At 62.1% G+C, this 108,374-nt stretch carries 100 protein-coding genes and 6 pseudogenes; 37 read left to right on the top strand and 69 right to left on the bottom strand.

The annotated features are described in order from the left end of the window. Nucleotides 1–166 precede the first annotated feature (166 nt). The 4 genes and pseudogenes from AWB76_RS27825 to AWB76_RS27810 all read right to left on the bottom strand — a co-directional run. Nucleotides 167–879: pseudogene (locus tag AWB76_RS27825) on the bottom strand (IS110 family RNA-guided transposase); the annotation flags it as partial. Between the two features lie 35 nt (nucleotides 880–914). Beyond that, a pseudogene (locus tag AWB76_RS42350) lies at nucleotides 915–1,075 on the bottom strand (IS3 family transposase); the annotation flags it as partial. Nucleotides 1,076–1,211: 136 nt separating this feature from the next. Continuing rightward, nucleotides 1,212–1,406, bottom strand: a complete 195-nt coding sequence (locus AWB76_RS27820) for a hypothetical protein (protein WP_061163341.1) — start codon at nucleotides 1,404–1,406, stop codon at nucleotides 1,212–1,214. A 792-nt stretch (nucleotides 1,407–2,198) separates the two neighbouring features. Beyond that, nucleotides 2,199–2,903, bottom strand: a pseudogene (locus tag AWB76_RS27810) (zinc-binding dehydrogenase); the annotation flags it as partial. Between AWB76_RS27810 and AWB76_RS40490 the strand changes: the two are divergent. The 3 genes from AWB76_RS40490 (at nucleotide 2,828) to AWB76_RS27795 (ending at nucleotide 5,150) form a co-directional block, all read left to right on the top strand. Further along, nucleotides 2,828–3,424, top strand: coding sequence for a substrate binding domain-containing protein (locus AWB76_RS40490; protein WP_341845312.1), 597 nt, complete (start codon nucleotides 2,828–2,830; stop codon nucleotides 3,422–3,424). The pseudogene AWB76_RS27810 and the gene AWB76_RS40490 overlap by 76 nt on opposite strands. Nucleotides 3,425–4,072: 648 nt before the next feature. After that, nucleotides 4,073–4,528 carry an HU family DNA-binding protein gene (locus AWB76_RS27800; protein WP_061163338.1) on the top strand — a complete coding sequence of 152 codons (456 nt, stop codon included), beginning with the start codon at nucleotides 4,073–4,075 and terminating at the stop codon, nucleotides 4,526–4,528. A gap of 118 nt (nucleotides 4,529–4,646) precedes the next feature. Then, nucleotides 4,647–5,150, top strand: a complete 504-nt coding sequence (locus AWB76_RS27795) for a hypothetical protein (RefSeq protein WP_061163337.1) — start codon at nucleotides 4,647–4,649, stop codon at nucleotides 5,148–5,150. A gap of 1,592 nt (nucleotides 5,151–6,742) precedes the next feature. Here the strand turns inward: AWB76_RS27795 and AWB76_RS27790 are convergent. Together AWB76_RS27790 and AWB76_RS27785 are read right to left on the bottom strand one after the other, a co-directional pair. Next, a complete protein-coding gene (locus AWB76_RS27790; RefSeq protein ID WP_167357791.1) occupies nucleotides 6,743–7,435 on the bottom strand; it encodes a PilZ domain-containing protein in 693 nt (230 codons plus the stop codon). A gap of 384 nt (nucleotides 7,436–7,819) precedes the next feature. Further along, nucleotides 7,820–8,725 carry a LysR family transcriptional regulator gene (locus tag AWB76_RS27785; RefSeq protein ID WP_061163355.1) on the bottom strand — a complete coding sequence of 302 codons (906 nt, stop codon included), beginning with the start codon at nucleotides 8,723–8,725 and terminating at the stop codon, nucleotides 7,820–7,822. A 221-nt stretch (nucleotides 8,726–8,946) separates the two neighbouring features. On the opposite strand from AWB76_RS27785, the gene AWB76_RS27780 reads away from it, so the two are divergent. The 3 genes and pseudogenes from AWB76_RS27780 to AWB76_RS27770 all read left to right on the top strand — a co-directional run bounded on the left by AWB76_RS27780 (nucleotide 8,947) and on the right by AWB76_RS27770 (nucleotide 12,067). Next, on the top strand, nucleotides 8,947–10,347 hold the full coding sequence (locus tag AWB76_RS27780; RefSeq protein WP_061163354.1) for an MFS transporter: 1,401 nt from the start codon (nucleotides 8,947–8,949) through the stop codon (nucleotides 10,345–10,347). 80 nt (nucleotides 10,348–10,427) lie between these two features. Then, nucleotides 10,428–11,262 (top strand): annotated as a pseudogene (locus tag AWB76_RS27775) (shikimate dehydrogenase family protein). A 25-nt stretch (nucleotides 11,263–11,287) separates the two neighbouring features. Further along, nucleotides 11,288–12,067, top strand: coding sequence for a sugar phosphate isomerase/epimerase family protein (locus tag AWB76_RS27770; protein WP_061163335.1), 780 nt, complete (start codon nucleotides 11,288–11,290; stop codon nucleotides 12,065–12,067). A gap of 22 nt (nucleotides 12,068–12,089) precedes the next feature. Here the strand turns inward: AWB76_RS27770 and AWB76_RS27765 are convergent, their stop codons facing one another. The 11 genes from AWB76_RS27765 to AWB76_RS27715 all read right to left on the bottom strand — a co-directional run bounded on the left by AWB76_RS27765 (nucleotide 12,090) and on the right by AWB76_RS27715 (nucleotide 20,858). Continuing rightward, complete coding sequence (locus AWB76_RS27765; RefSeq protein ID WP_061163334.1) at nucleotides 12,090–12,308, bottom strand: 2-hydroxymuconate tautomerase family protein; 219 nt, start codon at nucleotides 12,306–12,308, stop codon at nucleotides 12,090–12,092. A gap of 16 nt (nucleotides 12,309–12,324) precedes the next feature. Beyond that, nucleotides 12,325–13,233, bottom strand: a complete 909-nt coding sequence (locus tag AWB76_RS27760) for a dioxygenase family protein (RefSeq protein ID WP_061163333.1) — start codon at nucleotides 13,231–13,233, stop codon at nucleotides 12,325–12,327. A 36-nt stretch (nucleotides 13,234–13,269) separates the two neighbouring features. Further along, nucleotides 13,270–13,707 carry a type II 3-dehydroquinate dehydratase gene (gene aroQ / locus AWB76_RS27755; protein WP_061163332.1) on the bottom strand — a complete coding sequence of 146 codons (438 nt, stop codon included), beginning with the start codon at nucleotides 13,705–13,707 and terminating at the stop codon, nucleotides 13,270–13,272. Nucleotides 13,708–13,743: 36 nt separating this feature from the next. Further along, nucleotides 13,744–14,799, bottom strand: a complete 1,056-nt coding sequence (locus AWB76_RS27750; protein WP_061163331.1) for a Gfo/Idh/MocA family protein — start codon at nucleotides 14,797–14,799, stop codon at nucleotides 13,744–13,746. 1 nt (nucleotide 14,800) lies between these two features. Further along, complete coding sequence (locus AWB76_RS27745; protein ID WP_061163330.1) at nucleotides 14,801–16,120, bottom strand: MFS transporter; 1,320 nt, start codon at nucleotides 16,118–16,120, stop codon at nucleotides 14,801–14,803. A 67-nt stretch (nucleotides 16,121–16,187) separates the two neighbouring features. Next, complete coding sequence (locus AWB76_RS27740) at nucleotides 16,188–16,976, bottom strand: enoyl-CoA hydratase-related protein (RefSeq protein ID WP_061163329.1); 789 nt, start codon at nucleotides 16,974–16,976, stop codon at nucleotides 16,188–16,190. A 19-nt stretch (nucleotides 16,977–16,995) separates the two neighbouring features. Then, nucleotides 16,996–17,829, bottom strand: a complete 834-nt coding sequence (gene aroE, locus AWB76_RS27735; RefSeq protein ID WP_061163353.1) for a shikimate dehydrogenase — start codon at nucleotides 17,827–17,829, stop codon at nucleotides 16,996–16,998. After that, a complete protein-coding gene (locus AWB76_RS27730; protein WP_061163328.1) occupies nucleotides 17,829–19,049 on the bottom strand; it encodes a CaiB/BaiF CoA transferase family protein in 1,221 nt (406 codons plus the stop codon). The genes aroE and AWB76_RS27730 overlap by 1 nt, the downstream gene beginning before the upstream one ends. Then, nucleotides 19,049–19,516, bottom strand: coding sequence for a MaoC family dehydratase (locus tag AWB76_RS27725; protein WP_061163327.1), 468 nt, complete (start codon nucleotides 19,514–19,516; stop codon nucleotides 19,049–19,051). Before AWB76_RS27725 ends, AWB76_RS27730 begins: the two co-directional genes overlap by 1 nt. A 2-nt stretch (nucleotides 19,517–19,518) precedes the next feature. Continuing rightward, nucleotides 19,519–19,911: a VOC family protein gene (locus AWB76_RS27720; protein ID WP_061163326.1), complete on the bottom strand. Its 393-nt coding sequence runs from the start codon at nucleotides 19,909–19,911 to the stop codon at nucleotides 19,519–19,521. Continuing rightward, nucleotides 19,908–20,858 carry a ketopantoate reductase family protein gene (locus AWB76_RS27715; RefSeq protein WP_061163325.1) on the bottom strand — a complete coding sequence of 317 codons (951 nt, stop codon included), beginning with the start codon at nucleotides 20,856–20,858 and terminating at the stop codon, nucleotides 19,908–19,910. The genes AWB76_RS27720 and AWB76_RS27715 overlap by 4 nt, the downstream gene beginning before the upstream one ends. Before the next feature lie 210 nt (nucleotides 20,859–21,068). Between AWB76_RS27715 and AWB76_RS27710 the strand changes: the two genes are divergently transcribed. After that, nucleotides 21,069–22,148 carry a lactonase family protein gene (locus AWB76_RS27710; RefSeq protein ID WP_061163324.1) on the top strand — a complete coding sequence of 360 codons (1,080 nt, stop codon included), beginning with the start codon at nucleotides 21,069–21,071 and terminating at the stop codon, nucleotides 22,146–22,148. A 117-nt stretch (nucleotides 22,149–22,265) separates the two neighbouring features. Here AWB76_RS27710 and AWB76_RS27705 read toward each other — a convergent pair whose 3' ends face one another. From AWB76_RS27705 to AWB76_RS27685, 5 genes are all read right to left on the bottom strand, one after another. Next, nucleotides 22,266–23,945, bottom strand: a complete 1,680-nt coding sequence (locus AWB76_RS27705; RefSeq protein WP_157696232.1) for a putative bifunctional diguanylate cyclase/phosphodiesterase — start codon at nucleotides 23,943–23,945, stop codon at nucleotides 22,266–22,268. A 249-nt stretch (nucleotides 23,946–24,194) separates the two neighbouring features. Then, nucleotides 24,195–24,998, bottom strand: a complete 804-nt coding sequence (locus AWB76_RS27700; RefSeq protein ID WP_082864549.1) for a sugar phosphate isomerase/epimerase family protein — start codon at nucleotides 24,996–24,998, stop codon at nucleotides 24,195–24,197. A gap of 43 nt (nucleotides 24,999–25,041) precedes the next feature. Continuing rightward, a complete protein-coding gene (locus AWB76_RS27695; protein ID WP_061163321.1) occupies nucleotides 25,042–25,944 on the bottom strand; it encodes an NAD-dependent epimerase/dehydratase family protein in 903 nt (300 codons plus the stop codon). A 33-nt stretch (nucleotides 25,945–25,977) separates the two neighbouring features. After that, a complete protein-coding gene (locus tag AWB76_RS27690) occupies nucleotides 25,978–27,372 on the bottom strand; it encodes an MFS transporter (RefSeq protein ID WP_061163320.1) in 1,395 nt (464 codons plus the stop codon). Between the two features lie 49 nt (nucleotides 27,373–27,421). Beyond that, nucleotides 27,422–28,105, bottom strand: a complete 684-nt coding sequence (locus tag AWB76_RS27685; RefSeq protein WP_061163319.1) for a hypothetical protein — start codon at nucleotides 28,103–28,105, stop codon at nucleotides 27,422–27,424. A gap of 107 nt (nucleotides 28,106–28,212) precedes the next feature. On the opposite strand from AWB76_RS27685, the gene AWB76_RS27680 reads away from it, so the two are divergent. Continuing rightward, nucleotides 28,213–29,133, top strand: a complete 921-nt coding sequence (locus tag AWB76_RS27680) for a LysR family transcriptional regulator (RefSeq protein ID WP_244173471.1) — start codon at nucleotides 28,213–28,215, stop codon at nucleotides 29,131–29,133. A 179-nt stretch (nucleotides 29,134–29,312) separates the two neighbouring features. On the opposite strand, the gene AWB76_RS27675 is transcribed toward AWB76_RS27680, so the two are convergent. The 17 genes from AWB76_RS27675 to AWB76_RS27595 form a co-directional block, all read right to left on the bottom strand. Then, nucleotides 29,313–30,050 carry an MBL fold metallo-hydrolase gene (locus AWB76_RS27675; protein WP_279616461.1) on the bottom strand — a complete coding sequence of 246 codons (738 nt, stop codon included), beginning with the start codon at nucleotides 30,048–30,050 and terminating at the stop codon, nucleotides 29,313–29,315. Nucleotides 30,051–30,342: 292 nt separating this feature from the next. Continuing rightward, nucleotides 30,343–31,407 carry a 4-hydroxy-2-oxovalerate aldolase gene (gene dmpG / locus AWB76_RS27670; RefSeq protein WP_061163316.1) on the bottom strand — a complete coding sequence of 355 codons (1,065 nt, stop codon included), beginning with the start codon at nucleotides 31,405–31,407 and terminating at the stop codon, nucleotides 30,343–30,345. After that, complete coding sequence (locus AWB76_RS27665) at nucleotides 31,404–32,366, bottom strand: acetaldehyde dehydrogenase (acetylating) (RefSeq protein ID WP_061163315.1); 963 nt, start codon at nucleotides 32,364–32,366, stop codon at nucleotides 31,404–31,406. Before AWB76_RS27665 ends, dmpG begins: the two co-directional genes overlap by 4 nt. Before the next feature lie 30 nt (nucleotides 32,367–32,396). Next, nucleotides 32,397–33,164, bottom strand: a complete 768-nt coding sequence (locus tag AWB76_RS27660; RefSeq protein ID WP_061163314.1) for a 2-keto-4-pentenoate hydratase — start codon at nucleotides 33,162–33,164, stop codon at nucleotides 32,397–32,399. Continuing rightward, nucleotides 33,161–33,958 carry a 2-keto-4-pentenoate hydratase gene (mhpD, locus tag AWB76_RS27655; RefSeq protein ID WP_061163313.1) on the bottom strand — a complete coding sequence of 266 codons (798 nt, stop codon included), beginning with the start codon at nucleotides 33,956–33,958 and terminating at the stop codon, nucleotides 33,161–33,163. Before mhpD ends, AWB76_RS27660 begins: the two co-directional genes overlap by 4 nt. A 60-nt stretch (nucleotides 33,959–34,018) precedes the next feature. Further along, nucleotides 34,019–34,804 carry an indole-3-glycerol phosphate synthase TrpC gene (gene trpC / locus AWB76_RS27650; RefSeq protein WP_061163312.1) on the bottom strand — a complete coding sequence of 262 codons (786 nt, stop codon included), beginning with the start codon at nucleotides 34,802–34,804 and terminating at the stop codon, nucleotides 34,019–34,021. 187 nt (nucleotides 34,805–34,991) lie between these two features. Then, nucleotides 34,992–36,095 carry a porin gene (locus AWB76_RS27645; protein WP_061163352.1) on the bottom strand — a complete coding sequence of 368 codons (1,104 nt, stop codon included), beginning with the start codon at nucleotides 36,093–36,095 and terminating at the stop codon, nucleotides 34,992–34,994. Between the two features lie 129 nt (nucleotides 36,096–36,224). Further along, nucleotides 36,225–37,463 (bottom strand): dienelactone hydrolase family protein, encoded by a 1,239-nt coding sequence (locus AWB76_RS27640; RefSeq protein WP_061163351.1) that lies wholly within the window; start codon nucleotides 37,461–37,463, stop codon nucleotides 36,225–36,227. Between the two features lie 49 nt (nucleotides 37,464–37,512). Next, the gene (locus AWB76_RS27635; protein WP_061163311.1) at nucleotides 37,513–38,226 is read right to left on the bottom strand and encodes an SDR family NAD(P)-dependent oxidoreductase; all 714 of its coding nucleotides are present in this window, start codon (nucleotides 38,224–38,226) and stop codon (nucleotides 37,513–37,515) included. Next, complete coding sequence (locus tag AWB76_RS27630; protein ID WP_061163310.1) at nucleotides 38,216–39,250, bottom strand: amidohydrolase family protein; 1,035 nt, start codon at nucleotides 39,248–39,250, stop codon at nucleotides 38,216–38,218. Before AWB76_RS27630 ends, AWB76_RS27635 begins: the two co-directional genes overlap by 11 nt. Before the next feature lie 25 nt (nucleotides 39,251–39,275). Further along, nucleotides 39,276–39,809, bottom strand: a complete 534-nt coding sequence (locus AWB76_RS39475; protein ID WP_074171427.1) for a 3-hydroxyanthranilate 3,4-dioxygenase — start codon at nucleotides 39,807–39,809, stop codon at nucleotides 39,276–39,278. 48 nt (nucleotides 39,810–39,857) lie between these two features. Then, nucleotides 39,858–40,283, bottom strand: coding sequence for a RidA family protein (locus AWB76_RS27620; RefSeq protein WP_061163308.1), 426 nt, complete (start codon nucleotides 40,281–40,283; stop codon nucleotides 39,858–39,860). After that, nucleotides 40,280–41,770: a 2-hydroxymuconic semialdehyde dehydrogenase gene (locus AWB76_RS27615; protein ID WP_061163307.1), complete on the bottom strand. Its 1,491-nt coding sequence runs from the start codon at nucleotides 41,768–41,770 to the stop codon at nucleotides 40,280–40,282. Before AWB76_RS27615 ends, AWB76_RS27620 begins: the two co-directional genes overlap by 4 nt. Before the next feature lie 113 nt (nucleotides 41,771–41,883). Next, entirely contained in the window at nucleotides 41,884–42,189 is a 306-nt protein-coding gene (locus AWB76_RS39470) for a zinc ribbon domain-containing protein (protein WP_074171426.1), read from the bottom strand. Continuing rightward, nucleotides 42,186–43,352: a thiolase family protein gene (locus AWB76_RS27605; protein WP_061163305.1), complete on the bottom strand. Its 1,167-nt coding sequence runs from the start codon at nucleotides 43,350–43,352 to the stop codon at nucleotides 42,186–42,188. Before AWB76_RS27605 ends, AWB76_RS39470 begins: the two co-directional genes overlap by 4 nt. A gap of 24 nt (nucleotides 43,353–43,376) precedes the next feature. Beyond that, nucleotides 43,377–44,720 (bottom strand): MFS transporter, encoded by a 1,344-nt coding sequence (locus AWB76_RS27600; RefSeq protein ID WP_061163304.1) that lies wholly within the window; start codon nucleotides 44,718–44,720, stop codon nucleotides 43,377–43,379. Between the two features lie 123 nt (nucleotides 44,721–44,843). Beyond that, entirely contained in the window at nucleotides 44,844–46,466 is a 1,623-nt protein-coding gene (locus AWB76_RS27595) for an ATP-dependent acyl-CoA ligase (protein WP_061163303.1), read from the bottom strand. Nucleotides 46,467–46,554: 88 nt separating this feature from the next. On the opposite strand from AWB76_RS27595, the gene AWB76_RS27590 reads away from it, so the two are divergent. The 6 genes from AWB76_RS27590 to AWB76_RS27560 all read left to right on the top strand — a co-directional run bounded on the left by AWB76_RS27590 (nucleotide 46,555) and on the right by AWB76_RS27560 (nucleotide 53,054). After that, complete coding sequence (locus AWB76_RS27590; protein WP_061163350.1) at nucleotides 46,555–47,463, top strand: LysR family transcriptional regulator; 909 nt, start codon at nucleotides 46,555–46,557, stop codon at nucleotides 47,461–47,463. 827 nt (nucleotides 47,464–48,290) lie between these two features. Continuing rightward, nucleotides 48,291–49,643 carry an MFS transporter gene (locus AWB76_RS27580; RefSeq protein WP_061163301.1) on the top strand — a complete coding sequence of 451 codons (1,353 nt, stop codon included), beginning with the start codon at nucleotides 48,291–48,293 and terminating at the stop codon, nucleotides 49,641–49,643. Between the two features lie 32 nt (nucleotides 49,644–49,675). Then, complete coding sequence (locus tag AWB76_RS27575; RefSeq protein WP_061163300.1) at nucleotides 49,676–50,866, top strand: acyl-CoA dehydrogenase family protein; 1,191 nt, start codon at nucleotides 49,676–49,678, stop codon at nucleotides 50,864–50,866. Nucleotides 50,867–50,893: 27 nt separating this feature from the next. Continuing rightward, nucleotides 50,894–51,412, top strand: a complete 519-nt coding sequence (locus AWB76_RS27570; protein ID WP_061163299.1) for a flavin reductase — start codon at nucleotides 50,894–50,896, stop codon at nucleotides 51,410–51,412. 2 nt (nucleotides 51,413–51,414) lie between these two features. Further along, nucleotides 51,415–52,089 carry an EthD family reductase gene (locus AWB76_RS27565; RefSeq protein WP_061163298.1) on the top strand — a complete coding sequence of 225 codons (675 nt, stop codon included), beginning with the start codon at nucleotides 51,415–51,417 and terminating at the stop codon, nucleotides 52,087–52,089. A 44-nt stretch (nucleotides 52,090–52,133) separates the two neighbouring features. Further along, the gene (locus AWB76_RS27560; RefSeq protein ID WP_061163349.1) at nucleotides 52,134–53,054 is read left to right on the top strand and encodes a LysR family transcriptional regulator; all 921 of its coding nucleotides are present in this window, start codon (nucleotides 52,134–52,136) and stop codon (nucleotides 53,052–53,054) included. Nucleotides 53,055–53,609: 555 nt separating this feature from the next. On the opposite strand, the gene AWB76_RS27555 is transcribed toward AWB76_RS27560, so the two are convergent. Next, nucleotides 53,610–54,995: an MFS transporter gene (locus tag AWB76_RS27555; RefSeq protein ID WP_061163297.1), complete on the bottom strand. Its 1,386-nt coding sequence runs from the start codon at nucleotides 54,993–54,995 to the stop codon at nucleotides 53,610–53,612. A gap of 89 nt (nucleotides 54,996–55,084) precedes the next feature. After that, a complete protein-coding gene (locus AWB76_RS27550) occupies nucleotides 55,085–56,251 on the bottom strand; it encodes a M24 family metallopeptidase (RefSeq protein ID WP_061163296.1) in 1,167 nt (388 codons plus the stop codon). Between the two features lie 180 nt (nucleotides 56,252–56,431). Here AWB76_RS27550 and AWB76_RS27545 point away from each other — a divergent pair, with 180 nt between their 5' ends. Further along, on the top strand, nucleotides 56,432–57,415 hold the full coding sequence (locus tag AWB76_RS27545; protein WP_061163295.1) for a LysR substrate-binding domain-containing protein: 984 nt from the start codon (nucleotides 56,432–56,434) through the stop codon (nucleotides 57,413–57,415). A 126-nt stretch (nucleotides 57,416–57,541) separates the two neighbouring features. On the opposite strand, the gene AWB76_RS27540 is transcribed toward AWB76_RS27545, so the two are convergent. From AWB76_RS27540 to AWB76_RS27520, 5 genes are all read right to left on the bottom strand, one after another. Continuing rightward, nucleotides 57,542–58,234, bottom strand: a complete 693-nt coding sequence (locus tag AWB76_RS27540; RefSeq protein WP_061163294.1) for a TetR/AcrR family transcriptional regulator — start codon at nucleotides 58,232–58,234, stop codon at nucleotides 57,542–57,544. A gap of 61 nt (nucleotides 58,235–58,295) precedes the next feature. Next, nucleotides 58,296–59,213, bottom strand: a complete 918-nt coding sequence (locus AWB76_RS27535) for an ABC transporter permease (protein ID WP_061163293.1) — start codon at nucleotides 59,211–59,213, stop codon at nucleotides 58,296–58,298. Next, nucleotides 59,210–60,325 (bottom strand): ABC transporter permease, encoded by a 1,116-nt coding sequence (locus AWB76_RS27530; protein WP_061163292.1) that lies wholly within the window; start codon nucleotides 60,323–60,325, stop codon nucleotides 59,210–59,212. The genes AWB76_RS27535 and AWB76_RS27530 overlap by 4 nt, the downstream gene beginning before the upstream one ends. Then, the gene (locus AWB76_RS27525) at nucleotides 60,322–61,908 is read right to left on the bottom strand and encodes an ABC transporter ATP-binding protein (protein ID WP_061163291.1); all 1,587 of its coding nucleotides are present in this window, start codon (nucleotides 61,906–61,908) and stop codon (nucleotides 60,322–60,324) included. Before AWB76_RS27525 ends, AWB76_RS27530 begins: the two co-directional genes overlap by 4 nt. Beyond that, nucleotides 61,905–62,936: a BMP family protein gene (locus tag AWB76_RS27520; RefSeq protein ID WP_374729954.1), complete on the bottom strand. Its 1,032-nt coding sequence runs from the start codon at nucleotides 62,934–62,936 to the stop codon at nucleotides 61,905–61,907. Before AWB76_RS27520 ends, AWB76_RS27525 begins: the two co-directional genes overlap by 4 nt. Nucleotides 62,937–63,135: 199 nt before the next feature. Here AWB76_RS27520 and AWB76_RS27515 point away from each other — a divergent pair, with 199 nt between their 5' ends. From AWB76_RS27515 to hpxZ, 5 genes are read left to right on the top strand one after another with little or no spacing between them, the layout of a single operon-like run. Then, nucleotides 63,136–63,942 (top strand): cysteine hydrolase family protein, encoded by an 807-nt coding sequence (locus AWB76_RS27515; RefSeq protein WP_061163289.1) that lies wholly within the window; start codon nucleotides 63,136–63,138, stop codon nucleotides 63,940–63,942. Beyond that, nucleotides 63,939–65,087, top strand: a complete 1,149-nt coding sequence (locus AWB76_RS27510; protein ID WP_061163288.1) for an amidase — start codon at nucleotides 63,939–63,941, stop codon at nucleotides 65,085–65,087. Before AWB76_RS27515 ends, AWB76_RS27510 begins: the two co-directional genes overlap by 4 nt. Nucleotides 65,088–65,101: 14 nt before the next feature. Then, nucleotides 65,102–65,290, top strand: a complete 189-nt coding sequence (locus tag AWB76_RS27505) for an AtzG-like protein (protein ID WP_061163348.1) — start codon at nucleotides 65,102–65,104, stop codon at nucleotides 65,288–65,290. Continuing rightward, on the top strand, nucleotides 65,287–66,720 hold the full coding sequence (locus AWB76_RS27500) for an AtzE family amidohydrolase (RefSeq protein ID WP_061163287.1): 1,434 nt from the start codon (nucleotides 65,287–65,289) through the stop codon (nucleotides 66,718–66,720). The genes AWB76_RS27505 and AWB76_RS27500 overlap by 4 nt, the downstream gene beginning before the upstream one ends. Continuing rightward, the gene (gene hpxZ / locus AWB76_RS27495) at nucleotides 66,717–67,109 is read left to right on the top strand and encodes an oxalurate catabolism protein HpxZ (RefSeq protein ID WP_061163286.1); all 393 of its coding nucleotides are present in this window, start codon (nucleotides 66,717–66,719) and stop codon (nucleotides 67,107–67,109) included. The genes AWB76_RS27500 and hpxZ overlap by 4 nt, the downstream gene beginning before the upstream one ends. A 213-nt stretch (nucleotides 67,110–67,322) precedes the next feature. Here hpxZ and AWB76_RS27490 read toward each other — a convergent pair whose 3' ends face one another. Then, entirely contained in the window at nucleotides 67,323–68,612 is a 1,290-nt protein-coding gene (locus tag AWB76_RS27490) for an MFS transporter (protein ID WP_082864551.1), read from the bottom strand. A gap of 52 nt (nucleotides 68,613–68,664) precedes the next feature. Then, entirely contained in the window at nucleotides 68,665–69,897 is a 1,233-nt protein-coding gene (gene phnA, locus AWB76_RS27485; protein ID WP_061163285.1) for a phosphonoacetate hydrolase, read from the bottom strand. Between the two features lie 106 nt (nucleotides 69,898–70,003). On the opposite strand from phnA, the gene AWB76_RS27480 reads away from it, so the two are divergent. Next, complete coding sequence (locus AWB76_RS27480) at nucleotides 70,004–70,903, top strand: LysR substrate-binding domain-containing protein (RefSeq protein ID WP_061163284.1); 900 nt, start codon at nucleotides 70,004–70,006, stop codon at nucleotides 70,901–70,903. 99 nt (nucleotides 70,904–71,002) lie between these two features. Beyond that, nucleotides 71,003–71,270, top strand: a pseudogene (locus tag AWB76_RS42345) (hypothetical protein); the annotation flags it as partial. 36 nt (nucleotides 71,271–71,306) lie between these two features. Here AWB76_RS42345 and AWB76_RS27475 read toward each other — a convergent pair. Then, complete coding sequence (locus tag AWB76_RS27475) at nucleotides 71,307–71,900, bottom strand: nitroreductase family protein (protein ID WP_061163346.1); 594 nt, start codon at nucleotides 71,898–71,900, stop codon at nucleotides 71,307–71,309. Nucleotides 71,901–72,146: 246 nt separating this feature from the next. Here AWB76_RS27475 and AWB76_RS27470 point away from each other — a divergent pair, with 246 nt between their 5' ends. Continuing rightward, nucleotides 72,147–72,785, top strand: coding sequence for an NADPH-dependent FMN reductase (locus AWB76_RS27470; protein WP_061163283.1), 639 nt, complete (start codon nucleotides 72,147–72,149; stop codon nucleotides 72,783–72,785). A gap of 229 nt (nucleotides 72,786–73,014) precedes the next feature. On the opposite strand, the gene AWB76_RS27465 is transcribed toward AWB76_RS27470, so the two are convergent. Together AWB76_RS27465 and AWB76_RS27460 are read right to left on the bottom strand one after the other, a co-directional pair. Continuing rightward, a complete protein-coding gene (locus tag AWB76_RS27465; protein ID WP_061163282.1) occupies nucleotides 73,015–74,346 on the bottom strand; it encodes an LLM class flavin-dependent oxidoreductase in 1,332 nt (443 codons plus the stop codon). Nucleotides 74,347–74,573: 227 nt separating this feature from the next. After that, complete coding sequence (locus AWB76_RS27460) at nucleotides 74,574–74,981, bottom strand: peroxidase-related enzyme (protein WP_244173470.1); 408 nt, start codon at nucleotides 74,979–74,981, stop codon at nucleotides 74,574–74,576. 165 nt (nucleotides 74,982–75,146) lie between these two features. Here AWB76_RS27460 and AWB76_RS27455 point away from each other — a divergent pair, with 165 nt between their 5' ends. After that, the gene (locus tag AWB76_RS27455; RefSeq protein ID WP_244173469.1) at nucleotides 75,147–75,767 is read left to right on the top strand and encodes a peroxidase-related enzyme; all 621 of its coding nucleotides are present in this window, start codon (nucleotides 75,147–75,149) and stop codon (nucleotides 75,765–75,767) included. A 27-nt stretch (nucleotides 75,768–75,794) separates the two neighbouring features. Further along, complete coding sequence (locus tag AWB76_RS27450; protein WP_061163281.1) at nucleotides 75,795–76,997, top strand: acyl-CoA dehydrogenase family protein; 1,203 nt, start codon at nucleotides 75,795–75,797, stop codon at nucleotides 76,995–76,997. 171 nt (nucleotides 76,998–77,168) lie between these two features. Here the strand turns inward: AWB76_RS27450 and AWB76_RS42340 are convergent. From AWB76_RS42340 to AWB76_RS27425, 5 genes and pseudogenes are all read right to left on the bottom strand, one after another. Then, nucleotides 77,169–77,405: pseudogene (locus AWB76_RS42340) on the bottom strand (serine O-acetyltransferase EpsC); the annotation flags it as partial. Between the two features lie 75 nt (nucleotides 77,406–77,480). After that, nucleotides 77,481–77,783, bottom strand: a complete 303-nt coding sequence (locus AWB76_RS27440; protein WP_061163279.1) for a hypothetical protein — start codon at nucleotides 77,781–77,783, stop codon at nucleotides 77,481–77,483. 53 nt (nucleotides 77,784–77,836) lie between these two features. Next, complete coding sequence (locus AWB76_RS27435; protein ID WP_061163278.1) at nucleotides 77,837–78,568, bottom strand: amino acid ABC transporter permease; 732 nt, start codon at nucleotides 78,566–78,568, stop codon at nucleotides 77,837–77,839. Continuing rightward, on the bottom strand, nucleotides 78,565–79,296 hold the full coding sequence (locus AWB76_RS27430; protein ID WP_061163277.1) for an amino acid ABC transporter permease: 732 nt from the start codon (nucleotides 79,294–79,296) through the stop codon (nucleotides 78,565–78,567). The genes AWB76_RS27435 and AWB76_RS27430 overlap by 4 nt, the downstream gene beginning before the upstream one ends. A gap of 12 nt (nucleotides 79,297–79,308) precedes the next feature. Next, a complete protein-coding gene (locus AWB76_RS27425) occupies nucleotides 79,309–80,130 on the bottom strand; it encodes an ABC transporter substrate-binding protein (protein WP_061163276.1) in 822 nt (273 codons plus the stop codon). Between the two features lie 266 nt (nucleotides 80,131–80,396). Here AWB76_RS27425 and AWB76_RS27420 point away from each other — a divergent pair, with 266 nt between their 5' ends. Continuing rightward, entirely contained in the window at nucleotides 80,397–81,383 is a 987-nt protein-coding gene (locus AWB76_RS27420) for a sulfonate ABC transporter substrate-binding protein (RefSeq protein ID WP_061163275.1), read from the top strand. 66 nt (nucleotides 81,384–81,449) lie between these two features. On the opposite strand, the gene AWB76_RS27415 is transcribed toward AWB76_RS27420, so the two are convergent. The 11 genes from AWB76_RS27415 to soxC all read right to left on the bottom strand — a co-directional run bounded on the left by AWB76_RS27415 (nucleotide 81,450) and on the right by soxC (nucleotide 94,602). After that, nucleotides 81,450–82,652, bottom strand: coding sequence for an acyl-CoA dehydrogenase family protein (locus tag AWB76_RS27415; protein WP_061163274.1), 1,203 nt, complete (start codon nucleotides 82,650–82,652; stop codon nucleotides 81,450–81,452). Between the two features lie 34 nt (nucleotides 82,653–82,686). Further along, a complete protein-coding gene (locus tag AWB76_RS27410) occupies nucleotides 82,687–84,375 on the bottom strand; it encodes an ABC transporter ATP-binding protein (RefSeq protein ID WP_061163273.1) in 1,689 nt (562 codons plus the stop codon). 14 nt (nucleotides 84,376–84,389) lie between these two features. After that, the gene (locus tag AWB76_RS27405) at nucleotides 84,390–85,343 is read right to left on the bottom strand and encodes an ABC transporter permease (protein WP_061163272.1); all 954 of its coding nucleotides are present in this window, start codon (nucleotides 85,341–85,343) and stop codon (nucleotides 84,390–84,392) included. A 20-nt stretch (nucleotides 85,344–85,363) separates the two neighbouring features. Further along, complete coding sequence (locus tag AWB76_RS27400) at nucleotides 85,364–86,344, bottom strand: ABC transporter permease (protein WP_061163271.1); 981 nt, start codon at nucleotides 86,342–86,344, stop codon at nucleotides 85,364–85,366. A gap of 12 nt (nucleotides 86,345–86,356) precedes the next feature. Then, nucleotides 86,357–87,955, bottom strand: coding sequence for an ABC transporter substrate-binding protein (locus AWB76_RS27395; protein WP_061163270.1), 1,599 nt, complete (start codon nucleotides 87,953–87,955; stop codon nucleotides 86,357–86,359). Nucleotides 87,956–88,150: 195 nt separating this feature from the next. Then, nucleotides 88,151–89,488, bottom strand: coding sequence for an LLM class flavin-dependent oxidoreductase (locus AWB76_RS27390; RefSeq protein ID WP_061163344.1), 1,338 nt, complete (start codon nucleotides 89,486–89,488; stop codon nucleotides 88,151–88,153). Nucleotides 89,489–89,619: 131 nt separating this feature from the next. Then, nucleotides 89,620–90,573 (bottom strand): aliphatic sulfonate ABC transporter substrate-binding protein, encoded by a 954-nt coding sequence (locus AWB76_RS27385; protein ID WP_061163269.1) that lies wholly within the window; start codon nucleotides 90,571–90,573, stop codon nucleotides 89,620–89,622. Beyond that, entirely contained in the window at nucleotides 90,573–91,901 is a 1,329-nt protein-coding gene (locus AWB76_RS27380; RefSeq protein ID WP_061163268.1) for an LLM class flavin-dependent oxidoreductase, read from the bottom strand. The genes AWB76_RS27385 and AWB76_RS27380 overlap by 1 nt, the downstream gene beginning before the upstream one ends. Nucleotides 91,902–91,925: 24 nt before the next feature. Further along, a complete protein-coding gene (locus AWB76_RS27375) occupies nucleotides 91,926–92,276 on the bottom strand; it encodes a DUF3088 domain-containing protein (protein WP_061163343.1) in 351 nt (116 codons plus the stop codon). Between the two features lie 504 nt (nucleotides 92,277–92,780). Next, entirely contained in the window at nucleotides 92,781–93,356 is a 576-nt protein-coding gene (locus AWB76_RS27370) for a c-type cytochrome (protein ID WP_374729953.1), read from the bottom strand. Nucleotides 93,357–93,381: 25 nt separating this feature from the next. Then, a complete protein-coding gene (gene soxC / locus AWB76_RS27365) occupies nucleotides 93,382–94,602 on the bottom strand; it encodes a sulfite dehydrogenase (RefSeq protein ID WP_061163342.1) in 1,221 nt (406 codons plus the stop codon). Nucleotides 94,603–95,035: 433 nt separating this feature from the next. On the opposite strand from soxC, the gene AWB76_RS27360 reads away from it, so the two are divergent. Then, on the top strand, nucleotides 95,036–96,229 hold the full coding sequence (locus tag AWB76_RS27360) for a porin (protein ID WP_061163266.1): 1,194 nt from the start codon (nucleotides 95,036–95,038) through the stop codon (nucleotides 96,227–96,229). A 745-nt stretch (nucleotides 96,230–96,974) separates the two neighbouring features. Here the strand turns inward: AWB76_RS27360 and AWB76_RS42330 are convergent. Continuing rightward, nucleotides 96,975–97,151: a hypothetical protein gene (locus AWB76_RS42330; RefSeq protein WP_244173468.1), complete on the bottom strand. Its 177-nt coding sequence runs from the start codon at nucleotides 97,149–97,151 to the stop codon at nucleotides 96,975–96,977. On the opposite strand from AWB76_RS42330, the gene AWB76_RS27350 reads away from it, so the two are divergent. The 10 genes from AWB76_RS27350 to AWB76_RS27305 all read left to right on the top strand — a co-directional run bounded on the left by AWB76_RS27350 (nucleotide 97,150) and on the right by AWB76_RS27305 (nucleotide 107,963). Then, on the top strand, nucleotides 97,150–98,937 hold the full coding sequence (locus tag AWB76_RS27350; RefSeq protein ID WP_244173467.1) for an arylsulfatase: 1,788 nt from the start codon (nucleotides 97,150–97,152) through the stop codon (nucleotides 98,935–98,937). The genes AWB76_RS42330 and AWB76_RS27350 overlap by 2 nt on opposite strands. 7 nt (nucleotides 98,938–98,944) lie before the next feature. Next, nucleotides 98,945–99,985, top strand: a complete 1,041-nt coding sequence (locus AWB76_RS27345; RefSeq protein ID WP_061163263.1) for a formylglycine-generating enzyme family protein — start codon at nucleotides 98,945–98,947, stop codon at nucleotides 99,983–99,985. Continuing rightward, nucleotides 99,985–100,773, top strand: a complete 789-nt coding sequence (locus AWB76_RS27340; protein WP_061163262.1) for a MetQ/NlpA family ABC transporter substrate-binding protein — start codon at nucleotides 99,985–99,987, stop codon at nucleotides 100,771–100,773. The genes AWB76_RS27345 and AWB76_RS27340 overlap by 1 nt, the downstream gene beginning before the upstream one ends. Then, nucleotides 100,770–101,630 (top strand): hypothetical protein, encoded by an 861-nt coding sequence (locus AWB76_RS27335; protein ID WP_157696230.1) that lies wholly within the window; start codon nucleotides 100,770–100,772, stop codon nucleotides 101,628–101,630. The genes AWB76_RS27340 and AWB76_RS27335 overlap by 4 nt, the downstream gene beginning before the upstream one ends. Nucleotides 101,631–101,945: 315 nt before the next feature. Further along, nucleotides 101,946–103,037, top strand: a complete 1,092-nt coding sequence (locus AWB76_RS27330; protein WP_061163260.1) for an ABC transporter ATP-binding protein — start codon at nucleotides 101,946–101,948, stop codon at nucleotides 103,035–103,037. Beyond that, nucleotides 103,024–104,148 carry an ABC transporter ATP-binding protein gene (locus AWB76_RS27325; protein ID WP_061163259.1) on the top strand — a complete coding sequence of 375 codons (1,125 nt, stop codon included), beginning with the start codon at nucleotides 103,024–103,026 and terminating at the stop codon, nucleotides 104,146–104,148. Before AWB76_RS27330 ends, AWB76_RS27325 begins: the two co-directional genes overlap by 14 nt. Beyond that, nucleotides 104,145–105,038, top strand: a complete 894-nt coding sequence (locus tag AWB76_RS27320) for a carbohydrate ABC transporter permease (protein ID WP_061163258.1) — start codon at nucleotides 104,145–104,147, stop codon at nucleotides 105,036–105,038. Before AWB76_RS27325 ends, AWB76_RS27320 begins: the two co-directional genes overlap by 4 nt. Then, entirely contained in the window at nucleotides 105,028–105,840 is an 813-nt protein-coding gene (locus tag AWB76_RS27315) for a carbohydrate ABC transporter permease (protein ID WP_061163257.1), read from the top strand. Before AWB76_RS27320 ends, AWB76_RS27315 begins: the two co-directional genes overlap by 11 nt. Beyond that, nucleotides 105,840–106,121 (top strand): DUF2160 domain-containing protein, encoded by a 282-nt coding sequence (locus tag AWB76_RS27310; RefSeq protein ID WP_061163256.1) that lies wholly within the window; start codon nucleotides 105,840–105,842, stop codon nucleotides 106,119–106,121. Before AWB76_RS27315 ends, AWB76_RS27310 begins: the two co-directional genes overlap by 1 nt. Before the next feature lie 102 nt (nucleotides 106,122–106,223). Then, complete coding sequence (locus tag AWB76_RS27305) at nucleotides 106,224–107,963, top strand: ABC transporter substrate-binding protein (protein ID WP_061163255.1); 1,740 nt, start codon at nucleotides 106,224–106,226, stop codon at nucleotides 107,961–107,963. Between the two features lie 222 nt (nucleotides 107,964–108,185). Here AWB76_RS27305 and AWB76_RS43110 read toward each other — a convergent pair whose 3' ends face one another. Beyond that, the gene (locus AWB76_RS43110; protein WP_374729955.1) at nucleotides 108,186–108,296 is read right to left on the bottom strand and encodes a Fe-Mn family superoxide dismutase; all 111 of its coding nucleotides are present in this window, start codon (nucleotides 108,294–108,296) and stop codon (nucleotides 108,186–108,188) included. Nucleotides 108,297–108,374 lie beyond the last annotated feature (78 nt).

Genomic DNA, 108,374 nt, shown 5'->3' with positions numbered 1-108,374 from the left:
CTGTTGATACTGAGTTCTTTCGTGCATCGCAACACCTTATACGAAACAGGTGTTGCACGTCAGATTTGAGGCCGCCCTGCACTGCCGTCACTTCATGATCGCCTAAGCAATCGGAGGAATCTTCTCCTTGTCCTTTGTGGGTTTCGTGCAGCTAACAGCGGGCTGACTAGGCGGCCGCGCTAGCGGGTTTGTAGTCAGCCCGGAATACGCTATCGTGGGCCCACAGCGCCCAGACAGTCCGGGCAAGCTTGTTGGCCAGCGCAACGGCCGCTACGTTGTGATTGCGTCGCTGTATCAGCTCATGTTTCCAACCTTGCTGCGTCCCCTTGCGTTGCGAGGAGAAGATCACTGAACGCGCGCAGTGAATCAGCAACGTCCGGAGATAACAATCGCCGCGCTTGCTGATACCGAACAGGTTATGCTTCCCTCCACTGGAGTGTTGTCTGGGTACCAGACCGAGCCAGGCTGCCAGTTGCCGACCATTACGGAGTTCTTCGCGTCCCCGATCGTTGCCACCAGCGCTGTTGCGGTAATCGGGCCGATGCCCGGCACCTTCTCGCGCTTGCGGCACATATCGCTTTGTCGGTCCCATGCCCTGATCGCAGCATCCGTGGCGAGGACTTGCTGATGAAGCACCCTGAGGTGATCCATGAGGCGCTGAATCAGTTGCCGGAACGGTCCGGGTAATTCATTGGATGCGTCTTCGATAATCTCTGGCACGCTTCCGGCGATATGCGCAATCCCTTGAGGGATGGCGATTCCGTACTCGCTGAGCAGGCCGCGGATCTGGTTGGCCTGTGACGTGCGTGCGCTGACGCAACCTTGGCGTGCCCGAAGCAATGCCAGCACCGCCAGCTGTTCGATGTTCTCGATTTGAACCGCCCCGGCTTTGTCGGAGACCGCCGAGTTTGGCGCTACACCGCGCGAGCAGAGCGCACCAGATTCCGATTGTAGACTTCCTCTGCTTGCGCAGGCGATACGTACCGAGCGGGCCGAGCAACCGATGGTGGTTATACCAGTGAACCCATTCGAGCGTGGCGAGTTCGACGTCTTGGAGCGTACGCCATGAACGCCGATGTACTGTCGGCTTGCCACCTCGGGCGGAACTAGATAGGAAAGCAAAAAGATAAGGGCTGGACAGCCCAGCCCTCATCGCCCATCCCCGGAGCCGTGTCCGGCTCGTTGCCGGTTCCCTTCGTCGCGGTTCAAAACTACAACTTCATCCCGACGTGAGGGGGAGCAGGGTCAGGCGTATTCTCCAGCGTGTTCATCGAGTTGATGACGCGGTAGGCTTCCACAAGTGCTTTTTCCTTCTCGACATCATGCCCCCCGACTACGCGCGCCATCTCGGCGCGAGATAGCTCTTTCTCCTGGCAGGCCAGGTCAACAATCGTTAGCGTGCTCATTTCGGTTCACCCATGAAGTATGGTGGCGGCAAGGGCCGAGAAAGTGATTGAGCGGTTGTTACCGCCGCTCACTGAGTTCTATTCACGTTCCGTGCCACAGTCGGTATCGGGCGCCCACGATGAGTTAATCCATTGTTTGCAAAGGACTTGTTGAGTCTTTTGCTCTTTGGCCGCCCGGGTTTGGATAGCGATGTGTCGGAGCGGCTCCAACACACGACAGGATTTCTGTTGCTACTAGGCGGTGAAGGCCGATGCGCGACGACACGAGGAATGCTCGCAAAGCTGTTCGGCGAAGCCGACGACATCGGTGACCTCGAGCTTATGTCGCTCGTCCCACAGATGTTCAAACGCATGCACAGGTCAGATTTGCGCAATGCGTAGATTGCGACTCTAGAACGGCGATGGAAGGCCGAGCTTGTCGCAGTGGTGACGACGAGCCGCGCGAGAGCTACGGTGATGGCTCGTCGTTCGCGTCAACGTTCGACGCCGACGTTCCGCGAGTCGCCATGCACACGCAAGATATCGCCCCGAGGTGTCCGTCTTCCGGGATGGTCATCGAAGGTCGGAACGCGGCGTGCGATACACGTCTCCTTCGACTACATGGTCGGGCGCTGCCAAGTTGTTTCGAACCCGCGTGGGTATGCCCAGTAAAGACTCACAGAATCGACCTTTCTCTTCTCTGTCGAGATGCGCTCCGCAGCGAGGCTGCAGACCGCCGCTGAAAGTGGACTGCTTTCTGAAGTTCGTTTTCAGCATCCTGTTTAGGAAAGCACATCTCATGCGGCAGCGGCTTTACCACATTGTCAGGATGATTTTCCCAACGTTCGCCGACGATTCCATGCGCCGATGGGCATCTGCGGCAAGCGCTAGAGGGAACGTGCTATCGACGACAGGCTCGATGCGCCGCCCACCTGAGAACCGCTTGAGCCAATGTTCACGGAAACGTCGCACCATTGCGTGCTTTTCAGCCTGAGCGCGCGACTTCATGACCGTGCCGATAATCTGAATATGACGATACAGAATGGTCTCCAGGTGAACACTCACCTGTCCGCCCCCGCCCAGAATCCCGACCTGCACCAGGCGCCCACCATTCGCTAGCGACGCAATATTGCGGGCAAAATACGGTGCCCCTGCGAAATCAACCACCACATCCAGGCCCCGCCCGCCTGTCTTCTGCGCAACGACATCGGCGAAATCCTGGGTGTGGTAATCGATTGCATGGTCAATGCCCAATCGGACAACGCGTTCCAGCTTCGATGCTTCTGCCGTCGCGAAGATGGTTACTTCAGTGGCGTGGGCCAGTTGGACCGCAGCAGAGCCAACCCCGCCCGCCGCCGCGTGGATGAGCACGGAGTCCCCCCGCTTGAGACGTCCAAGATGCATCATCGCTTCATGCGCCGTGACGAACACTTCGGGGATGGCTGTCGCTTGCACATAATCGAGTTGCTCTGGAATCGGCATCGCCATGCGCCAGTCAATGCAGGCGATTTCGGCATACACCAACACTTCCCGACTCAGCCTACGTCAGCCAGAACATCGGCACGAGTCATTGCATCCTCGCAGCATCAGCCGAGTACCTGGCATCCCATCAGGCACCGACGTGCCCAGAAGACCTTACCGATCACCAATGCGTGCTGCTCGGGACAGTCGATTACGCACCCGACGAGTGGCATCTCGTGAGCGCTGCTGGCGACGCTACCTTCCGCCCCTTGGGACCGCACTTCAGCGTCAACGATATGGAGTCGATGTCACAGGCGCTGCGCGACGGTGCGGGCATCGGCTTGCTCGCCGCGTACTCGGCAATGGACGACCTGCGCAGCGGCGAACTCGTTCGCGTATTGCCCGGGTACCACACACATGTTCGCAACGTCAACGCGGTTTATCCTTCCCGACAGTTTGTAGACGCGAAAATCAAACGGTTCGTCGAAACGTTGAAGACGCATGTGAGTGATCATCTGGACGCCTACGCCAAAGAACTTGAGATTGAGCCGGCTCTATCGTTGTCGACAGGACGATAACGCCATCGGGTTAAGGCCGGCGAACCGACCTCCTTCGCAAGCAAGAACGGCCGGGCGGCCGGCGCTAAGGCGGCCGTCACGACGAAATGCTGGAAGGTCGACCACAGCGTCGAGACCGGCACTTCCGCCTGGGATGCAACGTGTCATCTCGCGCGAGAGTTCCGTCTCAGCACGAGAATGCGTAAACGTCTGATGCGGGCGCGCGACCGAATGGTCTGGGTTCAAACAATCTTGGAAGCAATTGGGAAAGGCTTGCCTGACCAGAGGAGTGGCCGGGACAACTTGAAGCCAGCGGGTTCGCTTCTTGAGAGGCCCGAACATGACGTCGAGCTTGCGGATCTGCCGCCAGTTCGACGAGCAATGCAAATGCTCGTGAAGCAATGTCCAGAAGACTGCCCAGCAGGTGGCATCGAATGGCTTGTGCTCCCTCAACATGATTGGTGACTCGCTGCGGTGGCTGACTCCCCCATATTTGCGTTGCAAATCCGCGAAATTCCAGCGTTCGCCCTTGTTGCAGGGGGCTTCCTCGTTGTCAATTGTATTAACCGTTGTTACGCTTAGATAGCTTACGACGTCGCATGTGCCGAGCTCGTGTCGCTCGGGGTGTGTCGTCTTAAGCATCGCTCAATCTACGACGACGAGGAACACATGGCAACGAAGACGGCAAAATCTGCAGCCAAGACTGCTGCAACCAAAACCGCAGCGAAGGAAGCAGCAGCACCTGCGAAGAAGGTCGCGGCACCAGCCAAGAAGGCACCTGCGAAGAAGGCAGCAGCCGGCGCAACCTTCAAGCCCGTCAAGGACCAATTCACCAAAGCATCGCTCACTGCCCACGTCGCAACGCAGGCCGGTGTTGAGCCGAAGCAGGTGAAGGCAGTACTGGCAGCACTTGAAGATACGATTCTCGGCTCTGTCCACAAGAAGGGGCTCGGCGAGTTCACGCTGTCGGGCCTGCTAAAAATCAACGTACAGAAAGTGGAAGCAAAGAAGCGCCGCTTCGGCAAGGACCCTTTCACGGGTCAGGAAAGGTGGTTTGATGCCAAGCCTGCAAGCGTGCGCCTCAAGGTGCGCGCGTTGAAGAAGCTGAAGGACGCGGCGGCCTAACGCCCATTCCTCGTTAACGGGAAGCCCGCTTCGGCGGGCTTCTTCGCGTCGGCTTGGTAAGATTACGTTGGCGCGCGAGGAGCGACGCAGACAACGAGGCATCCGCAAGGGCAGTCGAATGGATATCTTCTATTACTGGCAAAAACTCGAGCAGGACCTGAAGAACGGCCACGTCGGCTACTTTGGTTCCAACAACACGAAAATTCTTGAACTCAAGGAGCGGCTTCCCAAACGGGTGTGGGTTTTCAAAACTCCCAAGGGCATGAAAGGCTCGGTCCAGCTGCTTGGCTCGCTGCTCATCAGTGACGAGCCGAAGGTCGCGGTGAACAGCGAGTATCCCAACCGGATTTACTACGACCCGTTTTCACCGCATTCGGTGATGTTCACCGATTTGGACACGCAAGAGCGAATCGAGACCGTAACCCGCCTCCTTCAGCATCGTCTCCTCCATGCATTCAAATCGAACTTTCAAAGCGATGCTGGTTTGCAGGCTCTGGAATCAAACGTCGTGCGTGAGTTGGAAGCAATGACGGCGGATTGGGACAAAGTCCAGTTCCTGGAGCGAGTGCCGAACGCAGATAAGGTGCGCCCAATCAACCCCTTTGCGCGTCAGCCGCACTGAAGGATAACGATGTCATGGGTGCACGACTGTCGATGCACGTGCGTCGCGCCGAAAGCACCGTGAAGGGTGATGTGAGCTTGACAGATTAGTTCTCCGTGGTAACTATCCTTTGAAGAAGCTCCTGCAGGCCGGTCGCCTCCGGCAACGGTGAAACTGAAACCGCGTGCTTCCAAGAAGCTGAAGGACGCGGTGGCATAGAGTCACCTTTTGCGCTGACCAAGAACCCGCCTCCTCGGACTTCTTTGCATCTGCTTGTCGCCCCTGGGCACATCGATAGATGGGCCGCAGGTCGCAATGCGCGGCTTTTCAATAACCTAGCAACGGACATCGCCTACCCCATCGGCGGGGCACGCCCGGTCTTCCGCGAAAGGTGTTGATGGCGTCGTCTCTCTCCGGTCTGTCGCTCGACGACACGACGCAGTTTGTAGGTCACCGAGGCAGACGAAGCCGAGCGCGGCACAAATACCGTGTCGTCGCAATCATCACGCACCGGCGGAACGGTGCGCTCCTCTTGACGAGCGAGGAACTCTCAGGCACGCAGCGATTGGACGACATGGTTGCCCGCCCTGCCCGTTCAAGCCCGTGAAATCGCTTGCGACACCTAGAGGGACATTACTCTCATGCCGTGGCGCCGTGCATTTGGGTCAGCTAAGACGGCGAGTGCAAGTTCACTGGGTGTGAATTGGGGCGTCAAAAAGCGAAGCAGGCCAATGGCGCTCAGCGTTTTGTTCGGATCGCTCACTTCACGGAATGTTTGAAGCGCTAAGGCGGTCCTTCACCGCGAATATTGCCCCACGCGCGCCATCATCTTTTTGCCCAGCATAAATACGAAACCTTTCCATGGTTGAGGCGCATTTAAACTTGACGAACGCCGACTCGATTTCTAGATTTCATAGCTAATCAAAACTGAAACTAACGCGTTGTCTGCAGCACGACGGAGAAGCGCGTTTTACGTTTGTGATATCGTTAGTATCACGATGTATTTTGTTGTGGTGAAAGCGGCGGTCTACTCGACAAATTGCCGCTATCGAACCAAAATGCGACGCTAGGTCTTACGCTCAGGCAATCATCTTCGGATCCGGCGGTAAGCTGTACATTTCCCATCACCGAGACTGACAAGAAAACGACTGGCGAGGTCCGTCGGTGCGACACCACGACGAAGCGGTGCGATGTACCCCGCGACGCTCGAGTATCGTGCTAATTAGAAGGACAGGGGAGGAAGCGGCCGGTCTAGCTGCTAGCCGGCCCTGCGTTTATCTATGGCCGATGTCGTGCCTTGCGAGAACCTCTGAGACGACGGCCTAAAAGTTTACCGACCGTAGCTAAAGCGATGCTTGCCGACTGCGCCCCCATTTTCCGCGGGCCGCCCTTGCACGAGAGGGCGTCGTTACCCACGTGCGAGAATCTGGCCGCTTCAAATTGCCGTTCATGCCACGAATAAAACGGGTGCCACGGACACAGCGGGCGGACCGGGCAGCGAAAATTATGTGGCGCGGCTACACAGACTTTTCCACGCCTAAATCGCTAGCATCCAGCGCTTTCGTTGCCGAATGAACATATGTATATACCAGCGTGGACTGGCCGCGGTTTGGTCACTGGGCTGCACTCCCTGTCGCGGTTTCGAACATGTGCAGCCTGAGCAACGACATGATGTCCGCTGTTTGACTGCTGAATTCGGCACCCATCAGGACGCCACCATCGATGCGCCTCACATTGCGCGCGATACAGTTAAAGATGACCGCGTGAACCTTACCGCCGGCGCGCAGACGCAATCCCAATCTGAAGTGCTCGGTTATGTTGACGAGGGCGTCGGTCGCCTGGAAAGCGACGCCGCCGAGACTCACGTTCCTGATCGTTACATCGAAGCCCGCCGCGACACAGTCGTTTCTGATAAGCCGCCCCGGCATTTCCGTCGGCACTCGCACGTGGTTGCGTACGACGTGCGTCTGCACGGACTCAGGCCAAGCGAGGTAGATCACTCTGACGGGCGCGTCGCTTCGCCCGAGCACGGTGCTACGGAACTGATGGACCTTCCGCCCGCGGAGAGCATTACAAGAGACTTCGATACCGATCTTCAGCAATTCATGCCCACTCGAAGCGGTCACGAGCAACGCATTTCCGGCAACAGAGCCGACGAATTCGGCCCGAACCGGCGTAGCCTCACTGCCGACCACCGACACCTGTATGCTGTCGATCGCCTTCGGGAGCGTCTCGGTATTGGCAGTGACTGTATCGATGCTCGCACCGCTCGGCTCCCCGTCGCGTCTCGCGGTCGAGATGAGCATCTCGTTCGGACGCGCGGCGCTTTCGCCGCATGGACTCGTCGTCGCACTCTCGCTCCGTAGTGCACCTCCCGTCAGAATCCTGTCCCGCTGGCTCTCCGAATGAATCAAGCAACCGCGCGCTAGAAGGAGCTTGCCACTAGCCGAGTAAACCGCGAAAGGAAGCGGCGAACCAATTCCGAGCTCTCGGGCGGTAATTTTGACGAGTGCCATATCCGTTGCCCCGTCGACATAGCGGACTTGCCGCTCGCGCCGGAATGCGTGAGTTTTGGAAACGCTAACTTAACTCGGGGTCCACTATCTCAACGTGCGCCGCCCCACAATCGTCTGACTAAACGTAGCGAAATTAGAGCCGTGCCCCTTCAACCAGAGCGTAACCATCGAAGCCTAGGTCGTGCTGATGAACAGATCGGCCACGACCGAACGCAGCCAGCGATTACCCGCCTCGTGATGGTACTTCGCGTGCCAGTGCTGCCGCACCGCGAATTTATCGACCGGAAACGGACAGGTATGAGCAGTGACGTCGTTGACCCGCGCCAGCGTCTCTCCGATATTGCGAGGCAATGTGGCAATGAGGTCTGTTGACTTGACGATCGATCCAAGCCCGAGCATGCCGGGCAGTTCCAGCACCACGTCACGCTCGATGTCCTCGCGCAAGAGGGCCTGCTCCAGCAATTGCGCGCCTGTCCCGGCGGCAATGATGACGTGCCCTTCGTTGCAGTATTGTTTGAGCGTCAATCGTGCGCGTACACGCGGGTGGTTCGGATTGACCAAGCAGACCCAGTCCTGCATATAGAGCTGTTGCTGATACATACCGCTTCCGAGCCACGGCACATATCCGATGGCCAGATCGGCTTCCCCGGATTCGAGCGCGCGCTCCGTGTTGCCGTCGATTCTCGCCGCCTCCAGCCGAATGCCCGGCGCTTGCGCACGAACGTACGCAAGCATTCGCGGAAGCAGCGTGATATGACTCGCATCGGTCATGCAAATGCGGAACCGGCGCTTCGCCGTGGTCGGATCGAAGGTGATTTCCCACGCTGAGAAGCGTCTCAGTGATTCCAGAATTTCCCTGCATGGTCCAATCAGAGCGTCCGCTTGCGGCGTAGGCGTCATACCGCCTGGAACGCGAATGAACAGCGGGTCCTGCAAATGGTCGCGCAGTCGCGCGAGCCAAATGCTAACGGTCGGTTGAGCCTGTCCAAGTTGCTCGGCCGCGCGCGTGACGCTACGCACGTCATACAGCAAATCAAAAAGCTGAAGCAGCTTGAGATCGGGCAGGTCAGGGGTCGCCATGATGTCATTGTTGAATGCAATATGCTCATTGTAATCATTGCATTGCGCCGGTGAACGCATACTCGTATCTTGATTTTTGATTTAAAAGGTCACCGCGGTTGTGTGCCGCCGAGACCCGGTCGTCAGAGACGCAGCCGACGATGCTGCTCCAATCAATTCGAAATCAGGAGACGTTCATGGAACAAGGAATGCCGCGCCCGAGCGGCCTGAGCGACGGACTTATGGATGAAAAGGCCCGCAAACAGGCACGCAAGGCAAGAGCAAGCGGCTGGATCGGGTCCGCGCTGGAGTACTACGATTTCTTCATCTACGCTCAGGCTGCCGCACTGATCTTCCCCCAGATCTTTTTTCCCAAGGGCGACCCGAAGATCGCGATCGTAGCGTCGCTCGCAACCTACGGCGTGGGCTATGTAGCGAGGCCCATCGGTGCGTTTGTGCTGGGACACTGGGGCGACACGCACGGCCGCAAGACGGTGCTGCTGATCTGCATGTTCCTGATGGGGTTTTCCACGATGGCCGTCGGCCTGTTGCCGACTTATCAGTCGGTCGGGGTGCTGGCACCGGTACTCCTCGTAATCCTGCGTTTGGTGCAGGGCTTCGCGGTGGCAGGTGAGATTTCCGGCGCTAGTTCGATGATCATGGAACAAGCCCCATTCGGACGCCGTGGCTATTTTGCGAGCTTCACACTGCAGGGGGTCCAGGCCGGCCAGATTCTCGCGGCCGCAGTGTTCCTGCCGCTCGCATACTACATGCCCGAAGACGTCTTCGTTGGATGGGGCTGGCGCATTCCCTTCCTGCTTAGTGCGTTCGTGCTGATCGCCGGCTTCATCATCCGGCGCGAAGTCGATGAAACAGCCGCCTTTGCCAAAGAAGACGCGAGCGGACAGGTTTCTCGTGCCCCGATTCTCGAAGCATTCAAATTTAGTTGGCCGGACATGCTTCGCGTGGTGTGCATGGCATTCATGAACGTCATTCCAGTGGTTGCCACCGTCTTCGGCGCCGCGTACGCCGTTCAACCCTCGTATGGCATCAAGTTCCACCCGAGCGTCTATCTTTGGATTCCAGTCGTCGGCAACATTGTCGCCGTTCTGGTCATTCCATACGTTGGCAACCTTTCCGACCGGATTGGGCGTCGCATCCCGATCATCTTCGGAGCCCTTGCCTCCGGTCTGCTGTCGTACGCATATCTTTACGCCATCAGCATCCACAATCTGCCGGTCGCCTTCGCCATGTCGATCCTGATGTGGGGTGTCGTCTATCAGGGCTATAACGCCATCTTTCCAGGCTACTATCCGGAACTCTTTCCTACACGGTTCCGCGTCTCCGCCATGGCGATTGCGCAAAACATCGGCACGACGCTCACCGCCCTGCTGCCCGCCCTGTTCGCGGCCGTCGCCCCGCCCGGATCGACCAATGTGCCGGTGCTAATCGGCTCGATCACGCTGGGCGTCACCATCGTATCGGCGCTGGCTGCGTGGTCTGCGCGGGAAACCTATCGCGTGCGGCTGGCGGACCTCGGCAAGAAGGACGCCGTGCCGATTCCGAAAGACCAATACGACCAGCTCCGCGAAGAGGCGTTGGGCGAAGCACGCATGGCCAAGACGGCGATGCAGACGCATTGATCGGTCGATCCATTCAGGCGGGCCGCTCAACGGAGTGCCCGCCGCGCAGCTTTTTGTTCCCGCGTTATCTGGAGACACGCATGATCACCGGCAATAGCGCCATTGTCGCCCACATCGGTTTCCCGACACATTCGTTCAAGGCGCCGATGATCTACAACCCTTACTTCGAGCGTGCCGGCATCGATGCGGTGGTCGTCCCGATGGGATGCCGCCCGGAGCCCTTCCCTGCCTTCCTGCAATCGGTTTTCACGCTTGAGAATATCCGTGGAGCGCTCATCACAATGCCCCACAAGATCACGACCGCCGGATTGCTCGACGAAGTGTCGCCTGCCGTGAAAATCTCCGGTTCCTGCAATGCCGTGCGCTGCGCAAAGGACGGAAGCCTCGTCGGTGACATGTTCGACGGCGAAGGCTTTGTGCGCGGTGTGCGACGCAAGGGCTGCCAACTCGAAGGCGCACGGGCGCTTGTGGTCGGCGCAGGAGGCGTCGGCTCGGCCATCGCGGCTTCGCTGGCGGCAGCGGGCGTCGCATCGCTTGGGCTCTTCGACGCCCGACCCGAAGCCGCGCAAGGACTGCGGGACCGGCTCGCGACGCACTATCCCCGGCCCGTACTGAGCACTGGCAGCAATGACCCGGCGGGCTACGATCTTCTGGTCAACGCAACGCCAATGGGCATGAACGAAGGCGATCCGCTGCCCGTCGACGTCACACGCGTTTCGCCCGAGACCTTCGTCGGCGAAGTCGTAATGAAAACCGAGATGACCGCTTTCCTCAAGGCCGTGCAGGCGCGCGGCTGCCGCTTCCAGGTTGGCTCCGACATGTTGTTCGAGCAGATACCCGCCTACCTCGAATTTTTTCGGCTTTCCGACGACGACGCCCGACGTTCTGCGCTCGCTCGCAACGCTGAAATACTGATTCATCTCCTGATCACGATCCGACAATGACCACACCTCTGTTCGGCTGGTGCGGGCCGCTGCATCATGCGCCGTTCATGCTTCAGGCGGGGCTCAACTATATCGAGGCGCAACTCGTACCGCTCGGTATCGAGGACGATACCGCGTTTGCGCGAGCGAAATCGCTGATTGAAGCGCTGCCCCTGCCCGCGCTCGCATTCAGCTATCTGTTTCCGCATGACTTCCGGCTCGTTGGGCCGGACACTGACGATGCACGCAACCGCGCCTACTTCGAACGCGTGGTGCAGTTGCTCGCGATGGCGAAGGCACGCGTGGTCGTGCTGGGCAGCGGCTGGACGCGCAATATCCCCGATGGCTGGACGCAACGCGACGCGGAAGACGACTTCCTTCGCGCGCTGGAGTGGTGTGCCGACGCACTGCGCGGTTGCGGCACGACCCTCGTGATCGAACCGCTGAACCGCAAGGAGTCGACACTCGTCAACAGCGTCGCCGATGGCGCGCGGCTCGCCAGGATGCTGAACCGTCCGGAAGTACGCACACTTGCCGACTTCTACCACATGGACGAGGAAGCCGAGCCACTGAGCGAAGTTCACGCACATGGCGCGTGGCTCGCGCATGTGCATCTCGCGGATACGCAACGGCTCAACCCCGGCACCGGCGCATACGACTACCCGGCGCTTTTCGGTCACCTCAAGGCTGCAGGCTATCCGGGCCTGCTCAGCAGCGAGTGCGGATTCAAGTCAGATCCGCTCACCTCGATGCGCGAGAGCACGGCCTTCCTGCGCCGCGCCTGGGCCGAAGCGTAGACCCGCGCGCCTGCGTTCCGCTTCAGAACCTTGGTGGCGCGACCGAACCGTCGACAATCTGGTCGGCGACGGTTCGGCCGCCCCGTCCCCACAATTCCGGCGGCACCTCTTCGACCACGACGCGGACCGCGTCGATCGGCATATCGAGGCTCTCCGACATTGCAATCGATACGCTCTCGATCAGCTTGCGCTTCTTTTCGATGCTGCGTCCTTCGAGAATCTTGATCAATGCGATGGGCATGGCATGAGTCCTATATTCAATTCGTCGCTTTGCCGGTGATCGGCGGCTTCGGCAGACGCGCTTCCCCTGCTTCGATCACGAAGTGATGATCGAGCGAATACCACGGGCCTTCGATGTCCGCATCCGGCGCGGCTTCGTTTTCGTGGAGCACGTAGTGGCCGACGAGGGCGCGCGTCACGCCGAACTGAGCGTCCGTTTCCAGATGCGGATCGTCGCTCGAATAGACCTGCGAGAACTGCGTCTTGAAACCGGGCTTGAAAATCATGAAATGAATATGGGCCGGGCGAAGCGCATGACGGCCCTGCGCCGCCAACAGCGCGCCTGCCACGCCCGACGCCGGAATCGGATAGCCGGCGGGCTTCACGCTGCGAAACCAGACATGCCCCTGTGCATCGGTCGTGAAGGTGCCACGCAGGTTCATGTCCGCCTGCTCCGGGTCCTGGTTTTCATAGCGCCCGTCGGCGGACGTATGCCACACGTCGACTTGCGCATCTTCGACGGGCTGCCCGAACCTATCGTGTATCCAGGCGTTCACGAAGATAGGCATGCCGCGCGTCGGCGAACGCACGATAGAGCCGCCGTTGTTGGTGCGCGGCGAATTCATGCGCCAGAACGGGCCCATCAGATTGGCGGTGGTTTCCGTCTGACCGTCCTGACCGTTGTTGAGCAGGCAGATCAGCGTCGACAGCCCAAGCGATCCTGCCGTGAGCACCACCTCGTTATGCGAAGCCGTGCTCAGTTGCCCGAGCTTCGCCACGATGGCGCAGGCATGATGAAACTCCGCTTCCGTCAGCCGCACTTCACGCGCCAGATTGTGCAGATGACGGACCACCGCCGACATGATTTCCCGAAACCGCGCGTCCGGCGCATGCGCGAGTTCGTCGAGTACAGCGCGCGTGACTTCCTGCTCGTTGCCTATGATCATCGCCGTCTCCGCGTGAATCCGGCCCGGCCCCGACTGTCAGGCGGCAGCAGACACCGCCGCTCGCAGCCCGAGCGAGTAGCTTTCGATACCGAAGCCGCAAATCTGCCCCTTCACGATTTCCGCGAACACCGACTGATGCCGGAACGCTTCACGCGCGTGGATGTTCGACATATGAATCTCTACGACGGGCACGGTCAAAATGGCGAGCGCGTCGCGGATGCCGTAGCTGTAATGCGTCCACGCGCCCGCATTGATGAGCACGCCATCGACCTTGTCGCTGAACGCCTGATGAATGCGCTCGCACATGTCGCCTTCGCTGTTGGTCTGGTAGCTTTCGACCGTGACACCGAGTTCCTTCGCGAGCGCCTGCAATTGCGCATCAATATCGGCGAGCGTGGCTGTGCCGTATTGAATCGGATCCCGCTTACCGAACATGTTGTGATTGACGCCATGCAGCATGAGAAACGATTTCATCTTTCCGTCCAGTGTAGTAGTGCAATTTGTTGATATTCAATTCGCCGGCGCTGTCTCGACCACCGAGCCGGTCTTCGCGGCCTTCACGATCGCCTCGGTAATGCGCAGGTTCTGCAGGCCGTCGTGCGCCGTGACGATCGGTTTGGCTTCGCCGCGCACCACCTGCCCGAAATGCTCCATCTGATGTTTGAGCGGGTCGTCGCGCGCCAAGTCAGCCACGTTAACGTCAAAAGGCTTCCACCACGATCGATCCTCGGCTCGGCCGTAAGTCTTCAGCCGCATAGTCGGAATGGACAGCGAGCCGAATGTCCCGGCAATCGCGTAGCAGTCTTCGTCGGCGTACGACGGATAAGCCTTGTTCTCCTGCGAGGTCTGCTCCCAGCTCCGTGCACTGGCCGCAGTATCGGACAGCAGAAACGTGCCCAACGCGCCGTTCGCGAAACGCAGACTGATGGCCACGGTGTCCTCAACCTGGAGACCGCGCGTCGCATTCGATGAAAACGCCTGCACCGCCACGATGTCGCCGCATAACATTCGCAGATTGTGGATTTCGTGAATCATGTTGAGCAGAATCGGTCCGGCGCCGGGCTGGCGGCGCCAGGGTGCGTCGTCGAAATAGTGATCGGGCTTGAAGAACATGGCGCTGCCCAACACGGCGACGAGCGGACCAAGCCTTCCTTCGTCGATGATCTGCTTCGCGCGCGCCATGATCGGACTGTGCGCGCGATGGTGGCCAATCAGCACCTGCGCGCCATGACGTTCGACATCGGCGACGAGTTGCTCCGCCTCCTCGACGGTGGGCGCGACGGGTTTCTCCAGCAGCATCGGCACGCCGGCCTCCATGCACAGGCGGGCGTGCTCCACATGCAGGGCGTTCGGAGTCGCCAGCACCACGCCGCTGGGACGATCCTTCTCGAAGAGTTCATCGAGGGAGCGGTAGTGCGGCACGCTTGCCTTCGCGGCGACAAGGCCTGCCGCGTCCGATGGGTCGACCACTGCCGACAGCGCACAGTTCGGGCTCTCCCGGATAACACGAATATGTTCGAGGCCGATGTAACCCGCCCCTGCTACTGCAATACGGGTCTTTTCCAAGTTACTCTCCGTAGCATTCTGCGCCGGCGTGAATCGCCCACATCGAAATCAGATTGAAGACGACGCCGAGCGCAACGATCGGCCATGTCGCGCCGGCCGTATGTGCCTGAATCAGTGTCGCGGCGAACGGCGCGCTGCTGCCGATGACGACAGCGAGGTTGTACGCGACGGCGGACCCGCGATAACGGAATTCCGTTGGAAAGGCTTCCGCGAAATACGCAGGCTGCACGCCGGCATGGAATTGCGCCGCGCACAGTAGGAAAACGATGGCAAGGCCAATCAGCAGAATGTGTCCGCTCAGGATCAACGGAAAGAACACGACGAACGCGGCCAGCATCGAGCGCGAGCCGATCAGCATGGCGCGACGGCGGCCCATGCGGTCGCACAATGCGCCGCCGACGCCCATCGCGATCATCGAGCAGAGATGCGCGACGATCAGGACCGCGAACGCGGTCTGCTTCGACACGCCGAGCTTGCTGGTCACATACGAAAGAATGAACACGGTCGCGATAAAGTACGCAATCGACACGGCGGCCCAGACCATCATGAGGCGCAGAATCGTGCCGCCATGCTTGCCGAAGCCCGGCGTCGCCTCCACCCGCCCGGTGCGCTTTTGTTTCCTTTGCGCCTCGAATGCGGGCGTCTCGGAGATTCGCATGCGGATAAACAGGCCGATCGCCACCAGCAGGAAGCTGAAGAGAAACGGAATGCGCCAGCCGAAGCGCAGGAACTGTTCGTTGGTGACCAATGCGGCCACGGTGAAGAGCACCGCATTCGCAAGCACCTGCGCGAGCGGCGAGCCCATCGCAATGAACGAGCTATAGAAACCGCGCCGGTTCTTCGGTGCATGCTCCATCGTGAGCAACTGACTGCCGGTGACTTCGCCGCCAAGCGCGAAGCCCTGCATGAAGCGCAATGTCACGAGTGCCACCGGTGCCAGCACGCCGATGGACGCGTACGTGGGCAGCACGCCAATCAGAAAAGAGCAAATGCCCATCAGCAGAAATGTGAAGACCAGCATGTTGCGCCGGCCGACACGGTCCCCCAGGTATCCGCAGATCAGTCCGCCGAGTGGCCTTGCCACAAAACCTACGGAGAAGGTCGCGAACGCGGCGAGCGCGGCGGTGGTCGGATCGGTACTGGAGAAAAACAACTGCGGCAGGACCGTGGCCGCAATCGCGCCGTAAGCGGCGAAATCCAGCCATTCAAGCGCGGAACCAGCAATGCTGCTGATCGCGGCGCGGTTTGCCATCCGCTTCTCGTCGGAATGCTGTGCGCGAACGGCGGCGTTGCCGTCCAGCATGTGTTCTTGCGGCGTCATACGTCTCCTGATAGTGTCGGCCCGCTTCTTCGAGCGGTTCGATGAAGGAATCGGTATCGCTTTCGCGCTAGTGGCCGGTCCAGTTCGGCGGGCGCTTTTCGGCGAATGCCTTCGGGCCCTCGCGAGCGTCGTCGCTGGTGACCATGCGTTGCGCGGCCGGATAGTCTTCGTGCATCGCGGAGGCAAGGTCCGGCTGCGTCAGGCTCATCAGCATGACCTGCTTCGACGCCTGAATGGCGAGCGGCGCGCACGCAAGAATCTCGTCGGCAAGCGCCCTTGCCCGATTCATCAATCCAGCCGCCGTCACAATCTCGTTGATCAGGCCAATGCGCTTCGCTTCGTCGGCGGAAATGCGCTTCGCGGTCAGCACAAGCGCCATGGCGTCCTTCATGCCGATCTGTCTCGGCAGGCGCTGTAGCAGACCGCCGCCCAGCGCAGCAAGACCCACGCGCGGCTCGGGCAGGCCGAACTGCGCGTGATCCGCCACGACCGCGAGATCGCATGCCGCGAGAATCTCCATGCCGCCACCCAGGCACAGGCCATTCACCGCGGCGATCAGCGGCTTCCATAAGTCGAAGCGGTGCGTGATGCCTGCGAAACCAGTCGCGGGCTTGGTGTGGTCGCCCGTGGCGTCCAGCGCCTTCAGGTCCGTACCGACGCAGAACGCACGCGTGCCCGCGCCTGTCACAATGGCCACGCGCAATGCAGGATCCGCCGCGTAACGGTCAAATGCGTCGGCGAGTTCGCGGTGCGCATCGGGATGAAGCGCGTTGAGTACTTCAGGCCGGTCGATGGTGAGCGTGAGCAGCGGCCCTTCGACTTCGTAGCGGCAGTAACGATATTGCGCGGCCTCCATCTGCTGCGTCTCCTGTTTTTTATTCGAGCGGAATGGTCAGCCGGTCGATGAGCGCGCGCGTCTGCGGACGAATGCCCCGCCACCAGGCAAACGCTTCGGCGGCCTGTTCGACCAGCATGCCGACGCCATCCGCGACACCCTGCACACCCGCTTCTCGCGCGAGCCGCAGAAAAGGCGTGAGCCCTTTCCCGTAGGCGAGTTCGTAAGCCGCGCCGCGCGCGCTGAAGACACTCGCCGGCACCGGCGGCAGTTCACCGGTCAGGCTGGCAGAAGTCGCATTCACGACGAGATCGAACTGCCCCATGGCCGCCAGTTCCGCATAGCCGCAGGCGGTGAGCGATCCGCCTGCCGCAACTTGTTCGACAAGCGCCTCGGCTTTCTCCACGTGCCGGTTAGCGACGACGAGTTCCGCGGGCCGCGCCGCGATGAACGGCAACAACGCGCCACGCACCGCGCCGCCCGCGCCGAGGATCAGCACGCGCTTGGCTGCCATCGGCTGATGCAAGTTGACTTCGATGTCGCGCACGAGACCGACGCCATCGAAGTTTTCGGCGACGATGCGGCCGTTTTCGAACTTCATCGCGTTGACAGCGCCGGCGAGCGCTGCTCGTTCGCTGCGTTCATCGGATAGGGCGAACGCCTTGAGCTTGAAAGGCGCGGTGACGTTCATACCGCGCCCACCCGCGGCGATAAAGCTTCGAACCGTATCAGCGAACGCACCGTCGGGCTCGACCGGCCCTTCAATCGAGATATAGCTCATATCCTGTCCGGTCTCTTTTGCGAAAAGACCATGAATCAGGGGCGATTTTGTGTGTCCGATGGGATTACCAATGACCGCGTACTCATCGCTCATCATGCCCCCGGCTTCGAGAACAGCACGCCGTCGGTCTGCATCGCATCGATTTCGGCGGCGCTAAAGCCGAGGGACTCCGCGACTTCGGCATTGTGCTGACCGAGATCGGGCCCAACCTCGCGAATCGACGTATCGCAGTCAGAGAATCGGAACGGCAGATTCGGCAACCGCAGCGTGCCGAAACGCGGATGCTCCTGTTCAATCACCATACCGCGCGCGACGATCTGCGGATCGGCCACGACTTCATCGATGCGTTGCACTTTGGCGCAAGGAACGTCGACGCTGTCGAGCATCGCCAGCACATCGGCCACACGGCGGCCAGCCACCCACGGTTTCACAATCCCCAGAATGGTCTCGCGATGAGCGTTGCGTCCGTTTAGGCTGTGGAAGCGCGTATCGGCGGCGAAGCCGGCGGGGCCGCCGTTCTGCTCCACGGCCGAGGCGAAGCGCTTCCATGAATCGTCGACTTGCGCGGCAATGACGAGATCGCCGTCCGAGGCGCGGAACACGCCGTACAGCGTCGACGTCGGCATGTCGTGGCCGGTCTGCTCGGGCACCACGCCCTGCATCGTGTAGCACTGGACGGCGTACTCGTGCATCGAGAACAGCGTATCGTACAGCGCCATGTCGATATGTTGGCCGCGTCCGCTCTTCACGCGTCCAAGCAGAGCCGCGTTGATCGCGGCGACCGCGTGGATGCCGGTGTACATGTCGCCGAGCGATATGCGCATGAGCGGCGGCGGTTCGCCGGGATTGCCGATCATCTGCATGATGCCGCTCTTCGCTTCGGCAATCAGCCCGAAGCCCGCGCGATGCGCATCGGGCCCTGTGTGGCCGTAGGCCGAGATCGAGCAATAGACCAGTCCAGGATTGCGTTCGGACAACGCGGCATAGCCGAGGCCGAGCTTGTCCAGCGCCCCGGGCCGATAGTTCTCGATGAACACATCCGCCGAATCGCAAAGGCGCTCCATGAGGGCCTTACCGCGCGGGTCCTTCATGTTGACGCTCACACCGCGCTTGCCCATATTGAGCTGCAGGAAGTAAGCGCTTTGCTGGTCGTCGAGAATCGTCGCGTGCTGGCGGCCCGCATCGCCGTTACCGGGACGCTCGACCTTGATCACCTCGGCGCCGAGCGCGGCAAGGCAGCGCCCGACATAGGGACCGGCGAGAAAATGGCTGTAATCGACGACGCGAATACCTTCAAGGGGACGGGCCTGCATCAGAAGGCTCCCGGACGGCGCGGAATCATCAGACGATGCTCTCCGCGTTGAACGACTTCGCCGTTCTGATTGATCAGCTCGGAAGGCAGTACGACGATGCCCCAGCCCGGTCGGCTCTTACTCGCCCGCATGGACGTCACGCGAAACTTCACGTGCAGCACGTCGTTGACCTTGATGGGCAGCACGAAGTCCCACGTCCAGCCGAGCGACATGCCCGGCAGGAAGCGGTAGTCGCTCTGTGTCTTGAGGCCATCGGCGATCGACAGGCCGAACAGACCGTGCGCGACTATCGAACCGAAATGGCTTGCGTTGGCGTATTCCTCGTCCACATGCACTGGTGTGTGATCGCCCGTGAGATCGGCGTAAGCGAGAATGCGTTCTTTCGTGACGGTGTAGGTCGGGCTGACGCACTCGTCGCCTTCCTGCGCATCGTCCCAGTACTTTTCCGTGTTGGTGATGGTGCTCATGCTCACGCCTCCGCGCGTGGATTGATTGCAAGGGCCTGCGCGACGCACGTGGCGGGTCTTGCCTGAATGAGTTCGACGGCTAGTCCGTCGGGCAGACGCAGCCAGTTGCGTCCTTGCGTCATTGCGGTGACGCCGAAGGGCTGGGCGGCGGCAAGTGCGGCTTCGAGGTCCTCGCACATCACGCCAAGGTGTGCGAGCCGGCCTTCGGGACCCTCATGCAGCGGATCGCTGATGAACTGAAGACCGCCGAGCGTCCAGTACTGACGCGGCTCTTCACGTGTCCCGTCCACTTCACGAAGGGTCATGCCCAGCACTTCTTCGAAGAAGCGGATATGCCAGTGGATGTCCTTCACCCAGATGGCGACGTGCTCTAGATAGGCTTTTGGCACGCTCATGCCGCCGCCCCTTCCTTCTGACGATCCGACATGGCGCGCTCGATGCCCTTGATGCATGAGACGAGCGTCGAATTCACCGGCGTCGGCACGCCGAGCCGTTCGCCCCAGCGCACGACCGCGCCGTTGATAAAGTCGATTTCGGTGACGGACGACTTCTCCAGACTCTGCAGCATCGAGGTCTTGAACGCAGCCGGCAGCCCTTCGGCGGCCATGTTCCAGGCGTCTTCAGCCTTCGTAATGGACAGCTTGATGCCGGCCGCCCTGGCAGCCGCCATAGCTTCTTCGATTGCAGCGAGCGAGGTCGCCTTCAGGACGGGTTCGCTGTAAAGCTGTCCGTAAGTGAGACGGGTGATGCCTGTAATCGCACCGGTAGCGACATTGATCAGCAGCTTGTCCCACATCGTGCCGAGAATGTTGTCGCTGACCATGGTCGTGAGACCCGCGCTGTTGAACGCATCTGCGACTGCTTGTGCGCGACGGGTCATGCGTCCGTCGAGTTCGCCGATGATCGTGATCTTGCCGGTGACGCCGGACTGGATATGCCCGGGCGCGCGCAGCACGCCGCCGACATAGGTCTTACCCGCAAGCACGCGCTCACGTCCGACAATATCGCTCAGCACGTCTTCGTGACCGAGGCCGTTCTGCAGCGAGAGCACGAGCGTTTCCGGGCCGACGAGATCGAGCGCGCCGCGCATCGCGGAATCGGTGTGAAAGGATTTGACCAGCACGACGACGAGGTCGACGGGGCCGACATCAGCGGGGTTCATCGTCGCGCGGACCTTGACGCGGCGTGTGCCGCGCTCGTCGTCTACCTGCAGGCCGTCGCCGGACATGGCCTCCACGTGTGCCGCGAACCGGTCGACGAGCCATGTTTCATGGCCTCCCTCGGTCAGGGCGGCGCCAATGGCGCAGCCCAGCGCTCCGGCGCCCAGAAATGCGATCTTCATAAAACGTCTCCTTGAATGGACACGAAGATACGATCCCGCGCGTATGCTGGCAATGCAATGAATGCAATATTGACATTGCGTATGGCAATTAATCTGCGAGTTGGACCGTTCGGGTAGGGAAAGTACTGAGAGGCTTGAAGTTGCGAGTACGCATTTTGTACTATTCGGTTCAATGTAAGCTAAACATAACGTTTACTTCAGAGAATCGAGATGAACTTCTTCGCTTTCGTTTCGTATGCTGACGATGGAGACATCGGGGTTTTCCGACTCGACGGACAGTCCGGACAATTGACTCCGCTGGAGCGCTATCCTGCGGCGGAACGTGTCATGCCTTTCGCGCTTCGCGCCAAAAAGTCTTCCTTCGTCGCGGCTACGCGCGGTTCCCACCGTTCTCTGCTTACCTTCTCAATCGACCGACACACCGGCAAACTGACGCAAACGCGCAGGACTGGAGTCGAAGCCAGCAACGTGTACCTCGAAAGTGACAATTCCGGGTCGCTGCTTTTCGGATCGTCGTACAGCGAGCATCGCCTGACCGTATATGCGACTTCCGATTCCGATGAAGACAGGCCCGTGCAGATCATCGAAGGCATTGCCCATGCCCACGGGACAGCGGTTTCGAATGACGACCGATTCGTGTATGTCAGTGCACATGGCAGCGACCAAATCATCGGTTACGAGATTCGCCGCGACAATGCTCAAACGCACCTTAGCAAGATTGACTCGGTGGATCTGGACCATGGCTTTGGCCCGCGTCATTTGCGCTTGTCACCTTCGGGGCACCATCTTTATGTGCTCAGCGAGTTTCGGGGCGACATCGCTGTCTTCAAGCGCGATCTAGAAAAAGGCACACTGGAATTTTGCGGCGTCTCCCCGCGCGCAAAGGCGTACGCCGGGCTGCAGCCGGGACTTAGCCGCCCTCCCGCTGATGCACCGAACCAGCCTGATCCCGCCGTGCTCGCTAAGTCTATTTGGAATGCGGACCTTCAAATCCATCCGACCGGACGTTTTTTGTATGCATCCGATCGCAACACCAGTCGTATCGTTGTCCATCACGTATCGAAGGATGGCTCTACCGTAGTCGACACCGATTGGACGGAAACGGAGCGCCAACCACGTGGTTTCAAAATCGATCCAAGTGGTACGTTTTTGGTTGCGTGTGGGGAGTTATCGTCACACGTCAGTGCGTATCAGATCGAGCCTCGAACCGGCGCGTTGACCCACGTGTCGCGAACGGCCGGCGGCCGCGGCGCAAACTGGATCGAGATAGTCGCGCAGTACCCGGATTGAGCCGCGTCCGAGATCTATAAGTTGCTCGTACGCCCGATGCATCGAACACCGCGCTCATCGAAAAAGCGCACGCGTCGAACACAATCAGTAAGACGCTGACAGGCTGCGTGCTGGCGGCTAGCGCCATCCGCCTTCCTCGTCGCGCAACGACGATGCTCGAGCCGGCAAAAACTCGGGCTCGGCGTAAGGATCGATGCGCGCTGCCGAGCCCGGTTTGCCAATGAAATATCCCTGCCCGGCATCGCAGCCGATTTCTTTGATGAGGACGAGTTGCGCTTCGTTCTCGATGCCTTCCGCAACCGTTCTCATGCCCAGCGCGCGGGCAAGCGCCACCATCGCTTCGATCATCGCGCGTGCGTGGCGACAGGTCTCCTTGGCAGTAAGCTCCTGCACGAACGACTTGTCGATTTTGATGCAATCGACGGGCAGTCGCGCGAGGTATGCGAGGCTGGAGTAGCCGGTGCCGAAATCGTCGAGCGAGACGGTCACGCCAAGTTCTCGTACAGCCGAGAGCGCGCGCGACGCGGCCGCAAAGTCACTCATTACGATTGTCTCCGTCACCTCGATGTCGAGTGCGGAAGCGCATACGCCGGCCGCATCGGCCGCCTCCGAAACCAGTGCGGCGAGATCGCAGTTCTGGATCGTCGTGGCCGAGAGGTTGACGGCGACCTTGAACCCCATACGGTTCGCTGCCTGCCATTTCGCCGCCTGGCGGAATGCACGGCGAATTAACCAGTCGCCCGTCGCCTCGTCGGCAGGCGATTTAAGCAGGACGTCGAGGAAATCGGCCGGCGTGAGCATACCCAGTTGTGGATGGTTCCAGCGCAGCAGCGCCTCGGCCCCGTAGACGCGGCCAGCATGCAGGTCCAGTTGTGGCTGATAGTGCAGTTCGAATTGGCGCGCGGCGCTCGCGCTCTCCAGGTCGGCCCGCAGCCGCCGGCGATGCGAGAGGCGCTGCGCATCCTCCTTTCCAAACGAACACACGCGCGAACCGCCCGTGCGCTTCGCGTGATACATCGCGCTGTCCGCATTACGGAGCAGCTCGCACGCATTCGATGCCGAGATGGGATAGCGCGCCAGGCCGATGCTCGCGCCCACCGAGGCCCGCACGCACGGCGTCTGTATTGGCTCGCGCAGGCGTATCGTGACGTCGCGCGCCACCCGCGCAGCCTCGTCCTCGGGGGCGTCGACGAGGAAAATGACGAATTCGTCACCGCCGATGCGCGAAACATGGACGCTTTCCGTAACCATGTCTGAAAGACGCTCGCCGATGACACGCAGCACCTCATCGCCCACCGCGTGGCCAAACGAGTCGTTGATATCCTTGAAGCGGTCAAGATCGATGAAGAGCAGATCGACAGAAGCGGCCGCGCCTTCGTCGACGAGTTTGTCAAGCCGCAGCGACAGTTCCCGGCGGTTAATGAGGCCGGTCAGTTCATCATGCGTGGCTTGGCGGGACAAACGTTCGGAGATTGCCCGCGCTTCGGTGACGTCACGAACCAGCACGACGATGCCGTCGTCGCATGGGAATGCCCGCACTTCAAACCAGGTACCTAGCGGCGCGTAGAAGTCTGTCGCGGTGCTGGGCACACCGGTCTCGGTCGCCTGCCTATAGGCTGCCTCATAGGGCGACCCGATGAGATCCGGGTATTCGGCCCAGATCTCGCGACCCAGCAGGTCCTCGGGCCGGCGCTTCAGGAGCCGCGCAGCGGTCCGGTTGATGTTCCGGAACCTCCACTCCCGGTCGAGCGCCATGACGCCGTCCGTGATGTGATCAAGTATTTGAAAATTTTTCACCTACTTGTCCCCTCCCGTGATTGACCAGTGCGACCGCCCCGATGCGCGAGATCGCTAACAGTGCATATCGTAGGAGGAAATCGAGATGTTTGGGAACCGAGCGGTTTTCTGCATGGCGGCCGGCGGTCGCCGTTCCGCGCGGTGACGGCACGCGTGCCGTTCTGAGTACGATTCCTTACAGCAGGGAACTGGACGCCTCAATGTCCGCACTCCGGCGCAATCGAATGACGCTTGATGGCCCGAGGAAAGTCACCAGAACCGTTGACGCAATTGGTCCAAAGATGCCTGAAGGTCCTCGACAGGCGTCGGGCTGATAATCTCCAACACGACTTCGCCCTCGTAGCCCATCGTGTCGAGTTGCACTCGAATGGCGTCGAAATCGATGTCACCCGACCCAATAGGCGCATGCTTCCACGCCCCCTTCGGGGCATCCGAAAGATGCACGACCGCCACGCGCCCCTCAAGCATTGCCAGCCCGGCAACCGGGTCTTCGCCCACTGCGGCCGCGTTCGCCACGTCGTAAAGCACATCGACATTGGTGAACTCGCGGGCGCCGAGAAACGCCGACAGCGCCGACGCCGTCTCGAGCAAACACCCCGGAATATTCTCGATCAACACCCGCATCCCGCACGCATCCGCACGCGAAGCAATCCGGCGCAACGCATCGGAATACACGTGCAGAAGGCGCTCATCCGGCGGCGGCAGAAGCATATGTCTGCGTCCGGAATTGATCGTCAGCCAACGCGCGCCGACCGCGTGGCCCAGCGACAGCGCGTGGTCATAGGTCTGCATCGCGAACGCCACCGCGGCCGGGGTCGAACTCGCGATGTTGATATCGCTGCTGGGCAGATCCACGGCGAGCACGCGCCCTTCGCACGCATCGAGCGCGCGGCGGATACCGTCCACCGCCGCCGAGCCGTGCCAAGGATCCAGATGCGGCGCCATCGCCATTAACTGAAAGTCGCGGAAGCCGAGTGCGGCGAAGGCATCGATCGCGGATGCCGCGTCGTGTGTCCAGACCATGCCGAAGGTGTGCGCTCCGATGGTTCTCATCTCTCGTCCTTGTTTCGTTTTACTTTTTCGTCTGCGTCGCCCGTTAGACGACGAGCGCCTTGCGATAATGCTCAACCGTGATCCGCAAGCCTGCGCTCACCGGCGTCACGTCAAGCGGTCCCAGCACGTCCTCGCCGGTAAAGCCGTTGGCCGTAGAAAGGCTCGGCATCGGCGGGCCTTCGGCGCGAATGTCGGCTGCCGGATCGATCTGGCGCAGTGCGTGAATCACCTCGCTCATGTCGGTGCTATGCCCCGCCTGGTTGACGACGTGCGCGCCATCGAACGATGTCACGATCGCGCGTTCGTACGCCGCCGCGACATCGCCGACGAAAACAAGGCCGGACCGCCCCGTGTAAGGAATCGTATACGGCTCGCCGAGCGCCACGGCGCGGCACGCGAGCGTCGGTCCCGCCGTGAGGCCGGTTTCGCGGCCCGGCCCGTAGATGACGAACGGCCGGAAGCCGATGCTCGCGATGCCGTGTTCCAGCCAGTAAGCACGGGCCGATCCTTCGTTGGCAAGCTTGAACGCGCCATAGTGCGTAGTCGGCAACGGGAAGTCAGGATCGTCGGGCCCATAGACGCCGCCGCTGCTCGAATACAGCACTTTCCGGATGCCCGTGTCCTTCGCCGCTTCAAAGACATTGAGCGTGCCCGCGACATTGACCGCCGCGCCGAGCAGCGGGTCTTGCTGGCACGCGGGCGTGAGCAGGCCGGCGAGATGGATGACGTGGTCGCAACCGCGCAGAGCGGTGCGCACATCGTCGGTGCGGCGCACGTCGCCGATGGTCCAATCGAGGGTATCGGCCAGTTCCCCGCCCAACACGGCGCGCGCAATGCGCCGGTCCTCGCGCAACTCCATCACCCGCACGCCGATGCCGCGCGCCGTCAGCGCCCGCACGATCCACGCGCCGAGAAACCCGCCGCCGCCCGTGATCAAAACTTTCATGTGTCCATTCCTCGGAAGTCGATGCTCAATCGCTCAAACACTTTCGCGCGTCGTGCACGAAACCGCGGCAGCGTCATTTCGCCCCTTAGACGTTTCCTGCGCGAGCGCATCGCCACCGCGCTCCTGTTCGACGATATAGCGCCGCAACGTGAACGGCAGCGCGCCCATGACGACCGTCGTGCAGCCGAGCACGAGCAGCGCGGTGCCAAAGCTGCCCGTGCTCTGCTTGAGCCAGCCGACCAGCACCGGACCGACATAGCCTGTCAGATTGCCGAGCGAGTTGACGAACGCAAAGCCCACCGCCGTCGCATTGGTGCTCGCGAGCACGAGTCCGGTCATCGTCCAGAAGGCGGGTTGCGTCGCGTTCACGCCGATCACCGCGAGCGTAAGCGCCGCGATGTTCAGCACCGGCTGGTTCAGCGTGAATCCCGCGATGAACAATCCCGCCGCCGCCACCCATCCGGCAATCGCGTAATGCCACACACGCTCGCGCTTCAGGTCCGAATGCAGTCCCCAAAACACGACGACGACCCCAGCGCAGCCATAAGGGATCGACGCGACGAGTCCCGTCTGAAACGTCGACAGCCCGAAGCTTTTTACGAGCTGCGGCAGCCAGAAATTGACGCCGTTCGTGGCAAGCCCGTTGAGCGCGAGAATCAGCACGACGCACAGCACTTTAGGATTGGAGATCGCGCGAAGCCAGCCGCCTTTGGCGTGCGCTGTCGCCAGCGAACGTTCGCCTTCGAGCTTGTTCACGAGCCACGACTTCTGATCGTCACGCAGCCATCGCGCTTTGAGCGGGTTGTCGGCGAGATAGCGCATGGTGACGAAGCCCAGGACCACCGCGGGCAAGCCTTCGATCACAAACAGCCAGCGCCAGCCTGGCATGCCGTGCGAGCCATCGAAAATCGACATGATGCCGGTCGACAGCGGCGCGCCTACGAAGCTTGCAATGGGAATCGCGAACATCAGAAAGCCGATCACGCGCGCCCGGTATTGCACTGGGAACCAGTACGTAAAGTACAGCATCAGACCAGGATAGAAGCCCGCTTCGCCCAAGCCAAGCAGAAAGCGCAGCACATAGAACGAGACCTCGCCCTGCACGAACGCCATCGCCACCGAAACCAGACCCCAGCTGATCATGATGCGGGCCAGCCAGCGCCGTGCGCCGAAACGCTCCAACATCATGTTGCTCGGAATTTCCGCCAGGAAATAGCCGATGAAAAACAGCCCGGCGCCCGTGCCATACGCGACGTCGGACAGTGCCAGATCGGTTTTCATTGTCAAGGCGGCGAAGCTGACGTTCACGCGGTCCAGAAAGGCCACGAAGAACAGCAGCCCGACGAAAGGCGAAATCTTGCGGATGACGGTCGACATGGTTTCGCGCTGAAGCTGCGCGTCGCTCGTCTCGTGTCTAGATGCGGTCATAGGTCTCCTCCTCATGCCGTCTTGTCGATGAATGAATTCGCGCGTGCGCTCAGTGCGCCGCCGAGAGCAGTTGTGAAAGGCGGTAGTGCGCGGCATCGGCATCAATCAGGCCATCTGCGCGCAAAAGCTCGAGCACGCGCGCCTGAGCGACGTTCAGTTCGCTGAGGCCGATGCCTTCGACGATCACGACCGCATCGAACACGTCTTCGCGGTTCGGTCCTTTCAGCTCGGTTTCCTTCGTGCGCACACGGGTGATATCCGCGACATTCGCCCCAACGCGTACGCTGGTGACGCCATCGAGCGAGGCGATGTCGTACAGCGCCGCCGCGCAATGGCGCAGCACGTCGTCGCGTCGGCGCGCATCCAGCGTCAGCCGATACGTCGAACAGGCGCCGCCGGCGCCGCCGCCCGTCGCCGCGCGCTCCACGCACGCGCCGCGAATGAAGTTGCGAAAAATGGGATGTACGCGCTTTGACCAGTCGGTCGGATCGTTCAGGCGCGCGAGGTAGCCCGGCGAGCGGAAAGTTTCGATGTGCGCGCCATCGTAGAGCGTGAAGCAGCCGTGCTTCGCCCGCGACCAGTCTACGTAGCGCCGCGCCTGCAAAAAGCCCGGAATGCCGATGCGTTCCGGCATGTGTTCCTGCGTATGCCAGCGTTCGAATTCGCCTTCCTGCCCGCGTTCGATGTCATGCCAGATTGCAAGGAATGCCCCGCCCGTTCGGCTCGTTGCCATTCGTGTCTCCATATAGGTTGCAATGATTTGCTTTGTATTGGCGACACGTTACTATGAACCTCGACGGCTATTGTTCACCTGATCGACAATCCATAGATAACCTCGTAATGAATAATGAGCTTTATCTGCGCGACTTGCGTGTACTCTGCACAGTGGCGCGGCGCGGAAGTTTCATCGCGGCGGCGGCTGAACTGGGGACGTCGCCGCCGTATGTGAGCAAGCGCATTGCCGCGCTCGAAGCCATGTGGGGCGTGCAGCTTTTTCATCGCACGACGCGGCGCGTCGCGGTGACGGAGGACGGCGACATTGCTTACAACCGCGCGCGTCGCATTCTTGAAGAAGTCGAGGAGATGAACGATCTGCTCGCGGGCGGCGAGCGTGAGCCGCGCGGCATGTTGCGCATTAGCACGAGTCTTCGGCTTGGCCGCCTGCACATCACGCCGATTCTTTCGATGCTGCGCACGCGCTACGCGGAACTCGACATCTGGCTGGAACTCGTGGACCGCCGCGTCGATCTGGCCGGAGAGAACTTCGATCTCGACGTTCGGGTCGGCGATGTACAGGAAGCCAGCGTGATTCCGCACAAGATCGCCGAGAGCACGCGCGTGCTCTGCGCCTCGCCGCGCTATGTCGAATCGCGCGGGGCGCCGCGTTCGCTGCCGGATCTCGTGCAGCACGATTGCCTGGCGTTCCGCGACCGGCAGCAGGCGTTCGGCGTATGGCAACTGACCGGCCCCAATGGCACCGAAGCCGTGAAAGTCACCGGGCCTATGGCGTCGAATCAGAGCGACATCGTGCGCGAGTGGGCCCTTGACGGACACGGCATCATCATGGCGTCCGAGTGGGACGTGGCGGACAGCATTGAGTCGGGTGCGCTCATACGCATCCTGCCGGAGTATTCACGTCCTGCCGACGTATGGGCCGTGTCCACTGCGCGTTCGTCGGCATCGGCGAAAGTGCGCGTGGCGGTCGACTTCCTGCGGCAGCAATTGAGCGATGGACCGTTCGCCTTGCGGCGGCTGTTGTGAGTGTTTTCGAGCAGCAAACTGCAGCATCGAAAACATTCAGCTTGCGAGAGCCAATGGTAGGTGTCGCGGCGAAGCTTGGGATTGCCCCGCTTTGACGGTACGTTGTACCGTTGTACCAGCCCTCCAAAAAGGAGATGACGCGCGTCCGACGGCACTTCTCAAACGTTGAGATCGACGAGCTAGAGAACATTCGAGATGTCTTCTACTCGAATGAATCGAAACGCGTAGACGTGATTACCCATGCGATGAATGGAGCCAGCACATGGGTAAGGGAAGTGCGCAGGAATTATTATGGTTTCAGTGTCGGCGTGGGTTTCGAAAAACGCTCGTCTTGTTTGACGAGACTGCTCGGGACCGACGCAAAACCTCGTGCTCCAGTCAGGGTTTTCGCATTGAAGAGGGGTGTGGAACAGATCACCAGAAATGATCGCCCGCCGGCCCTCACTTTCAATGCAAACTCCGACGTGACCTGGCGTGTGCCCCGGGAGCGGAACCAAGTGAATCGATGAATTGATGACATGTCGATGACCAATGATATCGGCCCGCCCCGCCTCAAATAGCGGCAAAATGCTGTCTCCGATGTAGTCTCCCGTCCGTTCGAGTGGGGACCGCGCCGTTTCACTCGTCCAGAAATTGAGTTCTTCTTCAACGAAAAGGTAGCGCGCCTTAGGAAAGGTAGGCCGCCACCTCCCGTCTTCGTAGTATGTGTTGCACCCCACGTGGTCAACATGCAGATGAGTCGCCAGCACCAAATCAATATCGTGGACGCTTACGCCAGCGGCCTCGAGCCGACCAAGCCAGCCGAACCTTGCGTGATTGAACTCGGGTCGCGCTCTTTCCTTGCAGTCCCCAACGCAGGTATCCACCATTAGCCGTATACCCTCGCTCTCTATGAGGAAAGCCTGTATGGCGATCACAAGCCGCCCGCTGTGGACGTCGTACACCTTGTCATCGGAAGACGCACGCGATGCCGACATGGATCGCTCCGTCGCGTCGGGATAAATTTCTTGCCATCGCAACAGCGGTCCCACTGATTCAGCGATCACGGTGACTTTCGCAGCGCCGATTTGCAATTCATATACGAGCGGCTGATGCTGACGGCAAGCCAGTAGACTGTGCATGATGACGCAACGAAAAGGGGTTAATAGCGCAAGCCGCGCTGTGACGACGTGATGACAATCATTGGCGGCAACAACGCCGCCACGACGGTTAGCCCGCTTCGTTCATAGACAGCCCCTGACGCACTGTTTGCTGCGACCGGTTTCCAAGCAGATCCAATGCGACGTCGACAATCATGTCTTCTTGACCGCCCACCATTTTCCGTCTGCCCAGTTCGACCAGAATATCAACGGTCTTCAGGCCGTATTTGTCGGCCGCGAGTTCAGCATGACGCAAGAAGCTGGAATAAACGCCGGCATAGCCGAGAGCGAGCGTTTCACGGTCGACACGTACTGGCCGATCCTGCAGCGGACGGACGAGATCGTCGGCAGCGTCCATGAGCCGGTACAAGTCGCATCGATGATTCCAGCCTTGTCGCTGCGCTGCCGCAATGAAAACTTCAAGCGGCGCGTTACCCGCGCCGGCACCCATGCCTGCCAGGCTGGCATCGATGCGATCGCAACCCTCTTCCACGGCAACGAGCGAATTGGCCACGCCGAGGCTCAGATTGTGATGGGCATGCATTCCAGTCTGCGTATCTGCGCTCAGGGCATCCTTGAATGCGCGAAACCGATCTCGCACATCGTTCATGCCGAGCGCACCGCCAGAATCGACGACGTACACGCAAGTCGCGCCGAAACTTTCCATCAGCTTCGCCTGTTCCGCGAGTTTCACCGGCGTTGTCATATGGCTCATCATGAGGAAGCCGACCGCATCCATCCCAAGCTCCCGAGCAAATTCGAGGTGCTGGCGCGATACGTCGGCTTCCGTGCAATGCGTCGCGACGCGTACGACCCGTGCACCTGCATCGTAGGCATGGCGTAGATCGTGGGTGGTGCCGATGCCTGGGATCAGCAGCGTGGCAATTTTTGCAGTCTTCACGCATTCCGCTGCGGCGGCGATCCACTCGACGTCGCTGTGGGCGCCGAATCCATAGTTGAAACTTGCTCCTTCGATACCGTCACCGTGGGCGACCTCGATGCTGTCGACCCCAGCATCATCGAGCGCCGCAGCGATCGCTTTCACGTGGGCGATGCTGTATTGGTGACGGATTGCATGGCTGCCATCGCGCAGCGTAACGTCGGAAATGTAGAGTGTTTTGTCCACCAAACTCATTGCGTCGTCTCCTTGTAGCCGCGCGCGATGCCGACCGCGATCCGCCGCTGTGCCATCATGTCACCGCAGGCGAGTGCCGCCGACGTCATGATGTCGAGATTGCCTGCATACGAAGGCAAATAGTGCGCAGCGCCTTCGACCTCGAGAAACACCGATGTCTTGAGGCCATGCTTCAATCCAAGCCCCGGCACGTTGAGCGGCATGTCCGGCGAGATCTCGTCGAACTGCACCGGCTGCTTAAGGCGGTATCCCGGAACGTACATCTGTACCTTCTGCACCATCTCAGTGACGCTTGCCTCAATGGCCGCCCGATCCGCGTGTTCCGACAACACGAAAACGGTGTCGCGCATCACCAACGGCGGCTCCGCCGGATTCAGCACGATGATCGCTTTGCCGCGCGCCGCCCCCCCCAACGCTTCGATTGCAGCGCGCGTCGTTTCGGTGAATTCGTCGATATTTGCGCGCGTGCCCGGCCCTGCGGAGCGGCTGGAAATTGATGCTACGATCTCCGCATAGTGAGTCTTCGCAACACGCGAGACCGCAGCGACGATCGGAATGGTGGCCTGACCGCCGCACGTGACCATGTTCATGTTCGTCGCGTTCTCGTCTTCAAGATTGATCGCGGGAATCACGTACGGGCCGATCGCGGCAGGAGTCAGGTCGATTACCTGAACGCCGTGAGCCTGCAATACTTCATTGTGGTGTCTGTGGGCACCCGCGGACGTCGCATCGAATACGATGTCGATCTCATCGAACACATCCAGTTTCAAGAGACCGTCGATGCCCTCAGCGGTCGTCGCTACGTCCATTCGTGCGGCACGAGCCAGGCCCTCAGACTTCGGATCGACGCCGACCATGGCACCCATCTTCAAGTGTTTGCTGTTACGCATTACCTTTATCATGAGGTCCGTTCCGATATTGCCGGGCCCAATGATGGCGACTTTCACCTTGTCGTTCATGTGTGACTCCAAATGTAACGGGCTATCGCGTTACTTTTTAATTTCGAAACTCGCGCTGCCCAGATGTTCCATGTCGACCGATACATGCTGTCCGGGTCTGATCCACTCCGCCGGAGTTGCACCGCCGGCCATCACGATCCATCCAGCCTGTAGCGGCTCGCCCGCTTGAGCAGAAACACGCGCCGCGGCTACCAATGAGCGCAGTGGATGACCCAGCAATGCCGCAGTTGATCCGACTTGTACGACGCGGCCATCGATGTTCAGGGTCAGCCCTAGGTTCGAAAAGTCGATATGCGGATCACACCAGGCACCGATTACGAAGCCGCTAGATGACGCGTTATCCGCGATCACTTCGGGCAGCGAGAACTTGAAGTCTCTGTAGCGCGAGTCGATGATCTCCAGCGCGGGAGCGATCGCTTCGACTGCTGCCAACGCTTGCGGGCCGGTCACGTCGCCTTCAAGCGACCGCTTCAGGATGAAGGCGATTTCCGGCTCGACGCGCGGATGCACGAAGCGCGAGAAATCGATTGCCGTGCCCTCCTCGATCTGCATGTCAGCCGTCAAACGCCCCCAGATCACGTCCGACAGACCCATCTGCGCCATCTTGGCACGGCTTGTGAAGCCCATCTTCACACCTACGCGTCGCTGGCCGCGTTCGATGCGCCGTTGGATCGACGCGGCCTGAATGGCGTACGCCGTATCGAGCGAAAGACGCCCTTCCGGGTCGAACTGCGGCACTTCTGTCGCGTTCACTGCCGCGTCGTCCAGCAGCATCGCATATTCAATAGCATTGCTCATTGATGTACCTTGCTCAGGTCATGATCGAAAAGTGCGCGCACAGAACCGAGGCCGTTTATGCGTGCTTCGAAGACGTCGCCCGGGGCGACGGCGACCATCGGCCCCAACGCGCCTGATAGAACGAGATCGCCCGCCTTTAGCGGTGTGCCAAGTGCAATCATCGTTCGGGCAAGCCAAACAACAGCATTGAGCGGATTGCCCAGACATGCGGCTCCAGCGCCTACCGAAACGAGGCTGCCGCGCCGTTCCATCGACATGCCGCACAGACGCAAATCAAAATCCGATAGTCTGCGCGGAGCGCTGCCCAGTACATACGCGCATGACGATGCGTTGTCGGCGATGGTATCGGTGATGCTGATATTCCAGTCGGCTATGCGGCTACCAACGATTTCGAGCGCCGGCAACGCATATTCGATCGCATTTAGAACGTCATGGTGGGCCGGATTCAACATTGCCAGATCGCGACCGATGACGAAGGCGATCTCCGCCTCGATCCTCGGTTGGTGAAGGATTTCAGCCGGAATCGGTTCGCCGTCGCCATAGCCCATGTGGTCGAACAACATACCAAAGTCGGGCTGGTCGACGCCGAGCTGGTTTTGTACAGTGAGCGACGTCAAGCCAATCTTGCACCCCACCAGGCGTCGACCGCTTGTGAGATGATGATCAGTGTTGATGCGCTGAATTGCGTAAGCATCCTCGATGCTCAGTTGCTCACACGTATCACGCAATGGCGCAATGTACGTTGCTCTCGTTGCTGCATCGCGCAGCGCGGCCGCAGCCTGTTGAATGTCCATAAGTCTTCGAATCTCTCCAAAGTCGACAACTAATGTCGTCGCAGTGATGGGGTGCACGTCCTAGGCGAACATGCGCTCAAGCGCCGCGCCGGGATCCTCAGCTCGAAGCAGTGCTTCGCCGACGAGAAAGTTGTCGACCCCAATCGAACGAAGCATCTCCACATCGTCCCGAGATCGAATAGCAGACTCCGAAATGACGGTTCTGCCCTCGGGAATCAAGTGCCGAACTGCAAGGGTTGTGGCAACGGAAGTCTCGAACGTTGCAAGATTTCGGTTGTTCACACCGATGAGAGGTGTCTTGAGCACAAGCGCCTTTTCTAACTCCACAGCGTTGTGGACCTCCACGATCACCGCCATTGCAAGGTTGGCCGCAACGGCTTCGAGCTCTCGCATTGTCGGGACATCGAGGATGGCTCCGATGAGCAGGATGCAGTCGGCACCCATTGCACGCGCCTCCCAAACCTGGTACGCGTCCACGATGAAGTCCTTCCTAAGCACTGGAAGGCGTGTGGCCGATCGCGCGGCACGAAGATCTGATGCGCTTCCACCGAAAAAAGCGTGGTCCGTGAGCACCGAGAGGCATGCCGCGCCCGCCCGCTCGTATGAGCGTGCAATGCTGTCCGGGTCGAAATTCGGCCGCAAGATGCCCTGCGAGGGGCTGGCCCTTTTCACCTCCGCGATCACCCCAGGCAGACCATCGTTATTTCTCGCACGCAACGCACCGGCAAAATCTCTCGCATCTTGCGTCGTCGCGATCCTCTCGAGTTCGGCTAGCGGCATGCGCTCCGCCGCCAGCCGGACCTCTCGAGTTTTGAGATCGACAATCCTTTCCAGAATGCTGCTCATACCGTTGTCCAAAGCATTGTTTCTCCCAATTCCACATCTGCCCATTGCTAGCCCACAGCCATGGAAGTCGTAGGTGGAACGACTTGCCGCGTTCAGCCGGCAAGGCCTGTGCGGACTAACATGGCGCGTATCCACGCACTGCGGCCTTTCTCGCCGATGTGGCATCCCCCATGCTTTCTGATCCTTCTCAGAACTTGTGACGAATACCTGCCACTACGGCCGTCTGTTGTTCCGTGCTCGATGGAGAGGACAGGAACAGGACGGCCGGTGCGTTTGAACCGGACGCACGGATATAGTTGGCGTACGCGAATACATCCGTTCTCTTCGAAAGGAAGTACTCGAAACTCACCTGCCCCTGGTTCCAATGCGGGTTCGAAGAGACGCCTCCGTAAGTGCCGTGGGTATAAAGATATGCAGCCGATATGAAGAAAGCCGGCGTAATCTTGTACACACCGACCAGACTCAGATTGTCGAGATGCAAACTTGTGTTATCGAGGTAGTTGTACCGGACGTCGGAGACGATGCCTCCCAAGCTGAGTTTTTCGAAGCCATACTCCGCCCCGCCTGCGACCACGCGCTGATTTCGGACGCCCACCGACGAACTGAGGGGGCTGGTATGGAATAGCACAAAGGGAGCACCTGCATAGTCGTCCGTTACCGCACCGCTCGGATTCGCGGTTCCGGGATGATCGATGTCCAGATAAACGAGCGAGTAACGTTGATTGGTAAGGGCGTAGTTGATCCCGGCGCTGAACGCGCGGTTCTGCTGGAAACTCCCTGCTTTGTTGCTGAACGCATACAACGATTCGAACCCGAATCCACCCCATACAGGGCTCGCATATTTCACGGAGTTGCTGTAACGGAAGTTACCTTCGATGTTGTCGTTGCTGCCGACGCTCACACCTAGGCCAGGTCCCATGGACTGTGGTTCGATACGGTCCAGGTAGTCCCACAGCATGTCGTACTGTCGACCGATTGTGAGCGTCCCGTAGGTGGAACTCGACAAGCCGACGAATGCCTGCCGGCCAAACATTCGCCCGCCTTGACCGAGCTTGCCACTATTGCTGTCGAAGCCGTTCTCCAGCGTTCCAACAGCGGCTAACCCACCACCCAGATCCTCCGCCAGCTTGAACCCAAGGCGATTGTTCTGGTTGGCGCCGCTGATCATCGTCAAGTTGCTATGCCCCGCCTGGTTGCTCACGTAACCAAGCCCGTTCGAGATAATCCCGTACAAGGTTACCGAGCTCTGAGCCGACGCGGTCGCGGATGCACAAAGTGACACCACAAGCATAACTAACTTAATCCTCATGACGATGCCTTTTTGGGTTGGTGCTCCGCACTGGAGCAAGACTTCTCGCTGTTGGAAAAGGACGAGACGGTTACGTCAGTGCCGATCACGTACCGTCCGCTGAACGCCCCTTCAGATTGGCTTGCCTGCGCTCGACTCCCAGTTCTTCATCAGCTCGTTGCTCGGCAAGGTCTCATCCATCATCTTCTTCGCAGTCTGGATTCCGGCGATCGGCAGCCCCGTGGGATCGAGAACGCCAATCTGTACCAGCACCGAAGCCTGATCCCAGTAGATATGCTCGTTGAACAACTTATCGCCACGGAAACAGATCACGGCGAGCATGGGAATCTCGATGTACTTTCCAGTCGGCGTCAGCCCTGGTAGCATCCAGTCGATCTCGCGGTCGTGCGTGGCACAGAAAACGAATTCGTCGACAATACGGTCCGCACCGATGGTGCGCGAGACCGGAATAAAACGAGTGTCCGCCGGATTGGCGTGAACGAAGTGATACTTGTAGAACCGTTTGAGATCGTTGTAGCCTACCCCGCCCGTCATGGTCGGCACGTGATTGACATAGGGCGCCGAAACCATAGTCGGCAAGATCGAATCGACGTCGCGCGAATCAAACTCGTGGTAACAGTGCAGTTCCCAGAGCGCGTTGAGGTCATAGATCGGTCCGATCACTTTACGCAACAACGCGATAGTGCGTGAATAAGCCATCATCGCGGCCGGCTTGTCGAAGTGCTCACGTTGCGGGGTCGCGAAAGCGTGGTCACAGCCTGGATACACGTATTGCTCGACCGCAGGTCGTGCGGAAAGTGCTGACTGGATCGTCTCGCGTGTTGCCTCGGGGCATAACGCGTCATTACCAGCAAAATGAAAAACCATCGGGCAGCGGATCGACGGCACATCTTCCAGATAGGCATCGAGCCCCACACCATAGTAGCTCACGGCGCAGTCGAGTTCCGTACGAGCGGCGGCCAGCATCGCCAGTTTGCCGCCCAGGCAATAGCCTACCGCGCCGACCTTTCCGACGTGTTGCTCGAGCGACCGGAGGGTCCTGATCGTCGACGCAATGTCGGTTATTGCCAGATCAACATCGAACTCGTCGTTGTATCGCAGCGCTGTGGCAAAGTCCTCGCCGGTGTAGCCCAGATTGACGCCGCGCTTCATGCGCCAGAACAGGTCGGGCACCAGCACCACATAACCTTCCTCGGCGAATCGATCGGCCATGTCCATCATGTAGGCATTGATGCCGAAGATTTCCTGCAACAGGATCAAGCCCGGCCCGGACCCTTGCCGGGGCCGCGCGAGGTACGCGGAAAAGGCTTGCCCGTTGCCCACGTCAATGTCAATGTATTCACCGTTCATCATCTTCGTCCTTTACTCAATGCACCGTTATTGCGGGTTCCGGGTTGGCTCAAAGCATCAAAAGGCGCGCGTGCAGCCCCTGACGATCCACGGCGAGTCCACGAGCGATCTCTTCTGCCATCGCGCCCATGTAGACCTCGTCCGCTCCGCCCTCCAATGCTGCCAGCACCGCGTCGACTGCTTCTTCCACTGGAATCTTTGGAGGCGGGACGTTCCGGCTCATTTCCGTGTCGATGGGTCCGGGAAGAACAGAAATGACCCGAATGTGATGCGGCGCGAGTTCCGCTCGTGCGCCTTCCGTCATTCGAAGAGCCGCTGCCTTCGATGCACTTAGCGAGGCCATGGACGGCAGGGCAACGCGCGCGAGTATCGAAAGAATGTTAATGATGGCGCCGCCGTTCGATTTGAGCGCCGGTGAGAATGCACGCATCATGTTTAATGTGCCGAAGTAATTCACCTCCATCTCGGCCCGCGCCGCTTCCGCGTCATTGGTTTCGAGTACCGGCTGCGTGCGGTTCAGTCCTGCGTTGTTGATCAGTAGCGTGATGTCTTTGGCGTTCGACGCCGCGCTCGCCACCTGTTCGATGTTCGTGATGTCCACTTCAACCGGCACGACGCGGGGATCACCGTCAGCGACGCCTTTTATTTTCTTGACGCCGGCATAGACCTTGAGCGCGCCCCGCTCCAGCAACGCTTTGAGCAGACCCGCACCGAGCCCGCGGTCGGCGCCCGTCACGAATGCCACGCAGCCTTCAATTTGCATTACGACCTCCTGAACCCGACTGAGGCGCCAGGTTGAAAAAACGTTGGGAATTGACGCCAAGAATTTTCGTCTTTGCTGCGTCGCTCAATTGCGGGTGATTCGCTACCAGGTCGCCGACCACCTTCTCGCCGAGTGGAAACGGATAATCGGAGCCGAGCAACACACCGTCTTCGCCCATCGTCTCCACGAGTAGCCGCAATGCACCATCGCTGAAGACCGCACTATCGACGTGAAAGCGATCCACGTATGAAGCTGGCGGATTCGGGCAATTCTCTCGAACGATGTCTCGTTGCTCCCACGCGTTCTGGACGCGCCCCAATAAGAACGCAAAGCTGCCGCCGCCGTGGGCGAAGCACAGTTTGAGTGTCTTCGGGATGCGTTCGAACGCCCCCGAAAGAATCAGCGACACTATGCTCAACTGTGTTTCAGCCGGCATGGCGACGAGCCAGGGCAACATCCACTTCTTCATGCGACCGTCCGTCATCATGTCCCAGGGATGCACGAGCACCGGTATATCGTCGTTAGCGCAATGCGTGAGAAACGTCACGAGGTGATCGTCGTCGAGATCGCGCGCGCCGAGGTGATTGCCGATCTGCACGCCCCGATGACCGGCACGGTGTGCACGCGTGGCCTCCCGGCATGCCAGTTCGACGTCTTGCAGCGGCACTTGCGCCAACGGCATCAGGCGCTGCGGCGCGTGCGAGCAGAATTCCAGCGCGCGATCGTTCATCCGCATGGCCCATTCATGTGCCGCCATTGCGCCGTACCGGTAGCCGAACATCACAGGTGTCGCGCACATAAGCTGGATGTCTACGCCGCACCTGTCCATCTCCGCGATCCGCGTGGCGGGGTCCCACAAAGCGCGATAGACGGGTCGGAAATCACGCTCGCCTGTCATGATCATCCCGGTCTCGCCGTCCGCCTCTACCCTGAGCCACGGCGCGTGCTCCGGATCGAGTACCCTTGCTTCGTTCTGCGAAATTCGCGGAAAGAAGTGAGAATGCATGTCAATTCGAACTGTCATGGTGATTCGCTTTAAGCGGGTTCGGTTAATCGGTTCGGCCTTGCTTGCCCGGATGAACGACACCGCAGCGTGGACAGCGACGCTTTTCTTCCGATGCGTAGAACGCGTCGAAGAGCGGGGGCAAGTCGGTAACGATGCTCTGGAGTTGCAGCTCGACGCGATGAACGCGCTCGCCGCAGGCATCGCAATACCACTCGAATCCATCCACAGTGCCTTCCGGACGTTGACGCTCTATTACGAGGCAGGCGCTACCCGGCTCGGGTCGCTGCGGCGAATGACGTACGTGCGGGGGCAACAGGAACACATCGCCCTCCTTCAATTCGACGCGCTCGCGCTTGCCGTCGAGCAACACATTGAGGTAAGCGTTGCCACGCAATTGATAGAAAAACTCTTCGAGCGGATCATCGTGGTAGTCGGTTCGATAGTTCGGTCCGCCCACCACTGTGACGATGAAGTCGCTGTCTTGCCAGACCTGCTGGTTGCCAACAGGAGGTTTCAATAGATGCGCGTGCTCGTCGATCCAACGTTCGAAATTGAACGGCTTTCCGTAACTCAGCATGCTTGTCTCACTTAGAGGAATCGGTATGTCAAGCGTGCGGTTCGCTTTTCAGCGTACCGGCAGGTATGCGACGGCCTTCATCTCGACGAGCAGGTGCGGATGCGGCAGCTGGTGAACGGCGACAGTTGTTCGTGCTGGACCCGTCTCGTCGAAATACTCCGCATACACTTCGTTGTAGCCACCAAAATCGCTCATATTGACGAGGAACGCAGAGATTTCAACAAGGTTCGAAAGGTCAGCGCCCTCGCTCTTCAGAATGTCCCGCATGTTTTCGATGACGGCGCGCGTCTGTCGACGAATATCGAGCGCGGCAGTGCCGAATTCGTCAGCCGATGCGCCATCGATTGTGTTGTCCGGACGTCGTGAACTCGTGCCCGATACAAACAGAAAATCACCAGCGCGCGTGATGTGCGGGAAGCGCCCGCGCGGCGTCGCCTTGCCCGGCACGACACGCCCTTCGGTGGTCTGATTCATGCGATCCTCACGCACACGTTCGTCAATTCGGAATAAAAGTCGAGCGAATGGCGACCGCCCTCGCGTCCTAGCCCCGACAGTTTGGCGCCGCCGAAGGGCGTGCGCAGGTCGCGCACGAACCAGGCATTGACCCATACGATTCCAGTCTCGATTTGCTTGGCAACCCGATGTCCGCGTGCAAGCTGTGTCGTCCAAATGCTTGCGGCAAGGCCATAAGCGCTGTCATTGACGCGCTTCACAACCTCCTCTTCGCTGTCGAACGGCGCGATGTGGCAGACCGGTCCGAAAATCTCTTCTCGTACGCATCTCGCCGAGTCGGGCAAACCGGTCCAAATGGTCGGCATGACAAAAGCACCGTCATCCCGCGCGTCGCCAAAGCTCGGTGCATCGCCGCCGGTCACGACATTCGCGCCCTCTTCGACGGCAAGACGGAAATACGACAGCACCTTGTCCCGATGGCCGCGCGAAATGAGCGGTCCCATTGTCGTAACGGGATCTTCTGGCGCGCCGACGCACAGTGTTTCCGCCTGTTGCTTGAGCGCCGCGACAAAGCGCTCGAAGATTGGCCGCTCCACATACACCCGCTCACTACAAAGGCAAACCTGGCCGGCGTTCGTGAAAGTCGATCGAAGGACGCCAGCGACCGCGGCATCGAAGTCGGCATCCGCGAACACGACGGCTGCGTTCTTGCCGCCCAGCTCGAAAGAAACCTCCTTCACGCCGTCCGCGACAGCCTTCATGATCGTGCTGCCGGTGCGCGACTCGCCTGTGAAGGTGATTGCGCTGATATCCGGATGACGCGTCAGGAATTCGCCAGCCGCGTTCTGTCCGTGCCCATGAATCAGATTGAAGACGCCGGCCGGCAAGCCGACGTCGTGCATGACTTCGGCAAGCAACGTTGCAGAGCTTGGCGTTTCCTCCGAAGGCTTGGCGACCACGCAGTTACCCATGGCCAGCGCCGGCGCCACCTTCCACGTGAACAACAACAGAGGCAGATTCCACGGCGAGATGATGCCAATCACGCCCAGCGGCTTTCGCGTCACATAGTTGATCAGTTCGCTGCCGTCCGCAGCATAGGTTTCGAAGTATTCGCCATGCGCGGTGCGGATAAGATCGGCGAAGGTCCGGAAATTCGCTATGCCGCGTGCGATGTCGAGGGTGCGGGCCTGCACGACAGGCCGACCTGTATCGGCAACTTCAGCGGCTACGAACTCCTCGAAGCGAGCCTCGATGCCGTCTGCGATCTTATGCAGCCATACGGCCCGTTGCGCAGGCGTGGTGTCGCGCCAGCCAGCCTTTTGCGCCGCGTGCGCCGCACGTACGGCGCTATCGACGAGCGCAGCGTCCGCTTCGCAAACATCGGCAAGCTTGCGACCATCGACCGGACTCAGGTTTGGAAAGGTCGTGCTGTTCGCTACAAACTCACCCTTGATGTAATGGCGCAACAGTTGCCGGTCGCGCGAGGTGGAAGCCAATTGAGATGTCACACCCTTCTCCTGCTTGATTGAATTTGCCTTTCCGTGCGCTTGTTCAAAGCTGCATGGATCCTGGCGCCTACACCGCTCTGCCGGCGTCATTCAACAGCCGATCGCCGCCTCGGTCACGCAATCGGCCGTGCAAGAACGCGGCTCTGTTCGTCGATCGCAAGCCTGACGGCGTCGCCAGCTCGCATGGCGCGCTCGATTCGCGCGATGACGATCGGGCCAGCGTCCGTTGTAACGCTCGCAAGAAGCACGTCCCCGCCGTCTCGAGCACCGACGCGACGGCGCACGGTGGTCAATTCATCGATAGTGCCGCGTTCGGCCGCTCGCTCGCGCCACTTGGCGGCACCACATTGGAAGCAGAGATAGCGCGCAGGAAATACGGTCAAACCGCATTGTTCGCACTGGAATACCTTTAGCGTCATTGCGCACCTCGCTCGACCGCTTCGAGCACCACGGCATTCGCACACATGCCATAGCGATACTCGACCATTCCATAGCCACTCACGACCGCCAGTCGGGCATTGCGCACCTGCCGTTCCCCCGCACGCCCGCGCAACTGTGTCAGCGCCTCCACGAGACCGTGCATGCCGCCTGCAGCGCCTGCCTGCCCCGCGGACAGCTGTCCGCCGGATGTATTGACCGGCAGGTCGCGCGACTCGATGCGCGCTATCATCGCGCGCAGGTCGCCGTCGGGCGCAAAGCCGAGATCGGCCAGTTGCGCTATCGCCATCACGGGGTAGTCGTCGTAGACCGAGACCATGTCGATGTCGTCCGGCGTGACACTCGCCTGCCGCCACAAATCGCCGGCGACCGAAGCCAATGAAGTCTGAGTGCCATCCCCTGTCTGGTGATCGCCGTTGTAACGGCATTGCAGCGCGCGCACACGGACGTTACGGGCGCGACGCACGAGATCGGCGCGCGCAATGATCACAGCGTTTGCGCCGCTTACCACGGGTACGCAATCGAATCGGCCCAACGGATCAGCGATGATCGGCGCTTCGAGATACTCGTCGATCGTCAGCGGCGCTCTATAGACTGCGCTCGGGTTCAGTCCCGCCCAGGCGCGTTGCGCGACGCAAAGCGCTCCATAGTCGCGGCGGGTCAGGTTGTGATGCTTCGCATGACGCTCTGTGAGCATCGCGAACAGTCCGTTCGGCCCGCCCGACTCCAGCGGCCGCAACCAGTTGCGCGTCGTCAGGTTGTAGTGATCGACCAAGTGTTTGAAGTCAGCCGGCTCGAACCGGTCACCGGACACCAGCGCAATGACGTTCGCGTCGCCATGCTGAATTGCGCGTATCGCGTGTTGCAGCATATTGATGGCGCTTGCTCCACCGTGACAGTCGTCCATGCACCAGCGCGGACTGAGCCCGAGCCGCCAGGCGAGATCGATGGCATGGTCGGGAGCCAGCGTAAAAGACGCTACGCCAAGTCCGTCGACGTCTTTCGCGGAAAAGCCCGACTCATCCAGGGCGGCGCTAAATGCCTGTGCAAGCAGGTCGCCTGTGGACTCCGAGGTAGGCTGTCGCCGATACGGTATTTCCACACCGGCTGTCAGCAGCGCCTCGTCGCATTTGTCGAATGTCATGTTCGATTTCCTTGAGCGTGACGTTCAACGCTCGCGACGGGCAACCGTCTCGTGCGTGAAGACAAGTGAGATCACGGTGATCATGCCGAGGGTCGCCATGAGCAAGGCCACCGGCCAAGCTGCGTGGTAATGAGCGAGCAGTGCCGTCGCCAGCATCGGTGACAAGCCACCCGCAAACACGGCGGAAACCTCGTGTCCAAGCGCCATGCCCGAGTAACGGACCTCCGTGCTGAACAGTTCGCCCATCAGGGCGGGTTGCGTGCCGAGCATGGCGCCATGGCAGACAGCATTACCGAGCAGAAATGCAAGCCAGATGAGTGCCGGAATCTTGGTATCGAGAAGCCAGAAAAAAGGAAACGCAATAATGACGACGCCCACGGCACCGATCATGTACACGGGCTTGCGACCGATGCGGTCGGACAAGCGGCCCCACAGCATCAGCGTGATCAGTTCGACGGCCATCGACACGATCACACCGGCGAGCATGACTTGATTTGGAACGCCAATGAATTTCCCGTACACCAGAGAAAAGGCAATGACAATGTACGACGTGCCGTTCTCCGCAACACGCAACCCCATAGCCATCAGGATTTCCTTGGGGAATTTGCGAATCACGTCGAGAACCGGCATGCGCGCCTTTCGTCCGGCGGCCTCAGACTTGGCGAACTCGGCGCTTTCGGGCAGCCTCGACCGAATGTAGACGCCGACACCGAAGATGGCGATCGAAAGCAGGAAAGGAATACGCCATCCCCAAGTCAGGAACGCGTCTTTTGGCAGAAGCTGTACGAGGAAAAACACACTAGCTGACAGCACAAAGCCGCCGCCGACGCCGATCTGGCTCATTGAGGCATAAAAGCCGCGTTTTTCCGGCGGTGCCGACTCGCTGATCATCAGTACGGCCCCGCCCCATTCGCCACCGGCCGCGATGCCTTGCACGATGCGCAGAAGCATCAGCAACGCTGGCGCCCACAGTCCGACTTGTGAGTAAGTCGGCAAGAAGCCAATGAGAAACGTCGCACCGCCCATCATCGACAGCGTCCACACCAGAGCGCTCTTGCGACCATAGCGATCGCCAATGTGGCCAAAGATGGCGCCACCGAATGGACGTGCGGCAAAACCGACGGCGAAACCCGCGAATGCTGCAAGCGTACCGACAAGCGGGTCGCTTCCTTTCGGAAAGAACAGGTCACCGAATACGAGCGCCGCCGCAGTGCTGTACAGGAAGAAGTCGTACCATTCCAGTGCGTTGCCCGCGACGGACGCGAATACGATTCGCCTCAGGGATCGTTCATCGACGGGGACGGCGAGAGGCTGGGTTGCCTCTTGAGGCGGCGTGATTGCTGAATGAAACGTTCGCGTGCTGGTCATCAGAGTCTCCACGTGCACATCTGTCGGATGTACTCAATGTTGCTATCTCGTTTGGCATGCGTTGCACAGGTCGTCCTGTTCCGGAGCCTCACACAGAGTTCCTGCAACAGGTCCGCAGTCACCTTAATGACGCTTGAGCCGATATCCGGATGTTTCGAGGTCCCATGTGGTTACAGTGACGCCGGTCTCGCGCAATTTGAACTTCTGGATTTTGCCGTTTTCCGTCTTGGGCAGTTCCTGTTCAAAGTCAAGATAACGGGGCACCGCGAAGTAAGGGAGCCGCGGTTCGCAATAGCGCACTAGATCAAGCGGCTCTAACGCCTCGCCATCGCGCAGACCGATTACCGCCATCACTTCGTCTTCAGCGAGCGTCGACTTCACGCCGAAAACCGCTGCCGTCTCGACCGAAGGATGGCTCAACAAGACCTGTTCGACCTCGTATGAGGAGATGTTTTCGCCCCGGCGGCGGATCGCGTCTTTCTGGCGATCGACGAAGCGGAAATAGCCATCGGCCTCACGTATGACGCGGTCGCCCGTGTGGAACCAGAGATTGCGCCAGGCCTTCACTGTTTCCGCGGCCATGCCGAGATAGCCATTGGCAAAGGAAAACGGCTCGTTGGCACGCAGGACCAGCTCTCCGGGCTCGCCATCGGGGACAGGCTCGTCGTGCTCATCGACGACGCGCGCTTCGAAACCTTGAGCCAGTTTGCCCATATATCCGGGGCGTCGAGCGCTGGCCACGCCGCCGATCACCGCATTGGTTTCCGTCGAGCCGTAACCGTCGATCAGTGCAATGCCGCAGCGCGCCGTGAATTCTTCCTGGAAATGTCCCGGCACTCCCGGCGCGAGCGCGACGCGTACCCGATGGCCACGCTCGTTCGCGGCTACGGGCCGGCCCAGCAGGATGGGCACCATCGCGCCGAGAACAAACGTAATGGTCGCTCGCGTGGTCACCAACGCGTCGAAGAAGCCGCTTGCCGAGAAACGCCGACCTACGACGAGTTGTGCGTCGTTCAGCAAGGCCTGAAAGAAGCTGTTGAGTGCGTTGGTATGAAAGAGCGGCAGGCACGTGTACAGGATGTCGCCCGCGACGACGCCCAGATCATGCGAAGTGTTGTATCCCCACCAGTAGAACTGGGCGTGCGGGCAAATCACACCTTTCGACAACCCGGACGTGCCCGACGTATACAGCACGGCCAAAGCGTCTCCGTTTTCGAGCTTCGCAGCTGGAATCGACTCTGCCGGCGGCGGAAACGCGGATGTCTCGTAACGAGGTGGAAGCGAATGTGCCGCGGGCTCGTCGATAAGCCAGATGTGCTCGAGAGGAAGATCTCGCGCCGGCAGCGCGTGCACGACATCCACAAGTTGCGCTTCTGCGACTAGCAGACGCGCGCCGCTGTTACGAAGGATGTGTTCGAGTTGCGGGCCGCGCGAGGCCGTGTTGATCGGCACGACTACAGCTCCAAGCCATCCGCAGCCAAGGACCATCTCCATGAATTCGATCCGGTTTCCGCAAAGCAGCGCGACGTGATCGCCCCGCTTGACGCCATGAGCGGCGAGTGCACCGGCGCGGCGGGATGCGATCTCAAGGGCATCGGCACCGCTCCATTCGGTCGATCCATCAGAGAAAAGAGGTTGATTACCGTTTCGCGCTGCGCGTGCTGCCAGCAAAGCCGGCAACGTGCGTGAAGAAAGGAGCTTCGGCTTCTCTGCGCGCTTTTCGACGACTGTTTCTGTCAATTCCATGAGCTTGGGACCTCTTTCTATGTTGGATCCGAGTCTAGAATTGGCTAGCATATCGGTCAAATCAATCAATTTTTTACCCGGCATAGACATGGTCAATTTTCATCAGGTCGATCTCAACCTGCTGCGGGTCTTCCAGGCGATCCTGGAAGAGCGCAGTCTCACGCGTGCTGGGCAAAGGCTCGAGTTGTCGCAGCCGACGATCAGCTATTCGCTGGGGCGCCTGCGGTCCTTGTTCGATGACCCGCTGTTTGTCCGCACTCCAGACGGCATGCTCCCGACCCCTACGGCGGAGAGACTAGCGGTGCCTCTTGGCAGTGCAATTGCCTCAATTCGCGAAGCACTGCGTGAGAGCGAACAATTCGATCACGCGACGACGACGCGCGAGTTTCGATTGTCGATGTCCGATATTGGTGAACATGTGTTTCTGCCGCCTATCTGCGAAAGACTGGAGCGAGTTGCGCCTCAGGTTCGCTTGTCGACCGAGCAGATTCCGGTGCGCGAGGTCGAGGAAAAGATGCGACTTGGCCAGATTGATCTCGCCATTGGTAATCTTCCGTCGCTGATGCCGGTCACGAACCACGCGCTGCTGTTCCGCGACCAGTTCGTCTGCATGACGCGTAAGCGCCCTGGGTTACCCCTTCGGGCGTTATCAAGACAGAAGTTTCTGGAGTTCTTGCATGTCACCGTAACGACGAGTGACAGCAGCCACCTGGCCATCGACGAAGTCTTGCGCAGCCAAGGCTTGCATCGTCGAATTGCATTGCGAGTGCCGCATTTCACGGTTGTCCCGCAGATTCTGCAGCGCACGAACTGGATGGTGACGCTTCACAGGGGAGCCGCCCAAATGTTCAATGAAACCGGCCAGTTCCTTATTTATCCAATGCCGGCGGAAATGCCTGACATCGAATCCACCGTCCATTGGCATCGCAACTTCGACAATGACGAGGGGATCCGCTGGTTCCGCGAATTGGTCATCGATACGCTTCATCGCGACTAAGCGCGCATAGACTCCTCTCGTACCTTCCGCCGTCGCTTGGCCCACCGCCGAACATGATCACGGCGTTTTAACCTCGTGCGCTCACTCACCGTGCGCAGCGGCTTTCGAGTGCAACCGCAACAGCCCGCCTGAAGTCGGGGTCATTCGAAAAGGCCAGCAGAGGGTGAGGCTCGCCGGCCGCCTCATTACGCTCGAGCACCGGCAGTCTCGAACGAGAATAAAGCTCGCCTCGGACTGGAAGACGACGCGTGCGGCGCTATCCGTGCTTGAACTCGGCCTGGATGAATTGCTGGGACTTGAAGACGAGCCGGTCCGGGAAATTGCAGAGGTGCGCCGGCAAGCTCGCGCAGCTCGCCAGGTTCTACAAGCGTCGGCGTTCGACGTTAGTTGAAACCATTGTCAGCGATACCGCAGGAGGTCACTGCGGGTTACGTGTGCGTCGTGCCCGCAACCGCAAACGGACCCTGAGGATTTGCCAAGGCGAGTGAGACTATTCCGTGCAAATCGTTTCGTTCAATCGTTGGATGACGCGATGAAGGGTCATGGGGACGATGACGATGATGCGCCACGCGCTGCGCGTCCGCCCGCCATGCGGCCAAAAGTCAAAACCATGATGGGTGATATGTGCGATGGATAGGTACAGCCAAGCACGGGTTAGTACCTACGACATCACAGGCATATGCATCCAATTCATACCGCGTATTTTTGTCTCGAATTTGACCGCACCTGTCCGGGCCCATATCGTGGGCCCATCGCATCGATACGACCCGCGCCGCTTCTTGAGCTTCCAGGGAAGCGGGAACTATCACCTCATGTTTCCCTCCGCCATGAACCCTGAAGCTCTGAATACTGATCTAGGCACGCTCGTGCAAACCAGATCCGCCCGTCCGGCAAGTAGTGTGCGCCGTGCCGTCACCACAGCAGTGCTCGGTCAAATTCTCGAGTGGTATGACTTCTTCCTGTACGGCACCGCCGCCGCACTTGTGTTTGGCAAGCTGTTCTTTCCGGTTGGCACTGATCCATTGACGGGCACCATCGCCGCATTCGGTGGCTTCACGGTTGGCTTCATCGCGCGACCCATAGGCGGAGTGCTTTGCGGGCATATCGGCGACCGTTACGGCCGCAAGGTCGTGATGATGCTTACCCTGCTCACGATGGGCACCGCCACTGTTTTGATGGGCGTCTTGCCAACGTACCAGCAGATCGGTATTGCCGCACCAGTAATGCTGGTTCTTTTGCGCACTCTTCAGGGACTCGCGGCCGGCGGTGAATGGAGCGGCAGTATCTTGTTGATTCACGAGAACGCGCCGCAATCGAAGCGCGGAGCCCTCTCGGCATGGAGCCCCTGTGGCGCGGCGCTCGGCTTCGTCTTGTCCACTGGTGCGTTCCTTCTAGTGCAGAATCTTCCGGCTGACGACTTTCGCACGTGGGGATGGCGCCTTCCGTTCCTTGCCAGCGCCGCACTCGTTCTCCTTGGCTTGTGGATGCGCCGCTCCGTCGGCGAGAGCGCCGCGTTCGCCGAAGCCAAGGCGACTCGCCACGAGAGCCGGATGCCTGTCGTTGAAGTGCTGCGCCAGTGTCCGCGCGAAGTGCTCACCGTGTTCGGTCTGCGCTTCGGCGAGGGCGCGGCGTCCTACCTCTTCTTCGCATTTTCGATCGCCTACGGGCAGTTTCTGGGCATCAAGTCGAGCTGGATTCTGAGCGGTCTGTGCATTTCGATGCTGCTGATGATCCCCGTTTCGCTCTTCTTCGGCTGGGTGACCGACAAGGTTGGACGCAAGCCGGTGTATCTCGCCGGCGCCATCGCCATCGTGCTAGTTGGATGGCCATACTTCGCGCTGCTCGGCTCAGGTGAGTACTGGAAGGTGGTTGCGGCGCTTGTCCTCGCCAACAGCATCACGCTTGGCATTCTCCAAGGCGCGCAGCCCGCGTTCATCAGCGAGATGTTGCCAGTGCACCTGCGTTTCTCGGGACTCGGCATCGGGCGGGAGGTCTCTTCCGTACTCGGTGGCGGCCTTTCGCCAATGATCGCCACCGTGCTGCTCGCCCACTATCACAGCGCGGTGCCGGTCGCCATTTATCTGGGCGTACTGGGGCTCATCACCGTCGTCGCCACGCTGCTCGCACGCGAGACGTTTCCCAAAGCGATGCGCGCCGACGCACGTCGTCAGCCCGAATGACATCGACACACATCGACCGAGAGGTATCACCTATGCAAGCCCTTCAAAGCGAAGCGATCATCGATTCGCAAAACGCCTATCCCGAGTATGCCGGCCCGCTGCCGCTTGATGCGCTCATCGAAGAAATCGAGCGCCGCCGCGACGAGTTCGATGCCCTGTCTCACGTGCCGCGAGATATGGTCGGCAAGATGAAGCGCGCGGGCATCTTCCGCGCAAGCACGCCTAAACGTTTCGGCGGCGACCCGCTGCCGCCTGCGCGTTTCCTCGCGATGCTCGAACGCATTGCGATCGCGGACGGCTCTGCTGCCTGGGTAGCGGCATTCGGCTCGGCGAGCACGTACCTCGCCTCGCTGCCGGTCGAAACACAGGCGCAGATCTATGCGACCGGTCCCGATCAGGTCTTCGCGGGCGGCTTGTATCCGCTGCAGAAGGCCGAACGCGCGCCCGGCGGCTTTCTCGTGTCGGGACAATGGCGCTTCGCGAGTGGCTGCAAAGGTGCGGACTGGATCGGCGTAGGCATCGGCGGGGCGCCTGCGGGCACCGACGACAAGAACGCCGGCAAGCCATTTACTGCTGTTTTTCCAGCGAACGAAGTCGAGATTGTCGATAACTGGAACGTGGTCGGCATGCAAGGCACGGGCAGCCACGATCTGCGTCTAAAAGACAAATACGTCGAGGAACAATGGACCTTCGTGCGCGGCGGCACGCCACTGATCGATGAACCGTTGTATCGGTATCCCGCCATCGCCTATCAGGCACAGGTGCATGCGGCAGTGAATGTTGGCCTGGCGCGAGCTGCGCTCGACCTGCTGGCCCGGATGTCCGGCGTGACGAAGACCACGACCGGTGCGCCGCGTCTGGCCGATCGTGCCTACTATCGTTCCGGACTCGCGCAGGCGGAAGCACAGCTGCGCAGCGCGCGGGCATTCTTCTTCGAGTCCGCGGAAGCATCGTGGCGCACGGTGCTCGCTGGTGACCCGGTGTTGCCTGCAGAAGCGAACTTGCTGCGTCTGTCGGCCACGCATGCAGCTCACACCTGCGCAAATATCGTGATGCAGGCTTACAAGATGGCGGGCATTGGCGCGATCTATCGCGAGAACCGGATGCAGCGTCTGGTACGCGATTCGATCGTCGTCACGCAACACGCGTTCCTCGGCGAAGGCAATTACGACGCGTCGGGCGCGATCTTCGTGGGCATTCCGCCCGTCACGCCGTATCCCTGAACCTGCGAACCTGAAAGGACATCAGCCATGACCCACGATCAAGCGCGTACACAGTTTCGCAACGCAATGGCCTCGCTCGGCGCGGCCGTCAACGTCATCACCACCGACGGCCCGCACGGACGCGGCGGTATCACGGCAAGCGCCGTATGCGCGGTGACCGATACGCCACCGACGATGCTCGTCTGCATCAATCAGTCGAGTTATGTCCACGATGTATTGCTCAGTAACGGCCGGGCTTGCATCAACGTGCTGGGCGCGCACGCGCAGGAACTGGCGCGCGTGTTTGCGGGCATGGATGGATGCTCGATGGACGAACGTTTTGCGCGCTACGGCTCGCGGCCAGGCGCACTGAAACTCCCCGTGCTCAACGACGCAATCGCGAGTCTCGAAGGCCGTATCGTCGATAGTAAGAAGGTCGGTTCGCATTCGGTGCTTTTCGTACATGTCGAGCACATCGGCTCGCGCGAAGACGGCGATGGCCTCGTGTACTTCGGCCGGAAGTTTCATCGGCTCGCGCGCGCCGCTGCTTCCTGCGAGGCGGCGTAACCATGCAAGTCTGCCTGTTTCTGATCGGTGCAAGCCAACAGCAATCGCTGCCGGATATCGCGCCGTTGCAGGGCACCGACGGCTTGCGCAGCCTGGTCGTGCATGAGCCGATAGCTCAACGCGTCGATCCGCGCATTGCGCCGGCCGGCGATGCGCCATCGTGCGTGCTTCAACTGTATTTCGATGAGCTTGCCGCGCTCGAAGCTGCGGCCGGGCCGGGTGGCCCGATCCATCGCGCGCTTCGAGAACCTTTGACCGCCGGGCGCTTCATGCAGCAAGTCATGGCCGTGCGCGCCCTGCTGCCGCCAGGGCCACCCGCCCAAGCGCGGGTTCAGCGCTGCACCTATCTCGTCGCGTACGAAGGGCCTGCCGAGGACTTCAATACATGGCTCGCGCATTACATGCAACATCACGCGCCGCTCATGTCGACCCTCCCAGCGCTGCGCGAGATGGAGATCTACACGCGCATCGACTGCACGAGCGGATTACCGTGCGCGCGTGTGGATGCCATGCAGCGCAACAAGGTGGTCTTCGACGATGCATCCGCGCTCGCCGACGCGCTCGCCTCACCGGTGCGCGAATCAATGCGGCGCGATTTTCATGACTTACCGCCCTATCGGGGACTTACGCCGCATTTTGCAATGCGCAGCACATACGGTAATCTCGCCACACATTGAAGGCCGCATGGCGCGACCAGCGCTCGTTCGTGAGTCAACCGTGTATGACGAAGCTCAACTCCGGTATCGCCGATCTGAATCTGCTGCGCGTGTTCCTTGCTATCTGGGATCTGCGCAGCATGACCGCTGCCGGCGACCGTCTGGAACTGACCCAGCCCGCGGTCAGTCATGCGCTAAGGCGTTTGCGCACGATCTTCGATGATCCGCTCTTCGTGCGCACGCCCGCCGGCATGGTGCCGACCGATGCCGCGCACCGGCTGTATCCTCCGCTCGCGCAGGCGCTGTCCATCATCAATGAGGCGGTCCAGCAACTCGCCAAGTTCGACCCCGCAACCGCCCGGCGCGTGTTCCGCATTTCGATGTCGGACATGTCGGAGTTTTTCTTTCTGCCGCCGCTAGTAGCGCTCCTAGACCGCGAGGCGCGCGGCATCCGGATTGAAGCAGTCAATGTTCCGGTGGAATCCGTAAGCGCCGCCATGCGCTCAGGGGAAATCGATCTTGCGCTCGGGTATGTGCCGGGTCTCGACGCGGGATGCGTGAGCGAGACACTGTTCGTCGACGAGCATGTCTGTGTGGTGCGCGCAAATCATCCGTTAGGTAAGTCACGGCCAACCCGCGAAGACCTGGCCGCCTTGCGGTACGTCTACGCGAGCACCAATGCGACCGGCCATCGCATGGTCGAGCAATGGCTCGACGAGCTTAATCTTAAGCGTGAGGTCGTGGTTCGACTACCGCATTTTGTCGTGGCGCCAGAAATCGTCACAAACACGGACCTCGCCGTCATCTTCCCCAAAAGCATTGCGCGGCGCTTTAATCGCAATAAGGCCTTCCGCATCCTGCCGCTGCCGTTCGCCCTGCCACCCATCGAAATCCAGGTGCACACGCACACGCAATTCACGAGCGACCCGGGCGTGTCGTGGTTGCGCGACACGATCCATTCGATGTTTCGGCAGTCCGACGGGTGATGGTCATTTGCTGCGCCGGTACGACGACTTTTTCGCGGCGAATTCGACGAAGTGAGCGCATTCGGCACGCGGTCGGTAGATCAGAGTTTGGTTCGTTCGCCTCGCCGCCCACGTCCACCGCGTCGCGCCGCTGACCGCAATCGGTCCGCGCAGCGGCGAACGCGCCGTCTCGTGCCACATGCGACCAGTGAGCAGGCGGTTTCGGCATGCATCGCTCTGCGCGCATCAGTTCGGCGATCTGCGTCAAGCTGGGACAGCCAGAGCTTGCAGTCCAATTACGCCGCGCTGATAGGTCCCGTGCGGCGCTTGCGTCGCATCGCGATGGCGCGTGGCGGGTCCATCCAGACGTCGTTCGACATGGCGAAGAAGATTCGCGACGCGATCCGGAAATCGAGGCCGTCCGCGTTTCACGTCAGCCGCCCGCCGGACGGCTGACCTTGGTGACGTCGCAATCAACGACTCGTTCGAGGCGCTGAACAGCGTGTCAGCGGCCGCATTGCGCCGTCGCGCAAGCGGCGGGGTCATACACGATGCCGCGCCGGACTGACTTGGCGCTCAGCGCGACAGAGACTGCGGAGCGTGCCCGGCCGGATGCGTATCGAGCGCTGCGGATGCGTCGTCTTCCAGCTCCGCGGACAGGTCCCGCTTGAAGGTTTCCGCGAGGAAGAATGCGCACACGAGGCTCAGCAGCGCCGTTGCCGCGATATACATCGAAATCGGCAGCGTCTGGCCATACGTGGCGAACAGATACGTCGCAATCAATGGCGTCGGCCCCGATGTGATGATGCCCGCAACCTGATACGGCAGCGACGCGCCCGTGTAGCGGACCCGCGTACCGAACAGCTCGGCAAACCACGTTGATTGCACACCGTACACCGATGCCTGGCTCAACGCGATGCCGCAGACGTACGCCACGAAGATCAAGGTCGGATTGCGTGTTTCGAGCAGCGGAAAGAACGCGAATCCGTAGATCGCCACGAACACAGCACCGAGCATGAAGACCGTCCGGCGTCCGATCGCATCCGACAGCTTGCCGAACAACGGGAGCGTGACAAGCGCAAACGCGCAGCCGAGAATGATCGCGTTCAGCAACAGCCCGCGCGACAGGCCGAGCCGCGTGGTGCCATATACCAGCACGAACACGTTGATCACGTTGAAGGTGATGTCGACCGCGAAGCGCGTGCCAATGGTGAGCACGAGGTCTTTCGGATGCCGGCGCAGCAATTCGATCAGCGGTGCCTTGACGACGCGCTTGCTCGCTTTGATCTCTTCGAACACCGGCGATTCCATCACGCGCAAACGGATAAACAGGCCGATCGCGATCAGCGCGACGCTTAGCAGGAACGGCACGCGCCATCCCCAGGAATAGAACGCATCCGAGGGGAGACTCGACACAGTCTTGAACACGGCGGTCGAGAGCATCAACCCGAGCGGCACGCCCAGTTGCGGAAACGCGCCGAAGAACCCTCGCTTTTTGGCCGGCGCCGTTTCGACCACCATCAGCACCGCGCCACCCCATTCACCGCCCACGCCGAGCCCTTGCAGGAAGCGCATCGCCACCAGCAGGACCGGCGCCCAGACGCCGATCGATGCGTAAGTCGGCAGCAGCCCGATCACGAAGGTGCTAACCCCCATGATCGTGAGCGTCGCGACGAGCGTCGCCTTGCGTCCGATACGGTCGCCGAAGTGCCCGAAAAACACCGCGCCGAAAGGCCGCGCGACATAGCCGACCGCAAAACTGCCGAACGCCGCGATCGTGCCTACCACGGGATCGAACGAAGGGAAGAACAGCCTCGCGAAGACGAGTGCCGACGCCGTCGCATAGAGAAAAAAGTCGTACCACTCGATGGCGGTCCCGACCACCGAAGCGACCAGCACGCGGTTGACGGCCGCGCGGCTGATAACCGGCGCGTCGCCGGCTGAAACGGGCGATGTATTCATGTCTCCTCCCTTCTACGAGATTCTCTGTTTTGAACTGCTGCGAGCTGGCGGTGCGGGTCCGCCGCCGCTTTACGATAGACTCATTGCGCTCACCAGTGCAGTTCCATCGGAAACTGGTCAAGCGTTTCGACACCGCCCGAGGTCAACCGGACGATACGTTCGGTGCGCAGGCCGCCGACGTTCGGCACCGTGATCGTCGCCTTCAGCGTGAACACCATATTTTCCTGCAGGACGGTCCTGTTTCCCGGCCCGATCCACGGCGCTTCCTCTTCCGGGTCCATGCCGGTGCCGTGACCGGTCCCATGGCCGCGCGCTTCGCTCGAGTATTGCTCGTAGTTCGATTCCACCAGCGCCTGCTGGATCACTGCATTCAGTTCCATCGCCGCCATGCCGGGACGCGCCGCGGCAAGCCCCGCTTCGACCGCGCGCGCCGCTGCCGCCACGATCGCCATCTTCTCGGGCGCTGCCTGACCGTAGGTGAAGCCGCGTCCGCCATCGGCCACGTATCCGCGATAACGCGCGCCGATGTCGGTCATGATCAGGTCGCCCGGTTGCAGGATGCGGTCCGAGGGGCGCGCGAGGTTATACGCCGAGCGCGGACCGGACTGCACCATCGAATCGAATGCGGTCCGGTCCGCGCCGCCTGCAAGCATCGCGCGGTCGGCGATCAGAGCGAGTTCCCGCTCGGTGTAGGGACGGCCGTCGGCGAGCGCGTCGCGAATGGCGGCCATCGCCGAATCGGTCAGCGCGGCGGCCTTGCGCATCAGAGCCACTTCGGCGTCGCTTTTTACCGCCTTGATTTCGGCCAGCACCATTGTCGGTGCGAGCTCCAACGCGCCAAGACCGGCGTTCAGGCGCTTCAGCAGATCCGCCGGAATGTAGGCGGCGCCGGCAAGACCGACCGTGCCTTTGCCATGTCGCGCCGAAAACGTCTGCACATGTTGCGTGACTTCGCGCAGGCTGCGCACTTCGAAGGCGGTCACGCTCGTCGCGTAATCGAAGCATTGATCCGACACGAACAGCACGGGGTCGCCATCGACGGGCAGCAGAAGGATTGCGTTGGCAATGTCCGATACGCCGTCGAGCGGACGAAACTCGGTGAAATAACCGATGTTCGCGCCACGCCAGCAATCTCCGAAAGCAAGCAGACCGACCAATCCGGCGCTATCGACTGCGCTTCGTACTTTAGCGACGCGGCCAAGGAATTCGTCGGTGGTGATGCCTTCCGGCGGGATGTCTGCGGTGCGGGTGTTCATTGTTTCCTAGTCTCCTGTACGGCTGCGCGCGCAGTGGTAACCAACCGGTCGCGGTGCTCAAGATCGGGATTTGCCCCCTGAGTGCAGGAGGTCGTCTCCATAGTAGGATCGGCCGATATACTTTAATAATGAAAAATAACTCGGAATCTATATCGATTTGGAATACGTGGAGATGACAACATGACAGAAGGCGTTCACGCGAACAAAGACCCAGCGGGCCGCTTCGACCCGGCACGCCTGAAGATGCGTCAATTGGCGCTGATCGTTCAACTCGACGTTCACCGCTCGGTATTGCATGCAGCCGAGGCGGCGCACATGACGCAGCCCGGCGCGACTAAGCTGCTGCGAGAACTGGAAGAGACGATGGGCGTGCAATTGTTCGAACGGCATCCGCGCGGTGTCGAGCCCACGTGGTACGGCGAGGTGTTGATCCGCCATGCGCGCGGCGTGCTGGCCGAGTTGCAGCACGCGTACGACGAAGTGTCCGCGCTCAAGGCCGGCCTGACCGGGCAGGCAATCATCGGCACTGAAGTCACGGCGGCCACCAACCTGGTGCCGCGAGCGGTGGCGTTGCTCAAGAAGCGCTTTCCGCAGATTCGCGTCAACGTCGAGATGGAATTCAGCGAGGTGCTCGTGCGGCGTCTGCAGGAAGGCAAGCTGGATATGATCGTCGCGAGAGTCTGGAACCCGGACGATCTGGTGGAACTACATTACGTTCCGCTCGCAGAGGCACAGCACGCGCTGTTTGCACGAGTTGGCCATCCGCTCTTCGGGCGCAGGACGCTGAGCTGGGACGAACTCGCGCCGCAGACATGGATCCTGCCGCCGAAAGGGAACGTGATGCGCAATCGCCTCACGCAACGCTTTCTCGAACGACAGCTGGCGTTGCCGACCGATGTAGTCGAGAGTTCGTCGCTGCCTGTTATCACGAGCCTGCTGCAAATGAGCGACATGATCGCGCCACTTGCGTGCGAGCCGGTGCGGCCGTATTGCATTGCCGGCACGCTCGAAGCGCTACCGTTCGAACTTGACCTGAAGCTCGGACCGGCGGGTATCGTCACCCGGCGTGGCGACAAACTCTCACCAGGCGCCCGGGCGATGCTGCACACGCTGCGCGAGGCGGCAGGATTCGACGCGCGTGGCGCCGACGCCGACAGCCTTTGACTCAACCGGGCTCGCGCACACCGTCCGCCACGATGCCTGCGCAAAGGGGCGCCGGTCGTGACGCACGAAGTATGCTTCGTCCGCGACGTCGCCGATAGCGTCGTCTGCAATGGAAGCACTCCGGCGTCAGGCAAATGCGTCCTTCACCACAGCTTCGTCGACAAGAAAGCTGCGCACCAGCGCGTGCGCCTGTTTCCTGTGCGCGGCCTGCCACGACGGCGTGAGCATCGGTGTGCCGAACATGTGCGAAAGCGTGTAGGCATTCGACTTGTGAAAGTATGCGAGGCTCACGAGCGTCACGTAAAGATGCAGCGGATCGATGCCCTCGCGCAGCGTGCCTGCCGTCTCTCCCCGCTCGATGAGCCTGCGCAGTTTATCGAGCACCGGCGACGACATGACCGGAATCACTTTCGAGCGTTTCATGTAGCGCGCGCGATTCAGGTTCTCCCACGAAAGCAGGCACAGAAGTTCGGGATGCGCCGAGAAATGGCTTTCAGTGAAGTCGTAGAGTTGCACGATGCCGACTGCCGGATCGACCTTTTCCACATCGAGCGCGACAGCAAGTTCGGCTTCGCGCAGGCGCGCCAGCACATGCTCCAGCACCTCGACGTAAAGCGCCTCCTTGCCGCCGAAGTAGTGATAGATCATGCGGATATTCACTTTCGCACGGCTCGCGATGCCTTCGACGCGCGCGCCGCTGAAGCCCTTGTCCGCGAATTCCTTCAGCGCAATCCTGAAGATTCGCTCACGGGTTCTCCCGGCCAGTTGCTGACGGCGCGTGGGTTCTTGCTTCGTGGCGGTTACAGTCGTGCTAGGCATAAATTGAGTCGACGGGTTGAGCGCGGTGAAACGAGCGTGTCGGGCATCAATGTTACCGCCATCAGCGCGTAAAGGGCTGCGTGAGCGCGGGCGGTGCGGTCTGTCGTCCGATCAGTCCCGCCACCGCGATCAGCGCAAGCAGATAGGGCAACATGATGAGCAATGCAGTCGGCACATGCAGACCGAACATCGGCAATTGAAATTGCATCGCGGTCGCCGCGCCGAACAGCAGGCACGCGAGCGCGGTGCGTCCGATCTTCCAGTTGCCGAAGATGATCGCCGCAATCGCCAAATAACCCGTTCCGTTGGTCATGCCCTCGGTGAAGGTGTGAATATCGCCGATGGAGATGAAGCATCCCGCCGCCGCCGACATCACGCCCGAGAACACCACCGCGCCATACCGGATGCGCGCAACGGGCAATCCTGATTGATCCACTGCGCGCGGCGCGACCCCGGTCGCATGCAGCGCGACGCCAAGCGCCGTGCGCCGCATGACGACCGATGTCGCGATCAACACCGCCAGTCCCGCGTAGAACAGCCAAACCTGGCCGAACACGGCCTCGCCGATCAGCGGCAGCTTGCCGAGCACCGGCGGCGACCAGTGCGCGAGGCCCGGAATCGTCGCGCTGGAACGTTCGCCGAAAATTTCCCGATACGCGAGTGTGGTCCCGCCCAGCGCGAGAATATTGATGCCGATGCCCGTCACGATCTGATTCGCGCGCAAAGTCACGCTCAGAAACGCCTGCAACAACGCGAGCGGAATCACGCCAAGCAGCCCGCATAGCAGTCCGACAGCCGGATTGCCCGTGAGCCACGAGAAGGTCGCGCCGAGGAACGCACCCGTCAGCATCATGCCTTCGACGCTCATGTTGAGCACGCCCGCGCGTTCGCTGACGAGTTCGCCGGTCGAGGCCAGCATCATCGGCGCGGCAAGCCGGATGGATGCGCCCGCGAATACTGCCAGGAGATCGAGGTTCATCGGCGTGCGCCTCCCTTGTCGAGCCACATCGCGCCGCCCGCCAGCGCGATGGTGACGATGCCCTGCACGATCAGCACGAGCGCCGAAGGCACTTGCGCGACCATTTCCATGTTGATGCCGCCCGAGCGCAGAAAGCCGAACAGTAAAGCGGCCGCAAACACGCCTGCGACCGAGCCGCGCGCGAGCAGGCCGACGACGAGTCCGTCGAAGCCGTAGCCGGACGAGAAACCGGCCTTGAGCGAGTACTGGTCGCCTTGCAGCATCAATGCGCCGGCGAGGCCGCTGAACGCGCCCGCGAGCGCGAGCGCACCGACTAGCGACGACGTGATGGGCAGACCCGCGCGCCGGGCCGCGATAGCGTTCAGCCCCGCCGCGCGCAGCGACAGCCCGAAGCGCGTGCGGGTGAGCAGGATCGCGGCGGCAATGGCGAGCACGATCGTCACCGGCAGGCCGATGTTGAGATTCATGCCGCTCGCGGCGAAGATCGCCGGGAGTTTCGTCACATCGGGGATTTCAAGCGATTCGGGCAGCGTGGCGGCGTTGTTCATTGGCTGTCGAAGCAATGCTTCGCTCTGCACGCACCAATACAGCAGCCACACCGCGATGAACGACAGCAGCAGCGTGCTGATCACTTCGTTGGTGCCCGCCTTCGCCTTCAGCACACCGGGCACGCCGCCCCAAAGCGCGCCTGCGCAGGCTGCGCACAGCATCGGCACGACGAACGACAGGCCGAACGGCAAATGCGCGCAGCCGCCGTAGAGGCTCATCGCCGTGGCGACGATGCCGCCGATCGCAAGCTGCCCTTCGCCGCCGACATTGGTGAGCTTCGCGCGATTCGCGATCACGAAGCCCGTGCCGACCAGCGCGAACGCGATGCTGCGGTTAAGCGATGCACCGATGGCATACGGCGAGCCCCACGCGCCGTCGGCGAAGGCGTCGATCGCCTCCTTCACCGACACATGCATCAGCGCGATCAACGCAAGCGCGGCGAACATTGCGACGGCAACGGCGGCGGCGATCACGCAAGCCACGCGCCACTGAGGCGAGCGAACATCCATGAGCGAAGACCGCGGCGAACTCAGTGGCGATTGCAACTTCATCTGCGGATTCATGCTTCCTCTCCCGCGCCTGCCATCCATGCGCCGATGCGTCCGCGATTGCTCGCATCGGGCGCGCAGGCGCCCATGATGCGGCCGCGATACAGCACCACGATGCGGTCGGCGACGCTCATCAGTTCGTCGAGTTCGGACGAAATCAACAGCACGCCCACGCCGCGGTCCCGCGCCGCGCGGATATGCGAATACACCGCCGCGACCGCGCCGACATCGAGACCGCGCGTCGGCTGTGCGGCCAGCAAGAACAGCAGCGGATCGAGCGTCAGTTCTCGCGCGAGCACCGCTTTCTGCTGATTGCCGCCGGACAGACCGCCGAACAGCGCGTCCGGTCCGCTCGCGCGCACGTCGAAGCGCTGCATCAGTTCCAGCGCGGCGGCGCGCATCGCGCGGCGCTTCAGGAATCCACCTTTCGTATAGCGGTCGAGATGATTGAGCAACAGGTTGTCCGCGAGGCTCATGCCAGTTACGCAACCGACCGCATGACGGTCTTCCGGCACGATACCCACGCCGGCCGCCGTCAGTTCGCGCGGGCTCGCCTGCGTCATGTCCCGGCCCGCGATGAAGAAGCGCCCCGCTGACGCGCCGAGCATGCCCGCGAGCACCGCGCCGAGTTCGCTCTGCCCATTGCCCTCCACGCCCGCGATGCCGACGATTTCGCCGCGATTCACGACGAGCGTGCAGTCCGACAGGCGCTTCACGCCGTCGGCATCCGTCGCCGAGAGCGCGTCGATCTGCAGCACTTCGTCCTGCAACGGCCGCGAGTAAGGCGAGCTTGCGCGAACCAGCGACAGACGTGCGGCGAGGTCGTCGGGGGCGTCGGGCGCATCGCTATCTTCGCGATGGATCATCGCGTGCACGAGCCGGTCGATCTCGCGCGCGGGCGATGCCGAACGCGCCACCACGCGCCCCGATTGCAGCACCGTCGCCTGCGTGGCGATACGGCTGATTTCGCGCAGCTTGTGCGTGACCAGCACCACTGCGCAGCCGCGCCTCGCCACACGCTCGCAGGTGTCCAGCAGGGCGTCGATCTCGGCGGGCAGCAACACGGCGGTCGGCTCGTCGAGCAGCAGCAGGCGCGGATCGCGCAACAGGCATTTCACGATCTCCACGCGCTGGCGCTCGCCCACCGAAAGGTCCGCCACCTTCGCATCGAGCGGTAGCTCGAGGCCGACGCTCGTCAGCACGTCGCGCACGCGGCCGGCTTCACGCTGCCGATTCAACCAGCCGCGCGCCCGCCCGAGCAGCAGGTTGTCGAGCACGCTGGCGTCGTCGACGAGACTGAAGTGCTGATGCACCATCGCGATGCCCCGCGCCAGCGCCTCACGCGGATTGCGCGGACGATACGGCGCGCCGTTCACCTTCATCGCGCCCGAATCCGGCTGATGCACGCCGAAGATCACGTTGCACAGCGTCGACTTGCCCGCGCCATTTTCGCCGAGCAGACAATGCACGTCGCCGGGCGCGAGATCGAGCGACACGTCATCGAGCGCGACGAACGCACCGAAGCGCTTGCCGATGCCGCTCAGCGACAGGATCGGTTCGACGTCGCCGCCAGCCGAAGGTGACGGTAGCGTGCTCATCCTTCGGACACCTTGATCTTCCCGCTCAGGATGTCGTCTTCGATCTGCTTGATCTTCGCGTCCATTGCCGGCGTGGACTTGCAGATGACGAGGCCCGACGCCTTCGGTCCCATGGCGAGGCCGAATGCCTTGTAGCCCGGTTGCCACTGATTCTTGGCCAGTTGTTCGATCGCATACTGAGCCTGATATCCCACGCCCGTGATGCTGTAGGCAACGTAAAGCGGATCGCTGCCGCAACGGTCCGTGTAGCTTCCGATGATGTGCGTGCCCTTCTCCTTGGCTGCCTGCTCCATCCCGCGCAAGCCGAGATTGAGGATGTGATAGTGGATGTCGGCGCCCTGCGCGATGGCTGCGGCAGTCGCCTCACGCGCCTTGGCGACGTTGTCGAAATCGCCGGTGTAGCTTTCGAAGTACTTGACCTTTGGATTGATATAGCGGGCGCCGTTGCCGAACTCCTTGCCCGCGTTCACGATGGACGGAATTTCCATGCCGCCCACGTAACTCACCGCGCCGCTCTTCGAGAGCATCGCGGCGGCCGCGCCCGCAACGAACGCGATCTCCGCCTGCTTGACGTCGTAGCCCGCCACGTTGGGCGGCATCGACTCGCCCTTGTTGCCGCCGACGATCGAGAATTTCACATTCGGAAAGCGCTTGGCGATCTTGAGCACCGCGGCCTGCGTCTGTCCGCCGATCCCGATCACGAGCTGGTTCTTCGTAGCGAGGTTCGTGAGCGCCTGCTCCATGTCCGCATAGTTGATATTCTCGATGATCTGCGTCTTGAGCTTCGGCCCGAACTCTTTCTGCGCGGCGCTCACGCCGTCGTAGCCCGACTCCATCCAGCCCTTGTCGGTCTTGGAGCCGGGAATCAGCACGCCGACGCGCATCGTGTCGTCGGCTGCCTGGGCGCCCGTCGCCATGAAGGCGGGCGCGATGAACACGGCCGGCGCCAGCAGCGCAACCAGGGCCGAGACGCGGACGACGAAACGGCGGCGCGCTGAGTCGCGCGAAGCTTCTTCGAAACTGAACATCACTGGCACTCCTTTTGCGTTGACTTTCGGTAAGTAGGTTATTCATGACTGAAATCTGCATTGCAACTTCGATGCCAATGCACACCCGGTCCACTGAAGAACATCCTGCTCATGGCGAGCCGATGCACGCATCGCGAACGCGACGGCACCGGCCCCGCCAGCTCCATCCGCCCACGCCCCAACGCTTTCGGAGAACCCGATGGACCACCCCTCGAAGCCAACACAGACAACGCCCGGCGGCCTCCTCGGCCGGTTCGCGCAGACCTGCTGGCACGCCAGCGCCGAGGTTGTCGACATGGCCGTCACGACGCCCGCGCCGCGCCTCGCGCTGCTCGATTCGGAGCCGCAGAAGGTGCGCTTCGACGTCGAAAAAGCAGCGCTCGTCGTCATCGACATGCAGAACGACTTCTGCACCAAAGGCGGGTGGGTCGATCACATCGGGGGCGATTTCAGTGCGGATCGCGCGCCGATCGCACCATTGCAGCGCCTGCTTCCGATCGCGCGCCGAAGCGGCGTGCCGGTGATCTGGGTGAACTGGGGCAACCGGCCGGACCTCGCCAACATGCCGCCGAACCAGCTCCATCTGTATAAGCCGACAGGCACGGGCATCGGCCTCGGCGAGCCGCTGCCGGAACATGGCGCGCGCGTGCTGGAGAAGGATTCGTGGGCGGCCGCGGTGGTCGACGAACTGCCGATCGAGGCAAGCGATATTCGCGTGGACAAGTACCGGATCAGCGGCTTCTGGGATACGCCCCTCGACAGCATCCTGCGCAACCTCGGCACGCGCACCGTGTTCTTCGCCGGCGTCAACACCGATCAGTGCGTAATGCACACGCTCACCGACGCGAACTTCCTCGGCTACGGCTGCGTGATGCTGGCCGATTGCTGCGCGACGTCGTCGCCCGAGTTCTGCACGCAGGCGAGCATCTGGAACGTGAAGAAGTGCTACGGGTTCGTCGCCGATTCGCTGCAGTTCGCCGCGGCGCTCGACGGAGCCGGCCGATGAGCGCATTCGTGCCCGGCCCGCGCGTGCGCGTCGAGGCCACGGCGCGCGGCACGCTCGACGGTCTGCGCTTCGCCGTCAAGGATCTGATCGACGTCGCCGGCATCGTCACGGGCGGCGGCAATCCGGACTGGCATGCGACGCATGAGCCCGCCACGCAACACGCGCCTTCGGTGGCAAGGCTGCTCGCAGCGGGCGCATCGGTGGACGGCAAGACCATCACGGACGAACTCGCCTACAGCCTCGAAGGCATCAATGCGCACTACGGCACGCCGCTCAACCCGCGCTGGCCTCACGCTTTGCCTGGCGGATCGTCGAGCGGTTCGGCGTCCGCTGTCGCGAGCGGCGAGGTGGATTTCGCGCTCGGCACCGACACCGGCGGTTCGGTCCGCGTGCCCGCGGCCTTCTGCGGCCTCTGGGGCATTCGTCCCACGCACGGCGCAGTATCGACCGAAGGCGTGCTGCCCTTCGCGCCGTGCTTCGATACGGTCGGCTGGTTCGCGCGCAGCGGCGAGATGCTCGCGCGGGTGGCCAATGTGCTACTCGACGGCGTGCCATCCGTGGAGGTGGCCGCGTCGCTCGTCATGTGCAAGGAAGCGTTCGATGCCCGCGCGGCCCGCGACCCGGACGATGCCCGCCGCCTGCGCGCGCTATCGACAGCGAGCGACGAAATCGACGTCTTCAATGGCGATCCGGCGCGCTGGCTGGTCGTCTATCAGCATCTTCAGGACGATGCGATACGCGCGTCGCTCGGCACATGGATCGATGCGAACACGCCGCGCTTCGGCGCGGATATCGCCGCGCGCTTCGCCCGTCTGAAAGCGCTCGACGACGCGCAAGTAGCCTGCTGCCGCGTCCTGCGTGCGCAACTCGCCGCGCACGTCGAACGGATCGTGGCCGGTGCCCTCATCGTGCTGCCCACCGCGCCGCTCGGGCTGCTCGCGATGAACGAAACGCCCGAACGCGTCGGCTTGTTCTATCGCGACGCGCTCACCATGAACGCCATCGCCGCAATGGCGGGGCTGCCGCAAGTGACCGTGCCGGTCGCGAGCGACGCATCGGGCCCGCTCGCGCTGTCGATCATCGGCCCGCGCAACAGCGACCGCGCACTCATCGCGCGGGCGCGCGCCCTCTTTCCCACACTTTGATCAACATGAACCCCATGTCTTCTTCCGATGAAGTGCTCGCCCGTTACGTCGATGCGGCGCTCGCGCTGCATTACCCGGACGTACCCGCCGACACAGCCGAGCGCGTGAGAGCGCAGTTCGTGCGCATCGCGCAAATCGTGGCGCCGGTGCTCGCGTATCACGTCGATGCAAGCGACGAACCCGCGCCGGTCTATCACCCATGAGCGGCGCTTACACGTTTCCTTCCGGCGTGCTGGCGATCGCACGCGCGTATGCCGATGGCGCTTTCAGCGCGCGCGAGCTGATCGAAGCCACGCTCGCGCGCATCGATTCCTGCGATGCACATGTCAACGCTTTCACGGCGATCACGCGGGCGCGCGCCGTCGGCGCCGCCGATGCACTCGACGCACGCCGCGCGCGCGGCGACAGCCTGCCGCCGCTGGCAGGCGTACCCTTCGCCGCCAAAAACCTGTTCGATATCGAAGGCGTGACGACCCTCGCGGGCTCGCGCGTCCTGGCCGGCGACGCACCCGCCACGCGGGATGCGCCACTGATCGCGCAACTTGCACGGCAAGGCGCGATCCTCGTCGGCGCGCTCAACATGGACGAGTTCGCGTACGGCTTCACGACGGAAAACCACCACGCTGGCCCGTGCCGCAATCCGCACGACCTCACGCGCACGGCGGGCGGGTCATCGGGCGGCAGCGCGGCGGCGGTGGCGGCGGGCTTCGTGCCCGTCGCGCTCGGCACCGATACCAACGGGTCGGTACGCGTGCCTGCCTCGCTATGCGGCGTGTTCGGCGTGAAGCCCACCTATGGGCGCCTGTCGCGGCGCGGCGTCTATCCGTTCGTCGCGAGCCTCGACCACATGGGCGCGTTCGCGCGCTCCGTGGAGGATCTCGCCGCCACGTACGATGCATTGCAATTCGCCGATACGCACGATGCCGCCTGCGCGCAGCGTCCTTTCGAAGCGGCGCTTGCGCCGCGCGACAGATCGCCGGGCGTGCTTCGCGTCGCGCGGCTATCCGGTTATTTCGATCGGAACGCGCAGGATGATGCGCGCGAGGCTTCGCTCACGGCGGCGGATGCGCTCGGCGCGTCGGGCACGGTCGACTATCCGGATGCCGAGGCGGCACGCGGTGCGGCGTTTCTCATCACCGCGGCCGAAGGCGGACAGTTGCACATGGCCGATCTCGCCGCACGCTACGACGACCGCGAACCGTTGTCGCGCGACCGGCTGATCGCGGGCGCGCTGCTGCCGGCCGCGTGGCTCGTGCAGGCGCAACGCGTGCGCGCGTCATTGCGGCGGCGCGTGCTCGAACTCTTCGCCCAGTACGACGTGCTCATCGCGCCCGCGACGCCGACCATCGCGCCGCTCATCGGCGACGAGTTCATCGAAGTCGGCGGCGAACGGCTCGCAGTGCGCCCCAGTCTCGGCCTGCTGACCCAGCCGATTTCGTGCCTCGGGCTGCCGGTCGTGGCTGTGCCGATGCGCACGCCGGGCGGCCTGCCCATCGGCGTGCAACTGATCGCGCCGCCGTGGCGCGAGGATCTCGCATTCGAAGCCGCGCGGCGTCTGGAAGACGCGAACGTCGCGTTTTGCCCGGCGCCGCCTGCATTCGACCCAGCATTGAACGGGGTACCGACGCTATGAGCCACGACGCTATCGCCATCAACACGCCGCATGTGCTGGCCGAGGTCGAAGCGGCCTTCGACGCGTACGAGACCGCACTCGTTACCAACGACGTCGCGATGCTCGACACGCTGTTTTTCGATTCGCCGCATACGCTTCGCTACGGTGCCGCGGAAAACCTCTACGGTTACGAGGCGATCCGCGCGTTCCGGGCTGCACGGCCGGGCAAGGGACTGGCGCGCACGGTGACCTCGCGCATCGTGACCACATACGGCAATGCCTTCGCCACCGCGAACATCGAGTTTCGGCGCGATGGCGATTCGCGCATCGGCCGGCAGAGTCAGACTTGGGTGAAGATGTCGGAGGGATGGCGCGTCGTGAGCGCCCATGTAAGCTGGATGGACGTGTAGCGGCGGGCATCGCCGCCTCGCGCCGCCGACCCGTTGCCGACTGTCGTTGCATTCGACGTCAGCGGCCCCTCTGATCGCCGATGCTGGCGGCGTCTTGCGGCAGAATCGCAACGGCTTGCATCGGCGAACTCGGGCGCACCACGCTATGTCTTACTCGACTCGCTCTGCGCCACACGGCCGCTTGCCGAACGAGCCGGCGGCCGTTACCCAGGATCAGCGTTTGATCAGCATCGAAAGCACCGCACTTGCTGCGCAAAGTCCCGCGACAATCGGAAAGATGATCGACGTGTGGCCTGTAACGTCGATGATGCGCCCGATGACCGGTTCGCCGACCCCAGCGAACATGTAAGACATGGTGTTGAGTACGCCGGTCGCCGTTCCCGCGGCCCGGCGGCCGAAAAGGTCGGGACACAGGGCCCAGAAGGAAGACGCAGGCCCGAAGACAAAGAAGCCGCACAGAAACAGAAACGCGATCGCGACCATGCTGCCATGCGGTATGAACATCATGAAGATCGCTGTCATGCATGCCAAGATCATGTACGAGACGATCGCCAAATAACGGCGTCCCTGAAACAACGCGTCGGAAATCCAGCTATTCGACAGCGAGCCGAGTGCCATGCCCACCGGCAACGCCACCGTGATCCACTTCGGGTCAATCAGCGTCGATGAGGTCTTCCAGTCGATGCCGAGAAAATGGACCGGCACCCACACCACCAGCGCATACCGTGCGGCGTTCTGGAAACCGATCGCGAGGCCCGTGATGTAAAGCCTCCAGTTCTTCATTACAAGCGCGTATCGCTGCGCGCTCGTCATGTCGTCGGCAGGCTCTTCGGGCGGCGCGGCCTCAGTCGAATGATCGGCGACCGCCAGATCGCGCGCCCGAGGCCGTTCCGACACGAATAACAAGAGCACCATTGCGCCGATCAGCATCGACAGCGGTGCGAGACGGAAGATCCAGACCCAGCCCAGTTGCATCGTGCCCACAATAAGGACCGGGAAAATGTAGGCGAGCGTGGATGAGAATCCGGAAAAGCCCACATATACGCCATAGACAAAGCCGCGATGCTTGTGATCCCACCAGTTGGATAGCAGGCGGCTGCCCGGCGCGAATCCCATCGACTGGAAATAGCCGTTGAGTCCCCAGGCCAGCAGAAAGAACGGGAACGTATGGCCGAAACTGAATAGCCAGTTCGCCGCGAGTGAAAGGACGGCTCCGGCAATCATCATCGTCTTGCCGCCCAGTTTGTCGCCGAGGTTGCCATTGATGAACTGTCCTCCGGCATAGCACCAGAGCATCGTCGCACTGATCCAGCCGAGCTCGTACTTCGACAGGCCGTAATCATGCTGAATGCCGACGACAGCGAAACCCAGCGTCTGGCGGCCGGTGTAATAGAAGAGATAGCAAAAGGTCACGCCGATTAGCGCACGCCATCGATACTGCGTGAAGGTCGTGGCGCTTCGGACGGACGAGTATTGCAAGACATCGGGCGTGTCTGAGGGCATGGGTGTCTCCGTGTAGCGCGCGGTCTTTCGCCGCACTAGCCGTTTGTCGCCATCAGGCGAGGTGATTGAGTGCGAGATCGATCACGTCGAAATTGCGCAGGCGCCGCGTGTCGTCGATGCCAGCGAGCTTGCGGTTGAAGATGAGCGGCACCTTCTGCTCGGACAGCCCGCCGTGCGAGCGCAGGGGCACGGTGAGCCCGGACAGATCGTGATTGGCGGCGGCGCTGCCGATGGCCGTGAGCCGTTCGCCCAGCACCACGAGTTCGCCGATCCGGTCCGGCGGCAGTTCGAAGCGCTCGCTCGCCTGAGCACGCGTCAAAACCGCCTCGACGCCGCCGATCGCCGTGATGAACGCCATCACCTCGCGTTGCCGCGCGTCGTCATCGCCATCACGCAGGTAGACGGTCGCGAAGGAGCCCAACGCCCCATGATGGACGACGTATGGATCGGTAATAGGCAGAATGACGCGCGCGCACTGGGCACCAAATTTCGCGTCGAGACGGTCCTGCAGGTACACCACGTTGGGCCGGCCGATCGCATCGGTCTTCGCGTTCATGCCGTGATCGGCGGTGAGCGCGAGGACGGCGCCCTCGTCGTGCAGACGTTGCAGGTAACCGTCCATCATCGCGTAGAAGGCGTTCGCCTCCGGCGTGCCTGGCGCATGCTTGTGCTGCACGTAATCGGTAGTGGAGAGGTACATCAGGTCCGGGCGTTCTTCCCGCAGGATCGACAGACCGGCCGCGAACACGAATTCCGACAGTTCGGCGCTGTAGACCGACGGCACAGGCATGCCGACCCGCTCCACCACTTGCTCGATGCCGTGCTGCCCGCGCGTCACCTGGTCGGCCTTCTCGGCAGAAAAGCAGATGCCCTCCAGCCGATGACCGAGCAGGCTGCGCAGCTTGTCCTTCGCGGTCACGACGGCCACGCGGCCGCCCGCGCGCGCCATCTCGGCAAGTATGGTCGGCGCGCGCAGGTATTGGACGTCGTTCATCAAGACTTCGGCCTGGGTCTCCTTGTCGAAGAAGAAATTCCCGCAGATACCGTGGACCGACGGCGGCGCACCCGTGACGATCGACAGGTTGTTCGGGTTGGTGAACGACGGCACGACGCAGTCGCCCGCCAGCACGGTGCCGATCCACTGCAGGCTGGCCAGGAACGGCGCCTTATCCGCGAGGATCGCCTGATTGATGTACTCCTGCTCGCATCCGTCGACGCATACGATGATCGTCGGAGCAGAAGGCCACTGATAAGTCCGGGAGTTGACGCTGATTTGGCGGGTCATTGGGGCTCCTTGATGGATCGCGTGATTGGGATGACCCCAGCGTATGATGAGCAATCCACTCACACAATCGACAAAATTTCCCAAAACCCGGTAAGTAATTTCACACATGCGATCGAAGATGCCTCCCCTCAACGCGCTGCGCGTGTTCGAGGTCGCCGCCCGAGCAGGGAGCTATTCCGCGGCTGCGCGCGAATTGAGCTTGACGCACGGCGCGGTGAGCCGCCATATCGCCATTCTCGAAGACTGGCTGGGTCAACCGTTGTTCGCGCGCGCGGGGCAGAGCATGGTCGCGTCCGTCCATGCGCGCGCGTTCGCTCGTGAAATCAGCGCGGCCTTCGACCATATTGCGGACGCGGCCGAGCGCTACGGCAAGAGCCAGCACCGCAAAGTGATTCGGGTCAGCGCGGCGGCAACGGTCGCAATGCGCTGGCTAATTCCTCGCCTGCCGTTGTTCGCCGCGCGCTGCCCGGACGTGGACGTGCGGGTGTCGACGACCCTGACGACCGACGCTGCGCTGCGCGGCAGCTTCGATCTGGCGATTCGTCGTGAAGTCTCCCCGGACGGACAGTTTCAGACATGGCCGCTTTTCGAGGAGCGCAACACAGTGATCGCGAGCCCGGCGTTGATCGCGCGAGCTGGAATAACGTCGGTCGAGGAGTTGAGCAATGAAACGTGGCTCACCACGGAATCGCGTCCAGGAGATTGGGAAAGCTGGACGGAGGCCGTGGGGCATCCCGCTCTTCGAGCCAGCCGAACGCTCAGGTTCGATCACTTCTTCGTGACCTTGCAGGCTGTCGCGGATGGCCTGGGCTTCGGTATCGGGCCGTTTCCCACGCTGGAGGCCGATTGCACTTCAGGTCGTCTGCAGACGCCTTTTCCCCATCTGACTTCGAGAGGAGCGACCTATCACGCGCTGGTCCCGCTCGAAGCCGATAAGCCCGTCCACATGAGAGATTTCATCGACTGGCTCCAGACGGCGGGAGCGCGCGACGCTGCCGTCGAGTGACGGGCTCTGGACCGATTGCGCGACCGTCTCAAGCTCGCAGAGTCGATCGGCGCGATTGCGGTCGATCATTTGTAATTCGTCCGCTGAATGACCGTCCGGTGTGCGGCGGCGAAGGTGGCATCGGTACGCGCGGGGCTGGACGTCGCGCGTCGCGTGTTCGAAGTGACGGGCGCCCGCTCGACCACGGCGGCATTGCGGCTCGACCGTTTCTGGCACATTCTGCACGTACATACGCCGAACGATCCGCTCGGTTACAAGGTGCGCGAGCGGGGGAGACTGGGCGCTCAACGGCCGCGTTCCCAAGCCGTCGTTCTATTCGGGAGACGACACGTCGGACCGTCTCTGTCCAACATGGCGCGGAGGATGATGCCGCTCTCGCGCCATGACGCAGCACGCACCTGCTTCACTCAGCGTTCTTCCACGCGCCGAACTGCGCAATGTCAACGACCGGCAGCCGCTTGCGCGGCGCCAGCTCCCGTTCGGCCAACGTGTCGGACAAGACGCCGACATCGCCATGATGCGCAACCGAGATCACGGCGAGCGGCGTGTAGCGCTCCGCGATGCCGAACGCGTCCCGCAAGGCCTTCGCGTCGAAGCCGCTCATCGAATGCGCGGCGAGGCCGCGCGCATGCGCCTCGAGCAGCAGCGCCAGCGCTGCGGCGCCGGTATCGTAGCTCGCGTTCGGATTGACCTCCCCCTTTGCGTTGAGCGCGTCCGCGAGCACGGCGATCAGCACTTGCGCGTGCTGGTTCCACGCCCGGTTGAACGGAACCAGTGTGGCGAAGGCGTCCTCGAATGCCGCGCCGTTCACGTCTTTCTGGAACACGAGAAAGCGCCAGGGCTGCACGTTATACGCCGATGGCGCCCAGCGCGCGGCCTCGAGCAGCGCAAGCACATCCGTGTGCGCGACGGGCTGTTCGCCATAGGCGCGCGGACTCCATCGTCCGGCGAGCAAAGGATGAATGTCGATATCGGTGGGTGCGGGTCGGTGGGTCATGGATTCTGCGATCGAATAAAAACCGGCTTCTAGCATAAGCCGTGCGGAGCGAACGCGATATGACTTCCAGTGCTGATCAAATCGACACGGACGATAAGCCGCCTTCCTGCGCCGCGTGCATGTGCACGCATATCCTTAGCTCGATTCGTGCTTTCCGCTTGGCGATCCAGCCGACTATCATGACGAGTCTTAGCCGCCCGCTGAATAGTCGCTGCGTGGTGTTCCGCCTCATCCGGAGTTGTCATCTTGTCCCCTATCGAACCCATTCCCCGGCCGCTCGTCGTCGGCATCGGCGGCACTACGCGTCCCGCATCGTCCACCGAACGCGCGCTGGGCTTCGCGCTCAAAGGTGCGGAAGAATCCGGCGCTCGCGTGCGCCTGTTCGGCGGCGCATTTTTGCACAGCCTGCCCCACTACGCGCCGGAAACGCGCGATCTCACCGACGCCCAGCGCGAACTGATCGAAGCCGTGCGCGAAGCCGATGCGCTTGTCATCGCGACGCCCGGCTATCACGGTGGCATCTCCGGGCTCGTCAAGAACGCGCTCGACACACTTGAAGAATTGCGTAACGACGAGCGACCCTATCTCGACGGCCGCGCCGTTGGCAGCATCGTCACCGCTTATGGCTGGCAGGCGGCGGGCACGGTGCTGACCTCGCTGCGCTCGATCGTGCACGCGCTGCGCGGCTGGCCGACACCGTTTGGCGCCGCCGTCAACACGCTGGAAACGCGCTTCGAAAGCGCCGACCATTGTTCCGACCCGAAGGTCGTCGAGCAGCTGTTTACTGTCGGACAGCAGGCGTCGAACTTCGCCCTGGCGTTCGCTTCGCGTCGGCCGGATGCGTGGCATGCCGTGACTCGCGAGGTCGCGCTCGCCCAGCGCTGAGACAAGCAAGACGTCGAAAGCGGACGGTTGATCCATTCGTTCCGACGACGAACATTACTTAGTACGTCGACACACATTCTTCACGACCGCCGATTGAATCGACGTACATCCGGTCCTCATATCGATATCTGCTTTGCTCGCTTCGCATTCGGAGGCGTGCGCGTCATCATGTTTCCTTCATAAGCAGGCTTCCTTGAACAGACGAGGGCTCTGAGCGACGCCGCGCGCATCAGCCGCGCGCGAAGAATCGGTTGGCCGGCCTCGGCAAGCCGAAATGCTCACGCAGTGTCGATCCCTCGTAGGCGCGACGGAAAATGCCACGCCGCTGCAACTCCGGCACCACCTTGGCGACGAAATCATCCAGGCCCGCGGGCAGATACGGGAACATCACGTTGAAGCCATCGCTGCCTTCCTCGACGAGCCACTGTTCCATTTCGTCGGCGATGTCCGTCGCGGTGCCGACCATCTGCAAGCCGGAATAGCCGCCGACCCGCTGCGCCAGTTGCCGCACGGTGAGCCCTTCGCCGCGCGCCATGTCGATCACGCGTTCGCGCGCACTTCTGCTCGCGTTGGTTTCGGGTATTTCGGGCAACGGGGCGTCCGGATCGAACGACGAGACATCATGGCCGAGCGCGATCGACAGCGATGCGAACCCGCTGTCGTCATGTACGAAAGTGTCGAGCAATACACGCTTTTCCTGCGCTTCGTCGCGCGAATCGCCCACCACGACGAAAGCCCCCGGCAATATCTTCAGATGCTCGCGCGCGCGGCCGGCGCGCTCCATACGGCCTTTGACATCGGCATAAAAGCGCTTGCCCGCGGAGAGATTCGGCTGCGCGGTGAAGACGGCATCGGCGGTTTCGGCGGCGAGCTGCCTCCCCGCTTCGGACGATCCCGCCTGCACCACGACCGGCCAGCCCTGCACCGGGCGCGCGATGTTCAGCGGCCCGCGCACCGACAGATACTCGCCTTTGTGATCGAGAACGTGCAGCTTCGCGGGGTCGAAGAAGAGGCCGCTTTGCGCGTCCTGCACGAAGGCATCGTCGGCCCAGCTATCCCAGAGACCCGTGACGACATCGTAGAACTCATGTGCGCGCCGATAGCGCTCGTCATGCTCCATGTGTTCATCGCGGCCAAAATTCAGTGCGGCATCCGGGTTCGATGTGGTGACGAGATTCCAGCCCGCGCGCCCTTCGCTCAGATGATCGAGCGAGGCGAAACGCCGCGCGATGTGATACGGCTCGTCGAACGTGGTCGATGCCGTCGCGATCAGGCCAATGCGCTCGGTCACGGAAGCGAGCGCGGACAGCAGCGTGAACGGCTCGAACGACGTCGCCGTGTGGCTGCGCTTGAGCGCGTTCACCGGCATGTTCAGCACGGCAAGATGATCGGCCATGAAGAACGCGTCGAAGCATGCTTTCTCGAGCGTCTGGACAAACCCCTTCAGATGTCGAAAGTTGAAGTTGGCATCGGGATACGCGCCGGGATAGCGCCACGCGCCGGTGTGCAGGCTCACCGGACGCATGAATGCGCCGAGATGAAGTTGTCGGGTGTGTGGCATCGCGTCGATGAATGAAGAAGTGGCGAACCACGTGAACTTACTCCAACTCGCAGAAACACGCTCGATCGCACTGACCAGTTGCAAATCGCGCGCCGGGATATATCCCTAGCGCACGAGAATATTTCCTTCCAGCACAAGCCTTACCCCTTTTCGGTGTATCACGGCGCGACGTTGCCGGCGTGGGAAGGCGCGCCTCATCATTGAATGTGACGGCGAAGCATCGCCGCTCACACGTGGCGAAAGCCCTGCGCGATGCGCTGCGCGCGCACGGTATCGCCCGACACAGCCGCTAGCGCCTGCGTGTGGTTGAAAACGCAATAGCTGCACTCGTTCACGGCCGACGTAACCACCGCGATCAGCTCGCGCTCTGCTGCCGTGAGATGGCTGCGGTGCGGATCGAACAGATGCTCGTAGAACGTGACGAGCCGGTACGCGGTATCGGGATTGACCGAGAGCGCCGCAAGCCAGTTGGGCACGAAACCATACTGGCGGCGAAACTTCGCGTGGATCGCCGCGACGTGCGGCGGCAAACGGGCCTCGTCCGGCAAGCCGAAGCGCGAGACCGGTTCGCGTATTGCATCGGCATCCGAATTCAGCTGATCTACGAACGGATCTGAAGGTGCGAGCGAGGACATCGTCTGGATTCTCCTGGCGCTATGTTCTGGCATCCAAAATTAGCTCACCCGACGACGAGCGATGTCACTGATTTTTCATAAGCTAATCGATGTTTGGGCACATCGCGCTCTCCGAATTGCAAATCGCAAAACGATATTGGATGGCACGGAAGATCGCTGCGCATAATGAGCCGCAGCTTCTCTTCACTCCTTCCTGGCGAGGCATGTGACATAGCAGAAGTTCCGAGCACTGAGGCGCACGTCATTGGACGGCTCGATGTTCCGACACACGATGCGCTGAGCGACGATCTCCGTCAGCTGGTCGAGCAGCACGGCAGCGACAACTGGATTCGCGCGCTGTCCCTGAATGCCGATACCGCGCGCCGCTTCACCCAGTACTTCGAGAAACTCTTCAGCGCGACGGGCGGCCGGCTGCCGCTCGACGAGCGCGAGCTGATCGCGGTGATCGTGTCGCGCACAAACGGCTGCGGGCTGTGCGCGATCCATCACGCGCATGCGCTCGGCGAGGCGCTGGGCGACCGCGTGCAGGCGCGGCGGATTGCGCTCGACTATCACCTCGCGGATCTATCCGAGAGGCAACTGGCGCTCGCCGAGATCGCCGAGACCATCACGACATCGCCGCGCGCAATCACAGCAAGGGACTTCGACCGCCTGCGCAAGCTAGGCCTCGACGACGCCGATATCCTCGAAGCGATCGAGACCGCGTCGTGGTTCAACCATACGAACCGCATCTTCATCGCCGCTGGCATCGTGCCCGACGAGAAGTATTTCTCGGCGCTCGCGTAATGCCGAGCCGCATACTGGAGAGTTCCGATGAGCGCCGTACTCGAATCCGTCATCGTGTCGCCCGCGCCGGGTGACGCCTCGCATTTGCTGTCCGACGCGCTGCTCGATGCGATCGGCCAGCGCGCCGCCGGTTACGACCGCGAGAATCGCTTCTTCTCCGACGACCTGCGCGATCTTCACGAAGCCGGTTTCCTGCGCGCCACCGTGCCGGTCGAATTCGGCGGCCTCGGCCTCACGCTGCCGCAACTGCTGCGCGAGCAGGTGCGACTCGCGGCCCGCGCGCCATCGACGGCGCTTGCACTGAACATGCATCTGTACTGGGTCGGTGCGGCGCTGCATCTGTACCGGCGCGGCGACGAATCGGCGCAATGGATTCTCGAGGAAGCGGGCGCGGGCAAGGTGTTCGCGGCAGGCCATGGCGAACCAGGCAACGATCTCGGTCTCGCCTGGTCGTCGGTGAAGGCGACGCCGCTGCCGGACGGAGGTTATCGCTTCGACGGCCGCAAGATCTTCACCTCGCTCGCGCCCGCGTGGGACTGGCTCGGCGTGCATGGCATCGACGACTCCGATCCGCAGGCGCCGAAGATCGTGCATGCATTCATCCGGCGTGACGCGGCGGGACATCGCACGGTGCAGACCTGGGATGCGCTCGGGCTGCGCGCGACATGCAGCGACGATACCTGGCTCGAAGGCGCCATTGCGCCGCGCGACAAGGTGATCCGCGTGCTGCCAGCGGGCATTCCCGACGATCCCTTCGTCGATGGCATTCTCGGCGCGGTGCTACCCGGCCTCGGCGCGGTCTATTACGGCATAGCAAAGCGCGCGTTCGACGTCGCGGTGGAAGCGGCGAAGCGGCGCGCATCGCCCGCCATCGGCGGCAAGACCTATGCATACAAGCCGCTGACGCAGCAGGCTGTCGCGGAGGCGGCCATCGAGCTTGCGAGCATCGAGGCGCTGGTCGAGCGCGCGGCCGAGCGCTGGTGGACGGGCTACGGCGAAGGCGAACCGTGGATCGCGCACCTGCTTTCGGCGAAACAGCATGCCGTCGATGGCGCGCTACGCGTGGTGAATCTCGCGCTGAAGATCGTCGGCGCGGCTTCGCTGTCGCGGCATAACGAGCTGGAAAGGCTTTATCGCGATGTGCGCGCGGGCGCGTTCCATCCGCCTAACGCGGATGCGACGCATGAAGTCATCGGCCAGGCTTGGCTTGGAGTGCTCGGTCAGGCGTGAGCTCCGCGGCGCATGGTTAATTTTTACATGCGCCGCGATTGACCTTCTGCGCTCTTCGACGCGTTGCTTCTGCGTTCAGGCTTGCGCCGTGCGGGCTTCGCAATCATGGTGCTCACCGCTCGACCTCCACTGCAGGCGCGCGCGCCCGTCTCGCCGCTCTGCGTCGCCCTGCAGCGTGAAGTCGAGCGCGTGGGCGACGTAGCAGTTCTCGCTTACCAGTCGCAGGTCGGGCGGTCCGAGCCGCATCGGAAAGAATGCGCCTTTCAGTGCGCCGATGATGTCGCCGATCGCCTCTCGCGCGGGAATCTCGCGCCCGCCCGGTTCGAGCGAGCGTTACTCTGCTTCGTGTCACTCCTGGCGGACCGTCTGAAGCGCTTGGCCGATGTCGTCGATGTCGAATACAGCCACAGTGCAGCCCTTTCTATGTAATGGGTCCGCTCGCGTGGGCCCGCGACGGGCGCGCGGTGAATTCGTCGCCCGCGCTCATCGATTGGTGCGACCGCTTGACGCGCCGCCTGCATCGCAGCGAAACAGCGGCGGTTCGACCGGCAGCTGAAACATGTCGACCGCGTTGCCCATGTTGAAGTAGCCCGCCTGCGCGAATAACGCGATGTGTTCGAGCCGCTCCGCGCAGCTCGCCTCCCCGTCGCCGCGCGTGAGAGCGTGCGGCGCTTTGCACGCGCAGGCGTTCATCGCACGCCTCGCTTCACGCAAAAAGCGGCGCTCGCGCGACCCTTCGAAACGGTTGGACAGCATGTGCCAGCAATACGTCAGGATATGCCCCATGACTTGCTACCTTCGAATGACGATGACGTCAATCTAGGTCCGCGCGACGCGTTTCACAAACGAGCTTTTCTGCGTTGCATTGCAGGCATCGTGCGTACAAGGCTGCTCTCTCTGGAGCGGCGCGAGAGCAACGCGTGCGCGAGTCCTTGCAGCGCACCGCACAGCATCAGATAGACGAAGCCCACGAACAGAAAGATCTGCGCCGGATAGACCATCAACCGGTTGTCGAGCTGATTTGCGAGGAACGTGAATTCCGGCACACCGACGATATAGGCAAGCGACGTGTCCTTGATGAGCGAGACCCATTGATTCACGAACGACGGCATCATCACGCGCGCGGCCTGCGGCAGGACGACTTCGCGCAGCGCCTGCCAGCGCGTGAAGCCGAGCGACATCGCCGCGTGCCACTGCCCGTTGCCGATCGACACGATGCCCGCATGAACCGAATGCGACAGATACCCGCCGCCGATCAGCGCGAGCGCGCATACGACGGTCGCGAGGCCCGGCACGTTCACGTGCAGCAGAATCGGCATCAGGAAAAAGGTCCAGAAAATCAGCATCAGCACCGGAATCGCTCGAAAGAACGCGACGAGCGCGATCAGCAGTATCTGCGCGACGCCGCGCGTCATCGAAAGCGCGATGCCGCCCGCGAGCCCGATGATCGCCGCGAGCGTCGCGGAGGCGACGGAGAGCGCGAGCGTCAGCGCAACGCCGCCGAGCGGTCCGGAAGGAAACGCGCCCAGCAGGAGATAGCGCAGCGACGCGAACCAGTCGACCTCATTCATGCGTGGACTCGCCGCAACGCGCGCACGCCGGTGCGCTGCCACACCACGAGCGCCGCTTCCATGACCGCGATGGTCAGCACATAGAACACAGTGGCTGTGCCGAATGCCTGAAACGTTCTGAAGGACTCGGTATCGACCTGACGCGACATGTACGAGAGCTCCGCGACGCCTATGGCCATCGTCAGCGACGAGTTCTTCACCACGTTCATGTATTGACCGGCGAGCGGCGGCGTCGCGATGCGCAGCGCCTGCGGCAGGATCACGTAGCGCAGCGCGGCGTAGCGGCTCATGCCGAGCGCGGCGGCCGCCTGCTCCTGCGCGGCGCTCACGCCCCGCATGCCGGCACGAAACTCCTCGCCGATGAACGCCGTCGTGTAGCAGGTCAACCCGATCCAGCCCGCGAACAGCTCAAAACTCGGCCAACGCAAAGCGAAAGGCCCGAGCATCGCGGCATGCGGCGTGTTGAGCCACGTCATCCATTCGGACGGCAGCAACGCGGCCGCCCCGAAATACCAGAACAGCAACTGCACGAGGAGCGGCGAATTGCGAAAGATGAAGACATACGCTGCCGCAACGCGTGCGAGCGCCGCATTGCCCGACGTGCGGGCAACGGCCAGCGCGAAACCGAGCAGCGTCGCGCAGATCACCGCGCAGGCGGACAACATCAGCGTGACGGCAAGACCCTGCTCCAGCCACGCGAGATATTTCGGATCGAGCCAGCTATGCATGGTCGACAGCGATCAACCGTTCTTTTGCGGATCGCCGATCTTGAAGAGGCGCGGCAGCGGCGCGGCGCTCTTCGGGCCGAACCACTTGTCATAGATGCGCGTAGCATCGCCGTCCGCTTCGAGCTTCGTGAGCGTGCCGTTCACGGCGTCGAGCAGGCGCGTCTCGCCCTTCGGCACGCCGACGCCTTCGTAATCGTTGGAGATCGTGAAGGCGGGAATTTCGTAGCTGGCCTTGTCCGGCACGCGCGCGAGCAACGCCACCAGCTTCGGTCCGTCCTGCGTGATCGCCTGCACGTTGCCCGTGCGCAGCGCGGCGAACGCGAACGGCGTATCGTCATAGGCAACGATGGTCGCGTTCGGGAATTTTGCGCGCACCTGCTGTTCGTTGGTCGTGCCCTTGTCCGCGCCGATTCGAAGGCTGTTGATCTGATCGGGCAATTTCAGCACGCCCTTCTTCGCGATGAACTGCGTGCCCGATGCGAAGTACGGCGTGCTGAAATCGACTTCCTTTCTACGCTCGTCGGTGATCGTAAAGTTGGCGAAGACGAGATCGACCTTGCCCGACTTCAGGAACGCGATGCGGTTGGCCGGATTGGTCGGCTGCACTTCCAGCTTAACGCCCAGGCTCTTCGCCACCGCGCGCGCATAGTCGACGTCGAGACCGACAATCTGATTGTCTTTCGGATCGACGAAGCCGAACGGCGGATTGCTGTCGAACGCGGCGACACGCAGCACGCCGGCTTTCTTGATGTCGTCGAGCCTATCCGCATGCGCGGCATTCGAAGCCATTGCCAACAGTGCAGCGAGCACCGCGCCCCAGGTTGTGATTTTCATTGGTGAGTTCCTCGTTCGTTGCGCCGGCGCGCGTCGCCGGGCGGCAGCACGATGGCGAGGCTGGCACTCTATCGGTGCCGCCGCTCCGAAGGAACGAAGTTTTTGTCAAGAAGAAAGCAGGCGCGGAGATTTGGCGCGACGCCCGCATCGTCGTCGCGTGCAGAAGCATATGAGACCGGTTGCGATAGCGTTATATGCATCGCTACGTTGGTCGGAAGGGCCGCTCGCCTTAGCATCGGAGGCTCTCGCAAACCAGAGCTTCCGCCATGTCGAAAACAAAAATCACCGATCGCCGCGCTTTTCTCTCCCTAACCGCGCGGGCCGCGACGGGCGCCGCCGCGCTCGCGGTCATGCCGGCTGCGTTCGCGCAGCAAGCCGCGCACACGCAGCCGCGCGTACTGCGCATCGGCAATCAGAAAGGCTATCTGAACCTGCTCAAGGGACGCGCAACGCTGGAGAAGCGTCTGGCTGCGCTCAACGTATCCGTGAGCTGGACGGAGTTCTCAGCCGGTCCGGTGCAGCTCGAAGCGCTCAATGTCGGGTCGATCGATTTCGGCGACGTGGGCGAAGCGCCGCCGATCTTCGCGCAGGCCGCCGGCGCGCCGCTCGCCTACGTCGCCGCAACGCCGGCGCGGCCGCATTCGGAAGCCGTGCTCGTGCCGGCGCAATCGTCTGTCAAAACGGTGGCGGATTTGAAGGGCAAGCGCATCGCGTTGAACAAGGGCAGCAACGTCCATTATTTCCTCGTGAAGTTGCTGCGCCAGCATGGCCTGCAGTACCGCGACGTCGAACTCGCCTATCTCGCGCCCGCCGATGCGCGCGCCGCCTTCGAGCGCGGCTCGATCGACGCGTGGGTCATCTGGGACCCGTACTTCGCCGCCGCGCAGCAGTTGCTGAACGCGCGCGTCGTGGCGGACGCGAACGGCGTCGTGGGAAACCGCGCCTACTACTTCTCTTCGCAAGACTATGTGGCGAAGAATGCCGACGTGATCCGCATCGTCATCGAGGAGATCAAGGCCGTCGATCAATGGGGCAAGCAGCATCCGGACGAACTCGCGAGCGAACTCGCGCGCCTGTGGGGCCTGCCCAAACCTGTCGTCGATCTCGCGGTGAGCCGTCAGGTCTTCGGTACCGAAGCCATCACGCGGGCGATCATCGCCGAGCAGCAGCAGATCGCCGACACCTTCGTCGAGCTCGGGCTGGTGCCGAAACACGTCGACGTGCTGAGGGCCGCGCCGCCCGGTCTCGCCTGACGGCCGGGGATGCCTCGGGCGCCGCGCCTGAAAGCCGCGGCATCGTGTAGCGATCCCCGCAAGACGTCAAAACACGCGCCCTTCTGTCAGATGCGTCGTCGCGCCGTTGAGCGCGTAATCGCCGATCACGCGCGCCTTGTGCAGCAGCGGATTGTGGCTGAAGATCGTGCGCAGATTGCGCCAGTGGCGATCGAAGTTGTGCGCGCGCGCCGTCGCCGATGCGCCGCCCGCCTCGAACATGCGCTCCGCGGCGCTCAACGCAAGCTTGCTGACGACGATCTGCGTGCGCGCCGTCGCGAGCGCGCCTTCGAGCACGAGCGCGTCGGCGTTGGCATCGCCGTTGCGGATCGCTTGCGACGATCGTTCGAGCACGCGTGCGTTGTCGCGCACGAGCGCATCGATCGCATGACTGTTTGCGCTCAGTTCGCCTACGACCTGCTGAATGAACGCATCCTCGCGCGCCGACGGTGCCGCGCTATGCAGCACAGGGCGTCCGTGTTTCAGCACATAGCGCTCTGCATCCGCGACGACGTTGCGGACGATGCCCGCCGCCACTGCCACCAGATGCAGCTGACGCAGCGCGCCGCCGTGACGGCCAGCGAGCGTCGTCTGCACGCGCGGCGCGACTTCGTGCACGTACACGGTGAGATCGTCGAACTCGAGGCTGCCGCTCGCTGTCATGCGCTGCCCCATGCCGTCCCAATCATCGAGCACGCGCAGCCCCTCGCGTTGAACCGGCACGACTGCTATCGCGGCCTCACCGTGTTCGTCCTGCACGTTGAGGCGCGCGTAGTCGGAGAACGCGGTGCCTGTCGCGTAATACTTGCGGCCGCTGAGACGGAAGTGATCGCCTTCACGCCGAAGTTGCGTTGTGATTTCGCCGGGGCGCGACGTTCCCGCTTCCGTCGATGCGCCGCCGAAGATCGCGCCGTCCGCGACGCGCTTGATCTGCAATGCGTTGAACGGCGTGCGCGGCGAAAGCAGCAGCGCTTCGGTCTGGTCGAAGTGAATCCGCAACGCGTGCGCGACGTTGCTTTCGTGCGCGGCAAGCGTTGCGATTACATTGAAGACGTCTTCGAGCGAGCCGCCGAGTCCGCCCCATTCGAGCGGGAAACGCAACGTGCCGAGGCCCGACCGGCGAAACAGCGCAAAGGCCTCGAACGGCAGTTCGCGGCGCGCCTCGCGTGCGGCCGCATTTTCGCCGATGGCCTGTGCCAGTTCAGGCAACGCGGCGAGCGCGGCTTCGAGTTTCTGATTTTTATTCGACATATGACGTGACGTTCCTATGGTATTGATGCGTGCCCTACGCGGCTTGCGCGTCGAATCGTTTGCCGGGAATCGCATCGAGCAGCGTGCGCGTGTACGCATGCTTCGGCGCGCGCCATATCTCGCGATGATCGCCGCTCTCGACGATGCGCCCGCCATGCATCACGTGGACGCGGTCCGCGATATAGCGCACCACCGAGAGATCGTGCGAGATGAAGAGATAGGCAAGCCCGAGGTCGCGCTTCAGTTCCACGAGTAGATTGAGTATCTGCGCCTGAATGGACACATCGAGCGCCGACACGGGTTCGTCGCAGATCAGAAGCGCGGGCTCGAGCACGAGCGCGCGCGCAATGCCGATGCGCTGCCGCTGACCGCCCGAAAACTCGTGCGGATAGCGATTAAGCGCGGCACTCGGCAAACCGACGCGATCGGCCATCGCGCTCGCGCGTCGGCGGCGTTCGCGCGCATCGGCGATGCCGTTCACGATCATCACCGTATCGAGGATGTCGCCGACGCTGCGGCGCGGATTCAGCGAGGCATACGGGTCCTGGAACACCATCTGCACCTGCGCCCGCAGCGGGCGCAACGCGCGTTCGCTCAGGGACGCGAGATCAACGCCACGCAGGCGGATCGCGCCACTCGACGCCGCCACGAGACGCAGGATCGCTTTCGAAAGCGTCGACTTGCCGCAGCCGGATTCGCCGACGAGACCCACGGTTTCGCCGCGCGCGATATCGAACGACACGTTGTCGACGGCGCGCAGCGCGCCCTTGCCATGCCGATGGACATAATCGACTGTCAGATGTTGCACGGAGAGCAGCGGCGCGGCGCTGTCGAATTGCGTTTCCGGCGCGCTGACGGGCGCAAGCGGCGACACGTCGAACGCGGGCTTGCCATCGACGCCCTGCACATGACGAATCTCCGGCAGCTTCCAGTCGCGGTAATGCAACTCGGTCGCTACGTTCAGCGATGCGCCCAGCAGCCCCCGCGTGTACGCATGCTGCGGCCGCTCGAAGAGCTGGTGCACCGGCGCTTCCTCGACCTTTTCGCCCGCGAGCATCACCGCGACGCGATCCGCATGTTCGGCGACGACGCCGAGATCGTGCGTGATGAGCAGCAGCGACATCGACAGATTGCGCCGCAATTCGGCGAGCAACTCGAGAATGCGCGCCTGAATCGTGACGTCGAGCGCGGTGGTCGGTTCATCCGCGATCAGCAGACGCGGGCGGCATGCGACGGCCATCGCGATCATCACGCGCTGGCGCTGTCCGCCCGACAGCTCGTGCGGATAGTCGAAGACGCGTCGATGCGGCTCCGGAATATGCACGAGATCGAGCAGTTCGACGGCGCGCTTCATCGCCGCTGGCTTCGACAGCGCTTCGTGCCTCCGCAGCGTCTCGACGATCTGCGCGCCGACCGTGAGCACCGGATTGAGCGATGTCATCGGCTCCTGAAAGATCATCGAGATGTCGCTGCCGCGCACATCGCGCATTTCACGCGGGCTCAGCGCGAGCACGTCGCGTCCGTCGAAGCGGACGCTGCCCGTCACACGGCCCGGCTCTGGCACGAGCCGCATGAGCGACAGCGCGGTCGCGGACTTGCCGCAGCCGGACTCGCCGACGAGCGCGAGCGTCTCGCCCTCGGCTAAGTCGAGATCGATGCCGCGCACCGCGCGATGCGCGCCGAAACTCACGCGCAGATCGCGCACTTCAAGAAGATTCGCCACGGATAGGTCTTTGGTCAGGAACGTTCGCGCATGCGCGGGTTGAGTGCGTCGTTGAGGCCGTCGCCGAGCAGATTGAGCGCGAGCACCGCGAGCACGATCGCCGCGCCCGGCACGGCGGTCAGATACCACGCGGTGCGCAAGGAATCGCGTCCCGCGCCGATCATGCCGCCCCATGTGACGACGTTCGGGTCGCCCATGCCCAGAAACGACAGCGAAGATTCGATCAGAATCGCGCTCGCCACCATCACCGATGCGGTCACGATCACCGGCGGCAGCGCGTTCGGCAAAATCTCGCCAAAGATAATGCGCGCGTCGCAAAAGCCCTGACTGCGCGCGGCGAGCACGAAGTCAGACGAACGTAGCCTGCGGAACTCGGCGCGCACGATACGTGCGACCGTCGGCCACGAGGCGATGCCGATGGCCAGCGCGATCACCGTCACATTCGGCCGCCCTATCGCGACGATCACGATCACGAGCAGAAACGACGGCACGGTCTGAAACAGTTCAGTGACGCGCACGAGAAGATCGTCGATGACGCCGCCGAAGAAACCACCGATCGCGCCGACGAGCGTGCCGCTGACGAGCCCGATGCCCGCCGCCGATGCACCGATCAGCAGCGACACGCGTGTGCCGTGCGCGATGCCGGCGGCGACATCGCGGCCGAGCGAATCGGTGCCGAGGCGATATAGCGCATCGCTGCCGGGCCATTCGAAAGGCGCGGCGACCATATCGAGCGGATCGCCGGGAAAGAGATACGGCGCGCTCAACGCGAGCGCGATGAACGCAGTCAGAAGGACCATGCCCGCGAGCGCGGACGGATTGCGCAGCAGCGCGCGCCATACGCCGCGCGACGCGTGAGCGTAATGGGCGCGTTGAGCGCGCCGCGCGCCGAAGAGCGCACCGGCGAGCTGGCGCCGCCAGGCCGAGCCGTGGCCGGATGAAGTAAGTTCGGTGGAATCGGAAGCCATGCGTTCTCTGGTTCGATGAGTCAGACGATGCGTGGATCGAGCCATGCCTGCAGCAGATCGACCGTCACGTTGGCGACGATCACGAGCAGCGACGAAAGCAGCAACACGCCGAGCAGCACGCTGAAATCGCGCGCCATGACGGCATCGAGCGCGAGACGCCCGAGGCCCGGCCAACTGAAGACTGTCTCCGTTACGGCCGCGCCGCCGAGCAGCGTGCCGAAGTGAATGCCGACCATCGTCGTGAGCGGCATCAGCGCGTTGCGCAGCACATGACGCACGGTGACGCGCAGCGGATGCAGACCCTTCGCATGCGCGGTACGCACGAAGTCCTGGCGCTTCACTTCGAGCATCGCGGCGCGCGTGAGACGTGCATAGATGGCGACGAAGAAAGTCGCGAGGGTCACGGCGGGCAGCAGCACATGTTTCGCGACGTCGGCGGCATACGCGAAGCCGTGCAAGGACGCGCCGACGGTCATATCGCCGCCGCTCGGCAGCCAGCCGAGATGCACCGAGAACAGCACGATGGCGAGCAGGCCGATCCAGAAGCCGGGCGTCGAATACAGCACGAGCGCGAGCACGGACAGCACGCGATCCGGCCACTTGCCCGCCCAATGCGCCATGACCGCGCCGAGCACGATGCCCGCGACGATCGCGAGGGCGAGCGCCGTGCCCATCAGCAGCAAGGTGTTCGGCAGCCGCGACAGAATCAGCTGCATGACGGGCGCGTCGTAACGCGGCGAATAGCCGAGACTGCCGTGCGCGAGATGCGACAGATACGCGCCGAGCTGATGCAGCACCGGCTGATCGAGGCCGAACTTCGCGCGCAATGCCTGCAGCGTTTCGGCGGTCGCGGAGCCCGCTTCGCCCGCGAGCACATCGGCGGCGTCGCCGGGCATCAGCTTCAGCAGGAAGAAGTTCAGGACCACGATGGCGAGCATCGTCGGCAGGGCCTGCCATGCGGTGCGCCGCGCGATGGCGGCGAAGCGCGTGCGTCGGTTCATCGGCGTCCGTCCTCAGGCGCTCAGCCACACATCGGCGAGATTGCCTTCCAGCCCCTGCGCCGACACCGTGTGATTGCGCACGCGCCGGTTCGCGAGCGTGACCATGCGCGGCGCGACGAGATTCAGGATCGGCAGGTCGCGATACACGATCTGCTGAAACTGCTGATAGAGCGCCACGCGCTTCTTCTCATCCGTTTCGATCGATGCCGATTCGAGCAGCGTATCGACTTCCGCATTGCTGTAGTGCGGCGCGTTCGAGAACGGCACGCCGGGCCGGATGTTCTTCGACCAGTAGAGACGCTGCACGCCCACGCTCGGATCGAACAACGTATTCACGCCGATGCTCGTGAAGTCGAACTGACGGTCCGCATACACGCGCTTGAGGAACGAAGGCAGATCCTGCGAACGCACGGTCACGTCGATGCCCACACGCGCGAGCGCCGACTTCACGTAGTCGGCCTGACGCCGGTACATGTCGCCATAAGGCAGGAAATCGTGCGTCAACTGGAAGCGCGGGCCGCCGTTCTTGCGCGGATAACCCGCGGCATCGAGCAGCTTTTCCGCGTTCGCGATATCGAATGCGTAAGGCGCGAGCTTCGCGTCGTGATATGGCGAGGCGGGCGTGATCGGCGTTGGAGAAATATCGGCGTAACCGTAGGCGATCGTCTTCTGCACGATCTGCGGATTGATCGCATGCGCGATCGCCTGACGCACGCGCACGTCCTTCAGGATCGGATGCGCGAGATTGAAGTCGATCTCCGCCAGCGGTTCCAAAAAGCGATAACCGCGTGTTTCCACGGCGAGCTGCGGCAATTGCGTGAGACGCGGCAGATCCGAAAGCGGCACCGGATTCTCGCCGCCGAGATCGAGCGCGCCGGTTTCGAACGCGGCGGAGCGCGCGGCGGCATCGGGAATCACTTTGAACACGAGCGAATCGATATACGGCTTGCCCGCGTCCCAGTAATCCGGATTGCGCTCGTAGACGATGCTCGCGCCCCGCGTCCACGACTTGAAGCGGAACGGCCCGGTGCCGATGGGCGCATTGTTATGCGGGTTCGTCAGCGGATCGCCGTTCGCGTAGAGATGCTTCGGCACGATCGGCGATTCGCCCGCCGACAGCGCCTTCAGCAGATACGGCGCGGGCTTCGACAATTCGATGACGGCGGTGCGCGCATCGGGCGTCGACACGCGCGTCACGTTGGCGAAGGTGCTGCGCCCGCGCGGATGGATCGACTTCAACAGGTCAATGGAGAACGCCACATCCGCGGAAGTGAACGGCTCACCGTCGTGCCACTTCACGTTCTGGCGCAGCGTGAACGTGTACTTGAGACCGTCCGGGCTCACGCTCCACGCGGTCGCGAGCTGCGCCTTCGGCTTCAGATCGAAGTCATAGGCGAGCAGGCCTTCGAGCACCTTCGAACTCGCGACGAGCGCGGGCCCCGTCGTCTGGAAAATCGATACGAGCACGGGCGGCTCGGGATTGATCAGCATGTTGAGCGTGCCGCCACGCTTGGGAGCCGCTTCCTGCGCGAAGGCGAGCGAAGACAGGCCGGCGGACGCGAGCGCCGCGCCTGATGAAACCAGAAAATCGCGTCGGTTGAAGCCTGCCATGTGATGCCATTCCTCTCTGTTCGTTGTTCGACGGCCGAATGTGACGCGCCTCGGCGATTACGATAAAACGGCATCGCGCGCGCGTGAACAAACGGTTATGCATATGGAAAGCATGGCGACTCGAAAAGCATGTGACGTCGAGTGAAATGCCGAAAGGGATCCATACGTTGCGGATATCGCTCCCTTACCGCGTGCCTAATGCGTGTCGAGCACCGCGCCCTCTGGTACCGACAACCCCAGATGGCTGCGCAAGGTCTTGCCCTCATATGCGCGACGGAAAATGCCCCTTTGCTGAAGAATCGGCACGACGCCTTCCGTGAAAGCTTCGAGACCATCGGGCAGTACGTCGGGCATCAGATTGAAGCCGTCGGCGGCGCCGTTCCTGAACCAGTGCTCGATGTCATCCGCAACTTGCTCGGGCGTGCCGACGATCACGCGATGTCCGCCGCCGCCCGCCAGCGCACGGATGAGTTCGCGCACCGTGTAGCCATGCGCGCGCGCCTGCGCGAGCGTCGCGTTGAAGAACGTGTGATTGCCGTTGCCGCCATTGGGCAGCGGCAAGTCGTCGGGCAAACGCTTGTCTAGCGAAAGCGAATCGACGGGAACGCCGAGCGTGCCGGCGATGCGGTTCAGGCTGTACTGCACCGGAATCAGATCGACGAGTTCGTCGCGGCGGCGCAGCGCCTCGCTTTCCGTCGAACCGATGATCGTGGTCAGTCCCGCGAGCACTTTCACCGCGTTCGGGCCGCGTCCGTGACGCGCCGCGCGCGCATTGAGATCTTCGCGATATGCACGCGATTCATCGAACGATTGCGAGGCCGAAAACACCGCTTCCGCATGCCGCGCGGCAAGCTCGCGTCCGTCGCCCGATGCGCCCGCCTGCACCAGAACCGGATGACCCTGTGCCGAGCGCGGCAGATTCAGTGCGCCGCGCACGCTGAAAAATCGCCCACGATGATCGGCCGGATGCACCTTCTCGATATCGACGAAGCGCCCGCTTGATTTGTCCGCGATGAATGCGTCGTCGTCCCAGCTATTCCACAGCGTCTTGACGAGCGCCGCGAACTCGTCCGCGCGTGCATAGCGCGTTGCATGGTCGGGGACCGTGTCGTGACCGAAGTTGCGTGCGGAGGGCAGGTCTGCCGTCGTCACGATGTTCCAGCCTGCGCGTCCGCCGCTGATCAAATCGAGCGTCGAGAATCGACGTGCGATGTTATACGGCTCGTTGTAACTCGTCGATGCCGTTGCGATCAGCCCAAGATGCGTGGTCGCGACCGCCACGCTCGTGAGGAGCATCGTCGGTTCGAGGGCCGTGATGGGGCGCATGTCGAGCTGATCGGAAATCGCGGCGTTATCGGCGAGAAAGATCGCATCGAGACACGCGCGCTCCGCCAACTGCGCCAAGCGCACATAATGGTTCACGTCGAGGAATACGTTCGGATCCGAATGCGGCAGACGCCATGCCGACGGCACGAATCCGGAATGAAGTGCGTTGATATTCAGATGCAGTTGGCGCGGGGCATTGCCGCTCATGGAAAGCTCCAGAAAAACGGATAACTCTCCATCTTGTACGGGCGACACGAACGACGCCACGAACGATTTCAACAAAGCATATGAAAAGCGGCGCTAAACGGGTGAGGCTCGTGTGGCGCGCGACTCGATCCTCACCTGATCTGCAGCACCGCCTGGCGTACATCGATGCGTCGCGGAATCACCTTCGTATCGAAAGCCAGATTCGCCGAGTCCTGCTGCGCGCTAAGGACGTCGTCGGGAATCGGATAGCTCGCGCCCCACTCCAGGCGCGAGATCGCCCGGTTCCATACGGCGAGCGGCACGCCCGTATTGGCGGACAGAAAGCGCGCCGTATCCTGCGGATGCGCGAGGCTGTCGTTCGTCTGACGCGCAAGCTGATCGAACAGCAGACGCAGCGCGGCGGGATACTTCTGCGCGAAGTCGCGCGTCGCGATATAGAAGCCGTATTGCGGCACCGACAGATCCCCGATGGTGAGAATCGCCCGCGCGCCGGTGGTCAGTTCGGTGTCCGCATAACGCGGATCGGGCACGGCCCACGCGTCGATGAAGCCGCGCTCGAACGCCGAGCGCGCATCGCCGTAGGACAGGTACGTGAACTGCGCGGAGTTCGGGTCCATGTGGGCATCCTGCATCGCCTTCAGCACGAATAGGTGCCCTTGCGAGCCCTTGGCGAAGGCGATCTTCCTGCCCTTCAGATCACGCAGGTCCTTCACGGGCGAATCCTTCGGCACGACGATCGCGTAGCTCTTGACGAGTCTCGGCGCATACGCCACATACACAACCGATGGCGCCGCGCCCGCCTGCGCCATGATCGGCGGCGTCGAGCCGACCGTGCCTACATCGACGTCGCCCGCGTTGATGGCTTCGACGAGCGGCGCGCCATACACGAACTCATGCCACGAAACCTTGACGTGATGCGAAGCGAAGGCCTGCTCCAGCTTGCCCGATGCACGCAGCGCGACGAGACCGTCGCCCTTCTGGATACCGATGTTGATCTGCGCGGGATAGCCCTCGTCAGCGTGCGCGGCAACGGCGACGGAGAGGCACGCGGCAACGATGATGAATTTCAGGGATCGGATCGGCATCAAGACGTGAAATAAGGATTGGCAGGACGCGCGAGACCGTAGTGACCGCGCAGCGTGGCGGCTTCGTACTCGCGCCGGAACAGGCCGCGCCTTTGCAGAATCGGCACGACGTGTTCGGTGAAGAGCTCGAGTTGCGCGGGCAGTACGGGCGGCATGACGTTGAAGCCATCGGCGGCACGGCTTTCGGTCCAGTCGGCAATGACATCTGCAATCTGTTCGGGCGTGCCGGACAGCGTGAAATGCCCGCGCGCCGCCGCGAGCTTCCTCAACAGGCTGCGCAAGGTCGGACGCTCGCGCGCCACCAGTTGCGTGATGACTGCCGCGCGGCTTTGCGCGGCCTGCACCGTCGACGGGTCCGGAAAGTCATCCACGGACAGCGGCTGATCGAGCGGCAAAGTCGAGAAATCGTAGCCGCCGAAGCGGCTCGACAGGCGGCCGAGTCCCACGCTGACGTCGGTGATCGAGTCGAGTTCGTCGAGCAGGGCGCTGGCTTCGGCTTCGGTCGAACCGATCGCCGCGCTGAGGCCCGGCAGGATCACGATGTCCTGCTCCGAGCGGCCCGCCGCCCGCGCGCCCGCCTTGAGTTCGGCATAAAAGTCCATCGCGGATTGCTTCGTGAGATGCGCGGTGAAGACTGCTTCCGCATGGCGCGCGGCGAATGCCTTGCCCGTCGCCGACGATCCCGCCTGCACCAGCACCGGATGCCCCTGAGGCGGGCGCGGCAGATTCAACGGCCCCGCTACGCGATGAAACTTCCCGCGATAGCCGATCCTGCGTACGCGCGCCGGATCGAGAAAGTGGCCGCTCGACGCGTCATCGATGATGGCGTCATCGGCCCAGCTATCCCACAGTTGCGTGACGACTTCGAGAAACTCGTGCGCGCGTGCGTAGCGCTCCGCATGCTCGATCTGCTGCTCGTAGCCGAAGTTCGGCCCCGCGCCGCCGACCCACGAGGTCACGATGTTCCAGCCGATGCGCCCGCGCGAAATGTGATCCAGCGAAGCGAACTGACGCGCGAGATTGAACGGCTCGGTGTACGTAGTCGATGCCGTCGCGATCAATCCGATGCGCGAAGTCGCCTGCGAAAGCGCCGCGAGGGTGGTGATCGGCTCCAGCGCACCGGATGCGACGAATTGCGCGGCATCGCCGAGCGCGAGGGTATCAGCGAAGAACACCGAATCGAACAGGCTTTGCTCGGCCCTGACGGCGAGATCGCGAACATAGTCGATATCGGTCAGCGCCTGGCGTGTCGCGCCGGAATGACGCCAGCCTGCTTCATGATGGCCACGTCCGTGAACGAAGAGATTCAGATGTATGGGTCGGGCCATGAGCGAGTAGTCTCGTTTGCCGGATCAGTCATGCACTTTGGGAAAACCGTGCCGCTCCGCGAGCAACGCGAGAATGCGGCTCGTATCGGTGATAAAACGTTTCTCGCCCAGAGTTTGCGCGTCGGGCGGTGCGGGGTACTCGTAGCCCAGCACCAGCACGGGCAGACTTTGATGCGCCTCGCTCAGCGCTTCGACCGCCACCCGGCGCGGACGCTCGAACGGCACACGGCGGATATCAAGCCGCGCGTTGCGTCCCGGATCGCTTGCAAGCAGCCCTTCGATGGGTGCGCCGTCGGGGCAGATGAACACTTCGCCCGGGCGATTCGGATCGGTGAAGCCCGGTTCCAGCAGAATGAGTAGATCGCGTTGGGTCATGGTCGGCGTCATGCGTGGTGGAGAGCCGCCACAGCGTAACTATCCCGCGCTGAGATTGGAACGAATTGGATCTGCTAACCAAATCTGCGGCGCGCATGACGGAAGGCCGTTCGCGCATTAGCGGATCTCCTGGCTCTCCGCGGCTACGCGGGGAACCACATTCGACGGTTGAGCCCGCGCGTCACGATGCCTGTAGGGAAGCGGCGCCTTCCCGGAACGACACCGTGCGCGTGCCGCGATGTTCGATCGTCAGGTTGGCCGAATACGAGCCGCTCGGCATGGCCTGAGCGGAGGGTGCACCCTCATAACCTTTGTACTGCGTGGGGCGAGTCCGCGGCAAACTCCGGCAACCTTGCCCGGACCGCTTCGTGCCACGGGTCAACGAACGCATCGCCAATCGCCGGCATCGATTCATCATTTCGTCATGCCACGCATTTCGATTCGATGCTGCTGCAACTGTATAACGACGCGTTGCTGGCGTGGTGTAAGCCGTCGGCACTCCGGTCAAAGGCGTCCCGGTCGCGGGTCCGGAACGAATCCATCGCGATTCGGCATGCGGATGGCGGCAAGCGAATGTGCGTCGAGGCGGGCGTCGTCGGGAACGATGCCGTTCTGATTCAGGATCCACGCGCTTACTGCATAGACCTCGTCCGCGCTCAGCGATTGCGGCGCGTTATACGGCATCGCGCGGCGGATGTAATCGAAGAGTGTCGTCGCGTACGGCCAGTAGCTTCCGACCGTGCGAACGGGCTTCTCGCTCGCGAGCGTGCCACGCCCGCCGATCAGCCGGTCGCCCAGCACGCCCTCGCCTTTCGCGCCGTGACACGAGGCGCACTTGGCCCCGAAGATCCGCGCACCGGTCGCCACGTCGCCGCTGCCCGCGGGCAGGCCGCGACCGTCTGGTCCGACATCGATGTTCCATGCGGCGATGTCCGCTGCACTCACGGGCGTGCCGACGGCGCCGATCGCGGCGCGGGACGCTGCATCGTCCACTGAGGACTGCGATGAGCGCCCATCCCGCCACGGCCCCGAGCAGGCGGCAAGACAGAGCGCCGTCAGGCCAACGATCAGCGGGCGCACGGCGCAAAGTTGTCGAGTTGAATCCCTATGCATTTTTCACGCTGCCATCGGCGTCGACGCGCCATTGCTGAATGGCGTTGTAGTGGTAGTTCGAGTTCAGGCCGCGCGCGGCGACCAGTGCCTCGCGAGTCGGCTGGATGTACCCGGTCGAATCGGTCGCCCGCGAAAGGATCGTGGCTGGTTCACCGTTCCACACCCATCCCGTATGAAAACGCGTGAGCGCGCGATCCCCGGGCGTGCCATCGAGCCGCGCCGGTTGCCATGACCGGCCGCCGTCGACGGATACTTCGACCTGACGGATCGCGCCGCGTCCCGACCAGGCCAGCCCGACGATCGGGTAGTAACCGTGAGTCGTCAATTTATGCCCGGGCGACGGCCTCGTGATGACCGATTTCGCGTCCATTTCGAACACGAACTGGCGAGCGCGTCCGTCGGCCAGCAAGTTCGTGTATTTCGACGTTTCCTCTCGCGTTTCGAGCGGCGCGTCGACGAGCTTCAACCTGCGCAGCCACTTCACGTTGGTGTTGCCTTCGAAGCCGGGGACCAGGAGCCGCAGCGGATAGCCGTTCTCCGGCCGCAAGCGCTCGCCGTTCTGCGCATACACGACGAGCGCACGATCCAGCACACGATCGAGCGGCAGGCTGCGCGTCATCGCAGCCGCATCGGCGCCCTCCGCGAGAATCCAGCGCGGTGCATGGCCGTTGTTCGCAGCGAGCCCGCCAGCGGCCTCGAGCAACGTCGAGAGCCGCACGCCAGTCCACTCGCAGCACGACAGAAGCCCGTGCGTGAGCTGAACGGGCAGCCCGCTCGGCCCTTTCCATTCGCTCGCGGTGTTGCCTGAACATTCGAGAAAGTGCACGCGCGACTCGGAAGGCAGCCGCAGCAAATCCTCCATCGTGAAGAGCTTCGGCTCGCGAACGAGGCCATGAATCACGAGCCGGTGCTGGTCCGGGTCGATATCCGGCACACCGGCGTGATGGCGCTCATAGACGAGCCCGTTCGGTGTGATCGCGCCGTGCAGATCGGCAAGCGGCGTCAGCGACGAAGCCGCGCCCGGCACCGGCCACGCCCGCGCCGCGCGGCGCACGACCACGGATTCGCGCGGGGATGGCAGGCCATAGGGATGATCGAGAATGGGCGCACCTGGCATGCGCGTCCACGGCTCGACGCTAAGCGGCTGCAACAGCCCGGACGCCGCATTCGCGTGAGGCGCCACGACTGCCGACAGCGCGAGGCCGCCCAGCATGCGGCGTCGCGGCGACGCGGGAGATTGTCGCGCCGGCTTCGCAGGATCGCCGGGCCGTTTAGCGGAAAACGATGAGAAACGCGGGATTTTCGGCATGCTCGATGAGTCGGGCAGAGAAGACAGACAGTCAGGCGCCCGATTATAGGTCGCCGTTTCGGGATGCCCAATCGAGATTGCGACTATGCAAATGACGAGGATTGCTTAAGCGCCGTGGTCCAAGGCGCTTCTAAGAATGCGGTGAACCACGCGCGCGCCTCTCGCGGCGGCGCCGATGACGAGCCGCGGAAATCTTCTGCATCGCTTCTCCGATGTAATCCGGAATCCAAATAAGACGCTCCAACCATTACAAACGAGAAATCCTTCGTTGGACTTCGGTAAGCACGACCGTAATATCCGGCTTCCTCGAACTCATGGTTAATACCTAAGGAAGCGAATGAAACGAGTCGCACTCGCTGGCGCCGCTGGCTTACTGGTTGCCCTTCCCGGCATCGTTCAGGCTCAGAGTTCCGTCACCTTGTACGGGCTCATCGACGCCGGCCTCGCCTATACGAACAATCAGCGCGGCGCATCCAACGTGCAGGCGACGAGCGGCAAGCTAAACGGCAGCCGCTGGGGCCTCAAAGGCGTCGAAGATCTCGGCGGCGGCTACAAGGCGCTGTTCACGCTCGAGGGCGGCTATCGCGTCAACGACGGCACGCTCGCTCAGGGTGGGCGCGAATTCGGACGGCAAGCGTATGTAGGCGTGGCGAAGACGGGCATCGGCACGCTGACGCTCGGGCGTCAGTACGATCCGAACACGGACCTCGTCGCGCTGTTCGCAGGGCCGGGCTTCTGGTCCCCCGCCACGCACGTCGGCGATAACGACAATCTGAATCAGACCTTCCGCATCAACAATGCCGTGAAGTTCAAGAGCGATACCTTCGCGGGCGTGACTGTCGACGCGCTCTATGCATTCAGCAATCAGGCTAGCAACGGCGCCGGCGCGGGGTTCGGCAACAACCGCGCGTGGGGCGCATCGGCGAGCTATGCCAGTGGGCCATTGCAACTCGGCGCGGGCTACTTGCTGCTCGATCATCCGAATGTCGCGTCCAACACGAGCGGCGCGATCGGCGGTGCATCGACCACGTCCGGCGACGACTACAGCGGCGCATTCTTCTATGGCTTGAACGGCGGTGTCGCGCGGCAGCAGGTTGCGGTCGCGGGCGGCAACTACGCGTTCGGATCGGTCGCGACGATCGGCTTTGCATGGAGCCACACGCAGCTCGACTACAACGACGGCTCGTCACGCAAGTTCAACAACTACGATGTGAATGGCCGCTATAACGCAACGCCGGCGACGACGCTGATCGGCGTGTACAGCTTCACCGACGGCCGCGCCAACAGTCTGCCCGGCACCGGCGGCGCGACACTCAAGCCGCGCTGGCATCAGTTCACGCTTGGCGTCGACTACGTCTTGTCCAAGCGCACCGACATCTATCTCTCCGGCGTCTATCAGCTCGCGGCAGGCGATGCCTCGACGCGCGTCGGCAACGGCTATCAGAAGATCGCCGCTATCGCCGACGCGGGCACGCCGTCGTCGACGAACCGGCAAGTTGCGGCGTTCGGCGGCGTGCGCGTGCGCTTCTGATATGCGGGCTCGGACCGCATCGATCGACGATCATAAGCTCGTCACGACTAAGCTGATAACGATCGAATGATCCGTTCGTTTGCATGACGAACGGGTGGCCGTATCGTTTTCCACTGGCGCGGGCCGTACACAGCGGTCCTTGCGGCGCCGACCGCAACGGCGCATCCCTGATGCGCAGCGCTTGCGTCGAGGTCCGCTTCGAATCAGTGAGGGCATGCGTACAAAGGGAATCGCCGATGATTTCATATCACAACGGAGCCGCGATTCAGGCATCCGCAATCCGCGTGGGCAATCTCTTCATCGCCCGCGCATCCATCCTGGAGGAAGACGGAGAATCGACTTCCCTTGGCGATCTCGGCGTCTTCGCGAACAGGGAGGGTGCGTGCCAGTTCGCCGTCCGCTGTGCCGCGGCGTTCATCGATGGCGATATCATGCCGCTTCCTCCGTGCCGAGTGACCGCGGCCTCGATATCAGGTAACGCGCTGCGTCCCACTCGATCGAACCGGTGAAAAGCCGGCGGCGAAAGCACGGAACGACGCCCTCGATACGCTGCTCTCGTATCGTTCGCCTACGCGCTATGCGAATCGGGCACTTCCGGAAGGCACGCGCGAAGCGTTGGGCTTCGAGCTTCGCCGAGTGCATTCGCGCGACGCGCAATCACGGTTTCAAATCTCTCAAGGCGACAAGCTAAGCAGAAATCGATCTTTGGCAGCCGAAAGCCGATTGCTAAGATCGCCGCTCGCTTTCAACGGACCGCCATAACGACAATGACCTTGCACCGCTCGATCGCTACCCGCCGCGCCGCCGTTGCGCTTGCCGTCGCCAGCCTCTTCACGCTGGCATCGTGCGGCTCTTCCAGCGATAGTTCGCCGACGACCACACCGGTCGCCTCCGCCAAACGACCGAACATTCTGTACATCATGGCCGACGATCTCGGCTATTCGGATATCCACGCGTTCGGCGGCGAAATCAACACACCGAATCTGGATGCGCTCGTCGCATCGGGTCGCATCCTGACGAACCATCACACCGGCACCGTCTGCGCGATCACGCGCGCCATGCTGATCTCAGGCACCGACCATCATCTCGTCGGCGAAGGCACGATGGGCACGCCGACCGACGAACGCAAGGGCCTGCCCGGCTATGAAGGCTATTTGAACGACCGGGCGCTCTCGGTTGCGCAGTTGCTGAAGGATGGCGGTTATCACACATACATGGCGGGCAAGTGGCACATCGGCTCGGGAATCGTGGGCAGCACGACGGGCGGCGGGCAGACGCCGGATCAGTGGGGTTTCGAGCATAGCTATGCGCTGCTCGGCGGCGCCGCGACGAATCACTTCGCGCACGAACCCGCAGGCTCGAAGAACTACACGGAAGACGGTCAATACGTTCAGCCGGGACAGCCCGGCCAGCCGGGCGGCGCCGGCGGCAGTCCGACCGTGTTCTATTCGACCGATTTCTACACGCAGCGCCTGATCTCCTACATCGACTCGAACAAGGGCGACGGCAAGCCGTTCTTCGCTTACGCGGCCTACACGTCGCCGCACTGGCCGCTGCAAGTGCCGGAGCCGTATTTGCACAACTATGCCGGTAAGTACGACGCGGGCTACGACGTCATCCGCAATGCGCGAATCGCGCGTCAGAAAGCGCTCGGTATCATTCCCGCCGATTTCAATCCGTATCAGGGCGCGCCGGAAACGCTCACCTCGTCGCCGGCCACGACGAGCAATGGCACCGCGAACGCGAAATACATCAGCGCCGTGCACAGCGCCGCGCAAGGCTATAGCGACTACGGTCCCGGCACGGTCAACAAGTCGTGGAACAGCCTGTCCGCCGCCGAGAAGAAGGCGCAAGCGCGGTACATGGAAATCTATGCCGGCATGGTCGAGAATCTCGACAACAACATCGGTCTGTTGATTCAGCATCTGAAAGACATCGGCGAATACGACAACACGTTCATCCTGTTTCAGTCCGATAACGGCGCGGAAGGCTGGCCGATCGACTCAGGCGCGGATCCCACCGCGACCGACACCGCGAACGCTTCGGATGCGATCTATACGACGCTCGGCACCGACAACGGTCAGCAGAACGCACAGCGTCTGCAATACGGCCAGCGCTGGGCCGAAGTAAGCGCGACGCCGTTCCGCCTGACCAAGGGCTTCTCGGGCGAGGGCGGCGTATCGACACCGCTCATCGCACATCTGCCCGGACAGACGGCGCAGTTGCCCACCTTGCGCGCCTTTACGCACGTGACCGACAACACTGCGACCTTCCTCGCGGTCGCGCAAATCACGCCTCCGGCGCAGCCGGCTCCGGCTTCGATCAATACGCTCACGGGCGTCGACTCGAACAAGGGCAAGGTGGTCTATAACAACCGTTACGTGTATCCGATCACCGGACAGTCGCTTCTGCCGATTCTGAAGGGCGATGCCACCGCCGAAGTGCACACCGCTGCGTTCGGTGACGAAGCCTATGGACGCGGTTATCTGCGCAGTTCCGATGGCCGCTGGAAGGCGCTCTGGACCGAGCCGCCGACCGGTCCCGTCGACGGTCACTGGCAGCTCTTCGACCTGCAGGCCGATCGCGGTGAGAACAACGACGTGTCGGCGCAGAATCCGTCGGTCATCGACAGTCTCGTGCAGCAGTGGAACCGTTACATGAGCACGGTGGGCGGCGTCGAACCGCTGCGGCCGCGCGGCTACTACTGAGCGCGCGATGAGTGGACGATGGAAGTTCATCGCCGGCGCCGGCGCCGTCACGCTCGCGTTGTTCGGCGCGGGCTTCGGCGCGGCGCTCGCCGTGAACGCGGAACACGGCTTCGACCCGCGTAATCTCGCGCGCAGGCTGGCGCCGCTCGGCTCCGAGCAGCAGTGCGAACGCTATTCCGGCATTCCGGCCAAGTGGCGCGACGATCCGCGCGCGGGCATGGTGCATCTGCACGGCGGCGAGTTCATCTTCGGCAGCAATCTGGGTTATGCCGACGAGCGTCCGGTGGGCGATGGCAAGACGAAGGTCGGTTCCTTCTGGATCGACCAGACCGATGTCACCAACGCGCAGTTCGCCGCTTTCGTCGACGCAACGGGTTATGTGACCGAGGCTGAGCGTCAGGGCGGCGCCGTCGTGTTTCATGTCCCGACGCGTGAAGAAATGAACGCACGCGATCTCGCGTGGTGGTCGTGGGTGAAGGGTGCGTCGTGGAAGCATCCCGACGGATCGTCGAGTACATGGAAAGGGCGTGACAATCAGCCGGTGACGATGGTCACGCTCGCCGATGCCCTCGCCTACGCACACTGGCTCGGCCGCGATTTGCCCACCGAGGCCGAGTGGGAATACGCGGGCAAGGCTGGGCGCGAAGGCGCGCAGCTCGACGCCGCTCCGCGCGATGCCCACGGAAAGCCATCGGCCAATTACTGGCAAGGCGTGTTTCCCGTGCTCGATTCCGCCGAAGACGGCCACGCGGGTTTGTCGCCGGTAGGCTGCTATGCGGCGAACGATTTCAGGCTGTACGACATGATCGGCAACGCATGGGAATGGACGAAAGATCCTTATACCGGTCCGCGTCAGCCGCATTCGAACGGCGACACGGCGGCGCTGGTTCCTGCGCGCAAACACGACACTGCCATGGTCGTCAAGGGCGGCTCGTTCCTGTGCGCGCAGGATTATTGCGTGCGTTACAGGGCGTCGTCGCGCGAGCAGCAGGAAGCGGACTTGCCCGCATCGCATATCGGCTTTCGCACCGTACTGAGGGATGACTGATGCGCGCGCGATTCGTTATCGCCGGAACGATATTGACGGCCCTTTTCACGACGACGGCGCATGCCGCGGAGCAGACGGTTCGCATCGGCGTGATGCCGGGCGAGGAAGCGACGATCGTCGCGCATGTGCGTGAAGTCGCCGCGAAGCAGGGCATGCCGCTCGCCGTCGTGACTTTCGACGACGCCGCGCGCATCGACGCCGCGCTCGCGAACGGCACGATCGATGCCGCCAGCGTCGAGGACGAAGCGAGCCTTGTCGCACGCAGCGCGCGCAACGGCTACGCGATCGAAAGCGTCGCCGCAACCGTGACCTTGCCGATGGCGTTCTACTCGCGCAAGCTCGCATCGATCTCCGGCCTGCCGCGCGACGCGACCGTCGCCGTTCCCGCCGATGCCGCCGGCACCGCGCGCGCGTTGATCCTCCTGCAGAACTATGCGCTCATCACGCTGAAGGACGGTGCGGGCCTGCATCCGACGCTCGCGGATATCGCCGGCAATCGCTTCGGTCTGAAGATCCGCCGGGTGGAACGCGCGAAGCTCTACCAGGCGCTCGACACGGCGAGCTTCGTCGCGATGAATGCCGACGATGCCGCGCGCAACAAGCTAAAGCCGGGCCGCGACAGCATCGGCATCGAAGATGCGCGCTCGCCCTATCAGCATGTCCTCGCCGTGCGTACCCGCGACGCGAAGGCCGCTTGGGTCGGTCGACTCCTTCGCGTCTACCATTCCGACGATGTCGCGCATTTCATCCTCACGCAGTATCAGGATTCGGTGCGCCGGCCTTGGTGAATAGCTACTCCTTCGACTGCACCGCGTGCGGCAAATGCTGCAACAGTCCGCCGGCGATGTCGCTACGCGAACTGTTCGAGCACCGCGACGTATTCGTCGGCTGCATCGCGCTCGGACGCATTCCGCGAGACGCGGACGCGCCACCGCACGCGTTTCCCGTCGATGACGCCAATGCCATCACGATCACGACACTTGCGCTCGATTATCCGTCGCTCGGATGTCCCGCGCTGGCGCATGACGGGTTGTGCAGCCTCCATGCGAAGGGCAAGCCGGATCAGTGCATCGCGGTGCCGCTTGACCCACTCGTGCCGGATCACCTGCAACATGCGGTGCTTGCGCAGCGCTCGCATGGCGCGGGATGGATCGGCGCACAATGCATCCGGCCGGGCGAGCATGCGGGTGCGTTGCTCCTCAGGGCTGGCCAGATCGTGGATGAAGAGGCCAAGGCGGCCGTGCAACGCAGACGGCACGCGCTAAGCATCGAGCGGGCGCTATGGGCCGCGCCCTTGTTCGATGTCCTGAGACGCGACTTCGCCGATCCCCGTCGCGCGCTCGCGATGTTTCCTTCCGACGGTTATCGCACCATTGCGAGCGTGCCGGCGCTCATTGGCATCGGCACGCTATCGACGGCGCTAGCGCGCTCGTGTATCGCCTATATAGATGCGCAGACGGCGCTGATACGCCGGAACGTAGCGCACGCCGTGCAACGCCGCCGCCTCGACGACCGGCCGATGACGCACACACTGCGCGGTTTCTCCGATGCACTTCAGGATGCGCGCGCTCATCTCTGCGCGCTGCCCCAACGCGGCGCAGCCACGGCGCTCGCGAAAGAGGCCGAGGCCTGGTTTCTGGCCTGAGGATCGGCGAACACACGGTCCGCGCCGGCAGGCAGCACACGAATCCGCCTTTTTTGCTGCGCAGCAATCGGACCGTCCAACATGCGCCTGAAGAAATTGAGTTAACGCTCTATTTCGACCCATCTCAGGCCGAACGCCTTCAAGCCCGCAGCCCATTTCGTGATTACATCCTGTCGTAAGGTTTACCCCGATTTAAACGCAAACCAACAAAAGGGACATTCTGGCTGCTGAATGTAATCGAAGCGCAACCCAATTGATGCCATTTTGAAGCGCCAGCTCTGCGGCTGGCGTCGTGGATGCCGAGAGGAGAGCGATTTGGTCCTGGAACTGGAGCGGGTCAGTGTCGTTTCTGGCGGGCAGTCGTATCTGTACGGCGTGGATTTGCGCCTTGTCCCAGGCGCCATCAACGTGCTTCTCGGACCCACGCAGGCCGGCAAGACTACGCTGATGCGCGTGATGGCGGGTCTGGACAGACCGAACGACGGCCGGGTGCTCGTCGACGGCCAGAACGTGACAGGCGTCAGCGTGCGCCAGCGCAATCTCGCGATGGTCTATCAGCAGTTCATCAACTACCCGGCGATGACGGTTTTCGAGAACATCGCCTCGCCTTTGCGCCTGCAAAAAACCGACCCTGCTGAAATCCGCCGGCGCGTGCACGAAGTCGCAGCCCGACTGCATATCGACCATTTGCTGGAGCGACGGCCAGGCGAATTGTCGGGCGGACAGCAGCAGCGCTGCGCGCTCGCGCGTGCACTCGTGAAGCGCACGTCGCTAGTGCTGCTCGACGAGCCGCTCGTCAATCTCGATTACAAGCTGCGCGAGGAATTGCGCCTCGAACTAGCCACGCTTTTCGCCGACGGCAAGACGACCGTCGTCTACGCGACGACCGAACCTCTCGAAGCGCTGCTGCTGGGCGGCTATACGGCAATCGTCGATAAAGGCCGGGTTCTGCAGTTCGGCCCCACTCTCGATGTCTATAACGCACCGGTCAACGTCGCGGCAGCAGCCGTTTTCAACGACCCGCCGATGAACATGTTGACGAGCGACTGCGGCAACGGCCGCGCGCGTCTGCCGATCGGCGTGGAGGTTCCAGTCCGGCACGGTTTCGCCGCGAACAGCGCATGCCGCATCGGCATCCGGCCGGGGCACGTGCGTCTTCAGGCGAAGGCGTCTCATGCGATTGCCGTTGCCTTCCGGCTCGAACTCGCTGAACTGAGCGGCTCGGAAACGTACCTGCACTTGCGCACGCTGACCGGCGCGGTCGACCTGGTTGCGCAGTTGCAGGGCGTGCATCAGATCGAGCTCGGCACGCAGCTCGATGTTTTCATCGACCCTGACGAACTTTTTGTATTTGGCGCGGATACCCAACTGGTGTCCAGCCCGGAGGCAGCTCATGGCGTGCATTGAGTTTCAGAATCTCGGGCACGCATACGGACCGGGCCGCGCGACGCTCGACGACTACGCGCTTCAACCCATGAGCATGGTCTGGGATGACGGCGGCGCTTACGCGTTGCTCGGGCCTTCGGGTTGCGGCAAGACCACGCTGCTGAATATCGTGTCGGGACTCGTCAAGCCGTCGGAAGGCAAGGTGCTGTTCGACGGGCGCGACGTGACGGCGCTCGGCGCACGTGAGCGCAACATCGCGCAAGTGTTCCAGTTCCCCGTGGTCTACGACACGATGACCGTGTTCGATAACCTCGCGTTTCCGCTGCGCAATCGGAAGATGTCGACCGCCGAGGTCACGAAGCGCGTGCACGAAGTCGCGGAAATCCTCGATATGACGCGCGACCTGCCGCTCAAGGCGAGCAATCTCGCCGCCGACGCCAAGCAGAAAATCTCGCTCGGCCGCGGCCTCGTGCGCAAGGACGTCGCCGCGATTCTCTTCGACGAACCGCTGACCGTGATCGATCCCGCGATGAAGTGGATGCTGCGCCGGCAGTTGAAGAAGATCCATCAGCAGCTCAAGCTCACGCTTATCTATGTGACGCACGATCAGGTAGAAGCGCTGACTTTCGCCGATGAAGTCGTGGTCATGACGAACGGCCGCGTCGTTCAGAAAGGCGGAGCCGATGCGCTTTTTCTGCGGCCGGATCACGCTTTTGTCGGTTACTTCATCGGCAGTCCGGGCATGAATCTCTGTCCGATCGAGCTCGACGCCGACGGCGCAAAAATCGGCTCGCAGCGCTTGCCGCTCGACGCCGGCACGCTCGCGACGCTACGGGCCGCGCATCAGCGGACAAACGGCGCGCTCAAGCTGGGGATTCGCCCGGAATTCGTCCGGCTTTCGCAGGAAGGCGGAGCCGGCGCGCTCAACGCGCGGGTGCTGCGCGCACAGCAGCTCGGCAACTATCAACTGGTGACCACGCGATGCGACGGCCATGTGTTCAATGCGAGGCTCGAGCCGCATTTGCGGATTGTCGACGGACCTGCCTGGCTGCATCTCATTGCGCCTGAGACCGTGTTCTTCTGCAACGACGAACGAATCGAAACACGCATCTCCGAAGAGGCCGCGCGATGAAGCCCGTCAATCAGAAAGCGTGGTTGCTGGTCGTTCCGGTGTTCATCTGCGTCGCGTTCTCCGCGATCCTGCCGCTGATGACCGTGGTCAACTATTCGGTGCAGGACATCATCGGCCCGACGCAGCATGTGTTCGTCGGTACAGAGTGGTTTCGCAACATCATGACCGATCCGGATTTGCGCCAGGCGCTCGGCAGACAGGTCATTTTCTCTGCGTGCGTTCTGCTTTTCGAGATTCCATTGGGCGTAAGCCTCGCACTGTCGATGCCGGCTTCGGGATGGCGCGCATCGGCGACGCTCGTCGTGCTCGCCATGCCGTTGCTGATTCCATGGAACGTCGTGGGCACGATCTGGCAGATCTTCGGGCGCCCGGATATCGGACTGCTCGGCTACTGGCTCAATAGCCTGGGCTTCGACTACAACTACACCGCGAGTCCCACGGCGGCATGGCTCACCGTGCTGGTGATGGACATCTGGCACTGGACTCCGCTCGTCGCGCTGCTGTGCTATGCGGGCTTGCGCGCGATTCCGGACGCCTTCTATCAGGCCGCGGAAATAGATGGCGCAAGCCGCTTTGCGGTGTTCCGCTACATCGAGTTGCCGAAGATGCGCGGCGTGCTGATGATCGCCGTGCTGCTGCGCTTCATGGACAGCTTCATGATCTACACCGAACCTTTCGTGCTGACAGGCGGCGGACCCGGCGATTCGACGACCTTCCTCAGTCAGTACCTGACGCAAAAAGCGGTCGGCCAGTTCGACCTCGGCCCGGCGGCGGCTTTCTCGCTGATCTATTTCCTGATCATTCTGCTGTTGTGCTTCATTCTTTATAACTGGATGAATCGCGTGGGCAGAGGCGGCCCCGCCGCGCAAGGAGACGACCATGCAGGATAAGCGCCGCTGGATGCGGACGTTGGTGCTCGTCGTCTATATGCTGTTCGCGCTGATTCCGCTTTACTGGATGTTGTCGATCTCCCTGCGCACGAACGAGGAGACCATGTCGACGTTCGCCACGCTGCCGCAGCACGTGACGTTCGACAACTACAAGGTGATCTTCACCGATCCTTCGTGGTACTGGGGCTACATCAATTCGATCATCTACGTGCTGATGAACACGGTGATGTCGGTGCTGGTCGCGCTGCCTGCCGCATACGCGTTCTCGCGTTATCGCTTTCTCGGCGACAAGCACATGTTCTTCTGGCTGCTCACCAACCGCATGACGCCGCCCGCGGTATTCCTACTGCCGTTTTTCCAGCTCTATTCGAGCATTGGTCTGACCGACACTTACATTGCCGTCGCACTTGCGCACATGCTGTTCAATGTGCCGCTTGCCGTGTGGATTCTCGAAGGCTTCATGTCGGGCGTCTCGCGCGAGATCGATGAAACCGCGTACATCGACGGCTACACGTTTCCCGCATTCTTCGTGAAGATCTTCCTGCCGCTCATCAAGTCGGGCGTTGGCGTCACGGGTTTCTTCTGCTTCATGTTCAGCTGGGTCGAACTGCTGCTCGCGCGCACGCTGACTTCGGTCAACGCGAAACCGATCGCCGCTGTGATGACGCGCACCGTGTCGGCGGCCGGCATGGACTGGGGCGTGCTGTCGGCGGCGGGCGTGTTGACGATCGTTCCCGGCGCGCTGGTGATCTACTTCGTGCGCAATTACATCGCGAAGGGTTTCGCGATGGGGAGAGTGTGATGCTCACCTGGATGTACTGGACGCCCGAGGTGGCGATTTTTTTCGGCTGCATCGTCGTGATGCTGGGCGGCATGACGGTATGGGAACTGTGCTCGCCGACTCATGAACGCAAGGGCTTTCTGCCTATCGCGACGACTCGCGGTGACCGCCTCTTCATCGGCCTGTTGACTGCCGCTTATGTGAATCTCGCGTGGCTTGCGATCAGCGCGGACGGCTCGAGTTCCTGGCCAGGCTTCATAGCCTCGGTGCTGGTGCTGCTTGCAATCATGTGGAAGGGCTAGCAAGCCGACGCGTGCGGCGATGACTGACAACCGCCGGCTCCGCTGATGCCCCCAGCGGGCGCCGACAAGATCGAAGGGGCACGGAAGACACAGGAGAAGACCATGCATCAGAGGAGACGGATCGTCGCGCTGGCAGTGGCAAGTATCGTGTCGGGTGCCTTCGCGAATCAGGCTCTGGCGGGAACGCCCGAGGCGCAGAAATGGGTGGACAGCGAATTTCAGCCCAGCACGCTGTCGAAACAGCAACAGATGGACGAGATGAAATGGTTCATCGACACCGCGGCGAAGCTCAAATCGCAGGGCGTCAAGGAAGTTCATGTCGTGTCGGAAACCATCGACACGCATACCTACGAATCCAAGACGCTTGCCAAAGCGTTCAGTGAAATCACCGGCATACAGGTGAAGCACGACATCATTCAGGAAGGGGATGTCGTCGAGAAATTGCAGACCTCGATGCAATCCGGGCAAAGCATTTACGACGGCTGGATCTCGGACTCGGACCTGATCGGCACGCATTATCGCTATGGCGTGATCGTTCCGCTATCCGATTACATGGCGGGCGAAGGCAAGGAATACACGAATCCCGGACTTGACCTGAAAGACTTCATCGGCACGAGTTTTACGACCGCGCCGGATAAGAAGCTCTATCAGCTTCCCGACCAGCAATTCGCGAACCTTTACTGGTTCCGCGCAGACTGGTTCGCGCGCAAGGACCTGCAGGACAAGTTCAAGGCGAAATACGGTTACGATCTCGGCGTGCCGGTCAACTGGTCCGCGTATGAAGACATCGCCGAGTTCTTTACAAACGACGTCAAAGCCATCGACGGAGAGAAGGTCTACGGCCATATGGATTACGGCAAGAAAGACCCGTCGCTCGGCTGGCGCTTCACGGACGCATGGCTTTCCATGGCTGGCGAAGCTGACAAGGGCATCCCGAACGGCATGCCCGTCGACGAATGGGGCATTCGCGTGACGCCTGACGGGTGTCATCCGGTAGGCGCGTCGGTGTCGCGCGGCGGCGGCACCAATAGTCCGGCAGCGGTCTACGCGACGACCAAATACATCGACTGGCTCAAGAAATACGCGCCACCGGAAGCGTCGGGCATGACCTTCAGCGAAGCGGGCCCTGTGCCCGCGCAGGGACGCATCGCGCAACAGGTGTTCTGGTACACCGCGTTCACGGCCTCGATGCTCAAGCCGGGCAACGTCACGAATGCGGATGGCACGCCGAAGTGGCGCATGGCGCCCTCCCCGCACGGCGCTTACTGGAAGGAGGGCATGCAAAACGGGTATCAGGATGTCGGTTCGTGGACGTTCTTCAAGTCGACGCCGCCGAATCAGCGCGCCGCCGCGTGGCTTTACGCGCAGTTCGTGACGTCGAAGAGCGTGTCGCTCAAGAAGTCGATTGTCGGTCTCACGTTCATTCGCGACTCCGACATTCATAGCGACTACTTCACGAAGAACGCGGACAAATACGGCGGCTTGATCGAGTTCTATCGCAGCCCGGCGCGCGTCGCGTGGACGCCGACCGGCAACAACGTGCCCGACTATCCGAAGATGGCGCAACTCTGGTGGAAGAACGTCGGCACTGCTGTCGCCGGTGAGAAAACGCCGCAGGCTGCGATGGACAATCTCGCGAAGGAAATGGACCAGGTGCTGTCCCGTTTGCAGCGTGCGGGGATGAAGGTTTGCGCGCCGGAGCTGAATGCGCAAAGCGATCCGTCCAAGTGGCTGTCCGACCAGCACGCGCCGTGGAAGGCACTTGCCAATGAGAAGCCGAAGGGTGAGACGGTGAATTATGAGCAACTGCTATCGGCGTGGAAGGCGGGTAAGGTGCGGTAGTGGTTCTGACGGCGTTGGGGATTTGTGAAGGGGGCGGCACTTGGTTGTGCCGCCTTTTTTTCGTGGGTTGTGCCGGATCCGACGCTATGCGCCGTCGAACTGCGACGACAGTCTATGTCCACTTCCACGGCGTAAACGGACGTTGACGCGGACAGTTTGATCAAATAGTAGTCCGTGAGTGCAAGAGAAAACTCCGGCGCGAGCGTGCGCCGCACAAAACGCTTAGGTGTTGAGTGCAGGCATGGCCGCTTGGAGCCTCATGGACGCGTTGTCCCAGTTCAGAATGTTGAACAACTGATTGACGTACTCCATGCGTCGATTCTGATATTTCAGGTGTATGCGGTCCTTCAGGGACGCCCTAGCAATGGACGAGTGATTCTCTGATGCTACCTGTCCACGTGGACAGCTGGG

Source organism: Caballeronia temeraria (assembly GCF_001544795.2).
In the GTDB taxonomy this organism is placed as follows: Bacteria; Pseudomonadota; Gammaproteobacteria; order Burkholderiales; family Burkholderiaceae; genus Caballeronia; species Caballeronia temeraria.
This window is presented reverse-complemented; position numbering and strand designations above follow the sequence as displayed.

Excerpts from the sequence above, each read along its gene's own strand:
- AWB76_RS27325 (WP_061163259.1), top strand. The coding sequence starts at position 103,024 with ATGGCGTGCATTGAGTTTCAGAATCTCGGGCACGCATACGGACCGGGC.
- AWB76_RS27350 (WP_244173467.1), top strand. The coding sequence starts at position 97,150 with ATGGCCGACGATCTCGGCTATTCGGATATCCACGCGTTCGGCGGCGAA.
- AWB76_RS27385 (WP_061163269.1), bottom strand. The coding sequence starts at position 90,573 with ATGCCGATCCGATCCCTGAAATTCATCATCGTTGCCGCGTGCCTCTCC.
- AWB76_RS27600 (WP_061163304.1), bottom strand. The coding sequence starts at position 44,720 with ATGACCAGCACGCGAACGTTTCATTCAGCAATCACGCCGCCTCAAGAG.
- AWB76_RS27550 (WP_061163296.1), bottom strand. The coding sequence starts at position 56,251 with ATGAACACCCGCACCGCAGACATCCCGCCGGAAGGCATCACCACCGAC.
- AWB76_RS27700 (WP_082864549.1), bottom strand. The coding sequence starts at position 24,998 with ATGAGAACCATCGGAGCGCACACCTTCGGCATGGTCTGGACACACGAC.
- AWB76_RS27425 (WP_061163276.1), bottom strand. The coding sequence starts at position 80,130 with ATGAAAATCACAACCTGGGGCGCGGTGCTCGCTGCACTGTTGGCAATG.
- AWB76_RS27725 (WP_061163327.1), bottom strand. The coding sequence starts at position 19,516 with ATGAGCACCATCACCAACACGGAAAAGTACTGGGACGATGCGCAGGAA.
- dmpG (WP_061163316.1), bottom strand. The coding sequence starts at position 31,407 with ATGAGTTTGGTGGACAAAACACTCTACATTTCCGACGTTACGCTGCGC.
- AWB76_RS27710 (WP_061163324.1), top strand. The coding sequence starts at position 21,069 with ATGAACTTCTTCGCTTTCGTTTCGTATGCTGACGATGGAGACATCGGG.
- AWB76_RS27450 (WP_061163281.1), top strand. The coding sequence starts at position 75,795 with ATGAGCGCCGTACTCGAATCCGTCATCGTGTCGCCCGCGCCGGGTGAC.
- AWB76_RS27785 (WP_061163355.1), bottom strand. The coding sequence starts at position 8,725 with ATGGCGACCCCTGACCTGCCCGATCTCAAGCTGCTTCAGCTTTTTGAT.
- hpxZ (WP_061163286.1), top strand. The coding sequence starts at position 66,717 with ATGAGCCACGACGCTATCGCCATCAACACGCCGCATGTGCTGGCCGAG.
- AWB76_RS27545 (WP_061163295.1), top strand. The coding sequence starts at position 56,432 with ATGACAGAAGGCGTTCACGCGAACAAAGACCCAGCGGGCCGCTTCGAC.
- AWB76_RS27525 (WP_061163291.1), bottom strand. The coding sequence starts at position 61,908 with ATGAGCACGCTACCGTCACCTTCGGCTGGCGGCGACGTCGAACCGATC.
- AWB76_RS27800 (WP_061163338.1), top strand. The coding sequence starts at position 4,073 with ATGGCAACGAAGACGGCAAAATCTGCAGCCAAGACTGCTGCAACCAAA.
- AWB76_RS27635 (WP_061163311.1), bottom strand. The coding sequence starts at position 38,226 with ATGCAAATTGAAGGCTGCGTGGCATTCGTGACGGGCGCCGACCGCGGG.
- trpC (WP_061163312.1), bottom strand. The coding sequence starts at position 34,804 with ATGAGCAGCATTCTGGAAAGGATTGTCGATCTCAAAACTCGAGAGGTC.
- AWB76_RS27540 (WP_061163294.1), bottom strand. The coding sequence starts at position 58,234 with ATGCCTAGCACGACTGTAACCGCCACGAAGCAAGAACCCACGCGCCGT.
- AWB76_RS27530 (WP_061163292.1), bottom strand. The coding sequence starts at position 60,325 with ATGAATCCGCAGATGAAGTTGCAATCGCCACTGAGTTCGCCGCGGTCT.
- AWB76_RS27535 (WP_061163293.1), bottom strand. The coding sequence starts at position 59,213 with ATGAACCTCGATCTCCTGGCAGTATTCGCGGGCGCATCCATCCGGCTT.
- AWB76_RS27405 (WP_061163272.1), bottom strand. The coding sequence starts at position 85,343 with ATGGCTTCCGATTCCACCGAACTTACTTCATCCGGCCACGGCTCGGCC.
- AWB76_RS27395 (WP_061163270.1), bottom strand. The coding sequence starts at position 87,955 with ATGGCAGGCTTCAACCGACGCGATTTTCTGGTTTCATCAGGCGCGGCG.
- AWB76_RS27315 (WP_061163257.1), top strand. The coding sequence starts at position 105,028 with ATGCAGGATAAGCGCCGCTGGATGCGGACGTTGGTGCTCGTCGTCTAT.
- AWB76_RS27660 (WP_061163314.1), bottom strand. The coding sequence starts at position 33,164 with ATGAGCAATGCTATTGAATATGCGATGCTGCTGGACGACGCGGCAGTG.
- AWB76_RS27790 (WP_167357791.1), bottom strand. The coding sequence starts at position 7,435 with ATGCTCATCTCGACCGCGAGACGCGACGGGGAGCCGAGCGGTGCGAGC.
- AWB76_RS27375 (WP_061163343.1), bottom strand. The coding sequence starts at position 92,276 with ATGACCCAACGCGATCTACTCATTCTGCTGGAACCGGGCTTCACCGAT.
- AWB76_RS39475 (WP_074171427.1), bottom strand. The coding sequence starts at position 39,809 with ATGCTGAGTTACGGAAAGCCGTTCAATTTCGAACGTTGGATCGACGAG.
- AWB76_RS27320 (WP_061163258.1), top strand. The coding sequence starts at position 104,145 with ATGAAGCCCGTCAATCAGAAAGCGTGGTTGCTGGTCGTTCCGGTGTTC.
- AWB76_RS42330 (WP_244173468.1), bottom strand. The coding sequence starts at position 97,151 with ATGATGTACAGAATGTTCGGTCGTTTGGCGGAGGCGACCGGTGTGGTC.
- mhpD (WP_061163313.1), bottom strand. The coding sequence starts at position 33,958 with ATGGACATTCAACAGGCTGCGGCCGCGCTGCGCGATGCAGCAACGAGA.
- aroQ (WP_061163332.1), bottom strand. The coding sequence starts at position 13,707 with ATGAAATCGTTTCTCATGCTGCATGGCGTCAATCACAACATGTTCGGT.
- AWB76_RS27820 (WP_061163341.1), bottom strand. The coding sequence starts at position 1,406 with ATGAGCACGCTAACGATTGTTGACCTGGCCTGCCAGGAGAAAGAGCTA.
- AWB76_RS27680 (WP_244173471.1), top strand. The coding sequence starts at position 28,213 with ATGAATAATGAGCTTTATCTGCGCGACTTGCGTGTACTCTGCACAGTG.
- AWB76_RS27720 (WP_061163326.1), bottom strand. The coding sequence starts at position 19,911 with ATGAGCGTGCCAAAAGCCTATCTAGAGCACGTCGCCATCTGGGTGAAG.
- AWB76_RS27740 (WP_061163329.1), bottom strand. The coding sequence starts at position 16,976 with ATGGAGGCCGCGCAATATCGTTACTGCCGCTACGAAGTCGAAGGGCCG.
- AWB76_RS27795 (WP_061163337.1), top strand. The coding sequence starts at position 4,647 with ATGGATATCTTCTATTACTGGCAAAAACTCGAGCAGGACCTGAAGAAC.
- AWB76_RS27555 (WP_061163297.1), bottom strand. The coding sequence starts at position 54,995 with ATGAATACATCGCCCGTTTCAGCCGGCGACGCGCCGGTTATCAGCCGC.
- AWB76_RS27460 (WP_244173470.1), bottom strand. The coding sequence starts at position 74,981 with ATGTCCTCGCTCGCACCTTCAGATCCGTTCGTAGATCAGCTGAATTCG.
- AWB76_RS27690 (WP_061163320.1), bottom strand. The coding sequence starts at position 27,372 with ATGACCGCATCTAGACACGAGACGAGCGACGCGCAGCTTCAGCGCGAA.
- AWB76_RS27305 (WP_061163255.1), top strand. The coding sequence starts at position 106,224 with ATGCATCAGAGGAGACGGATCGTCGCGCTGGCAGTGGCAAGTATCGTG.
- AWB76_RS27695 (WP_061163321.1), bottom strand. The coding sequence starts at position 25,944 with ATGAAAGTTTTGATCACGGGCGGCGGCGGGTTTCTCGGCGCGTGGATC.
- AWB76_RS27605 (WP_061163305.1), bottom strand. The coding sequence starts at position 43,352 with ATGACATTCGACAAATGCGACGAGGCGCTGCTGACAGCCGGTGTGGAA.
- AWB76_RS27560 (WP_061163349.1), top strand. The coding sequence starts at position 52,134 with ATGACGAAGCTCAACTCCGGTATCGCCGATCTGAATCTGCTGCGCGTG.
- AWB76_RS39470 (WP_074171426.1), bottom strand. The coding sequence starts at position 42,189 with ATGACGCTAAAGGTATTCCAGTGCGAACAATGCGGTTTGACCGTATTT.
- AWB76_RS27565 (WP_061163298.1), top strand. The coding sequence starts at position 51,415 with ATGCAAGTCTGCCTGTTTCTGATCGGTGCAAGCCAACAGCAATCGCTG.
- AWB76_RS27360 (WP_061163266.1), top strand. The coding sequence starts at position 95,036 with ATGAAACGAGTCGCACTCGCTGGCGCCGCTGGCTTACTGGTTGCCCTT.
- AWB76_RS27730 (WP_061163328.1), bottom strand. The coding sequence starts at position 19,049 with ATGCAGGCCCGTCCCCTTGAAGGTATTCGCGTCGTCGATTACAGCCAT.
- AWB76_RS27645 (WP_061163352.1), bottom strand. The coding sequence starts at position 36,095 with ATGCTTGTGGTGTCACTTTGTGCATCCGCGACCGCGTCGGCTCAGAGC.
- AWB76_RS27715 (WP_061163325.1), bottom strand. The coding sequence starts at position 20,858 with ATGAAGATCGCATTTCTGGGCGCCGGAGCGCTGGGCTGCGCCATTGGC.
- AWB76_RS27340 (WP_061163262.1), top strand. The coding sequence starts at position 99,985 with ATGCGCGCGCGATTCGTTATCGCCGGAACGATATTGACGGCCCTTTTC.
- AWB76_RS27595 (WP_061163303.1), bottom strand. The coding sequence starts at position 46,466 with ATGGAATTGACAGAAACAGTCGTCGAAAAGCGCGCAGAGAAGCCGAAG.
- phnA (WP_061163285.1), bottom strand. The coding sequence starts at position 69,897 with ATGACCCGCCAAATCAGCGTCAACTCCCGGACTTATCAGTGGCCTTCT.
- AWB76_RS27490 (WP_082864551.1), bottom strand. The coding sequence starts at position 68,612 with ATGCCCTCAGACACGCCCGATGTCTTGCAATACTCGTCCGTCCGAAGC.
- AWB76_RS27515 (WP_061163289.1), top strand. The coding sequence starts at position 63,136 with ATGGACCACCCCTCGAAGCCAACACAGACAACGCCCGGCGGCCTCCTC.
- AWB76_RS27685 (WP_061163319.1), bottom strand. The coding sequence starts at position 28,105 with ATGGCAACGAGCCGAACGGGCGGGGCATTCCTTGCAATCTGGCATGAC.
- AWB76_RS27390 (WP_061163344.1), bottom strand. The coding sequence starts at position 89,488 with ATGAGCGGCAATGCCCCGCGCCAACTGCATCTGAATATCAACGCACTT.
- AWB76_RS27400 (WP_061163271.1), bottom strand. The coding sequence starts at position 86,344 with ATGAACCGACGCACGCGCTTCGCCGCCATCGCGCGGCGCACCGCATGG.
- AWB76_RS27505 (WP_061163348.1), top strand. The coding sequence starts at position 65,102 with ATGTCTTCTTCCGATGAAGTGCTCGCCCGTTACGTCGATGCGGCGCTC.
- AWB76_RS27475 (WP_061163346.1), bottom strand. The coding sequence starts at position 71,900 with ATGACCCACCGACCCGCACCCACCGATATCGACATTCATCCTTTGCTC.
- AWB76_RS27780 (WP_061163354.1), top strand. The coding sequence starts at position 8,947 with ATGGATGAAAAGGCCCGCAAACAGGCACGCAAGGCAAGAGCAAGCGGC.
- AWB76_RS27310 (WP_061163256.1), top strand. The coding sequence starts at position 105,840 with ATGCTCACCTGGATGTACTGGACGCCCGAGGTGGCGATTTTTTTCGGC.
- AWB76_RS27570 (WP_061163299.1), top strand. The coding sequence starts at position 50,894 with ATGACCCACGATCAAGCGCGTACACAGTTTCGCAACGCAATGGCCTCG.
- AWB76_RS27575 (WP_061163300.1), top strand. The coding sequence starts at position 49,676 with ATGCAAGCCCTTCAAAGCGAAGCGATCATCGATTCGCAAAACGCCTAT.
- AWB76_RS27465 (WP_061163282.1), bottom strand. The coding sequence starts at position 74,346 with ATGCCACACACCCGACAACTTCATCTCGGCGCATTCATGCGTCCGGTG.
- AWB76_RS27345 (WP_061163263.1), top strand. The coding sequence starts at position 98,945 with ATGAGTGGACGATGGAAGTTCATCGCCGGCGCCGGCGCCGTCACGCTC.
- soxC (WP_061163342.1), bottom strand. The coding sequence starts at position 94,602 with ATGCTGGGCGGCCTCGCGCTGTCGGCAGTCGTGGCGCCTCACGCGAAT.
- AWB76_RS27630 (WP_061163310.1), bottom strand. The coding sequence starts at position 39,250 with ATGACAGTTCGAATTGACATGCATTCTCACTTCTTTCCGCGAATTTCG.
- AWB76_RS27745 (WP_061163330.1), bottom strand. The coding sequence starts at position 16,120 with ATGACGCCGCAAGAACACATGCTGGACGGCAACGCCGCCGTTCGCGCA.
- AWB76_RS27620 (WP_061163308.1), bottom strand. The coding sequence starts at position 40,283 with ATGAATCAGACCACCGAAGGGCGTGTCGTGCCGGGCAAGGCGACGCCG.
- AWB76_RS27665 (WP_061163315.1), bottom strand. The coding sequence starts at position 32,366 with ATGAACGACAAGGTGAAAGTCGCCATCATTGGGCCCGGCAATATCGGA.
- AWB76_RS27455 (WP_244173469.1), top strand. The coding sequence starts at position 75,147 with ATGAGCCGCAGCTTCTCTTCACTCCTTCCTGGCGAGGCATGTGACATA.
- AWB76_RS27380 (WP_061163268.1), bottom strand. The coding sequence starts at position 91,901 with ATGGCCCGACCCATACATCTGAATCTCTTCGTTCACGGACGTGGCCAT.
- AWB76_RS27435 (WP_061163278.1), bottom strand. The coding sequence starts at position 78,568 with ATGAATGAGGTCGACTGGTTCGCGTCGCTGCGCTATCTCCTGCTGGGC.
- AWB76_RS27500 (WP_061163287.1), top strand. The coding sequence starts at position 65,287 with ATGAGCGGCGCTTACACGTTTCCTTCCGGCGTGCTGGCGATCGCACGC.
- AWB76_RS27480 (WP_061163284.1), top strand. The coding sequence starts at position 70,004 with ATGCGATCGAAGATGCCTCCCCTCAACGCGCTGCGCGTGTTCGAGGTC.
- AWB76_RS27510 (WP_061163288.1), top strand. The coding sequence starts at position 63,939 with ATGAGCGCATTCGTGCCCGGCCCGCGCGTGCGCGTCGAGGCCACGGCG.
- AWB76_RS27590 (WP_061163350.1), top strand. The coding sequence starts at position 46,555 with ATGGTCAATTTTCATCAGGTCGATCTCAACCTGCTGCGGGTCTTCCAG.
- AWB76_RS27765 (WP_061163334.1), bottom strand. The coding sequence starts at position 12,308 with ATGCCCATCGCATTGATCAAGATTCTCGAAGGACGCAGCATCGAAAAG.
- AWB76_RS27415 (WP_061163274.1), bottom strand. The coding sequence starts at position 82,652 with ATGTCGAATAAAAATCAGAAACTCGAAGCCGCGCTCGCCGCGTTGCCT.
- aroE (WP_061163353.1), bottom strand. The coding sequence starts at position 17,829 with ATGAGCGATGAGTACGCGGTCATTGGTAATCCCATCGGACACACAAAA.
- AWB76_RS27640 (WP_061163351.1), bottom strand. The coding sequence starts at position 37,463 with ATGAACGGTGAATACATTGACATTGACGTGGGCAACGGGCAAGCCTTT.
- AWB76_RS27430 (WP_061163277.1), bottom strand. The coding sequence starts at position 79,296 with ATGCATAGCTGGCTCGATCCGAAATATCTCGCGTGGCTGGAGCAGGGT.
- AWB76_RS27520 (WP_374729954.1), bottom strand. The coding sequence starts at position 62,936 with ATGTTCAGTTTCGAAGAAGCTTCGCGCGACTCAGCGCGCCGCCGTTTC.
- AWB76_RS27770 (WP_061163335.1), top strand. The coding sequence starts at position 11,288 with ATGACCACACCTCTGTTCGGCTGGTGCGGGCCGCTGCATCATGCGCCG.
- AWB76_RS27420 (WP_061163275.1), top strand. The coding sequence starts at position 80,397 with ATGTCGAAAACAAAAATCACCGATCGCCGCGCTTTTCTCTCCCTAACC.
- AWB76_RS27760 (WP_061163333.1), bottom strand. The coding sequence starts at position 13,233 with ATGATCATAGGCAACGAGCAGGAAGTCACGCGCGCTGTACTCGACGAA.
- AWB76_RS27580 (WP_061163301.1), top strand. The coding sequence starts at position 48,291 with ATGAACCCTGAAGCTCTGAATACTGATCTAGGCACGCTCGTGCAAACC.
- AWB76_RS27440 (WP_061163279.1), bottom strand. The coding sequence starts at position 77,783 with ATGGGGCATATCCTGACGTATTGCTGGCACATGCTGTCCAACCGTTTC.